Consider the following 110,857-nt stretch of genomic DNA (forward strand, 5'->3'; position numbering starts at 1 on the left):
AATACGGTCAGCCGAGAGATACCGTTCAACCAGCACCTCGTGGCAGCCATCCGACCCAGCAACCGCGCATGCGACAGATAACTAATACTGGGGCTACGCATTTCCAGATGACACCTAACGTCCCCTACCTGCTGAACCGGTGTTTGTCAGCGCCGCGAGCCGTAGACAAACCGTCTATCCGCAGACATCAGCGCTCATCCGCGCCCGTTGACAAAACAAATTTGTCTACAGAAGAAAAAAGTCGACTCGGTTTTCGGAGAGATATGTCATTGTAGAGAGTCATCCATCACAGCGATTGCCGTCGCTCCGGATGACTCTCTACGGGGACTTGATTAGTATGCGTCGATTGCACGCAAACGTCAATGAATCCGTCGGGAAAACGCATGTTTCTCGGGGACGACGACGATGCCATTCGACTCTCAAAACTACCTCCGCGGACTGCGGCATATCTCGCCGAACGTTGCGTCGTCGGCCGTCTCGGTTCTCCACACCATCGACCTCAATCAGAACATCGGCCGGCATCACCTGACTCTGGCCGGCGACATCTCACAGCCGCTGCAGAGAGCCATCGTCGTCGCGCAGGCCGCCGCACCGCATCTCGCACCACTCGCCGCCTATATGATTCCTCACCTGCCGGGCAGGCCGCGTGCCGGCGCTGAGATGTCGTCGGCGCAGCAGATGTACCTGGGCGACGCAATCCTGCAGCCGCTGTTCACGCCGAACTCGCCGGAATGGTGCAACGCCCTGGTCATCGATTGCGACGCCCAGGCGGCCGTGGAAGCCCTTCAGCAGCTTCCCCCGTACGTGAGACCGACCCTGGTCATCGACGCCGCCAGCGGCCGTTGCAGCGCGATTGTTCAGCTGGAGACACCGGTCCGCATGACCGAGAACAAACCCGGCGGACGGAAAGACCCGCGCGGCACGCTCTGGTATGCCGGCGCCCTGATGGCTGCCGCTCTAGATGGTGTCCTGCTGCCGCATGTGGCGCTGGTCCGCTCTCCATGGGCACTGTTGAAAAACCTGCCCGGGCACGAGACAGCGCAGGGATTCTCCGACCCGCAGACCGAGCCTGTGGCGCTGGCGTATCGGACCATCCCCGGCACACCTGACATGTTGTTGACTGAAATCGTCCACCAGTTACATCCGACCTACGGCCATCTCGTTCGCCGCTCACAGCAGCCCGGCAAACGCCGTCCCGGTCCCCAGGAGCCGGCTGCCGAGGGCACCAACCGCGGCCTGTTCGACCGCCTGCGGGCATGGGCATTCGAGCGGCACGAGACGGACGCGGACGCCATCGCGGCGCAGGCCGAGGCCATCAATGATGCGTTCGCCTGGCCGCTGAGCGATGATGAGGTCGCCTCGGTTTCGTCGAATGTCACGATTTTCATGCAAACCAAATTCGTCCCGGGCGAGACTGCACGCAATGTGAACCGTGGTGTGATGCAGCTCGCCGGCGACACGGAACACACGGTCAAAGAGAAACAGGCTGCCGGCGCTGACTATGCGGCGTACACCAAGCGCCTGAGAACGGAGCGGAAAATCGCCGACATCGTGTATGACTGGAATCCCGCCAACCGCATCACACAAACTGCGCTGGCGGAGGCGATGCAGATGTCGACGAAGACCATGAAGCGGGCATGGGGAGCGCCCCTGGAGACCCTGACGGACGAGGTTCCGGACGGCCGGCCGGACGAACCTCACTATTTCCGTGGCCGCCGGTGCTCTGCATGGTCTCGAATGGCCAGCACACCGCTGCGGAATGTCGTTGCGGCTCACAACGCCTGGGCTGACGAGATTGCCGCTTGCGATGCCATGGCTGCCCGGTGCCACCTGGTCGCCTCCCTGGCAGAGCTTAAGGCGATGAAAGCCAGTCTGCCGAAAGTCGAATACAAGGAAAAAGAGGTCCAAGAGGTTCTGCCGGACGCCGTACGAAAAGCCCGCATGGCTGTACACTCGGCATTCCTGAAGCGGCGCCGGGAGCTGGTGTCGGCCGACCCGGCGGCTCGCGAGCACGACCGCGCTGCGGATGCCGAGGTGGAGGATTGGGAACCTCCGAGCGCCGCACAGGATGACGAGGAGCGCCGACTGTTCAGCCACCGGAACTCTATTCGGATGTCGGCTATGCTCAGCTCCGGGCTCTAACCGTCAACAAATTGGTCACTGAATTGGAAGTTTGTAGACATATTACCGATTTGCATTTTCTGAATACCACATCGCGCCGGGATAACACACACATCGCACCGGCATCATCCCGCCAGCATCCGCCCTACTGGCTATCTCGTGCTCCACTCCAGTCGCCCCGCAAGTTCATGACTCCAAAGAAACACATCTGCGCGCGCCAGGAATCAGATTCCGTGATTCCGACAATCTGATTCCAAACTCCTGCAACCGTCGTACGAACGCACGAGGTAACGGGGTTAGCAAACCGGTTTACGATTCCCGCTACCGAGATTCACCTGCCGCCGCTGCACACATCACGCAAACAAACAGGGCCGAGGATTCCTCCCCGGCCCATCACGTCATCTTACCGATTTCCGCTATCAGTCTGCGTACTGCAGCTGCACAGCACCCTGGACCGGCGGCACATGGACCTCGCCGGCACGATATCTCCGCATCCACGTCTGGCACCGCTCGATATTTCGTATCGAAACCGCTCCGCGCTTCAGTCCCGCGAGCGAGGACTTATGCCCGAGAGCGGCTCTGGAAACCGTCGTGGGAGGGATGCCGGTGTCAGTGCGGAACCGATTCAGCTCGTTCCGGAATCGGGTGACCGGGTGGAGCGCAGCGCCGGCAGAATCACAGATGGCTTCGAACTCCAGCCAAGTCAGCTCGTGACCGGCCGCGCCGTACAGCTCGGCGGCAACATCTTCGATTACGTCGCCATTGTCCCTAAGAACCGACCAAGCCGACGCATACAGCTGCTCGTACAGCCCGAGAACGGTCGCACGCGGCACATGATGGCGCCCGTTCTCCAGAACCTCGTCCGCGAACCTGCGCGCCGCCGGCATCGAGACTCTGGCGATGTTGGAAATCAGATACGCTGCCGCAGCCACGTCATCGAGATTCCGCATCTCATCCAGCGCCGCTTCCACAGCATCCATGTCGTCGGCATCCTGGCGCCGTGCCATCAGTTCACCGATAACCCCGGCCAGTGCGACCTCGGTCAGCGGCAGCACGAGCTTCATGATTCGGGATGGCTGGCCGACAACCGGCATCTGCGAGCGGACGCTGGTGTCGGTTGACACGACAGGCACCGAAAAGCCGTGATGGCGGGCGACGAATGCCGCCGCGGCTGCACGGGCGCAGCGAGCCACAAGGTCGCGGTCGGGGGTTGGGAAGTCGAAATCGTGGTGTGTCATCGGCTTGCTCCTCGTTTCTGATGACGGGTTTCGTACGCATATTGTAGCAGAAAACGTGCAAACGACGCCGTAATAGTTGTCGATTGCGTGTTATTTTCTACAATGTTGGCTTTGTTGTCTGGGTCAGTATCCAACGGACCACAGGTCGTCCTCGTCTTCCTCGCGGCCGACGGACATCCAGTGCGCGACGACCTCGTCACCAGAGCCGACTATCATGTTTCCGAAATTCCCCGTGTAGACCATCTCGAAAGCGCCCTGAGGCGTGTGCTCGCGCAGAGGTTTCTCGTAGTACATGCCCATGTCGCGGGTGACGGCATATGCGGCATAAGCTCGCGCCCGACGCTCGATATCAGTGTCGTAGTAATCCTCATCGCCGATAGCGACGCCCTGGCGCAGTGCGGCATCGATATCGCGCACAATGCGGGGGTTCATGAGCCTCTCGGCGACATGCCAGATTTCGTGATGGCAAGTCTGCGAAACTGAGGAGACACCGCCGGCACATATTGCCATGGCGATGATTGGCGGATTTCCGGGTGATTGGCCGACTGCAAGTCCGCGCAAATCGAAGAATTTTGAGCCATGGAGATGAGGAACGGTCAGGCACCGAGACCATGGAACGCACCGTCGGACGGCATCATGGCACAGCTGTGTTTTGCGCTCGATATATGTACGATATCGGATTTTGTCGCTGTCCGCGCTTGCCCGGTAACCGGGTCCGCACCGCTTCTGCAGCAAATGGTCCGCATGCTTGATATCGAGATATCTCAGCCTGGAGCCGCCGGCGTGAGTGATGCGGCAGCAATCCTCCGGCTGCCAGTGCATCCAATCTGATTCCGGGCCATCGTCGCGCGGTGCATGCAGTGTCTGTGATTGATATGTCCGTGATGCGGCGCCAGGCGCTGTCCACGGAATCGGCTGTCGTCTGAACCAGTCTCTCATTATCATTTCCTCCTGTTGCCCCGGGTGGGGTGCTGATTGCTGTGTTCTCCGTTGATGCCGTGTGGCTCTACGCCGCCTGTGCGACCCGCATCGGCCTGAATCCAAAGCGATTCGCCGGACCATTCAGATTCGCCGGCGCGATGTCATGCACGCTGTACGAGTTCGGCGTGCTGCTCAGATGGTCGAGGCGCGCAATCTCATCGAACTGTGCACGTGCCTCGTCGATTCCAGCGCGTGCGGACCTGTCGTCGATGCGGCCTGCGTAGCGCTGTTCGACGAGGATTTCGAGCACTCGGCTGGAGTTTGATTTCGTGTAGCGCGGCTCGCTGGACCGCAGAACTCTCAGTGTGAACCCGGTCATCAGAGTGCGGCTATCGACGTCCTTGGTCGACACCAGCAGCAGCCAGTCGCCACCACACAGTCGGGTTTTCGAGATGATTTCGGGCATTTCCTGCCTCCTGTTTGATTGTTGGCCGGTCTTGCCGGCGTGGTGGTGATGCCGGCAGGATGTTCCCCGCCGGCATCGGGTTCAGTTCAGATGATGGGCGAGGCCGCCCTCGTCGGAATTTTCATTGTAAAAGACAACGTCGTTTCCGAAAATCCGCAGATACACAGAGCCATCTCCGGAATCGAGAATGGATGACAGCGCCATCCATTCCTGGCGGTCGAGGACGAGCTCTTGGCCGACCAGGCCGTGTCCGTCCGGCAGATTCTCCAGCTTCTTGGCGGCTGAGGACAGTGCATCGGAGATGTCGCGGTCGAAGAATCCGAGCAGCTGAAGGTCCAGCGGCGCCGGTCGAAAAGTGTTGTCCGTGGTGTTCATGGTCGTTCCCCTGTTAGCCGGTCCCGCCGGCGGTTGCGAAAGCATCGTGCCTTCTTGATTTCAATATACTCGATTTCAAGCAAAACAGTTCAAAGAAAGTACTACCTTTTGTCGATTGCATGAAATGTTGACGCTCACATGCATGTATCTGCTGGATTCCGGCTTTCATATTAACATCGATGTTAACATGACGACCTTTCGGTCGAGCGTTCGCATTGCAAATACCGGCACCTGCGGACTATGATGTGCCCACAGGACGCGCCACCATGATTGACAAAACCGCCATCAAAGCCATCCAGCATTACATCACCATCTCCGGCGACGCGGCCTACACACTACAAGAATTGCGCGATATCGCCGGCGCCGACGCCAAGCCGGCCATCGACACGCTGATTCGCCGCCAGGTCCTGGGTCGCCTCGGCCAGGGTCTCTATGTGCCGATGAAGGAGGGCGTGTTCCGACCCGGGCCCGTGCCGGCGTTTCCATTCGAGCAATCCTGCGCTTGCGTGCTGCAAAAACTCAGAATCGAGTTCCGCCCCGGCCGCGCAGTTCGCGATTACAATGCCGGCAGGACGACCCAGGTGCCGGCCCGGGTGATTTTCGAAGTCCGGGGCAACCGCATGCCGCAGATGGGATACGGCAAGCAGGTGCTGCTGTACGATAACAAGACCTACCCGAAATCTGAGTTGGCCCGTTTCGCTGCCATCGACCCGTGGCCGTGTGATGGCGAGCTGTCTGCCGACCAGGCCATCCAGCGGCTGCGCGACTACATGAGAGCGGTGCCCGACAGTATCTATCTGCGGCAGGATTTCGAGCACCTGGCCCTGCAGCAGACCGCCACAGCCATCAGGACCATCATCTCCAAGAACTTGGTCGCCGAGCTGGGCACAGGAATCTATGGCAGGCTGGAATCCTCTGGCGGCGGGTATCAGCTCGCTGCCGGCGGTCTGTATCGAGCTGTCTGTCGCGCACTGGACCGCATGGATATCGAGTGGCGGCCGAGGATGGCGTGGCGGCGATACCAGTCCGGCGCCGGTCCGAAGCCGTCGGTTCCCAGTTTCGAGGTCCGCGGTCGGCGGAGGCCTCGGCTGCAGTATGCCGGGGTGCCTGTGGCCTACGATAACGAGCAGATGTCGCCGGCGGAGCTACGGACGGTCGGACGGGATGACCCGTGGCCGGAAATGGGATGGCCGCCGAGATGAGGTGCCTCAGAAATCGATTCTGGATGGGGCTGGGTGGCTTTTAGGTCGTCTGGGACCTGTCGAGGATATCGGCGCTGTACGTGGCTGTATGGCGATTTGCTGGAACGTGGACGGAAACACGGTATCAGGACACCGCGCTCAGCATCGATTTCGGGCTCGGTAATGGCATCCTGAGGACCGACATGTCAGCTAATTCTTACATCACGCGCCTTCAGATACCGGAATTCGGCACCTGCGCACGCCATGAACCGGTGTCGGGGTCCAGGGTCAGCTCGACGGCGAGGTGCGGGTTGAAATCGGGGTTCTCCAGCGTTCTGCCACGCATCTCGTAGCCCGCCGGATTTCCCAGCAGCAGGCAGCCGCCGGGGTCCCGAACTTGGTGCGAGACATGGGTGTGTCCGGACACCCACATCGCCGGCTGCAGGGCGATGACGTCATCGAGATTCGACGCGAATCCAGCGGTAACGGGGTCTCGCAAATACTGGCGGGCGACGCAGCGGAGCGATGGCTGATGGTGTGTCAGCACCACGGTCGGGCCGGCGTGCGGTGTCCTCAGCTGTGATTCGATGAACTGCCGGCTGTGAGCGTGTCGACGTGCCGTTTCTCCGGGCGTCAACCGGTCGCGCCAATCAACTCGGTCGGCTCTCCTGATGAGTCGGAAATCGTTCAACGACCGCTCGACGATGCCGGCATCGACGCGTGGATTGCCGAAAATCGCAAAATCAGTCCACAGCGTCGCGCCGACGACGCGCACATCGGTGCCGCGGACGGGGACCACGATGGCCTCGTCCTCCAGCACATGAATCCGGGATTCCGGCGTCGACAGCTCGTCGGCCTGGCGCCGCATCTGCGCGATGCCATCGTCGATGGATTTCTTCGTCGAGTAATGCTCGTGATTGCCGCCGATGACCACGATGTCGGGGCTCGCGAACAGCCGGCGGGCCTGTGCGACGGCCATACCGGCTTTGTCCGTGTCGCCGGCGAGCAGCACGATGTCGGCCCATGATTGATTGTCCTCGAATCCGCGATGTGAGGGGCTGAATTCCAGGTGCAGGTCGCTGGTTACCTGGACGATGATGGGTTTCGGGAGCATGCCGACTCGATATCAATTTCGGGACTCGCCCGCTAGAGTCGACTGATTCAAAAAACTGGCAGCGCTATCAGGCTGGGGATTGACTGATGTCAGACGTCACAAGCTGGCTCGCACTGGCGATTAGCGGCACTGCGCTCGGCTTGGGAGAATGGCGGGCTAGGAACCAAAGAAAGTCTCAGGCAGAAAAAGATACAGCGAAGCTTAGTCTGACCATTCAAGAGAGACTATTGTACGATGCAATACCAGAAGTCGAAATGGTGATAGTAAATTCAGGCTGGAGTGAGATTACGCTCGACAGCATTGAATACGTGGTAAACGGTACATCGATACGAGACTCAAAAGACTCATATTCCATAACAGGGAAACGCCTGATTCGCGGACAGAAGTGCTCATTCAATATCGATTGGCAAGAAATATATCACAAGACAAAGCCGGAATCTGCCGAAATTGATATAACAGTACGTAGCACAATCGGTGACGTCTTCATATACAAAGGACTGAAGATAGATTTTCGCAGGGCAATTACTAAGATTCGTGAAATGCGGGCAGCCGATAAATCCGGATTGGTGTTCCTCGACCAATATGACTACTGAATCATAATTTCCGCCGCCAGATACGCCGCCACCCTCTCAAGTCCGCCCGGCTCGCACATCACATTCAGCGCCGACCGACCGGCGAACGCTTCATTCGGCTTGCGCACCCAAGCGTAGCCGCGCTCTGGGTCCGTGAATGCCATCCGCAGCGACCGGTGAATCGACAGCAGCAGCCCCAGGGACCTGGCATCGACAGGCCGCAGCTCGACCCGGCCAGCCCGCCATTCCGCCAGCTGTGCCGCATCGATGCCGAGCACCGCGCACTGCTGTGAATCCGACAGCTGCCAGCGCTCCATCAGCGCCAGCACGGCCTTCACCGCGGCCGCGGATTCGGCGTCGGTCGGCGTGTCGGAGCTGGCGGCGGGGGTGGACATGGCGGCATGGTAGCAGGCGCGGCCGTGAGAACAGAAGTGGAATCTATGACGGGCCGACGGTCGCTAGATGCTTGTGATTGCTGAGTTATACCAAAAATCGGCGATTTGGGTATAACTGTGAACGGGCGCTATCGTGTGTTATCAAACGGTCAGATTGGTACCATGTTCAGAGGTCGTGATGGCTGAGGATGAGAAGGGCGGCGAGGGTATCGTGCCGGCTGAGCCTCCGGTGGTGGCTGATGATGGGGCGGCGACTGATGAGTTGCTGAAAACTGAGGTGGAGCGGGTGTTGCTGGAGAATGAGGCGGCGTTTCGGGAGCTAGTGAACCGCTGACTAGCTCCAGGCCGAGAAAACTTATATCCGGACGGGATTGACACTCGCCTGCTCTGGCGGCGGCATCACGGAGCGCTGTGAACCACACTTTGCCGCCTGTGCCGCCGGTCGATGTCGGGGCGCTCTTGAAACGAGTGCGGGATGGAAAAGCGTGATGATGGCTGAGCGCGAACACTGCGACGGTCATCGAGCGCATGCGCTGCAAAGCTGCGGTCAACGAAGGGCGGCTGCATGAGGCACGGCGGCTGTAGGTAGGCGGCGATTGGTTGGACCTGGAGCCCCGGGACGAAGGCGAGTAGTCAAGGTGTGATGCTCGTAGGCAGGTTGCCATCACGCGCCCACATCCGCACTGCACGGCGGCCACACCGCTTCCATCCTATATTTTTATAAGGCACCTAGCGCCTCGACAAGGTTGTCGGCTCAGCTGCGGTCTCCGAAAGCCCGGCCACTCGCTCGGATGCGAGCGCCATTTCGGTCGTCGAAGGTAGGGCATAAATCCCATCGCAATGGTATCATTGCCAACCATCCCTTGCTTTCGGTTCCATTCTAGTGGTATCTGAATTAGGTTCACGACACGTTACGACCCATCAGGATGGAATAATGTCTGCTGAGCTCAATCTGCAGATTCACTTCGACGGCACATGGCATGATGCTGCAACGCTGCGGATTAACAACGCCAAGGCTGGCCATCGCAGCTCCGCCGACCTAGATTACAATATCGGATACTGGATGGCTCACGGAACCGTCTCAGGTGCCCCGCCCATTGATGACCGGGCTTTGTCCGTAGCATTCCCTATTACCATGGAGGCAAAGCAAGCGACCAATTGGCCGGCGTTCCTGCTTGACCTGCTTCCTCAGGGCGACGCGCGCACTCGAATCGCGACTCAGCTGAGAATCGATGAGAATTCGCCAGAAGTTGAATTGCCCTTGCTAAGGCTTGCTGGCGGCTCTCCCATCGGCAACATTCGGGTTCAGCAAGCTTGGGAAGACGCGCAAAAGCTACATAAAGGCGTGGAAATCGTCGGTCTGTCGATGGATGACATAGCTCGTCGCGAAGAGCCGTTTTACGACATTGCACGCCGCTACGCGCTGCTGGCTGCTGGTTCGAGCGGCGTTCAGGGCGTGTGGCCCAAGTTGCTGCTCACGACTCGCGCTGATGGCATGCTGGCACCAGATTCCGTGGTGCCAGACGCCGAGGCAGCTGCGCACTTCATCGTCAAGACAGTGGCGCGCAAGAGCGAGAGGCATGATGCCCTCATCTTGCGTAGCGAACCCGGTTACATCGAGACCGCGAGGGCGTTCGGTCTGCGCTGCGGGCAACCGCTGTTTTGCATAGGCGATTCACTGATGATTCCTCGCTTCGACCGCGAAATCATCAACGGCAGCGTTGTTCGTTATGGCCAGGAAAGTATCGTAGCGGCGGCTGGGATTGCTGAGTTCGCCTATTATACGAGCCATGAAGCTTATCTTGATGTCATAAAACGAGTAACGACCAAACCAGAGGTCGAGGTCATCGAATACCTGAAGCGCGACATCATAGCGACTGCCATGGGTGACCCCGATAATCACGGCCGCAACACTGCCCTGACCAAACGACGCGATTATGTCGGACTGACACCGTTATTCGATTTTGCACCCATGCGCCTTAAGTATGATGTCTATCGCTCCACTCGGTGGGCGTGCGACGAAAAGCCTGTGCCATCGCCGTCTGGCATCCGTGCCATCTGCGCGGCCGTTGCTCGGGATACGAAGCTATACCCCGAGCAGGTGCTGCTCGCCCTGCAGGAATTGCTGCCGAATTTGCGCCGCATCCGCGAGCTTGCACAAAGTTGCGGTGTCCCGACTGATGAGTTGTCAAGCGTCACTGCGCGTGACCCGTTTGTGAACGCCGAAGTGCTGGTCAAATCCATCGAGGAGACATGATATGGTTGCAAGAAAGCTTGATTCCGAAGCCAATACACTGCGCGATGAGTTTTTCAGCATGGCGAGGAACGGTGAGCTTGGCGTTGCCGATGGTGTTCGCCGGATGCGCGACATGCTGTCGATGACGCAACCCGAATTCGGCGAGCGGTTCGGGCTGACGAAGCGTCAGGTAAGCGAGCTGGAGAACGGACACGCTAACCCGAAAGCGGAAACCCTCGCGCGTCTCGGCAAGCCATTCGGTCTCAGTGTTGGATTCGTACGCGACGCCGGTCTTCAGGCGACGAAAGCTGTTCGCCGAAAAAAGGACGCGTAGCTTCAGTGCCTCCGTCCGCCGAGGGATTGTATCTATGCCGCAACGCCTGCTACAAAAGCCGGATACAAACCGCCTGTTAAGTCTCTGAAATCGTTGACCTGAGCTGGAAATTCTGCGCTTCCAGGTCCCCCAGCCAAAGCTCCGAGAGGGCTTTCAGCGTGCCCACCGCTTCGATGCGAGCCCGGCGGCGTCGCAGATCCTCGATGAAGTCGGCGTGACGATCGAGGCCCCAGTCGCCGAAGGTCGACAGTTTCAGGATGGACGCGGGGTCGGCATCCTGCGCCAGGGCGAGATCGGCCGGACCGAGATTGGGCTCGGCGATGCGCGGCAGACCGCCTTGATCGCCCAGGCCGGCCAGAGTGCGGCCGTAGACCGCGAGCAGGAAGGCCAGCCGGCGGTGGTCGCGGCCCCGGGCGAGAGTCTCGGCGATGGTATCGCCCAGAAAGACCGGAATCTTCGAGGCGGTGTCAAAGGCGATGCGGGCAAGCTGGTCGCCGATCACCGGATTGGAGAACCGCCGCAACACCGCGTCGCGATAGGCGACCAGCTCCATCCCCGGAGGCGCAGTGAGCAGCGGGATCACGTCGCGGTCGAGGAAATCCTCCAGCAGTCGGCGCAGCCTGGGCTCGCCCATCGCCTCGTCGACGGTGGCAAAACCGGCTCCCAGACCCGGCAGGGCGAGCATGGTGTGTGACGCGTTCAGCATCCGGAGCTTGACCGACTCATAGGCGCCGACATCGTCGGTGAAGGTGACGCCCACCTGTTCCAGCTTCGGCCGCCCGCCGCTGAAACGGTCCTCGATCACCCACTGGGCAAAGTCCTCCGCGAATACCGGCAGCTTGTCGTCGATGCCGCTGGCCGCGTTGAGCGCCTCCGCCTTCTCGGCCAGCACCGCAGGGGTGATGCGGTCGACCATGCAGCTCGGGAAGGCGACGTTCGCCTCGATCCAGTCGGCGAGCCCGGGATCACGCGCACGGGCGAACGCCGTGAAGGCGCGCTTCGCCACCGCGCCGTTATGGCGCAGATTGTCGCAGCTCAGCACAGTGAACGGCGCCGTCCCCGCCGCACGGCGTCGCGCGAGCGATTCGATCACGTAGCCGAACACCGTGTGCGGATGCCCCGGATGGGCGAGATCGCGCGCCACCGCCGGATGGTCGAGCCGGAAGGCGCCGGTCTGGGCGTCGATGTTGTAGCCGCCCTCGGTGATGGTCATGCTGACGATGCGGATCGCCGGGTCGTCCAGACGCTCCAACACGGCATCGTGGTCGCTTTCGTCACCGATGCCGGGGGCGAAGAAATACTCCACGATCGAGCCGATCACCTGCACCCGCGCCGGCGCATCCGCCGGGCACAGGGTGAGCGTGTAGAGATCGTCCTGGGCGGGAAAGGTCTCGGTCTTGAGGCGTTCGGTCGCGTCGTCGACGATGCCGATGCCACAGATGCCCCAGCCCTCGTTGCCCGGCAGCGACAGCAGCGCGTCGAGATACCAGGCCTGATGCGCGCGATGGAAATTGCCGACCGAGAAATGCGCGATCCCGGCCCGGACCGCGTCGCGGTCATAGCCGAAGCGGGCCACCGACCCGGGCAGTTCGGCCAGAGCCCCACGGTTGAGCGCGATCATGACAGGTTCGTTCCCTCTGTTCTCGTTGCACGCAGCATAACGCATCCAGGCGTGGGGGGATTGCGGGGCGCCGCCCCGCGAATGCGCTTACGCGCCCCAGACAGGATCCGTCAGCCGGGCGACGAAGGCGGCATGGCGGGCAAGATCATCGGCGGGAACGAGGATCGGGCGGGGGATTCGAGCAGCGAGGTCGTGCGTGTAGGTGGCGGTGATGCGGGTGACGGATTCCGCCAGCACCAGGCCGCGCTGGCGGCCGCCGGTCAGCTCGACATAGACCTCGGCGAGCAGCTTGCAGTCGAGCAGGGCGTTGTGGGTGGTGCGGGCCGAGAGGTCGATGTCGAAGCGGCGGCACAGCGCATCGAGCGAGTTGGGCAGGCCGGGGAAGCGGGCCTTGGCCATGGCGAGGGTGTCGATCATCCGGCCGGCGGCGAGCGAGGGCATCGACAGGCGGGCGAGTTCGGCGTTGATGAAGCCGAAATCGAACGGCGCGTTATGCGCAATGAGCGGATCGTCGCCGATGAACTCGAGGAAGTCGGCGATCACCGCGTCGAAGGTGGGCTTGCCGCGCAGGTCCTCGCGGGTGAAGCCGTGCACGCGCGAGGCTTCGGGGGGAATGTCGCGCTCGGGATCGATCAGCACGTGGTAGACGCGGCCGGTGGGCAGGTCGCGATGCAGTTCGAGGGCGGCGATCTCGATGACGCGGTCCCCGGTCAGCGGATCGAGACCGGTGGTCTCGGTGTCGAAGAGGACGGCGCGGCTCATCGGTGCTTCCTGTGCGCGAGCCAGCGTGCGAGCTGGCGGTAGGTCGACATCTTGCCGATGCCTGTCGAGAAGACGACATCGGCGCGCCGGCGGCGCTCGGCATCCGGCATCTGGCGGGCGATCAGGGCGTCGATCTCGGCCTCGCTCATGCGGCCACGGGCGCGCAGGCGGGCGCGCTGCACCGATCCCGGCGCGCTGACGACGATGATCTCGTCGCACAGGCGCCATGCGCCGCCTTCGAACAGCAGCGGGATGTCGAGCACCACCAGCGAGCGGCCGGCGCGGCGGGCGCGGGCGAGGAAGCGGGTCTGCGCGTGACGGACCAGCGGGTGGATGATGGCTTCGAGGCGTTTCAGCGAGGCGGGATCGTTGGTCACACGAGCACGCAGTGCCGCGCGGTCGAGGGTGCCGTCGTGGACGGTGCCCGGAAAGGCGGCGGCGATGGGCGCGATGGCGGCGCCACCCGGGGCCTGGAGCGCATGGACCGCACGGTCGGCGTCAAAGACCGGGATGTGGCGGCGGCGGAACGTCGCGGCGGTGGTGGACTTGCCCATGCCGATGCCGCCGGTCAGGCCGATGATGCGCATCAGCGTTCGGGGATGTCGGCGCCGACCAGGGCGGCCAGTGCGTCGTCGACCACCGGGTCGATGCCGAACCAGGCGGAAAACCCGCCGCGCGCCTGGTGCAGGAGCATGCCCAGGCCGCCGACGCAGCGCAGGCCACGCGCCTCGGCGGCGGCGAGAAAAGGGGTGAGTCGGGGGACATAGACGATGTCGGCGACAGTGAGGCTGTCGGCGGCGGCTGCGAGGTCGGGCGTGAGTGCGGGCGTGCCGCCCATGCCCGCGGAGGTGGTGTTGACCAGCAGGGCGAAGCGGCCGAGCGCGGCAGCCCAGTCGGCCCAGTCGAGGCGGGCGAGTCCGGGCAGCGCGGCGCAGAGGGCCTCGGCGCGTTCGGGAGTGCGGTTGGCGATGGTGACGGGCACGCCGAGCCCGAGCAGGCCTGCCGCGATGGCGCGGGCGGAGCCGCCGGCGCCGAGGATCAGCGCCGGACCGGCAAGCGGATCGACGCCATGGGCGCGGAGGTTGTCGAGGAAGCCGGTGCCGTCCGTGCACAGCCCGTGGATGCGGCCATCTTCGGTGAACACCAGCGTGTTGGCGGCCCCTGCCCCGCGCGCGCTGTCGTCGAGGCTGTCACACAGCGCGAAGGCGGCTTCCTTGTGCGGCAGTGTGATATTGACGCCGCGAAAGCCGCAGGCGCGCAGGCCGCTCAGCGCCTCGGCGAGACGTCCGGGGGCGACGGGCAGCGGCACATAGGCGCCGTCGAGGCCGTAGCGGGCGAGCCAGTGATTGTGCAGTGCGGGCGAGCGGGAATGCGTGACCGGCCAGCCGATCACGCCTGCGAGGCGGGCGGCGCCGGTGATGCGGGACTCGGACAAGGCGGGGTGCGGCAGGCTGGACACGATCCGATCATGCCCCTTCACCGCCCCGCCTCCAAGGCCGGCCGCCGAGCACGTCGCGGGCGCGGGTGAGGTCGATATCGTGTCCCCAGCTCGCGACGGCGATGGTAGCCACGCAGTTGCCCAAGGCATTGCCGAGCGCGCGGGCGATGCCGATGAACCAGTCGACCGACACCACCAGCACCAGCCCGATCGCGGGCACCGAGGGCACCGCGGCGAGGGTGGCGGCGAGGATGACGATGGCGACGCCGGGGATGCCGTGCGCGCCCTTCGAGGTCAGCAGCGCGGTGCCGAGCACCAGGGCGAGCTGGGACCAGTGCAGCGGCGTGCCGGTGGCCTGGGCGATGAACAGCACGGCGAGACCGAGATAGATCGACAGCGCATCGAGATTGAAGGAGTAGCCGGCCGGGATCACCAGCCCGACCACCTCGCGGCGGATGCCCAGCGCGGTGAGCTTGTCCATCAGTTGCGGCAGCACCGCGTCCGACGAGGTGGTGGCGAGCACCACCAGCAGCTCGGTGCGCAGATAGGCGATCAGACGCAGCAGGCTCAGACCGCACAGGCGCATCACCGCGCCCAGGGCGACCGCGACGAACAGCGCAACAGCGGCGAAATAGACGATTACCAGGGCGGCGAGCTGGTCGAGCGAGGCGAGGCCGTAACGGCCGACTGTATAGGCGATCGCGCCCAGCACGCCGAGCGGGGCAACGCGCACGATCAGGCCCATGATGCGGAACAACACCGACGCCAGCGCGTCGATCAGCCGCGCGACCGGGGCCGCGGGCGCGCCGGCCAGCGACAGTCCGGCGCCGAACAGCAGCGCGAAGACCAGCACCTGGAGCACGTCGTTGCCGGCAAGGGCCGCGACCGGGCTGGCGGGAATCAGACCGAGCAGGAAGGCGCCGATGCCGCCGCGCACGAGGCTGGCGGCGCGCTCGCCGTTACCGGCCAGGACGGAGGAGGACAGCGAGGCGGGATCGACATGCAGCCCCGCACCGGGATGGCAGAGGAGAGCAACCAGCACGCCGAAGATCAGCGCCAGCGTGGTCATCGCCTCGAAATAGACCAGTGCCGCGAGACCGACACGGCCGGCGGAGCGCAGATCGCCCGCGCCGGCGATGCCCTGCACGACGACACAGAACACCAGCGGCGAGACGATCATCGAGATCAGACGCAGGAACGCGTCGGAGAGGATCTTCAGTGACTGGGCGTGCTGCGGCGCGAACACGCCGATCACGGCGCCGAGCAGGCTGGCGGCGACGATCTGGACGAACAGCGAGCGATGCAACGCGATACGGCGGGCGCGGGATGGTCCCTCGCCCGCCGTCCGGTTCGGCTCGTGCTGTCGCGGAGCTTCGATCAGGGCAGGATTTCGGTCTCGGCGAAGAAGAAGGCGATCTCGGTCTTCGCGTTCTCCAGGCTGTCGGACCCATGCACCGAGTTGGCTTCGATGCTTTCGGCGTAGAGCGCGCGCACCGTGCCGGCATCGGCCTTCTTCGGATCGGTCGCGCCCATCACCTCACGGTGGCGCAGCACGGCGTTCTCGCCTTCGAGGACCTGCACCACCACCGGGGCGGCGGTCATCGAGCTGACCAGCGAGGCATAGAACGGACGCTCCTTGTGCACGGCGTAGAACGCGCCGGCCTGGGCGTCGGAGAGCTGGATGCGCTTCTGCGCCACGATGCGCAGGCCCGAATCCTCGAACACGGTGTTGATCTTGCCGGTCAGGTTGCGCCGGGTCGCGTCGGGCTTGATGATGGAGAGCGTGCGCTCGGTCGCCATGACGGGTCGGTCCTCGTTAATGTCTGCCAAAGGCATCAGTGCTTTCGGATCGCGCGCATCTAGACGAAGCGGCCGCGCTGCGGCAAGCCCGGCGCCGGATTGTCATCTTCCTGCATGGACTGGACACGGTTTGAGCCTGCTGACCCTGAGTGATCTGAGCCTGCGCGTCGGCACCCGCGCGCTGCTCGACGGCGCCTCGCTCTCGGTGGAGCCGGGGCGGCGCATCGGGCTGGTGGGGCGCAACGGGGCGGGCAAGTCCACCCTGCTGGCGGCGATCTGCGGCGAGCGGGCCGTCGATGGCGGCACCATCCGGCTGGCGAGCCGCGCGCGCATGGCCTGGGTGCGGCAGGAGGCGCCGGAGGGCGAGGCGTCACTGCTGGAGACGGTGCTGGCGGGCGATACCGAGCGCACCGCGTTGCTGGCGGCGAGCCAGGATCCCGAGCGCGCGCATGAGCTGGCCGAGATCCATGAGCGGCTGCGCACCATCGAGGCCGACAGTGCGCCGGCGCGGGCGGGGGCGATCCTGTCGGGCCTGGGCTTCGATGCGGCCGCACAGGCGCGCGCGGTGCGGGAGTTCTCGGGCGGCTGGCGGATGCGGGTGTCGCTGGCGACCGCGCTGTTCCTCAACCCCGACCTGCTGCTGCTCGACGAGCCGACCAACCATCTCGATCTCGAGGCGACGATGTGGCTCGAGGCGTGGCTGGCGAAATTCCCCGGTGCGGCCCTGGTCGTCAGCCACGATCGCGGCATGCTCGATCGGGCGGTGGAGGCGATCGCGCATCTCGACGGCGGCAAGCTGAGCCTCACCCCCGGCGGCTACAGCGAGTTCGTCCGCATCCGCACCGAGCAGGCCATGCAACAGGCGCGGATGGCCGAGAAGATCGCCACCCAGCGGGCGCACATGCAGTCCTTCGTCGACCGCTTCCGCGCCAAGGCCTCCAAGGCCCGGCAGGCGCAGGCCAGGATCAAGGCGCTGGAGAAGCTGCCGCAGATCGAGTCGGTGGTGGAGGCCGCGCCGACGCGGTTCAATTTTCCCGCCCCCGCCCAGCTCGCCCCGCCGGTGCTGAACTTCGACCGCGTGACGGTGGGATACGACACGACGCCGATCCTGCGCGGCATCAACTTGTCGATCGACATGGAGGACCGCATCGCCCTGCTGGGTGCCAACGGAAACGGCAAGTCGACCTTCGCCAAGCTGGTCGCAGGCCGGCTCGAACCGATGGCGGGGTCGATGTTCCGCAACCCGAAACTGCGTGTGGGGTATTTCGCCCAGCATCAGACCGACGAGCTGGTGCTGGGTGACAGCCCGATCGACCACATGGCGCGGGCGATGCCGAAGGCGATCCCCTCGGCGGTGCGTGCGCAGCTCGCCCGGTTCGGGCTCGATGCGGACCGCGCCGAGACCAGGGTGGGCGAGCTGTCGGGCGGCGAGAAGGCACGGCTGCTGCTCGCGCTCGCGACCCGGGATGCGCCGCAACTGCTGATCCTCGACGAGCCGACCAACCATCTCGACATCGATGCGCGCGATGCGCTGGTGCGCGCGCTGTCCGCGTTCGAGGGCGCGGTGCTGCTGATCAGCCACGACCCGGACCTGGTGGAGCTGGTCGCCGACCGGCTGTGGCTGGTGGCGGAGGGCGGCGTGAGCGCCTTCGACGGGGACATGGACGATTACCGGCGCTGGCTGTCGGAGCGGGCGCGCGAGGCGCGGGCGGCGAACAAGCCTGCGAACGTCTCGGCTCAGGCGGCGCGCGAGGACCGACGCGACCGCGCCGAGGCCCGCAAGCAGACCGCGCCGCTGCGCAAGGCCGCGAAGGACGCGGAGGCGCGACTGGCGCGGCTGACGGACGAACGCAAGAAGATCGAGGCGGAGCTTGCCAGCCCCGATCTCTACGCGGCCGGCAAGAGCGCCAAGGTGGCGGCGCTGAACGTGCGCCTCGCCCAGGTCGACAAGCTCACCCAGGCCGCCGAGGCCGACTGGCTGGCCGCGGAGGCGGCGCTGGAGGGGGCGGGCTGAGCCCCTCCCCCTGCACGCTCAGTGCCAGACCGGCAGTCCGGCGACGGCCCCGAGCTCGATGGAGGCCCGGAAGCCGAAGGCGAGGATGTTGTGCGAGGCGGAGCGCTGCGAGGGCTTGAGCACGTTGTCGGGCTGGAGCACGTACTGGATGTTGGGGCTGATGGTGACCCCGCGCATCACCTTCGCGCCGTAGTTGATCTCGAAGATGCCCTCGCCTTTGGTCACGCGCGATGTGCCCTGGGCGGCGCGGCGCATCGCTTGGAGATAGTCGCGCTCGTTGCGGCCGAGTTGAAGATAGGTGCCGACGATGCCGAACGTGTCGAGCGGGCGCGAGGCGAACGGGCCGGTAATGACCAGGCCGGCCAGAGCCTGGAGCTTGAAGAGGGTGTAGTCCGGCACCGCCTGGATGACGCCGCCGAAGACGGTGATGTTGCGGCGCCTGTCGGCTCCGAGACGGGTGAGCACGCCGTCGCCCATCGCATACCAGCCGTCCTGGCCCTCGGGGTGGATCAGCGCGGTGCCATTGTGGGTCGGTTTCGGCAGGCCACGGCTGTTGTAATAGGGGTCGTTGACCGGCGAACTGTTGCGATAGGCGCCGAAGCGCAGGTTGTAGGCGTGTGGGGCGAGCTGGCTCGGCGAGTGAATGCCGAGTTCCACGGCGGTCTGCACGCCGGTGCCGCCATGGGTATTCCAGTCGAAACCGTCGGTGGGGATCAGCGAGGTATTGGCCTCGAAGGCGCCGGCCTGGATGTAGACGCGCTTGCTCGGATTGACCTTCACCCGCCCGCCCCAGGTGCCATAGGGAAAGAAGGACAGCGAGCGGTTCTGGATCGGCAGCGCGGCGGGGTTGAAGCAGATCGCGTTGTTCTGGAACGTGCAGTAGAGCGTCGAGGCGTTGAAATACGTCAGCGCCGAGACGCGGCCGCCTGAGATCTCGACCGCCCCGTGCAGCAGGCTCTGGTCCCAGGCGAGGGCCGAGAGGCGGAGGTTCTGGTAGGTCTTGTAGCGCGTCTGGAAGCTGACGGTGTTGCCCGTGTACGCCTGCGCCAGCGAAGTGCCGCCGGATCGGTTGAACGAGATGTGCAGCACCGCGCCGGGAAGGCCGATCATGCGGTTGAAATCGAGATCGGCACCAAACGGGGTGGCGATCGAGTTGCCGGTGCCACGGCGAACGCCACCCGACACGTTGCCGGCAAATTCGTCCACGGCCAGGGCACGCAGATAGATGCCGTGATTCTGCAGCGCGATGCCGACCGGGGCGAGCGGGCCGGTAGGCGGGGCCGGGACGAAGCCGGTTTCGGGCGGGGGCAGCACATGGAGCTGCGCGATGGCGTGGCTCTCTCGCGGGTCGGGGGCGGACCTGGAGACCGTGGGGCGGGCGGCGGGCCAGGCATGGTTGGTGTCGATCGGGGGAACGGCAGGGGCGGTCGCGGCGGGGGAAGTCGGGCTGGGGGGTGGGCTGGCGCTCCGGGCGCTGGCCGCAGCCGTGCCGAAACCAGCCGACAGCAGGGCTGCGGCGGCAACGAGGCGCGTGGACATGGGTGTTTCCTGAAATCCTGCCCGTCTGTGGCGGGCTTGTTATGGGATCGGATCGTTTGCGAGTGAGAGAAAGTGGACGGGGCTGCCGTCCACTTTCATCGAGGTCAGGGCGAGAGCTGCTCGAGCGACTTGCCGGCGGTCTCGGGGGCGAAGCGCCAGCACATCAGCCCGGTCAGCAGGGCGATGCCGGCGAAGGCGAGGAACACCGGACCGATCGCGCCGCCGGCGACGATGGTGCCGATCAGCCAGGGGCCGGCCATCGAGCCGAGCCGCAGCCAGGCGCTGCCGAAACCGGCACCGGTCGAGCGCAGCCGGGTGGGGTAGAGCTCGCCGGAGTAGAGGTAGAGCGAGTAGGTCACCGTCTGCACCGCGGCATAGGCGAGGGTTGCGAGGCCGAACACGGCCCAGGCCGTGTGGGCACCGATCGCATAGAGCGTGACCAGCGGGATCACGGCGAACAGCAAAGCGCCGGCATACCAGCGGCGGCGACCGACACGGTCGATCAGCAGCGCGCAGATCAGCGAGGCGCAGGCGGCCACACCGGTCATCGCGAAACCGAGGCCGATGGCACGTCCGACCGGCACGTGGAACACGGTGCGATACAGCGTCGGCAGCCAGGTGGCGAGGCCGTTGTTGATCATGTAGGCGCCGAACCACAGCAACCAGAGCAGGGCGGTGCGCGGTCCGTAGAAGCGGCCGAACATCTCGCGCAGCGAGCCGACGGTGGCCGGCGTGACCGGCACCACGGTATCGACCTCGATCGGCGGGATCGGCTGGCCGTGCGTACGCGCCGAGGTCTCCATGCGGTCGATCTGGCGCTCGGCACGGTCGAGCCGTCCGGCGCCGATCAGCCAGCGTGGGCTTTCACCCAGGGTGAGCATCAGCGGGGCGACGACGGCGACCGGGATCACGCCGACGATGAACATCGCCTGCCAGCCGAAGCGGGGCACCAGCGCGTAGCCGACCATGCCGGAGAACACCAGGCCGACCAGGAACAGCAGTTCGTAGAGCAGGAAGAAGCGGCCGCGGTTGCGGCTGCCGGAGAGCTCGTTGACATAGGCGGAGGCCACCGGAACCTCGCCGCCGGTGCCGATCCCCTGCAGGAAGCGGAACAGCATCAGCGAGCTCGCATCCCACGAGAAGATGCAGGCGACGGACATGATGCCGAACAGCGCGATGGTCATGATCAGTACCGGCAGCCGGCCGATGCGCTCGGCGAGCCAGCCGAAGAACAGCGCGCCGAAAAGCTGGCCGAAATAGCCGGACGAGATGATCGCGGCCGTGGTGGCGGGCGTGAGGTGCCAGGTCTGCGCCAGGATCGGCATCGCATAGGCGATCGCCAGCGTCGAATACCCGTCGAAGAAGGTGGCCATGCCGACGACCGACCGCGCCCAGAGCACCGGGCGCGTCGCGGGCAGGCGTTCGAGCCTGGCAAGCAGGGTGACGCTGCGCTCGGCATCGAGGCTGCGTGACAGGGAAGCAGCGCGACCGAGCGCGCTGCCTGCGGCAAGTGTTGCCGTCATGGTCGTCTTGTCTCCCGCTCGCGCGCTTCTCTGCCGGACCCTGGGGCCCGCGGGCGCGTCTATGGACGTTTGTAGAGTGGGTGGTCCGCGACGGGTATCCCGCCGCGGACCGGACCGGCCTGCGATCAGACGATCTTCGCGGCCTTCATGGCAGCGAAGATCTCGGCCTCGGCCTCCTTGCTCAGATCCTTCAGAGGCGAGCGGATGGTGGCATGCTCCAGCACGCCGCGGGCGACCAGGGCCAGCTTGAGGGCAACGGTGCCTTCCATGTGCGAGCCACGATGATAGACCGCCTTGGTGACCGGCAGGAGCTGGTCGTGGATGGCGCGGGCCCTGGCGTAGTCCTTCGCCTTGCCGGCGTTGATCATCGCCATCAGCAGCTCGGGGGCGATGTTGCCGTAGCCGACCAGTGCGCCGTCGACGTCGAACATGGTGTGCAGCAGATACTCGTCATGGCAGGTGAGGATCTGGAGCTCAGGGAACTCACGGCGCAGCACCGGGATCTCGGTGTCCCAGCGACGCATGTTGCGCACGCCGTTCTTGGTCGCGACCACCCCCGGCTGGGCGGCGATCTCGAGCTGGGTCTTGAGGTTGTAGGTGGCCTTGGTGACGTCCGGATACTGGAACAGGATGCATTGCAGGCCGGACGCCTCGTGGATCGCCTTGTAGCGGTCCTGCGGCGCGCCATCCTGATAGCCGAAGCGCAGCCAGCCATGCGACGGGTAGACCAGCGCGCCGATCGCCCCGGCATCGGCGGCGCGGCGTGCCTCGAGGGAGGCGACCTCGGTGCCCTCGCCGGTGATGCCGGCGATCACCGGAACGCGGCCGTCGGCGGCCTCGACCAAGGTCTCGATGAGCTGCACCTGCTCGGCCTGGGTCAGGAAGGTGCCCTCGCCCGCATGGCCGAGACAGACGAGGCTTTTGACGCCCTCTTTCTCGATCAGCCACTTCGCCAGCCTGGCATTGGCGGCCCAGTCGACCTTTCCGTCGCGGGTGAAGGCGGTCACCGGGGCGGGGTTGAGGCCGCGCAGGTCCATGACGCGGTCACGCGAGACCGGTTCGATGGTGGATACGGGCATGTCCATGTGTGTGTTCTCCCAGGGTCTGGCAGTGCGCCGGGTGGGCGCAGGCCATCGTTGTCGATTCACCTTCCCGCGCTGATCCTCATGGACGGGATCGTTTGCGGGAACGTTCCCAGATGACACCCGGGGTCGTGCTTGTGTCAAGCGCGATGTTGCGGCACGCAGGGACGATGAGCGCGATCAGCCGGTCGAGGACACCCAGAGCCACCCTGCACAGCGTCGCCGCTGCAGCGGGGGTGTCGAAATCCACCGTGTCGCGGATCCTCGACGAGAGGCTGCCGCATTCCGACAACGAGACCGCGCAGCGCGTGCGCCGGGTCGCGGCCGAGCTCGGCTATGTGCGCGACGTCTCGGCGGCGGCCCTGCGGCGCGGGCAGACGATGACCGTGGGCGTGATCGTGCCACGGCTGACCGATACGGTGATGGCGGTGTTCTACGAGGCGATGGCCCGCGCCTGCGCGCGCAGCGGCCGTTTCGCGGTGGTCGCCACCACGGATGACGACCCGGGCGCGGAACGGCTGGCGGCCGAGTCGCTGCTGCGTCGGGGCGTCGACGGGCTGGTACTGGCGACGTTCCGGGAAGGCGATCCGCTGATCGACGACTTGCGCGCGCGCGGGGTGGCCTGCGTGCTCGCATTGCGCACCGACGGACATTCGCTGTCGTCGATCGGCGACGACCGCCTCGGCGGCTATCTCGCCACGCGGCATCTGATCGATTTGGGCCATCGCCGCATCGGGCTGATTGCCGGCCCCGGTTTCGCCTCGTCCGCGCGCGGCCGGGCCGAGGGCTACCGGCGGGCCCTGGAGGAAGCCGGCATCACGCCCGACCCCGCCCTGAGCGTGGAGTCGAGCTTCGGCATCGAATCGGGCGGTCAGGCGGCGCTGCGGCTGATGGACCTCCAGGAGCGCCCGACCGCGCTGTTCTCCGTCAACGACAACACCGCGATCGGGGCGATGTCCGCCCTCGCCCGGCTCGGGCTGTCGGTGCCGCACGATGTGTCGGTGGTGGGCTACAACGATATCCCGATCGTCGGATTGCTGCCGACGCCGCTGACCACGGTGCGGGTTCCGTTCGACACCATCGCGGCCTCGGCGCTGGAGCTGCTGGTCGATGGCCCGGAGGCCGGCGCAGGCCGGGTGCGCATCGCGACCCCCAGCCTCATCCCCCGCCGCTCGACGGCGCGACCCCGTTCCTCGCCTCCATAGGCCGCGGCTGCTTGCCTCGCTTCGGGTGGACGCTCCCGGACTTTGCCCCTATGCGTCTGATGCAGGCCTGAGCCAGAGCCTGCACATGACTTGTGGAGCGGCGGAGGAAATATGGACAGTCAGTCGACCGGCTCGGGCGTCGGAGGTGCGACGCATGTGCATCGCGTCGTCGGCCGCTGGGCGCTGCTGTTCACGGGGTTGAGCGCGATCATCGGTTCGGGCTGGCTGTTCGGGGCGATGCGGGCGGCGTCGATCGCCGGGCCGGGGGCGCTCATCGCCTGGGTGATCGGCGCGGTGGTGGTGATGCTGATCGCTCTGATCGGCTCCGAGCTCGGCACGATGATGCCAGAGACGGGCGGGATGGTGCGGTTCGCGCAATACACCCATGGCGGGCTGGTGGGCTTCATCGCCGGCTGGGCGAACTGGATCGCCATCGCCTCGGTGATCTCTGTCGAGGGCGAGGCCTCGATCCAGTACATGAGCTCGTGGCCGTTCGAATGGACGCACAATCTCTATGCCCATGGCGAACTCAGCACGCTTGGGCTGGTGCTGTCGGGGCTGCTGGTGATCGGCTATTTCCTGCTGAACTACTGGGGCGTGAAGCTGTTCGCGCACACCAACTCGGCGATCACGGTGATCAAGCTGATCATTCCGGCGCTGACCGCGATCGCGCTGATCGCGGCCGGGTTCCACGGCGGCAATGTCAGCGGAGCCACGCCGAGCGGCGGCGACGGCTCGGCCGGCGGCTTCCTGCCCTATGGCTGGGCCGGGGTGCTCACGGCGGTGTCGACCTCGGGGATCATGTTCTCGTTCAACGGTTTCCAGTCGCCGCTCAACCTCGCCGGCGAGGCGCGCAATCCCGACCGCTCGATCCCGTTCGCGGTGATCGGCTCGGTGGCGATCGCCACCGTGGTGTATCTGCTGCTGCAGGTCGCCTATCTGGGCGCGGTCGATCCGGCGCGCATCGCGCAGGGCTGGGCGCATGTGGATTTCTCCTCACCCTTCGCGCAGCTCGCGCTGGCCTTCAACCTCAACTGGCTCGCCCTGGCGCTGTATTTCGACGCCTTCCTCTCGCCCTCGGGCACCGGCACCACCTACATGGCCTCGGTCTCGCGAATGGTGGTCGGCATGGCGCGCAACGGCACCGCGCCGGAAGCCCTCGGCCGCATCGACCCGGTCTGGCACGCGCCGCGGGCGGCGCTGTGGTTCAATCTCGGCATTGCGTTCGTGTTCCTGTATTTCTTCCGCGGCTGGGGCACGCTGGCGGCGGCGATCTCGGTCGCGACCGTGTTCTCGTATCTGATGATCCCCGTCGCCGCGATGACGCTGCGCCGCGCAGCCCCCGAGCGACGACGCGCGGTGAGCGCGCCCGCCCTCGGCGTGATCGCGCCGATCGCCTTCATTGCCGCCTCCGAGCTGCTGTTCTGGGCGAAATGGCCGCTGACCGGCCGCATCATCCTGATCCTGGTCATCGGTCTGCCGATCTATGTGTTCTATCGCCGCGATGCGGGCCGCGACGTCTGGACGCGCGACCTGCGCGCCGCCTGGTGGCTGCTGGCCTACATCCCGTTCATCGCCCTGGTCTCGAAGATCGGCAGCCCGCAATTCGGCGGCATCGGCCTGATCCCCTATGGCTGGGACATGGCGCTGGTGGCGGTGGCCGCCCTGGGCTTCATCACCTGGGGCGCGCGCAGCGGCGGCGATCCGCGCCATCTGGCCGAGATGGACAAGCCGATCGACCCGGAAACCATCCCCGAGGAATTGTGAGGAACAGGATGATCATGCACAGGGTTCTGCTGCCGCTGCTGGCGATCGGACTGTCCGGCTGCGTCGGGACCGATCCCGGCCATCTGACGCAGACCGACTGGGTGCTGGTCGAGCTGAACGGACAGGCGGTGCCGAAACTCCCGCATCCGGCGACGCTGCATTTCGAAGACGGCCATGTCAGCGGCTCCAATGGCTGCAACCGGTACCACGGCACCTACGCTTTCGACCCCGCGGCGCGCAGCCTGCATTTCGGCCGCGTCGCGAGCACGATGATGGCCTGCGTGAACGGCATGCAGGTTGAGCGTGGCTTCATGGCCGCCCTGGCCACGACCGATGGCTACACCTTGCGCGCCGACGAGCTCACCCTCGACCGTGCGCAGGTGCCGATGGCCCGGTTCGAGGTCCTGTCCGCGCCCTGATCGGAGCGGAGCGGCCCTGGCGGCCGCGCGCACCGACGCGCAGGAAACGGGCCGAGGCGCCGACGAACACCCCGAACGCGTCGCCGGGCTGGAAAACCGGCAGCTGCCTGCCGGCCCAGACATTCCGGGTCAGAACTTGAACTCGAGCGTCTGCATGTAGAACACGCCGCCCTTCGCACCTGCGCGCTCCATCGCGTCGGAGGCGGCGAAACCGGCGATGTCGTGGGTCCAGGTCAGATGCGGGGCGAAGTTCCACGCCACCTGCGCCTGCGGGATGGTGCCGATGTAGCCGCCGGACAGGCCGTTGCGCCAGGTGTAGATCTTGGAGGTCGCGTAGACCGCATCGTTGGTGCTCTCGCGCCAGAAGAACGGCACGTGCAGGCGCAGCTTGAGGTTGGGCAGCGGCGTCGCCTCGACAAGGGGCCCCGCGCCGACGAGGTTCTGCGAGGTGAGCTGTAGGGTGACATCGTTGTAGTAGGGCAGCGGAAAATACGGCGTGGCGAAGGTGCCGACGGCGCCGTCGGTGCTCTTGTAGGAGCCGCCGGAGAACAGGTCTGCCTGCAGGCCGACCGAAAGCTTCGCCGGCGCGGTGGGCGGCGCCCAGGCCACGAAGCCGTTGATCGCATAGGCGCGTACGTCACGCACGGGGGTGAGGTTGCGCGCCGGACGGAACTCGCCGCCCTGAAAGATGCCGGTCAGGCTGAGGTTGATCGGGCCGGTATTGCCCCACAGGCGGGCGCCGACGGAGTCGCGACGCGTCGAGCCGGCCTGGGTGCCGCCGACGCGCGCGGTCGGGATCGCCGCCGGGGTGCCGTTGAGCAGGTAGCCGAGAAAGAACACGTCGGCGAACATGCGGCTTTTCACACCGAGAAACGAGAACGCCGGCAGCGCGGTGGAGCTGTAGGCGCCATACATGCGGGCGGCGAAATTGGTGCCGTCGGAGAAGATGCCGATCGGCTGCTTGTTGGTCTGCATGAAGTCGAACAGGTCGATGCGCGTGTCGTGCCACAGCGCATAGCCACGGAAGCCGTCCCAGGTCTGCTGCACGTTGGGCAGGTCGCGGGCGGACTGCATCGAGACCGGTGCGTCGAGGAACACCTGCCGGCCGCCGATCGCACCCATCCGCGCGCCGAGCAGATGGCCGCTCACTTCGAGAATGCCCTGCTGGAGGTCGAGCCGCTGGCGCTGGATGCCGGTATTGTAGCCGTAATAGTTCGACCCGCCGGCAACGCCGTTGAGCAGCTCGGCATAGGCGTGCACGTGCTGGCCGAGATGCAGGTCGGCGCCATACTGGCTGCGCAGCAGGACGCGCGAGGCGTCGGTCTTGCCGGCGACGGTGCCCATCAGCGGCTGGTTCTCGAAGATGTAGCGCAGCCGCTCCTCGCCGCTCAGCGTCAGCCACATCCAGCCGTCGCGGGTGAGCGGGATATGCTTGAGGCGGTTGAACCAGTCATTGCGCAGACGTTCGGGCGGGGTGTTGACGATGTCGCTCCAGTTCTCGACCCAGCGCGCCTGGCCGTAGGGGCCCACCATGCCGAAGCCGGAGGCAGCACCCTTGCCGGCGTTGAAGACGCCATAATCGGTGGTGTGTGGCGTGCGTGCCGGAGCGGGCGGCGTTTTCGGCAGCACGGCACGGGTGGCGGCGACCGGCTTCACGCCGAGTTGTTCGATCCCAGGCGCGGGGTCCGCATGAGCGGTCGCCGCACAAGCCGGGATCCACAGGGCGGCCAGCAGCCTCCGTGACGTGCGCAGCAGGTCGGATTTCGCAACATTGCTGTTGCAAGCGATGCTTTTCATCAGGTTACGGTCTTTCGAGGTGACGTGGATACATGTCACCGCCGCCCATGCGGCTGACGGATCGCCATTGATCCATCCGTGGTGGCTCAGCCCTTGCGGGCGACAGTCATCTGCACCGGCCTTGACGCAGATCGGTCATATGACGGTTCCGATACAGGTCTGCACGGTATGAAGTCAAAACGAAAATGCCATCTCGGGCTCAGAAAACTGCGCAACCCGCAGATCAGTTCTCGAAGGCCGTGAGGATCGGGCACGGTCCGGCGGCGCCGCGGTGACATTCGTCGGCCAGGCGCGACAGCGCGTCGCGCGCGGCGGTGAGGATCGCGATCTGCGCATCGAGAGCGGCGATCCGTTCACGGGCGATGGCATGGGCGCGCGCCCGGTCGTCCGTCGCATCGAGCGCAATCAGCCCGGCAATCTCGTCGAGGCTGAATCCGGCCCCCCGGGCACCGCGGATGAAGCGCAGGCGCGCGAGATCGGCCGCGCCATACCGGTGGATCCCCTCCCCGCGTGGACGCTCGAGCAGGGCGCGACGATGATAGTAGCGGACGGTCTCGACCCCGACGCCGCCGGCACGGGCGAGTTCGGAAATGGTCATGGCAGGGACTGTGCTCGACATCATTGACTCCGTACCGCGGTACGGATGCTAGATTGGTGCGTTGTGGCGCAACAGCAAGGAGGGCCGCATCATGGACAGTCTGCCTCTCGATCCGCCCGCGCCGATGGCTGCCGATGGCCGACCCCGTCGCGCGATCCTCTATCGCATGGCGCTGCCGGACCATCTGTGTCCGTCGGGGCAGAAGGCGCGGTTCCTGTTGCGCCGTCGCGGTTACGACATCGAGGACCATCTGCTGCGCACGCGCGAGGAGGTGGATGCGCTCAAGGCGCGCCTGGGCGTCTCGACCACGCCGCAGGTGTTCATCGGGGGAGAGCGCATCGGCGGGTATTCCGACATGCGCCAGCATTTCGGTATCGCGCGCGACCCGAAGGCTACCACCTACCGGCCGGTGATCGCGGTCTTCGTGGTCGCTGCGCTGATGGGGATGGCGACGAGCTGGCAGGCGTTCGGCACGCCGCTGACCGCGACGGCGCTGGCCTGGTTCATCTCGTTCTCGATGTGCATCCTGGCGATCCTGAAATTGCAGAATGTCGAGACATTCTCGACGATGTTCCTCAACTATGACCTGCTCGCCCGGGCCTGGGTGCCGTATGCCTATATCTACCCGTTCGCCGAAGCCGCGGCGGGCGTGCTGATGGCAGCCGGAATCCTGCCCATGGTGTCGATCCCGCTTGCGCTGCTGATCGGCGGCATCGGCGCGGTCTCGGTGTTCAAGGCGGTCTATATCGACCGGCGGCAGCTCAAATGCGCCTGCGTCGGCGGGGGTGCGAACGTGCCGCTCGGCTTCGTGTCGCTGACCGAGAACCTGTTCATGGTCGGCATGGCGCTGTGGATGGCGGCACGGCTGGTCTGGCCGGCGATCCCGGGCTGATGACGCCGGCTCGGCCCGGCGGGCTGATCGCCTTTCCGATCACGCCATCGCAGGACGGGATCGTCGACACCGATGCGCTCTCGCACCTGCTCGAACCGCTGGTCGCAGCCGGGGTGGACGCAGTCGGATTGCTCGGCAGCACCGGTTCGTACCCGTATTTCAGCCGCGCGCAGCGAAGGCGCGCGGTCGCGGCGGCGGCCGAATGTCTCGCCGGCCGGGTGAAGTTGATGGTCGGCGTCGGCGCGACGGCTACAACGGCGGCGGTCGGGATGACGCAGGATGCGCTGGCGGCGGGGGCGGCGTTCGGCCTGCTCGCACCGGTCTCCTATGCGCCGCTGACGGCGCGCGAGGTGGTCGGGCTGTTCGAGGATGTCGCCCGGGTCGGCCTGCCGCTCTGCGTGTATGACAATCCGCGCAACACGCAGTTCGCCGTGACACCGGAGGTGCTGTCGCATCTGGCGAGGATCGATGGCGTGGTGGCGGTCAAGAGCCCCGCGCCACCACAGGATCAGGCGGCGGGCGCGCTCGCGGCGCTGCGCGGCGTGGTGCCGGCGGGGTTCTCGGTCGGGTTCAGCGTCGACTGGCACGCCGCCGCAGCCCTGCGCGCCGGGGGCGATGCCTGGTACAGCGTACTCGCCGGGCTCTACCCGCGTCTCTGTCTCGAACTGACGACTGCGGCGTCTGCGGCCGACGAGACGGCGCTGTCTGCGCTGTCGAAGCGGCTGGAGCCGGTCTGGGCGCTGTTTCGTGCCCATGGCAGCTACCGGGTGATGCATACGCTGGCGGCGAGGCGCGGCATTCCCGGCGCCGCACCGCCGCGTCCGGTGCTGCCGCTGGCCGGCGAGGTGGCGCGGGAGGTGGCCCGCGTGGCCGAGACCCATCTGGAGGGTTGAGGCAGCCTCGCTCCGACGGGAATAGAACCATCCTCGCGACGATCATGAACCATGGCGGCCGCCCGTTTGGGTGGCGCGCGATGGGAGGATGATCGATGACGTACCCACTGCCCCTTGCCGCCCTGTTGATGACGGCGACACTGAGCGGGGCACCGCAGGCGTGGGCAAGCTGCCACAACCGCCCCGGCACGCCCGATCACCTGACCATCGACACGGTGAGTCCGAACGCCATCGGCTGGAGCTGGCGCAACGCCACCGGCAAGAAGATCGAGGAGCCGCTGATGTGGTTCGACATCTACATCCGCGATGGCAACAACCGCCCGATCGGCCGCGACATGACCGGCACCGGGCCGTTCCATGTCAGCTACAACCTGCGCACGAGCCTGAACGAACCCGGCTTCGCGCCGGCGACACGCTACTGCTTCTCGATGCGCGCCCGTACCCAGGGCGGCACGCAGGGCTGTGTGTCGGGCAATGTCTCCAACATCGCCTGCGCCACCACCCCGCCGGCCGGCGCCTCCACGATCCGTCTGACGCCGGCCGCGGCGAGCCCCTCGCCGATCACGATCAGTGCGGCGGGCCAGCCGGGCAATACGATCATCATTTCCGGGCATGGCTTCCTGCCCGGCGCGCCGGTCGGCGTGCGGGTGACCGACAACACGCTGCCGTTCGTGCTGATCACCACGATCGGCGGCCAGCCAATCCGCGCGGATGCGGGCGGCGGGCTGAACGTCACCTTCCACGGGCTGTGCAAGGCGCCCGGGACGCTGTTCTTTTCTGCCGAGGACGGGCGCCACGTGCCATCGAACGTCGATCACACCGGTACGCTGTGGAGCAACACGGTGACCATCACCTGCACCTGAGCCGGCGGCTCACGCCGTGCCGATCAGCCCCGACAGCTCCATCCGCCGGCGCGCGGCCTCGATCCCGTCGGTGACGGCCAGCGCCGCCTCAAGCGCACGGCGGCCGGCCAGCGCGTCGACCACCACCGGCGCGCCGTCGAGGCAGGCGGCGTAGAAAGCGTCGTGTTCGGCAGCGAGCGTGTCGTGGTCCTGCCAGCTCACCACCTCGCGGCGGAAGCCGCCCGTGCCGGGCAGCGGGATGCCGGCGTCGCGGCCGATCATGGTCAGTTCGCGGGCACCGAAATCGGCCGACAGATAGCCCTCTTCCGAGAACAGCCGCATGCGGCGCTCGGTCTTGAGCGAGATCCGGCTGGCGGTGATGGTGGCCACACAGCCATTGGCGAAGCGCACCCGGGCATTGGCGATGTCCTCGTGCGGCGAGGTGACGGCCGCGCCGATCGCATCGACCATCTCGATGGGGGAATCGACGATGGCCAGCACCAGATCGAGATCATGGATCATCAGGTCGAGGATCACCGACACATCGGTGCCGCGCGGCTTGAAGGGCGCGATCCGGGTGGCCTCGATATAGAGCGGCCGGCGCATGCGCGCGCTGATCGCGGCATGCTCGGCCGAATAGCGCAGCAGATGGCCCACCTGGAGCACGCATCCCGACCGCGAGGCGATGTCGGCGAGCGCGTCGGCCTCCTCCAGCGTGGCGGCGATCGGCTTTTCGACCAGCACATGCCGCCCGGCCGACAGGGCGCGGGCGGCAAGCTCGAAATGGGCGGCGGCGGGAGCGGCGACGATGACCGCCTCCGACGCGGCGATCAGCGCGTCGGCATCGAGCACCGGAACCGCACTGCTGCCCAGCCTCGCCGCCTCGGCGGCGACACCGGCCGCGCGGGTCGTGTCGGGGTCGGCGAGGCCGCACAGCGTCGCGCGCGGGCTCGCCGCCACCTTCAGCGTGTGGAAGCGACCGAAATGCCCCGCCCCGATCACGCCGACGCGCAGGGTCCGGCCATCCCCGGCAGGGGTATTGGAAGTGCTGGTCTTGCGGCCGATGCCGAGCATCAGGACGGTCCCCTTCGGGCGGTGAAGTGCGGCATAAACGCATAGGCTCCCGACCAAGTCGCGCCAAGAGCGCCCCCGCCGCCGGGCGGCCATTGCATCGGGCCGGGTTGGGCTGCATGTTCCCGCGCCAATTCGCTCCCCGGACCCATAGCGCACAGATGCCCCGCCGATGATGAGTTTCACGCCGCTGAAGAAGGCCCTGATCTGGGGGACCTGCCTGCTCGGCCTGCTGCTGTGCATTCCGAACTTCGTCCGCCAGCCGACCCCGTCGACGCCGTGGCGGCAGATCCATCTCGGCCTCGACCTGCGCGGCGGGTCGTATCTGCTGCTGCAGGTCGATCTCGCCGCCCTCGAACGCGACCGCCTGGCGACGCTGACCGACAATGTGCGCGCCAGCCTGCTCGCGGCCGGCCTGGGCTATCGCAATCTGACCGCCGATTCGGCGGCGCATGCGGTGACGTTCACGCCGCGCAGCCCGGAGGAAAGCACGCCCGATCTCGCCGCGATCGCAAAGATGCCGCGCGCGGTGCCGGGCGAGTTCGATGCCGCCGCGCGGCCCGACGGGTCGATCGCGGTGACGCTGTCGGGCGAGGCGATGAAGGCGCGCGCGCATGAGGCGCTGAGCCAGTCGGTGGAGATCGTGCGCCGGCGCATCGACGCCACCGGCGCGGTCGATCCGCAGATCAGCGTCTCGGGTCCGGACCGCATCGTCGTCAACCTGCCGGGGATTTCCGATCCGGAGCGGGTGAAGGCGCTGCTCGGCACCACGGCGAAGATGACGTTCAGGCTGCTCGACCCGAATGCAAGCCCCAACGCGCCGCCGCCGCCCGGCGTGACGCTGCTGCCGATGCAGGACAATCCGAACGAGAAGCTGCCGGTGCGCGACCATGTCGATGTCGATGGCGGCGATCTGACCAACGCCCAGGCCGGCCAGGACGGTCAGACCGGGCAATGGGCCGTCAACTTCACCTTCGACAATGCCGGGGCGCGTGAATTCGCCGATGTCACCCGGGCCAATCTGGGCAAGCGCTTCGCCATCGTGCTCGACAACAAGGTGATCTCGGCCCCGGTGATCCAGGGCGTGATCCCGTCCGGCTCGGGGCAGATCACCGGCAGTTTCACCGCGCAGTCGGCAACCGATCTCGCGCTGCTGCTGCGCGCCGGCGCCCTGCCCGCACCGCTGGCCGTGATCGAACAGCGCAGCATCGGCCCCGAGCTGGGGGCGGATTCCATCCGCGCCGGCGCGATCAGCCTGGGCGTCGGGCTGGTGCTGGTGATGGTGTTCATGGTGCTGTTCTACGGGCTGTTCGGCCTGTATGCAGATTTCGCCCTGGTGCTCAACCTGGTGCTGATGCTGGGCATCCTGTCGCTGTTCGAGGCGACGCTGACCCTGCCCGGCATGGCCGGCATGCTGCTGACGCTGGGGATGGCGGTGGATGCCAACATCCTCATCAACGAGCGCATCCGCGAGGAGGTGAAGCGCGGGCGCACCGCGCTGGCGGCGATGCAGGCCGGGTTCGAGCGCGCCACCGGCACGATCATCGACTCGAACGCCACCGCGCTGCTGGCGCATGTGATGCTGTTCGTGTTCGGCTCCGGGCCGGTGAAGGGCTTCGCGCTCACCATCACCATCGGCATCGTCACCACCCTGTTCACCACCCTGTTCGTCTCGAAGATGCTGATGGTCGGCTGGTATGCCGCGAAGCGTCCGAAGACGCTTCCGGTCTGAGGGGCATTTCATGGCCGTCATTCCCGCTTTCCGCCCCGTCCTGCGCTTCGTTCGCGACGACACGCGCATCGGCTTCATGAAGGGCCGCTTCGCCGGGCTCGCGACCTCGGCGGCGCTCTCGATCGCCTCGGTGGTGCTGTTCCTCCATCCCGGTCTGAAGCTGGGGCTGGATTTCTCGGGCGGTGTCACGGTCGAGGCCCGCACCGCCGGGCCGGCCGACACCGCGAAGCTGCGCACCGCACTTGCCGCGGCCGGCGTGCAGGCGGCAGGCATCCAGCGCTTCGGGGCAGCCGACGACGTGCTGATCCGGCTCGACCCGGCCGGCTCGGAAGCCGCCACCCAGGCGCAGCAGGCAAAGGTGAAGTCGGCCATCGAGACCGCCCAGCCCGGCTCGACGATCCTGCGCATCGATGCAGTGGGCCCGTCGGTGTCGGCGGAGCTGTTCCGCAACGGGCTGCTCGCACTGGGCATCAGCCTGCTGATGATCCTCGCCTATATCTGGTTCCGCTTCGAATGGGAGTTCGCGCTCTCGGCGGTGATCACGCTGGTGCTGGACCTGACCAAGACGGTCGGGTTCCTGGTGATCACGCGGTTCGAGTTCGACCTGGTGATGGTCGCCGCGATCCTGACCATCCTGGGCTATTCGACCAACGACAAGGTGGTGGTCTACGACCGGGTGCGCGAGAACCTGCGCAAATACCGCTCGATGCCGCTGCGCGAGCTGATCGACCTGTCGATCAACGAAACGCTGAACCGCACGCTCGGCACCTCCACCACGGTGTTCCTCGCCGCCCTGCCGCTGGCACTGTTCGGCGGCGAGAGCCTGTCGGGCTTTGCCTGGGTGATGCTGTTCGGCATCGTGGTCGGCACGTCGAGCTCGATCTTCATCGCCGCGCCGCTGCTGCTGCTGATGGGCGAAGGCCGGCTCAAGCGCGCCGCCCAGCCGCCGAAGGTGCGCTGAGACCGCGCCGCACCGTTCACGTGCGCGGTGCGGGGGCGGCAGGAAGCGGCGGGTGGCGCAGGAATTCCGGCGGCACGGTCGAGGGCGCCGGCTGGCCATCGATCTCGCGCCGGGTGACGTAATCGATCAAAGCCTCTGCGGGTGCGGGCGACGTGTTGCCCTGAGCCAGAGACAGCAGGGCCGCGCGATCGAGATGGATGACCTGGAGCAGGTCCATGCCGGTGGCCCGCCCGGAGGTCATGAAGGCGAGCGCCATGCCGTGCGCGATGGCGTAGCGGTCGCCCGCCACGGCCGCGGGCGGCGGCGGCGCGGACAGACGGCTGGTCGGCGCGCAGCCCGACAGGCACATCAGACCGCTTAGCAGGGCCAATACGCTGGCAGCTTGCCTGCGCCGGTGCGGGGAGAAGGCTTGGGCGGATCGGCGCATCGGGATGGAGGCTAACGCAAACACCGGGCGGGTGAAATCCCACCTTGCCGGATTGCGGGCCGGATGGCGCAGCCTTCGGCCATCATCCTTGATGCCGATGCGGTGGCGGCCCTCAAACGCGATCGGGCCGGATGGGGCTGCCCCCATCCGGCCCGGCCAATGGTCAGGAACGCCGGGCGCGCTTACGAGGCGCGGCCGGTTGCGAGCAGGTCGCGGATCTCGGTCAGCAGTACGTCGGTCGTGCTCGGCGCGGCGGGAGCGGCGTCCTGACGCACGCGCAGCTTGGTGAGGACGCGCACCAGCACGAAGATCACGAAGCTGACGATGAGGAACTGGATCACCGAGTTGAGGAAGCTGCCGTAGTTGAAGGTGACGGCCCCAGCCTTCTGCGCCTCGGCGAGGCTCGGCATCACCGGACCCTTGAGCGTGACGAACATGTTCGAGAAGTCGATGCCGCCGGTGGCAAGCCCGATGAACGGGCTGATCAGATCCTTCACCAGGCTGTTGACGATCGCGGTGAACGCAGCACCGATGATGATACCGACCGCCAGATCGACCACGTTGCCGCGGGTGATGAACGCCTTGAAGTCGCTGATGAAGCTCGACTTGGGGATTGCAACCATGAAGTCTCTCCGTTGATGGGTCGCGGGATGATGGTGAGTGTTTGTATTGCAGGCCGGCTGTTCTGAAACAGATGGCTCCAGCGAGCGGGTATTCCTGCCCCTGCAAAATCCCTTCTCACAGAAATAGAAAACTTGTCAAAGATGATACGCGGGCGAAGCCATCAGGCAATGGGGGGCGGACGTCGATCACACCTGCCAGGCGAGGATCTCCACCGTCGGGTTCGCGATCGCGTCGCGCGCGGCGATCAGCGCCAGCTCGCCCCGGTCGGTGACGGGGTCGGGACGGGTCGCCTCCAGCACCGACCAGACCGAAGAGGCAGCGCGGCGCAGGGCGGTGGCGGCATCGGCACCAGCGCAGACATGATGCAGGAACAGGGCGGCAATCAGGTCGCCCGCCCCGTTGACCTGTACGTCGAGCCGGCGGGTGCGGAGCCGGGTACGGTGGTCACCGTGCAGCACCAGCAGGTCGAGCGCATCGGCGGGCGTGTCGTCGAGATCGAGACTCGTGACCGCGACGATGCGCGGGCCGGCGGGGCGCATGCGCGCGGCGAGTGCTTCCGCCGCCGCCAGCGCCCGCACCTCGGTCGTGATGTCGGGGGCGCCGGTCAGCCTGCCGAGCTCGAAAAGGTTCGGGGTGAGGATGTCGGCCTGCTTTACCGCCTGATTGGCGAAGAATTCGGCCACGCCGGGACGCACGAAAACGCCGCGCCCGACATCGCCGATCACCGGATCGCAACACCACAGCGCATCCTGGCGCGCATCCCGCACCCGGCGCACCGCGCCCAGGATCGCGTCCCCCGTGGCCGGATCGCCGACATAGCCCGACAACACCGCCCCCACCCCGGCAAGCGCGCCGCGCGCCGCCATGCCGTCCACCAGACCGGCGATGGTGTCGGGCGGCGTGACCATACCGGTCCACGCGCCATAGCCGGTGTGGTTGGAGAACTGCACGGTATGGATGGCCCATACCTCGTGGCCGAGCGACTGCAGCGGAAAGACCGCCGCCGCGTTACCCACATGGCCATAGGCCACCCAGGACTGGATCGAGAGGATATTCATCCCCGACGCCTCGAAATCTGCCTCTGCCCGGCCCACATGGCTTGGCTCCCCCTCAGCAATAGAGAATTGATGGATGTCGAGCCTGTTCAGCCCGATCGTGTTGCGCTCGGTCACTGCGCGCAACCGTATCGCCGTCTCGCCGATGTGCCAGTACAGCGCCGTCGACGGGCTCGGCAATGACTGGCACATACAGAATCTCGGTGCGAAGGCGGCGGGTGGCGCCGGCATCGTCTGCGTCGAGGCCACGCATGTCTCGCCCGACGCGCGCATCACGCCGGGCTGCCTGGGGCTCTGGAACGATGCGCAGACGGCGTTTGCCGCCCGGCTGGCCGGGATCATCACTCAAAGCGGGGCGGTGCCGGCCATCCAGATCGCCCATGCCGGACGCAAGGCGAGCTGTGCGCGACCCTGGGAGGGCGGCGCGCAGCTCGGGCTCGCGGAGGGCGGTTGGCCGACGGTCGGGCCGACCGCGGTGCCGTTCCAGCCGGACGAGCGCGCGCCCGCGGCACTCGACGATGCGGCGATCGAGACCGTCATCGCGCGCTTCGGCGAAGCCGCGGCGCGGGCACGCCGGGCGGGGTTCCAGATCGTGGAGGTGCATGCGGCGCATGGCTATCTGCTGCACGAATTCCTCTCGCCGCTGACCAATACCCGTGACGATTCCTGGGGTGGCGATGCGGAACGACGGGGAACGCTGCTGATGAGGGTCATCGATGCGGTACGCGCCGAGTGGCCGGCCGAGCTTCCGCTGTTCGTACGCGTCTCCGCCTCGGACTGGGCGGAAGGCGGTCTCACGATCGACGACACGGTCGCACTCGCTCGGCGTCTGGCGGCGCGGGGAGATGTCGATCTGATCGACTGCTCGTCCGGCGGGCTGGTGCCGGATGCGAAGATCGCCACCGGGCCGGGCTATCAGGTGCCGTTCGCTGAAGCGGTGCGGCGCGGCAGCGGGCTTGCGACCGGTGCGGTCGGGATGATCGACGACCCGCAGCAGGCGCAGGCCATCATCGATTCGAGCCAGGCAGATCTGGTGCTGCTGGCCCGCGCGCTGCTGGCCGACCCGGCCTGGCCGCTGCGCGCGGCGAAGGCGCTCGGCGCGAAGGTGAACCTGCCGCCGCAATACCTCAGGGCCCACCTGTCGTAGGGATGATGTGAGCGCGGTTGCATTTTCCGGCCGGGCTGCGCTATAGGCCCGCGTCTTACTCAGCGTCCCGGTCGGCATCGGGGCCATGCAGCTCCGAGGATCACGCCATGAAGCCGGGCATCCACCCCGATTACCACGACATCAACATCGTCATGACCGACGGCACCACCTATGTGACGCGCTCCTGCTACGGCAAGGCAGGCGACACGCTGCGCCTCGACATCGACCCGAAATCGCACCCCGCCTGGACCGGCGTGCAGCGCATGCTCGATACGGGTGGCCAGGTGGCGAAGTTCAACAAGCGCTTCGCCGGCATCGGCACCCGCGCCAAGGGCTGAGTTCCAGCCCCTCGCGGCAGGACGAAAAAAGGGCGCCTCCCGGCCGGGAGGCGCCCTTTTTCTGTCTCTCTTGACAGCCCGGCTGCGCCTTCCAATCTTTGCTTCATCGAGGTGCCCGCACGGGGCTTCGAGATCACCACCGGTTCCGGCCGCTCGGCGGAACCACACGATGACCTTGCCTTCGAGGAGGTTTTCTTCATGACCTACGATTTCGCTCCCCTGTTCCGTACCGCGATCGGCTTCGACCGCCTCGCGCGTCTGGTCGACACCGCAGCACAGAATGCCGGCAGCACCGGCTATCCGCCCTACAATATCGAGAAGACCGCCGATGACAGCTATCGCATCTCGATGGCGGTGGCCGGCTTCGCGCCCGAGGATCTCGACATCACCGTGCGCGAGGGCACGCTGATCGTCACCGGCCGCGTGCAGGACGAGGATGGTCGTGGCGAGCTGCTGTATCGCGGCATCGCCGGTCGCGCCTTCGAGCGCCGCTTCGCGCTGGCCGACCATATCGTCGTCGACGGCGCCGATCTGGCCAACGGCCTGCTCAATATCGGCCTGAAGCGGATCGTGCCCGAGGCGCTGAAGCCGCGTCGCATCGAGATCGGCGCGCTTCAGGACAATGCCGCCCGGGCTCCGGTCGCGACCATCGAGGCCGGCAACGAGCGCAGCGCTGCCTGAACGGCGGATTGCCGAATGTAACTGGAGGGGACCGGCCACGGCCGGTCCCCTTTTTTCATGCCCGCTTCGCGCCCGGAGCGCTTGACCCCTGCCCCGCTGCCGCCCCATATGCCGGTCCTACTGGTATCCTTGCCGGATACCGCACGCGACACGGATCTGCCGGCGCGGCCCGGGCCCGGGGTTCGCCGCCCGGTCGTGTCGTGAGATCCCCCGATGAGGGATAAGAGACGATGACCCTGCCCCTGATGCCGAAGGCGACGGCCGTATGGCTGATCGAGAAGACGGCCCTCACCTTCACCCAGATCGCCGAATTCTGCGGCATGCACCCGCTCGAGGTGCAGGCCATCGCCGATGGCGAGGTCGCGCAGGGAATCGTCGGTTATGACCCGGTGGCCAATCACCAGGTGACGGCCGAGGAAATCACCCGCTGCGAGGCCGATCCGGCGGCGCGGCTGAAGATCCTGCCGCAGGCGCATCCGGCCCCCAAGAAGGGCCGCGGCGCGCGCTATACCCCGGTTGCGAAGCGCAACGACCGTCCGGACGCGATCGCCTATGTGTTGCGCAACTTCCCGCAGCTCGGCGAGGCACAGATCGTCAAGCTGCTCGGCACCACCAAGGACACCATCCAGAAGGTGCGCGACCGCCAGCACTGGAACAGTGCGAACATCAAGCCGCGCGACCCGGTGATCCTGGGCCTGTGCAGCCAGACCGACCTCAATGCGATGGTCAATGCCGCCAACGAGCGGCTGATCCGTGACGGCCAGCAGGTGCCGGTCGCCCCGGCCCCGGAAGAAACCGAGACCGTCTGACATGAGAAGGGCCGGGAGCGATGCCCCCGGCCCCCGCTTTGCAGAGCGGCGCCGTCAGTGGTGCTGGAGCCGCTCCATCTCCTCCTTGAGGCGCAGTTTCTGAAGCTTGAGGCTGGCGAGAACGCCGCTGTCGGGAAGCGGTCGGTGATCCTCGTCGCGGATGCGGTCGTCGAGGCTGGCGTGTCGGGATTTGAGCGTGTCGATCCTGGATTGCAGGCTCATGTTCAAGGCTCCTTCCGTCGTCCGGTTGGGCTTCTGACGCTAGACCCGGATCGCGCGCGCGCGCCACACAAATCCGTCACGCCAAAGACTTTGTAATGTCACACCGCGATCCGTCTGGGGCGGGAATGACGGCGGCGGCGGCGCATGCTATGGCGGATTCCATGCTCAACGATCGCGACACGATGCTGCGTCACCTGCACGAGCTGCGCAGCGAGCACCGGGACCTCGACACGGTGATCAGCCGGCTGGTCGATGCGACCGTCGACCAGCTCCAGCTCCAGCGGCTCAAGAAGCGCAAGCTGCTGCTCAAGGACGAGATCGCGCGCATCGAGAGCCGGCTGATCCCGGATTCCATCGCGTGACCGGGCGCGTGAGCGACCACCCCTCGCCGCTGGTCGGCATCATCATGGGCAGCCAGTCGGACTGGGCGACAATGCGCCATGCCGCCGAAACGTTGTCGGCCCTCGATGTCGCCCATGAGGCACGAATCGTGTCGGCGCATCGCACGCCTGATCGTCTCGCCGAATATGCGAAGACCGCCCGCGAGCGCGGATTGCAGGCGATCATCGCCGGAGCGGGAGGCGCGGCGCATCTGCCGGGCATGTGCGCGGCCTGGACGCCGCTGCCGGTGCTTGGCGTGCCGGTGGAGAGCCATGCGCTGCGCGGGCAGGACAGCCTGCTGTCGATCGTGCAGATGCCGGCCGGCATCCCCGTCGGCACGCTGGCGATCGGGCGCGCTGGCGCGGTGAATGCGGCACTGCTGGCGGCGGCGATCCTCGCCCTGCACGATGCAGGCCTCGCCTCACGTCTGGATGCCTGGCGGGCACGGCAGACCGAAGCGGTGGCCGTCGCACCCGTGGAGCCGGCAGAACCCGCATGAACGCCGCACTGCCGCCCGGCGCGGTGATCGGTATCGTCGGTGGTGGCCAGCTCGGGCGGATGTCGGCGATCGCAGCGGCACGGCTGGGCTATCGCGCGCATATCCTGACCCAGGAGCCCGACGGACCGGCCGCCCAGGTTGCCGCCGGCCTCACCATCGGCGGCTATGACGATCCGGCGGCCCTGCGCGCGTTCGCGTCCGAGGTCGACGTGGTGACTTTCGAATTCGAGAACGTCTCCGTCGCGGGGTTGGACCTGCTGGCCTCGCTGCGCCCGGTGCGGCCCTCGGGAGAGATCCTGCGACTCAGCCAGGACCGGCTGGCGGAGAAGGCGTTCCTGACCGGTGCCGGCGTGCCGGTGGCTCCCTATCGCGCGGTCACCAGCGCCGACGAGGCGGAGACGGCGCTGGCCGCGCTCGGCGGGGCGGCGATCCTCAAGACCACCCGGCTCGGCTATGACGGGCGCGGCCAGCGCCGGGTTGGCAGCCCCGACGAGGCGCGCGCCGCGTTCGCAGCCCTCGAACCGAAGCCGCTGGTCGCCGAGGCGGTGGTCGATTTCGCCTGCGAGCTCAGCGTGATGGTGGCGCGCGGAGTCGATGGCAGCCTCGCCGTGTTCGACACGGTGCAGAACATCCATACGCACCATATCCTCGATCTCACCCTCGCCCCCGCCCCGGTCGCGCCCGCCATCGCCGCGTCGGCACAGGCGCTGGCCTGCCGGATCGCCGGGGCGCTGGAGTTGGTCGGTCTGCTGGGGGTGGAGATGTTCCTCGCCGCCGACGGCACGCTGCTGGTCAACGAGATCGCGCCGCGACCGCACAATTCCGGGCATTGGACGATGGATGCATGTCCGGCAAGCCAGTTCGAGATGCATGTCCGAGCAGTGGCCGGCCTGCCCCTGCCGGCGGCGCGGCGACATTCGGATGCGGTGATGAAGAACCTCGTCGGGCCGGAGGCGATGGCGGGCTGGCCCGAGATCATCGCCACCGACGGGCTGATCGCGCATCACTATGGCAAGGCGGAGGCGCGGCCGGGGCGCAAGCTCGGCCATGTCAACGTGCTGTTTCCGCGCGGCGCCCTGCCCGGCCCGGCTGGCATCGCGCACGCGCTCGGGCCATTGGGAGGGTCGACATGAAGGGCTGGGCACGCGCCCTGGCGCTGACCGCACTCACGCTCACCGCGGCCGCGCACGCCGCGACCGTGACGACCACCGCCGGTCCCGTCAGCGGCGGTTCCGAGACCACGGGCAGCACCACGGTCTCTGTCTATCGCGGCATTCCGTATGCGGCGGCGCCGGTGGGAGCGCTGCGCTGGGCGCCGCCAAAGCCGCCCACACCCTGGCAACGACCGCGCGATGCGACGCAGTTCGGCGCGATCTGCCCGCAGGTGCCGTTCGGCGACGCACCGCTCACGCAGCCGCAATCCGAAGACTGCCTGTTCCTCAATGTCTGGACCCCGCCGCATGCACCGGGCGTGACGCTGCCGGTGATGGTGTTCATCCATGGCGGCGCCTTCGTAGGCGGCTTCAGCTCCGACCCGCTCTATGACGGCGCCGCCCTTGCCGCGAAGGGGGTGGTGCTGGTGTCGTTCAACTACCGGCTCGGCGTCCTCGGCTTCCTCGCCCATCCGGAGCTGTCGGCCACGTCGCCCGACCATGTCTCGGGCAATTACGGCATCCTCGACCAGATCGCCGCCCTCGCCTGGGTGCGCGACAATATCGCCGCCTTCGGCGGCGACCCTGCGCGAGTGACGATCTTCGGCGAGTCCGCCGGCGGCAGCGCCGTGGTCGCCCTGCTGGCGAGCCCGATGGCCCGAGGGCTGTTCGCGCGCGCCATCGCGGAGAGCCCGGCGGCGGGCTTCCCGCTGCCGACGCTGAAGGCGGCCGAAGCCACCGGCGCGCGGCTCGGCACGCTGACGGAACTGCGCGCCCTGCCGGCCGACAAGCTGCTGGCGCTGAACCTCAAGGTGCTGCCGCCCGCCCCGCCGATGGCCCCCGCCCCCTATCCCGGTCCGGTGGTCGACGGGTGGATGCTGCCCGTCCAGCCACGCAAGGCGCTCGCCAACCCGGTCCCGGCGATCATCGGCGGCAATCTCGACGAAGGCTCGATGTTCGCAGCCGACTGGAAGTCGCTCGATCGCGCAGCCTATGTCGCACGGCTGCGCACGGTCTTCGGGTCGCTCACGCCGCGCGCACTGCGGATCTACCCGCCGGCCGATCCGGCCACCTCCGGTCGCGATCTGGTCGCCGACGGACTGTTCGGCGACGGCATCCGGAGCACCGCACGCACGCTGGCCGCAGACCGCCAGCCGGTCTGGCGGTATCTGTTCGCGCTGCCCCAGGGCGGGCGCGCACCGATGCATTCCGACGAGCTGCGCTATGTGTTCGGCACGCTCGACCTGCCCGGCTATACCGGCGAGCCGCCACCCGGGCCCGTGGATCGCCGGGTCTCGGCACAGATGATGTCCGCCTGGGTGCGCTTCGCGGCCACCGGCGATCCGAACCGGCGCGGCCTCGGCACCTGGGCGCGCACCGGGCACGGTGCGACGGCGCTGCTGCGCATCGCCGATCACGCGAAGATGCAACAGGACGATCACGGCCGGGCGCTCGACCTGATCGACGCGCTCTACGCGACCCCCTGACACAAGGCACGTCGCAGCCGGCCAGGTGATTCGCCATATTCGCGGCGCACCGCATCGATGAACCCGGCATAGGTGTCGAATCCGGCCGTCTGCGCAATGCTGGCGAGCCCTTGCGCCGGGTCGCGCATCAGGAACACGGCCAGCCGCGCCCGCTCGCGCAGCACGTATTGCCAGATCGAGCAGCCGAGCGCGGCGCGAAACAGCCTCGCGAGATGAAACGGGCTGGTGGCCGACGCATCGGCGATGGCGGCAAGATCGAGCACGTCCGTCAGATGGGCGTGGATGAACTGCAGCGCCCGCGCGACGCGCCCGGCCTCGCCGCGGACCCGCATGCCTGCACGCCGGATCTCAGGGGCAAGCCGGCCAGCCAGTGCGACGAACACCGAATCGCCCACCAGCCGGCCATGCGGCTGCCCGGCCGCTGCATCGGCATGCAGCGCGTGCAGCAGGACGGTGAGTTCGGGCGCATGCAGCTCGGCGCGGGTGCGCAGCAGCCTGGCACCGTCGATGTCGTCGCGGCCGAGAGCAGCGCCGAGCGAGGCGTCGGAGAAATAGAAACAGGCGGATTCGTAAGCACCGTCCCAGCTGGTCAGGCCGCCGGTGCCGGCGGTGATCGCGGTCAGCATGAACGGGGCGTTGCGGCCGAACTCCTGCCTGCCGTCCACCCTCAGCCCGAAGCGCAGTCGCACCGGCTCGAGCGGCAGGGCGAGGTGGTGAAACGGTGCCGCGGGTGCATCGAAGGCGATCGCCCCGATCCGGGAATGCTCCATCGCGCAGAGAGACCACTCGGCCCGTTGCCGGATGCAGTGCGCCAGGACGGCCGGCACCTTGCGGAACAGGGCGGGCGCGGGCGTTTCGATGGTGCGGCTCCAGCAAAAAAGGCAGGAATCCGAAATACACGGGTCGAGTGGTCGGCTTAAAGCAGCACGACGCAACGCCGGAGAAAATGGCCCCATGCGACCCGCCCGCCGCCGACTGTCCGCACGGTATTGCTGTGTGCTGCTCGTCGCCTGTCTGAGCGGCGGCTGTGGGGTGCAGGCAATGGCCGAGCCTTCGCTGGTGCTGTTCGACGGCCGGGTTTTCACCGCCGATCCGGCACGGCCCGAGGCGCAGGCGATCGCGATCGAGGGCGAACGGATCGTGGCGGTGGGCGACGATGCGACGATCCTCGCCCTGGCCGGCAGCACCACCCGGCGCATCGATCTCGGCGGCCGCAGGGTGATCCCTGGGCTCAATGACGCGCATGCGCATCTGTCGATCGAGCCGGCGGACGAGGTCGTCGCCGATCCCGGCAGCCCTGATCCGGACTGGACCGGGCTGTCGGCGGCGCTGCGTCGCGCGGAGGCAGGTGCCGCGAGAGGGGCCTGGCTGATGGCAACGTTCGGCACCACGCTGTTCGCCGACCGTGCGGTGGACCGCACCGCACTCGACCGGCTGTGGCCAGACCATCCGGTGCTGCTGGGCAGCTTCGACGGGCATGCGGCGATCCTCAATTCCGCCGCCCTGCGCCGGCTCGGCATCGGCGAGGACATCGCCGACCCGGCCGGCGGCCGGTTCGAGCGCGATGCGGGCGGGCGGCTGAACGGGGTGGTTCGCGAATATGCGCTTGGTCAGGTCGCCGGGCGCCTCGCCGACCTCACCTCGGACGCGGACGCGCTGGCCGGGCTGCGCCACCAGATCGAGGCTGGCGCCCGCTGGGGACTGACGACCATCCAGGACATGCCGGCCTGCGGTTCGGTCGCGCGCCAAGCGCGGCTGCTGGCGCAGATGCCGAGCCCGATCCGCATCCGGCTGACGCGGATGAACTGCACCACGCCCACGGGGCCGGATTTCGACCAGAACCGCGATGTGGGTCCGCATCCATCGAGGCTGGTGTCGGTCAATGGCACCAAATGGCTGCTCGACGGGGTGACGTTCGAAGGCACGCTGACGCCGCGCGGGACGGGCCTGGCGCAGACGGCGGCCGCCAGGGGCCCGGGCAGCCCGCATGATCTGGCCGCGTTGCCGGCGCTGTTTCCGCCGGCGGTCGTCGAGGCGATGCTGCGCGACGGGCTGCGACGGGACGAGCAGCTGCAGTTCCATGTCTATGGTACGCCGGCCGCCGCCGAACTGCTCGACGCGATGGCACGCACTGGCGGGGCGGCGGTCTGGCGCGGGCGGCGGCTGCGCATGGAGCATGGCGACGGTCTGACCCCTGCCCTGCTTCGGCGCGCCCGCGCCATGGGCGTTGTGCTGTCGCAGCAGGGCACGCATCTCGATATCGGCGCGATCGATCGCGGTCTGCTGCCGGGGCTGCTGGTACGGATGCGCGCCGCGCGGGCGGAGCCGCTGCGCTCGGCGCTGACCGCGGGCATGCCTCTGGCGCTGGGATCGGACGGGCCGCTCAACCCGTGGCTGAGCATCGCCGGCGCGGTCAGCGATGCCAACCGGCCCGACGAGGCGATCAGCCGCACGCAGGCGCTGCTCGCCTACACCGCCGGCTCGGCCTTCGCGGAGTTCACCGAGGGTGACAGGGGCCGCCTCATCGCCGGACGGCTGGCCGACCTCACGGTGCTGGACCGCGACGTCCTCGTGGTGCCGGTCTCCGCATTACCGGACACGCATGCGCTGCTGACCGTGGTCGGCGGAGCCATTGTCTGGGATGCGCATGCGTTGCCGACGTCCGGGCGGTGACGAAGATTCTGGACACTCGTCCAGAAACGGCCCTTACTCGCGGTCAAGCGGCGAAACAGCCGCAGCCATGGGAAGGAAACCTCAGTCATGTCCTCTCAGGACGTGTTCGACTACGTCATCGTCGGCGGCGGCTCGGCGGGAGCGACCCTCGCCGCGCGTCTGAGCGAGGATCCGACGACCAGCGTCTGCCTGCTGGAGGCCGGCGGGAACGGCGACCATCTGCTGATCCGCGCCCCGGCCGGCGTGGTCGGGATCCTGCCGGGCTATGGCCATATCTCGAACTGGGCGTATCGCACCACGCCGCAACCCGGGCTCAATGGCCGGCGCGGCTACCAGCCGCGCGGCCGCTGTCTGGGTGGGTCGAGTGCGATCAACGCGATGCTCTACATCCGCGGTCACCGCGCCGATTACGACGGGTGGGCGGAGCTAGGCTGCGAGGGCTGGTCGTGGGAGGAGTGCCTGCCGTATTTCCGCCGCTCGGAGAACAACCAGCACGGCGCGGATGAGGTCCACGGTGGCGATGGCCCGCTCCAGGTCTCGGACCAGGCCTCGCCGAGACCCATCTCGCGCGCCTTCGTCGCCGCGGCGCGCGAGTGCCAGCACCGCGAGGTCGCCGATTTCAATGCCGGCGATAACGAGGGGGTGGGGCTGTATCAGGTTACCCAGTTCCATGACCGCGCGCATCGCGGCGAACGCTGCTCGGCGGCAGCCGCCTATCTCGAACCGATCCGGGCCGGCCGACCGAATCTGACGGTGTTGACCCGGGCACATGCGACGCGCATCGAGATCGAAGACGGCCGCGCGACTGGCGTGGCGTTGCGCCACGCACGACGCGACCGGCGGGTGCGGGCGCGTCGTGAGGTGATCGTCTCGGGCGGTGCGTTCAATTCACCGCAGTTGCTGATGCTGTCGGGAATCGGGCCGGCCGACGAACTGCGCCGCCATGGGATTCGCCCGGTGGTCGACCTGCCAGGCGTGGGACGCAATCTCCAGGACCATCTCGATTTCATCCAGGCCTGGACAACGAAGGATCACGACAATTTCGGCATCGGCGCCGCCGCCGGGTTGAAGCTGCTGGCTGAAGTGCTGAAATGGCGCCGTGACGGAACAGGGATGATCGCCACCCCCTTTGCGGAAGGGGCAGCATTCCTCAAGACCCTGCCGGAACTCGCCCTGCCGGACGTTCAGCTTCATTTCGTGATCTCGATCGTCGATGACCATGCCCGCAAGCTGCATATGGGGCACGGGTATTCGTGCCATGTCTGCACGCTGCGCCCACATGGGCGGGGAGAGGTCTTTCTCGAAAGTGCGAATCCATTTGCCGCCCCTGGCATCGACCCGGCCTATCTGTCGGACCCGCGCGATCTCGCGACCCTGATCCGCGGCGCGAAGCTGGTGCGGCGCATCATGCAGGCACCGGCGATGCGTCCCTATGTCGGGCGCGAGCTGTTCGGCGTTCATGACGACATGACCGATGCCGAGTGGGAACATCACATCCGCGCCCGCGCTGACACCATCTATCACCCTGTCGGCACCTGCCGGATGGGGCATGATCCGCTCGCGGTGGTCGATCCGCAGCTCCGCGTGCATGGCATCGATGGGCTACGGGTGATCGATGCGTCGGTGATGCCGACGCTGATCGGCGGCAACACCAACGCTCCCACCATCATGATTGCCGAACGCGGCGCGGATTTCATCCGGGCGGGTGCGATGCGGCACGCGATGGCGGCAGAGTGAGGAGCACGCAGCCATGACGATGATGACCAGCGCGCTAACGATCACCTCGCTGATCGAACATGCCGGACGATATCATGCCGGAACCTCGATCGTCTCGGTGGAGAGCGACGGCTCCGTCTCGCGCAGCACCTGGGGCAAGGTGGCGGCCGATGCGCGCCGGCTGTCGGGCGCGCTCGACCGGCTCGGCATCGCTCGCGGCGCACGCTGCGCGACGATTGCCTGGAACAATCGTCGCCATCTGGAACTGTATTTCGCCTGTCCGGGCGGCGGGCGGGTGATCCATACGATCAACCCGCGGCTGACGCCGGAGCATCTGTGCTTCATCCTCGGCCAGGCGCGCGATGAGGTACTGTTCTTCGACCGCACCTTCCTGCCGCTGATCGGCGCAATCCGGGCACGCGACAATCCGGTGCGGCATTTCGTGCTGATGGGGCCACGCGACGATGAGGCCGCCCTCGCCGTCGACGGCCTGCTGTTCTACGACGAACTGCTCGCCATGGGCGATCCGGACAGGCCCTGGCCGGAGGTGGACGAGACCGACGAGGCATCGCTGTGCTATACGTCCGGCACCACCGGGCGGCCGAAGGGCGTCGGCTACACGCATCGCTCCACCGTCCTGCATGCTCTGGGCGGCAACCAGCCCGACGGAATCGGCATCGCCGCGCGCGATACGGTGCTGCCGGTGGTGCCGATGTTCCACGTCAATGCCTGGGGCGCACCATACATCGCCGCCCTTGCCGGGGCGAAGCTGGTGCTGCCCGGCCCGAAGCTCGACGGGGCAAGCCTGGTGCGGCTGATCGATGACGAGCAGGTCACGGTCTCGCTCGGCGTGCCGACCATCTGGCTCGGTCTGCTCGGCGCGCTGGAAGCGACGGGCTCGAAGGCTGCGTCGATGCGGCGCACCATCGTCGGCGGTTCCGCCCTGCCACCCTCGATGGCGCGGCTGTTTCGCGAGCGCTACGGGATCGAACTGATCCATGCCTGGGGCATGACCGAGACCTCGCCGCTCGGCACGGTCAACCGGCCGTTGCAGAAGCATCTGACCCTGTCTGTCGACGAACGAGATGCGCTGCGCGAGGGACAGGGGCGCCCGCCCTGGGGCGTCGAGCTTCGCATCGTCGACGAGACGGGCCGCACATTGCCCGCCGACGGCGCAACGCAGGGCGAGTTGCAGGTCCGTGGCCACTGGATCGTCGCACGGTATGATGGCGCGCAGGAGAGCGCGCTGACGCCGGACGGGTGGTTCGCGACCGGCGACATCGCCACCCTCGATGCCGATGGATACATGGTGATCCGCGACCGCGCCAAGGACATCATCAAGTCGGGTGGCGAATGGATCTCCACCGTCGAGCTCGAGAACATCGCCGTCGCGCACCCTTCCATCCACCATGCCGCCGCGATCGGCGTGCGGCATCCGAAATGGGACGAGCGCCCGGTGCTCATCGCGGTCGCATCCCCCGGCAGTACGCCGGACGAGAGCGAGATCCGCGATCACTACCGCGACAAGGTCGCCAACTGGCAGATCCCCGACCGGGTGGTCTTTGTCGACAGCCTGCCGCTGGGCGCCACCGGCAAGGTCATGAAGAACGTCCTGCGCGAACGCTACGGCGACGTGCTGATGGAAAAGGTCTGAGACGATGAACCAGATCAACCGGATCGACTGTTTCGACGCCGACGCCCTCGATGCGGATGTGGCGGTGGTGTCCGCCGCCGCCACATCCTGGGCGCACACCACGACCGCCGAACGCATCGCGATTCTCGACGAGATCCGCGATCGCACTGCGGCCGTCGCCGATGGCTGGGTCGGGATCGCCGCGCGACGAAAGCTGCTGCCGGCCGGATCGCCGCTGGCCGGCGAGGAATGGCTGTCGGGGCCGTACGCGCTGATCTCCGCCTGCAACGGGCTGATCGAGACTCTGTCCAATCTGGACGGCAAGCGCTTTCTGCGGCGCCTGCGCAAGCGTCGCACCGCGACCGGACAGCTCGCTGTAAGGGTGCTGCCCCACACGCTGTGGGATCGGCTGCTGCTGTCGGGCGTGTCGGCGGAAATCTGGATGCAGCCCGGCGTGACCAGCGACAATCTCGCCAGCCATACCGCCTCCGCCTATGACGCACCCGCCGCCGGAAGGACCGGGCGCGTCGGGCTGGTGCTGGGCGCGGGCAACATCGCCGCGATCGCTCCGCTCGACGTGCTGCACATGATGTTCGTCGAGCACCGTGCGGTGATCCTCAAGATGAACCCGGTCAACGACTACCTGACCGAGTATCTGTCGAACGCCCTGCGGCCGCTGATCGTGCGCGATGCGCTGCGCATCGTGCGCGGCGGGGCGGATGTGGGTGCGTATCTGTGCGCGCATCCGTCGATCTCGGCGATCCACATCACAGGTGCTGCCGCCTCGCACGATGCGATCGTGTGGGGCGCGGGCGCGGAGGGTGTGGCCAACAGGGCCGCCGGAACACCGAAACTCGACAAGACCATCACCTCGGAACTCGGCGCGGTCTGCCCGACCATTGTCGTGCCGGGGTCATGGAGCCGCGCCGATCTCGCCTTCCAGGCCGAGCATATCGCCACCCAGAAGCTGCACAATTCCGGCTTCAACTGCGTCGCCTGCCAGATGCTGGTGATCTCTGCTCCGTGGACGCAGAAGGAGGCGCTGCTCGACCGGCTGCGCCGCGTGATGGCCTCCCTGCAGGGCAGGCCGGCCTATTATCCTGGTGCGGCGGCACGCCTGTCAGCATTCAGCGACGAGGCGGAGCGCATCGAGCGTGTCGATTTCGGCACCGACGGCGTGTGTCTCCTGGCACCCGCCCAGGCGACGACGCACGGGCGGATGACACAGACGGAAGTGTTCGGCCCCGCACTTTCGGTCCATGAGATCGGCGAGGACGATCCCGCTGCCTTCCTCGCGGCGGCGATCGACTATGCCAACACCCGGCTCCACGGCACGCTGGGGGCCAACATCCTGATCCATCCGGCGACGTTGCGGCAGATCGGGCAGCGCCGCTTCGAGGAGCTGCTGGGCGGGCTGCGCTATGGCGCGATCGCGATCAATGCCTGGTCGGGCCTCGCCTTTCTCAACACCGCCTGCAGCTGGGGCGCGTTTCCGGGCCATACGTTGCACGATGTCGGCAGCGGCATCGGCGTCGTTCACAATACCTGGCTGTTCGACAGGCCGGAGCGCAGCGTGGTGCGCGCACCCTGGCGGCCATTCCCGCGCAACCTGCTCTCCGGCGAGCTGAGCCTGCTGCCGAAGCCGCCCTGGTTCGTCAGCCACCGCACCCAGCACCACATGGGACGGTTGCTGACACGCTTCCAGCACCGCCCGAGCCTGCTGAAGCTGCCGCGCATCTTCCTGCACGCCCTGCGCGGCTGACGCGGATGATCGCATCGGCGCGCGAGCGGCGGCATGCGGCGCGGCGGGACGCGCTGGCCGATGCCGCCATCGAGACCTTGCAGAGCCTCGGCTATGCCCACACCTCGCTGCGCGACATCGCGCGGCGCACCGGGCTGTCGCTAGGCCGGCTGCATTACTATTTCGCCGATCGCAATGCGCTGATCGGCTATTGCGTGCGTCGCTACAAGGCGCGCTTCATCGCGGCGATCGAACAGGCGATCGGGGGTGCGACGCAGCCACGGGTGGTGGCCGCACGGGTGGTGGCGGCCCTCGCCGCCTCCATCCGCGACAATGCCGAAACCCACCGGCTCTGGTACGACATCCGCGGCCAGGCGATGTTCGACCCCGCACTCGTCGAGGTCGTCGACGAGGTGGAAACCGCACTGATCGCGATCACCACGCTGGTGACCGGACGCCTCGGCCTCGATCGCGCGCTGGCGCTGTCGATCTATCTCGCGATGGACGGACATTATCGCTACGCGATGCAGCGCCATCTCGACGGCGACGCGCAGATCGTGCTGGCATTCGAGCGGCTGGCGACGGAAGCTCTGGCGAGATTCCTGCCCGATGAGGTCCGGATGGATCACGACGCTCATGTCTGACGCGCTGAGGGCCGGGCTGCGCGCCAACTGGACGCAGGGCGATTTCGGCGAGGTCGCGCGGTTTGCGCAGCCGGCCGCGGACGCGTTCGTCGAGCGTCTCGCGCTGCGCCCGGGCGAGCGCGTGGCCGACATCGCCTGCGGCACCGGCAATCTCGCCGTGCCGGCGGCACGTGCCGGCGCCCGGGTCAGCGGCATCGACATCGCGCCGAACCTGATCGAGGCGGCCGCGGCACGGGCCGCGGCCGAAGGGCTGACGATCCGCTTCGACGAGGGCGATGCCGAGCGCCTCCCCTATGACGACGCCTCGTTCGACACGGTGCTGAGCATGTTCGGGGTGATGTTCGCGCCCGATCAGCATCGCGCTGCCGCCGAGCTGTTCCGTGTGTGTCGTCCCGGCGGGCGGATCGCGCTGGCGAGCTGGACGCCGGACGGCTTCGTCGGACGGATGTTCGCACTCGGCGCCCGGTTCGTGCCGCCACCTGCGGGGGTGGCCTCACCGCTGCGGTGGGGTCGCGCGGAAGATGTCGCCGCGCTGTTGCACGATGCGGCGGAGCTGCGGTTCGCCGAGGGCCGCGCCCGTTTCGACCTGCCGTTCGGGCCGGCGCAGACGGTAGCGTTCTACCGGCGCTGCTTCGGGCCGACGCTGCGCGCCTTCGCCGCCCTCGATGCGGCCGGGCAGGCGCGTTACGCGGACGCGCTGGAGGAGCTGTGGCGCGAGGCGAACATCGCTCCCGACGGACGCACCTGTGTCGAGGCGGCATATCTTGAGGTGATCGCGATCCGCTGACGTGCTTGAGTGACGACGCAAGGATGCAGCAGCGGGGACCCAGGCGGATGCGGTTCGAAGGCACGCAGGATTATGTCGCCACCGACGATCTCAAGGTGGCAGTCAATGCGGCGGTGACGCTGCGGCGGCCGCTGCTGGTCAAGGGCGAGCCCGGTACCGGCAAGACGGTGCTGGCCCAGCAGATCGCACGCGCCGCGGGCGCGCCGCTGATCGAGTGGCATGTCAAGTCGACGACCAAGGCGCATCAGGGCCTGTATGAATACGATGCCGTCGCCCGGCTGCGCGACGGGCAGCTCGGCGATCCGCGCGTGCACGACATTGCCAACTACATTCGGCGCGGCAAGCTGTGGAAGGCGTTCACCTCCCCTGCCCTTCCGGTGCTGCTGATCGACGAGATCGACAAGGCCGATATCGAGTTTCCCAACGATTTGCTGCAGGAACTCGACCGGATGAGTTTCGATGTCTACGAGACCGGCGAGACGGTGGCAGCCCGCGAGCGGCCGATCGTGGTCATCACCTCGAACAACGAGAAGGAGCTGCCGGACGCGTTCCTGCGGCGCTGTTTCTTCCACTACATCAGCTTTCCCGATCGCGAGACCATGCAGGCGATCGTGGACGTGCATTTCCCTGGGATCGACAAGCGCCTCGTTGCCCGCGCGCTGGAGATGTTCTTCCAGGTCCGCGAGACGCCGGGGCTGAAGAAGAAGCCGTCGACCTCCGAGCTGATCGACTGGCTCAAGCTGCTGATGCACGAGGAGATGCCGCTGTCGGTGCTGGCGGAAAAGGACGTCCGCAAGTCCATCCCGCCCCTGCATGGGGCGCTTCTGAAGAACGAGGCCGACGTGCAGCTCTTCGAGCGGCTGGCATTCCTGTCGCGGCGCGGCTGATGTTCCTCTCCTTCATCGAGGAACTGCGGGGCGCGGGGCTGAAGGTCGGGCCGAAGGAACACCTCGCCCTGCTGGAGGCGCTCGATGCGGGCGTGATCGAGCCGCGGGTCGAGGAATTCTATTATCTCGCGCGCGCGACCTTCGTGAAGGATGAAGGACAGATCGACAGGTTCGACCGCGTGTTCGGCCGGGTGTTCAAGGGCGTGGTCGAGGCGCAGGAGGAGGCTGCCGACATTCCCGAGGACTGGCTGCGTGCGGTGATGGAACGCATGCTCAACGAGGAGGAACGTGCGGCGATCAAGTCGCTCGGCTCGTGGGACGAGATCATGGAAACGCTCAGGAAACGTCTCGAGGAACAGAAGGAGCGTCACCAGGGCGGCAACAAGTGGATCGGCACCGGTGGCACCTCGCCGTTCGGCCATGGTGGCTACAATCCCGAGGGCGTGCGCATCGGCGGCCCGGGACGGCACAACCGGGCGATCAAGGTCTGGGAGAAGCGGGAATTCCGCAATCTCGACAATTCCGTCGAGCTCGGCACGCGCAACATCAAACTTGCCCTGCGCCGGCTGCGTCGCTTCGCGCGCGAGGGGGCAGCAGACGAGCTCGATCTCGACGCGACCATCGCCGGCACCGCGCGACGCGGCTTTCTCGATGTGGCGATGCGCCCCGAGCGGCGCAATGCGATCAAGCTGCTGCTGTTTCTCGACATCGGCGGCTCGATGGACCCGCATATCCATCTGTGCGAGGAGCTCTTCTCGGCGTTGACCGCGGAGTTCAAGCACCTCGAATTCTTCTATTTCCACAACTGCGTCTATGAAGGGCTGTGGAAGGACAACCTGCGCCGGCATGGCGAGCGCATCCCGACACGCGACGTGCTGCATCGCTTCGGCTCCGACTACAAGGCGCTGTTCGTCGGCGACGCGCGGATGAGCCCCTACGAGATCACCATTCCCGGCGGTTCGGTCGAGCACGACAATCCCGAGCCGGGAGCGGCCTGGATGCAGAGGCTGACCGCGACCTACCCTTGCGCCGCGTGGCTCAACCCGGTGCCGCCGATGGAGTGGGAATATTCGATGTCGACGACGCTGATCGGGGAACTGATGGGCGGGCGGATGTATCCGCTGACACTGGACGGAATCGATGCCGCCGCCCGTGCGCTGCTGCGGCCGAACGCACGCTGAAAGGAGCACAATACCTTCGGCGTGCTCCGTTCAGAAGCTCTCCCAGCCCAGCACATGCGCCGGATGGTCGGTATCGGACGGATCGATCAGCACCGTGATCCGCCGCCCGAACCGTGCGGGGCCGTCGGTTGCGAGGGCCTCGATTTCGTAAGCCTGGGCGCGCAGGGCGCGATCGGCGGCGGCAGCGCCGCCGGCGGAGAGGTTCGAGTTGCCGGCCAGCGACAATGCGCGCAGCACCACCGGATCGGCGAGTACGGGGTCGGGCTCCAGAGTGGTGGCCAGCGACAGATGCGGCCGCAGCAGCGCTAGCAGCTCAGGTGTCGTCCCGTAGACCAGCCCCAGCTCGCCAAGCGATTCGAACTGCGTCCCGGGCGGTCCCCAGTCGCGGTTGGTCTGGGTGTATTTCGCCGCCGACGGATCGCCCATGCCCGGGGTGCGCCAGGCAATCAGCGCGCCGGTGAGCGGTGCTGCGACCTCCCTGGGCACGCCGAGGGCCGTAAACAGACCCATCCATTCCTCCGGCGGGGCAAGGTTGGGATTGATGCGTCCGCCGAGCGCGATGATGCGCAAGGCCACCCGCGCCGCGCCGCCGGCCTGCGGGTCCGAACGCCACTGCCCGTCAGCGGGCCAGGGCGGCGCTCCCGGCAGGCGATGGAACAGCGCTGTGCGCGCCGCACCATCGGCCAGCGCCTCGAGGCGTGCGGAGCGCTCGAGATTGCCGGCGAGGGTCATCTCCGTGCGCCCGGCGCCGACGACGCGCGTGCCCAGCAGAGCCAGCAGACCCAGCGTCCACAGCACCACCAGCAGCGCGAAGCCGCTCTCGCGATGCCGCGGGCGCATCGTCTCAGGGGCCCAGGCCCACCGAGCGCCGCAGCCGCGCGTTCGGATCGGCGAAGCCGCCGGCGGGCAGGTTCTGCAGCATGTCCGGCACGCGCGCCGCGTGCTGGAGCTGCTCGCGGAGATCCTCGGTGAGGGCATAGGCGTCGCGCTGGTCGTGCACCACATGCGGGGTGATCAGCACCAGCAGTTCCGTACGCTGGCGCTTGTTGTTCTGGCTGCCGGCCAGCGCGCCGAGCAGCGGGATGTCCTTGAACCACGGGATGCCGGCATTGTCGCGCGAGACATTGTCACGGATCAGGCCCGCCAGCCCGACCGTGTCACCATCCTGCACGGCGACACGGGAGGTCACGTTGCGCTCGTTGAACGTCGGCGAGTTGATCGCCTGCCCGCCCGAGGTGGTCGGCGTGGTCGAAGACCCCACATCGCTGACCGTCTGCGACACATCGAGCGTGACCAGGCCGCCATTGTTGACGTGCGGGGTGACCTGCAGGATCACGCCGGTCTGCTGATAGCTGACGGAGTTGGTGATCGGCGCGTTGGCGGTGATCGTCGACTGCGTGGAGGCGGTCAGATACGGCACCAGATCGCCGACCATCAGCGAGGCGGGGTGGTTGTCGACCACCATCAGCTCCGGCGAGCTCAATACATGCACGGTGGTGACGTCCTGAAGCGCGTTGATGACGAACGGCGCCCCACCACCGCTATGGCCGCCGATGACGAAGCCGGGAAAGCCGGTCGACAGCATCGCCGCGGTGATCGCCGAGCTGCCGAGCGACTGCGAGGCGTTCGACAGCACGCCGTTGACGCCGCCCGACTTGAAGAAGAACTGCGTGCCGTATTGCAGGTTGTCGTTGAGCGTCACCTCGGCGACGGTGGCGTCGATGCGCACCTGAAGCGGGGTGATGTCGATCTTGCGCAGCATCGCCTCGATCTGGTCGTTCTCGTCCGGGGTCGCATAGACCAGCACCGCGTTGTTCTGCGGATTGGGGATGATGCGCAGCGCATTGGTGTCGGACTGGCCGTTCCGGCCACCGCTTCCGCTGCCGCCGAGCCCTGAGCCGCTGCCGCCACCCAGGCCGCCCAGCAACGGATTGCCGTCCGGAGAGCTGGTGGTGTTGCCGGTCTGGCCGCCCAGTCCGCCGGCGTTGCCCAGCCCGCCCATCAGGCCGCCGGACGAGCCCCCCATGCCGCCGCCGAGCCCGGAGCCGCCGCCGAACTGGCCACCCGACTGACCGTTCTGGCCCATCGCATTGCCCATCAGCGCATTGCCCTGCGACGCCTGGGTCACGGTGGGCGTCGGCTGTGCGGTGACATTGTCGGGGGTGAAGGCCTGCTGCAGCACGTAGGCGATGTCGTTGCTGCGGCTGTTCTGCAGGTAATAGACGTGCCAGGCGCGCACGGTGCGGCTGCGCTGCCGGGCGACGAGCCGGAACACGCGCTGCGCGTCCTCGATGAGCTGCGGGCTGCCGGCGGTGATCAACACCGAATCGATGCGCTCCATCGGCACCACGCGCACGCGCCCATAGAGCGGCTCGCCCTTCTGCGCGCCGAACGCGGTCTGGAGCGCGGTCGCGAAATCCTTCGCGGTGCCGGACTCGACCGGCAACAGCGCATAGGACTGCCCGGCCAGCGCGTCGACATCGAACGCGCGCACCAGTGCGAGCAGCGCCTCGCGCGTCGCCGGATCGCCGGCCACCACCACCGCGTTGGTGCCCGCATCGGCGACGATACGCGCGCCGTTCTGCGCGAACGGTTGCAGCACGCGCGCCAGGTTCTCGGCCGAGGTGTAGCGCAATGCGACCGCACTCTCGCCCACCGTATTGCCGCCGATCCCGGTCACCGCAGCGGCCGGCACGACGCGATACAGTCCATCCTGCTCGGCGAGCGCCGCGCCGTTCTGCGTCAGCAGCGCGCGCAGGGCGGGCAGGAGCTGGTCACGCCGAAGCGGCGTCGTGGTGTGCAGTGTCGCGGTGCCGTGCACGTTGGGGTCAATCGTGTAGTTCACATGCAGCTGGTTGCCGAGGATCTCGGCGCAGACGGCACGGATGTCGGAATCGGCGAAATCGAGGTTCACCGTGCCAGCGCCACCCGCATCGTCATCGCCGCCGCCGGCCATCGCCCGTGCGCCACCCGCGCGGCCGCCGCGGCCGACGCTGAGCAGTGCACCGTCCTCGTGTGGGGTGAGGTCGATCGCGCCGCTGACCCGGGGCGTCGCGACCGTGTTGCCTCCCGACGGCGCCGGCAGTGGCCGCAGCGGCGGCTCGAGCTGCCGGGACGGGCCGCACCCGTCGAGACCGCCGATCATCGGCGCCAGGACCAGCATGATGGCGGCCCGCCGCGTCCGAAGACGCGCACGGCGCGACCGGGCATAACTCGTATCGGCGACGATCGGTTCCATCAAAAAGCTCTGTCGCAGGCGGCGGTCGGCCTGACAAGCGACCCGCGGGACATACCGGTGCGGCACGCGCGCCGGTGTGGCGCGGACGACATCATCGCCGCGCGCCTCAGGGCGTACCGGCGCGCAGGCCGAAGATCGTCAGCGCTGCGTCGATCGTGGTGTGCCCCGGTGGCCCGGGACCGGCGGGGCCAAGTCCGGGTGCAGCCTGGATCTGCATGTCGTCGACCAGCAGGCGCGGCGTGGCGGTCTCGATCGCCGCCAGCAGCCCGACCATCGAGGCCCAGTCCCCGGTCACCGTCAGCCGCACCGCGATGCGCCGGTAGGCACCCTCGGCCGCCGGCGGGATGGTATCGGCGCTGGCGATGGTGACCCCCGCGGCGGTGGCCATGGCCTGCAACCGCTCCTGCAACGCGGCTGCGGCGACCGCATCGCTGTCGCCCTCCACAAGCAGCTTCGGCGCATCGGTCGAATTCGCCGCGCGCCTGGCCGCGGCATGCAGATGCGGAAGCGCCTGCACCGCGGCCTCCATGCGCGAAAGCCGGGCCTGGTTCTCGGCCAGCCGTGCGGCGCGCTCGTCGTAACAGCCGCGCAGCGGCGCGATCACCGCCAGCCAGATCAGCAGCACGGGCAACAGCGTCACCGCCAGTGCCAGCGCCTGGCCCGCCCGACCGCCCGGCAACCGTTCCGCGCCGGGCCGCAGGCGGCTCGAGCCCCCGCCCGAGCCCCCACCCGAACCCTGTCCCGATCCCTGGATGGTCTCGCTCACGGTGCGGGCCCCGCGCCCGGTGTCTCGACCGAGGGTGCTGCGAGGGTGGCATGGATCGAGAACAGGTCGCGCGTACCGGTGGAGGTCACCGGAGCGGCGAAGCTCGGCTCGCGCAGTGCCGGGTCGCCGGCGATGCGGCCGATCAGCTTCGCCGCCGCCGCCGACTGCCCGTCGAACGACAGGCGCATCTGATGCAGGCCGAGGCTGGTGAGATAGGTGTCGTCCGGCAGCGCGCGGGTGAGAGCGGCGATCGCGCCCAGCGCATCGCCGGTAGACTGCCGCGCATGGGCGAAGGCTGCGGCGGCGGTGCTGCGCCGGGCGAGCTGGCTGCGCAGGCGCTGGGCGATGTCGGCCTGCGCCTGGAGGGTGGCGATGCGCGCCTCCGTGACCGAATTCTGCCGGGCGACGCGCAGGAACGGCACCCAGGCCGCCAGCCCCGCAAGCACCAGGCAGGCCGCTGCCAGCCAGGCGATGCGCCGCCGCTCGCGCCGTCGCCAGGCCAGCCCGGCCGGCAGCGTGATCTCGTCGACCCCGTCCGACAGCGCGTGCGGCGCCAGATCCGCGGCCGCGAGTTCGGCCAGCGCCGCATCGACGCGCGCGCGCGGCACCAGCGCCAGCCGGGCGACCAGCACGCCGCGCCCGGCATCGCGACGCAGCGGCCGCACCCCCCAGTGCAGTTCGTCGGCGGTGAACGGGGTCAGCCGGTCCATCTCGAAGCCCGCAGCGGCGGCGAGGTCGCGTCCCACCGCCAGCGGCAGGGTGATGTCGCGCGCCAGCAGCATCCCCGACGGCAGCGACAGCACCAAGGGCGTCTCCGCCACACCCCCCGCCGCATCCGCGAGGCGTCCCTCGCGGTCCAGCCTGATCGAGCGCACCGGCCGCGGCGCCGGGCGCCAGCGTGCGGGCAGCAGGTCGCGCAGCAGCTCGCCGATCCGCTCGCGCCACCAGACGGCATAGTCGCCGAGGGTCGTCTCCGCGCTCATTCTCCCCTCTCGCGCATCGGCGCCCAGACCATGTCCGGCCAGTCCATCGAACCGTTCTCCCCCGACCCGCCGGCGCGGATAACGTGCAGCCGGATCAGGGCGGGAAGCATGTTGGCAGTCCACTCGTCATGCCACCGGTGATCGTTGCGGTCGAGATAGGAGAAGGTGATCGAGCGGACACCGTCGAGCAGGACGGTGGACTGCGTCCCCGGCGCCGGGGCACCGGGCGGCAGCGGGTGGAGGGGCCGGGCATGGAAATGAGGCGCGCTGCGCAGCACCAGCCGGCCCGGACCGTGCCGGTCCTGTCCGCGCTCGAGACCGATCGCGATATCGAGCCGGTCGATCACCTCGGTCTGCCGGCCGAGCAGTGCCGCCGGCGCGATGAAGGCAAGTCGGCCAGCCTCGCCGGTGAGGAAGCCGCGCCCGTCCGGCGACCCCGCCTCCGCCGCCTCGATCAGCCGGCCCAGCGCGCGATCGACCGGCTCGAGCCCGTCGGCCGCGGCGAGCTGTCGGTCCTGCGCGTGCCACCCGGCCAGACCCAGCCGCGTACCGCCGGCCAGACCCGCCATCAGCAGCCCGAGCACCACCAGGGCGACGAGGATTTCCAGCAGGGTGAAACCGGCCTCGTCCAGGCTGGTTCGGGGGGCGGTTCGGGGACGGCTCACGGCGTCGAATCCGCCGGTGCCGGGGCGATGAGACGGGTGTCGAGCGTCACCGGACCGGCGCCGTCGTCGCCCGGCGGCGAGATTCGTACCTGTACGTCATACAACGCGAGCGGCCGCGAGACCCGCGCCGCCGGCCCGGCCGACACCGCAGCGGCGGTCTCCGCCGGCCGCACCACGGTGCTCCAGCGCCAGCCGCCGCCATCGTCGCCCTCGCTGCGTCCGGGCACCAGCGCGGTGGCGTTCAGCGCGGCGAGATGCGAGCGCGCCCGCACCAGCGCCTCCTCGCGTCGCAGCGCGGCATGGGTGGCGCGCAGACCCGAGCCGATACCGCCGAACAGCACCGCCAGCGCGATCGCCGCGATCACCGTCGCAACCAGCACTTCCAGCAGCGTGAAGCCGCCCTCGCGACGGGCCCGGGCCGCCCTCATGTCGCGTGGACCCGGCCCGTGAACCAGTCGATGGCGATCCGGGTGCGCAGGCCCGACGCGCCCAGACAGATCTCTCCGTCGCGCGCCGCCCCATCGATCCGCGCGCTGCCATCGGCGAGGAAGGCGACCGACAGCATCCGCGGCGCCACGCCGCGCTCGTCGCAGCCGACCGGCACCGAGTCCCCGAGCGTGACCGGCGGTCCGTTGCCGCTGAGCCGGCCCTCGGCGGACAACCGCATCTCCACCGTGCGGTCCTGCCCGATCGCCGCGCCGCGCGCCGCGCGCAGGGCGCCGATCACCTCCGTCCGCGCCGCCGAGAGCGACAGCCGCGGCGAATACTGCCGCCCATGCCCGAGCACGATCGTCATCGCCAGCCCCAGCACCACGATCACGACAATCATCTCGATCAGCGTGAAGCCCGTCCGGGGCCCGCCGCGGAACGCGCCCGGAACGGCCATCGGACACCGTCCGCTGCGGGTTCTACTGGGCAAGATTGTTCAGGCTCAGCATCGCCACCAGCAGCGAGGAGACGATGCCGGCGATGGCCGCCCCCATCACGATGGTGATCGCCGGCACCAGCAGTGCGACCAGCCGCTGCACGCGCAGGCGCACCGCCTCCTCGTGAATGTCGGCCGCGCGCAGCGCCATCGCGCCAAGCTGGGCGGTCTCCTCGCCGAGGGCCAGCAGATGGATGGTGCGCTCGGGGAACAGCCCCGAGGCGGCCAGCGGGCGGGCCAGCCCCGAACCGGCGCGCGCCGAGGTGGTGGCGGCATCGATCGCCGCGGTGCCTGCGGCATTGCCGAGCGCGTCGCGCACGATGCCGAGGGCTGCGACCAGCGGCACGCCGTTGAGCAACATGGTGCCCAGCGTGCGGGCCAGCCGCGCAGCCATCGTCTCGCGCCATAGCGGGCCCAGCAGCGGCAGGCCGAGCCGCCAGCGATCGACGGCCAGGCGCGGTCCGGGACGGGCAAGCAGCGCGCGGCCGGCGAAGAACGCCGCCACCGCCACCACAAGTGCCGGCAGCCAGCTCGCACCGACAATGGCGCCGAGCGCGATCACGAAGCGCGTCGAGGCGGGCAGCTCGGCGCCGCTCTCGGCGAACAGCGGCACGAATTGCGGCAGCACCTGGGTGAGCAGCAGGCCGATCGAGCCGATCGCGGCGACGATCAGCAGGGTCGGGTAGATCATCGCCGACTGCACAGAGGCCGAGAGCGCGCGTTCGCGCTCCAGCACCGAGGCGAGGCGGTCGAGCGTCGGGCCGAGCGTACCGCCCGCCTCGCCGGCGCGCACCATGCCGACATACAGGCGCGAAAAGCTGCCCGGCTCGCGGGCAAGGGCGCCCGAGAGCGGACCGCCGTCGCGCAGATGCGCGCGGACCCGGCCCAGCACCTCGCGCGGGCGCCGCGCTTTCGTGGTTTCGATCAGAAAGCGCAGCGCGCGGTCGAGATCCTGCCCCGCGCCGAGCATGATCGACAGCTCGCGGGTCAGATGCGCAAGCTCGCTGCGCGACAGGCCGCCACTCCCGAGGCTGAGCCCAGGGAGGGTGAGACTGACGCCGCCGCGATCGGCGGTGATCGACAGCGGCATGCGTCCCTGCGCCTGCAGCCGGCGCGCCAGCTCCTCGGCGCTGGGGGCGGAGGCCCTGCCGCGCTCGGTGCGCCCGTCCGCGGTCAGCGCGCGGTAGTGGAAACTCGCCTCCACCAGGCCCGCCGGCACCGCCTCGCGCATCGGCGGCTCAGGCGTCCATGTCGAGCGGCAGCACCGGGGCGGGGTCCGGCGCGGCAAGGGAGTCCGCCTCGCCGGCGGCGCCGATGGCGCGGATCACCTCCTCGATGGTGGTCTCGCCGGCCAGTGCCGCGTTGAGCCCGGCACGCAGCATCGGCACCATGCCGGAGGCGATGGCGGCGCGCTCGATCTCGCCATGGTCGGCGCGGGCCAGCACCAGCCGCTCGATCGCCGCGTCGGGCTCGAGGAACTCGGCGATGGCCAGGCGGCCGCGATAGCCGGTGCCGCGACATTGCGCGCAGCCGGCGGCGTGCCAGATGGTGGCATCGCGCGGGAGCGCGAAGCGCTCGGCGACGGCCGCGCTGACGGTCTCCGGCCGGCGGCAGGCGGCGCAGAGCCGGCGCACCAGGCGCTGGGCCAGCACGCCGCGCAGCACGGCGGTGACGAGATAGTCCTCCAGCCCCATGTCGCGCAGCCGGGTGATGGTGGCGGCGGCCGAGTTGGTGTGCACCGTCGACAGCACCAGATGGCCGGTGAGTGCGGCCTGCACGGCGATCTGCGCTGTCTCGAGATCGCGGATCTCGCCCACCATGATCACGTCGGGGTCCTGGCGCAGGATCGAGCGCAGCAGGGAAGCGAAATCCAGCCCGATCTGCGGCTTGACCTGGATCTGGTTGATGCCGTGCAGCTGGTATTCGATCGGGTCTTCGACGGTGACGATCTTGCGCGTCGTCGCGTTCAGCGCCGACAGACCGGTATACAGCGTGGTGGTCTTGCCGCTGCCGGTCGGCCCGGTGACCAGCACGATGCCGTTGGGCAGGTCGAACGCCGCATGCAGACGCGCCACCAGCCGGGAATCCAGGCCCAGAGTAGCGTAGTCGAAGCGCACAGAGGAGCGGTCGAGGATGCGCAGCACCACCGTCTCGCCGTGCAGCGACGGGATGGTGGAGACGCGGAAATCGACCTCCTGGCCGCGCACCGCCATGCGGATGCGGCCATCCTGCGGCAGGCGGCGCTCGGCGATGTCGAGCCGGGCCATGATCTTGATGCGCGAGATCACCGCCGCGATCAGCCCGGCCGGCGGGCTGTCGGCCTCGTGCAGCACGCCGTCATGACGGTAGCGGATGCGCAGTCGGTCCTCGAACGGCTCGATATGGATGTCGGAGGCCTGGGTCTCGACGGCGCGGGCGATGATCTGGTTCACCAGCCGGATCACGGGCGCTTCGGAGGCGAGGTCCTTGAGCCGGTCGGTGTCCTCGGCATGGGCGTCGTCGTCGGCGGCCTCGCCTGCGTCCGTGCCGGCCGCCTCGCCGGTCGGGTAGAGACGGTTGAGTGCGGCGTCGAGATCGATCGGCAGGGCGATCTCGACGACGACCGCCAGTCCGGTGGCGGCAGCGACGGCATCGCGGGTGAAGGCGTCGAGCGGATCGCTCATCGCGAGGGTCAGCACATCGCCCTCGACCGCCACCGGCAGCGCGCGGGCCTGGCGCAGGAAACGCGCGCCGAGCCGCTCCTCGAGCAGCGGCGCGTCGAGCGCGAAACGCGCCGGTGCGGCGAGCGGTGCGCCGAGCAGGTCACCATAGGCCTCGGCCAGCATGCGCTCGCTGACCATGCCGAGCTGCAGCAGCACCGATTCGATGCGCTGCCCGGTGGCCTCGGCGACGCCGCGGGCACGCTCGATGGTGCGCGGCTCGGCGGTGCCGCGGGCGATCAGCACATCGGTCAGTGACGGCGCGGGCCCGCCTTCAGGCTCTGGACGCGCGGCGGACGGGGCGGGAAGCTCTTGCAGCATCGCCGGTCAGTATAGCGTCGATGTTCCGCCACGGGAGAGCGCATCGATGGGCGAAGGGGGATTTGCGGGCTTCGGCCGGGGCGATGCGGCGGGGTGCGTGCTCGCGCTGCTGGCGGCGCCCGCGATCGGCTCGTTTCTCGGCGTGCTGGTCGAGCGCCTGCCGCAGGGGCGGGACGTGCTGTGGAGCCGCTCGTGCTGCGACGATTGCCACACGGTCCTCGGGCCGCGCGATCTGGTGCCGCTGGCGAGTGCGGCGCTGTCGCGCGGGCGCTGCCGGCATTGCGGTGCGGGGCTGGACCCGTTCGTCTGGCGCATCGAGCTGGCCGCGATCGTGGTGATGGCGGCGGCCCTGCTGGCGGGGCCCGACTGGCCGACGCGGATCGCCAACGCGGTGCTGTTCGAACTGCTGCTCGCGCTGGCCTGGTGCGACCTGCGCTGGTGGCGCCTGCCCGACGGGCTGACACTGCCGCTGCTGCTCGCCGGCCTCGCGGAAGCGCTGTGGCAGTCAGGGGGCGCGGTGGCCGACCCGGTTGTGACCGACCGGGCGATCGGCGCGGTAGCCGGCTGGGGGCTGCTGGCGGCGATCGGCTGGATCTATCGCCGGCTGCGGGGGCGCGACGGCCTCGGCGGCGGCGATGCGAAGCTGCTGGCGGCCGGCGGCGCCTGGCTCGGCTGGGCGGCACTCGGGCCGGTGCTGCTGGTCGCCTCGGTCGCGACGCTTGGGGCGGCGGCCGGCGCGTGGGCGGCGACGCGTCGCGGGGCGGTGTGGCGGGCATCGACCGCACTGCCGTTCGGTCCCGGCCTGGCGGCCGGCATCGCGCTGCTGCGGGTCTGGCTGTCGGCGGCATCGTAGGCGGCGCGCGCCGTCTCGATGCGCGACCAGTGCGTGCCGATCCAGCCGAGCAGCACCTCGAGAGCCGGCAGCAGGCTCGCACCCATCTCGGTCAGCTCGTATTCCACCCGTGGCGGCACCTCGGGGAAATAGTGACGGGTCAGCAGTCCGTCGCGTTCGAGATGGCGCAGTGTGAAGGTGAGCATGCGCTGGCTGATGCCCTCGATCCCCTGCCGGAGTGCGGAGAACCGCATGCGGCGGTCCGGTGCGAGTGCGAGCAGCGACAGGGTCAGGATCGCCCATTTGTCCGCAACCCGCGGCAGCACCCCGTTCGGCGCGCAGGGCCGCAGGCGCGGCCCGCGCTCGGTCATCTCGTAGGGCCGGCCGTGGATCAGCTCCGTCAACGGTATCACTCCTGTGCCTCAGGGAGGCGAATGTGCCGTCTTCCGACGGTCAGCAGGCCGTCTATATGGGAAGCCCTCACCAGCAGGAGGGCCCGACGATGGCCGGCAGCGACAGATCTATCCTCGTCTTCGGGGCGACAGGGCAACAGGGAGGATCGGTGGCGCGTGCGCTGCTGGCCTCGGGCTGGACGGTGCGGGCCTTCGTGCGCGATGCGGCGGGGGAGAAGGCCGGGGCACTGCGCCGAGCCGGTGCCGTGACCGTCGAGGGCCGTTTCGGCGATCGCGAGGCCATCATGGCCGCGATGCAGGGGGCCTATGGCGTCTTCAGCGTCCAGCCGAGCTCCGGCCAGGGCGAGATATATGGGGTCAGCGACGCTCAGGAGGTCGCCTGGGGGATACAGATCGCCGATCTGGCTGTCGCCTGCGGCCTGCATCACCTCGTCTACAGCTCGGCGAACGCCGTAGGCGACAAACCCACGGGCCTCGGTCATTTCGACAGCAAGGCCCGCATCGAGGCCCATATCCGCACGCTGCCGATTGCGGCGACGATCCTGCGTCCGGCGGCGTTCATGGAAATGCTGACCATGCCGGGCTTCGGGCTCCCGGAAGGCCAGTTCAACTTCTTCGCCCGGCCCGACCAGGCCATGCAGCTTCTGGCGGTGCCGGATATCGGCAAAATCGTCGCGGCCGTACTTGCCGATCCCGAGCGGTTCGCGGGCCGAACGATGGAGGTTGCCAGCGACACCGTGACGGGACAGGAGCTGGCTCAGGCTTTCACCCAAGCCGCCGGGCGACCGATCGCCTATCGGCGCTTCCCTGACACGGTACTCGACGCCAACCCGTTTCTCGCAGCACTTGCCGGTCTGTTCGACGACGGACGGCTGACCGGTTCCGCCGACCTGACCGAGCTGCGGGCAATGGTGCCGAGCCTGCAGGATTTCGGCACATGGATCCGGGATGACGGACGCGAGGCATTCGAGCAGGCGAGCCGAGCCAAGGGAAGTTGGGCCTACGGTCCGGCTTCCTGACAAAAAAAGGCCCGCGCCTGACGGCGCGGGCCCCTGGCATATCGCCTGGAAACGTTCTCAGAGCTTGTCGCCGAGCGCGCCCTTGACGCTGCCCTTGACGTCCTGGCCCGTGCCCTTGAGCTTCTGGGCTGCGCCCTCGGCTTCCAGCTGCGGATCGTTGGTCGCACGACCCACACCTTCCTTGGCCGAGCCTGCGATCTTGTTGCCCGCGGCTTTCAGCTTGTCGGTGACTTCACCCATCGTGACCTCCTGTTCTGGTCTGCCGGCATAACCCGGCAGACCGACGCAGGTTGCCCGATGCACGCGGGCGTGATCGGCTCAGTGCGGCTTGAGCATCACCGCGCGGACGCTGTCATCGACGCCATCGGCGTAGAGAGCGAAGTTGACCGCGAAACGGCTGACCAGATCCTGCGCCGCCACGTCATAGGCCGCCTTTTCCGGCCAGGCCTTCGACGGGTCGAGGATCTCGGCCGGCAGGCCCGGCACATCCTGCGGGATGGCGAGGCCGAAATGCGGGTCCGTCACCGTCTCGTAGGTGGCGAGCGAGCCGTCCAGCGCCATGCGCAGCATCGCGCGGGTGTAGGACAGCTTCATCCGCGACCCGACGCCGTAAGGGCCGCCGGTCCAGCCGGTGTTGAGCAGCCAGCAGGTCACGCCATGCGTCTCGATCAGCTCCTCGAGCATCTTGCCGTAGACCTGTGGTGCGCGCGGCAGGAACGGGGCGCCGAAGCAGGCCGAGAATGCCGCCTGCGGACCCGCACCGAGGCCCTTCTCGGTGCCGGCGAGCTTGGCGGTGTAGCCGGACAGGAAGTGATACATGGCCTGCGCGGGGGTCAGCTTGCTGATCGGCGGCAGAACGCCGAACGCGTCCGCGGTCAGCATTACCAGGTTCTTCGGCAGGCCGCCGCGACCGGCCGGCACGATGTTGTCGATCGCCTCGATCGGATAGCACGAGCGCGTGTTCTCGGTCAGGCTGCGGTCGGCGAAGTCCGGCTGGCGAGCGGCGTCGAGCACGACGTTCTCCAGCACGGTGCCGAAGCGCATCGTCGCGTTCCAGATCGCCGGCTCGGCCTCGGCCTTGAGGTCGATGGTCTTGGCGTAGCAGCCGCCCTCGATGTTGAACACGCCGGTCGCGTCCCAGCCGTGCTCGTCATCGCCGATCAGCGCACGCTCGGGGTCCGACGACAGCGTGGTCTTGCCGGTGCCCGACAGGCCGAAGAACAGCGCGGTGTCGCCATCGCGCCCGACATTGGCCGAGCAGTGCATCGGCAGCACACCGCGCGCCGGCAGCGCCCAGTTCATCACCGTGAACACCGATTTCTTGATCTCGCCGGCATATTCGGTGCCGGCGATGACCACCAGCTTCTGCGCGAACGACAGCGCGATCGCGGTGGAGCTCTTCACCCCGTCGATCGCCGGGTCGGCCTGAAAATCCGGCGCATGCAGGATGACGTAATCCGGCTCGAACGAGGCCAGATCCTCGACCGGCGGGCGGATGAACATGTTGCGCGCGAACGCCGCATGCCAGGCATGGGTGGTAACCAGACGCACCCGCAGCCGGTGCGCCGGATCGGCACTGGCATACAGATCCTGCACGAACAGGTCGCGGCCCTGCAGATAGGCGCGCACCCGCGCGGCGAGGGTGGCGAATTTCTCGGGGGCGAGCTTCTGGTTGATCTTGCCCCACCAGACCTCGGCGGTGGTGTCGGGCTCGTCGACGATGAACTTGTCGGCAACCGAGCGGCCCGTATGGATGCCGGTGCGGGTGGTGAACGCGCCCTGTGCACTCAGCACGCCCTCGCCGCGCGAGATCGCCTGCTCGATCAGCACCGGGGCGATGTCGTTGGCGCGGACGGTGGTGGCACTGTGGCCCACGCCAGGGATCACGCCCGTCCCGGACAGGGCGCGGGCAGGATCGGCTTTCAGCAGCAGCCCGGCATCAGGCGGCGGGATCGGCGAGATATGGGTCATCATTTCCTCGTTGTCTCGTCTGTCTCGGCTGTGTGGCGCATCTGTAGGACGCATCGTCCGGCGTCGTTCTCGCCGTGATGGCGCCGACACTAGTGAGCCGGACCGGGCCGCGTCAAATAATTAAGAAGCCTACCTTACTTTTTGTGCGACGCAGCAAAATTCATGTCGAAATTGTGGTAACACAGCGTGTTAGGGAGTGTTGAACCTGTCACAGCCGATCGGGCGCGGGCGCGGAAAACTTTCGCGGGCTGTCCACGTTACAAAAACGATCGACAATCAGTCGGTACGAACCCTGACGTTAATACATCATCACGAAGGAAACAGGTCGATGCAGACCCGTCGCGTTCTCTCCACCGCCGCCTGTGCCGCCCTGATCGGCTCGGCGCTGGCCCTCTCGGCCTGCAATACCGTGCATGGCATGGGCCAGGATGCCAGCGCCGTGGGTCATGACGTCTCAGCCGGCGCCAAGGCGACGCAGAGCGCCGTCGTCAACAACACGGGTGCCGCCCGCAACTGACGCCCCGCGGGCCCGGGCAATGCTCCGGGCCCGTTCGCCTCGGCTGTCGCGAGCGGCCGAGTTCGCCGCCCTGTTCATCGGCGGCCCGTTGCTGATCCTCTGGCTGCATCGGCCTGGCGTGCTGTTTGCCGCACTCTGGCTCGGAGCCCTGCTCGCCTGGGTGCTCACCTGCCATGTCCAGCCTCGCCCGCACCGGCCTCGACGAGAACTGTCGTTCGTGCTGCTGCGCTTCGTGGTTCTTTCCGTACCGCTTGCCGTCCTCACGGCCCGGTGGCTGCCGGAAGGGTTTCTCGATCTCCCCCGTCAGCGTCCGCTGCTGTGGGCGGCGATCATGTTGCTCTATCCGCTGTTGTCCGTCTGGCCCCAGGAAATGCTGTATCGGGCCTTCCTGTTCGCCCGCTATGACGCCCTGTTCGGCGGCGAGCGTGGCTGCATCGTCGCCAGCGCCGCGGCGTTCGGTTTTGCGCACATCATCTTCGTCAACTGGGTCGCGGTCGCGATGACCGTCATCGGCGGCGCCCTGTTTGCCCGCGACTATGCGCGCCACCGGTCCCTGCGGCTGGTGTGTGTCGAGCACGCCCTGTTCGGCTGCCTGATCTTCACCATCGGTCTCGGGCGTTTCTTCTATACCGGCAGCGCCTGGCGCCATTAGCAGGCTATTGAAGACCGGGGGGGGTCGGCTGAGCGGCGACATTGAGCGCAGGAAGCGTTCGGCCTTTCCTGCACATAATCACACAAATTCTGCGGGCCGGCTTGCCCCGCTCAGGCGCCGTCAGGATGGTCGTGGCGACGGAACGCGTCCGACACGGCGACACGCTCGGCGGCGCATTCGCGGCCGAGATGGTCGAGCAGCACGCGCACCGCCGGCAGCAGGCCGCGTCGCGCGGCGAACACCGCATGCACGATGCCGTCGTGCGGGCGCCAGTCCGGCAGCACATGGAGCAGGCGCCCGGCCTCGATATCCTTCCAGATCGCCAGCGTCGGCAGTTGCACGATCCCGATCCCGGCCAGGGCGGCCTCGCGCAGCACGCCCATGTCGTCGGTCACCAGCCTCGGACGGTGCGGCACGGTGGCGGTTTCGCCCGCGCGCTCACCCAGCACACGCAGGGTCCAATGATGATCGCGACGCGGCGGGCCGAGGTCGAGGCTGGACAGCCCCGCGAGGTCCGCCGGCGAATGCAGCCGCCGCGGCACCAGGGCCGGGCTGGCAACCAGACACTGGCTCGATGTGTCGAGTTGACGCATCACCAGTTCGGAGGGCTCCAGCGGCGGGAAACGCACGCGAATGGCGAGGTCGAAATTCTCGGCGATCACGTCGACCCGGCGATTGGTCGCCTCGAGCTGGAGATCAATCTGCGGATAGCTGGCCATGAAGGCCGCGAACAGACGGCCGAACTGGAAATCCAGCAGAGCGATCGGACAGCTCAGCCGAACCACCCCGCGCGGCGCGGCCGTCAGCCTGAGCGCGACCTGCTCGGCTGCCTCCGCCTCGACCAGCATCGCGACACAATGGTCGTGGAACTCGCGGCCGACCTCGGTGACGGAAAAGCTGCGTGACGACCGGTTCAGCAGCCGCACGCCGAGGCTCTCCTCGAGGGCGGCGACGCGACGGCTGAGCTTGGATTTCTGCAGGCCGAGCGCGCGCGCCGCAGCGGCGAAACCACGATGCTCGACGACACTGGCGAAATAGAACAGGTCGTTAAGATCCCGCATCGTTGCACCAACAGGACGCTGCGTTGAAAATCAGAGACTACGCGCCGCAGCGTTGCGACACTAGTTTCAACTCCGACGGCGACCTCAATCAGGCTCGCCGAGGAGATGACAGCCATGAGCAGACCGATTCTCGGCCGCTACGGCAATGATCGCGGCCATTGGGTGGGCGACGGTTTTCCCGTTCGCTCGCTGTTTTCCTACAACACGCTGGGCGCCCATATCAGCCCGTTCCTGCTGCTCGACTATGCCGGGCCGCACAATTTCGCCCCGACCAGCCAGCGGCGTGGTGTGGGCCAGCACCCGCATCGCGGCTTCGAGACGATCACCATCGTCTATGACGGTGAGGTCGAGCATCGCGATTCCGCCGGCCACGGTGGCGTGATCGGGCCCGGGGACGTGCAGTGGATGACCGCAGGTGGCGGCATCCTGCACGAGGAATATCATTCCCCCGCCTTCGCCAGGACCGGCGGGCCGTTCCGCATGGTACAGCTCTGGGTCAACCTGCCGGCGAAGGACAAGAACGCGCCCGGCGGCTACCAGGGGATCGAGGCAGCCGACATCCCGGCTGTGCAGCTGCCCGGCGACGCCGGCATCGGGCGGGTGATCGCGGGCGACCTGCTCGGCGCGCACGGCCCGGCCCGCACCTTCACGCCGATCAACGTGTGGGACCTGCGGCTCAACCGCGATGCCACGCTCGAGCTGGCGCTGCCGGAGGGACACACCGCAATGATCGTGGTGCTGGGCGGTCATCTGACCGTCGAGGGTAGCCATGCGGTGGGCGAGGCGGAAATGCTGCTGCTGGGCCGCGAGGGCGGCCCGGTGACGATCTCGGCCGATGGCGACACCACCGCGCTGGTGCTGACCGGCGAGCCGATCGACGAGCCGATCGTCGGCTACGGCCCGTTCGTGATGAACAGCGAGGCGGAGATCCACCAGGCGATCGAGGATTTCAACCGTGGCCGCTTCTCGGCCGCCGCCTGACACCGACGCGCAGGACCACCTGCGCGTCATTCACGCCCCAGCGAAAGGACACGTCATATATGGCCAGCGAACAACCGATCCGCGATCCGAAGACCGATCGCCTGCTGACGCCGCAGAACGCCGCGTTCATCGCGATCGACTACCAGCCCGTACAGGTGAACTCGATCGCCTCGATGGACCGCCAGCTGCTGGTCAATCATATCGTCGGCTGTGCGAAGGCGGCGATCGTTTACGGTCTGCCGATCGTGCATTCCACGGTCAACGTCAGGACCGGGCTCAACAAGCCGCCGGTTCCGCAGCTCCGTGCGGCCCTGAAGGACTACCCGACCTACGACCGCACTTCGATCAATTCGTGGGAGGACGTGGAATTCCGCCGCGCGGTCGAAGCGACCGGCCGCAAGAAGCTGATCATGACCGCATTGTGGACGGAGGCCTGCCTGACCTTCCCAGCGATCGACGCGCTGGCCGAAGGCTATGAGGTGTATGTGCCGGTCGATGCGGTTGGCGGCACCTCGGTCGCGGCGCACGAGGCCGCGCTGCGCCGCATCGAGCAGGCGGGTGCGAAGCTGATCTCGGTCGCGCAGATGTTCTGCGAATTGCAGCGTGACTGGGCGCGCAAGGACACGGTGCCGCAGTTCATGAACCTGTTCATTGAAACCGGCGGCACCGCAGCGCTCCAGTTCGCCGCCGATCGCGCCGAATAGGACACCCCGCGGCCTCGGCGGAGCGCCTCGTGCCTGCAGCACACGGCACGCGCGCAGATCGAGATTGGGTGCTTCTCGAAACCCGGAGCCCGGATTTACGCTCTGAAGGTCCAGACCGACCGATCGCCCGGGCCTGCCGGGCGGTCGGTCGAACCGATGGGAGCACCCTTTCATGACGCAGAGTTCCGGCGGCATTCTCACTGACGAATCCGGCATTCCAGCTGCCAGCGACGAATTCTCGCTGACCGTCGGCGCCGACGGGCCAGTGCTGCTCCAGGATCACTACCTGATCGAGCAGATGGCGACGTTCAATCGCGAGATGATCCCCGACCGCCAGCCCCACGCCAAGGGCGGCGGCGCGTTCGGTGTCTTCGAGGTCACCCACGACGTCAGCGCCTACACCTGCGCGCACTTCCTGCAGCCCGGCCGCAAGACCGAGATGGTGGCGCGCTTCTCGACGGTGGCCGGCGAATCCGGCAGCCCCGACACCTGGCGCGATCCGCGCGGCTTCGCGCTGAAGTTCTATACGGAGGAAGGCAATTTCGACATGGTCGGCAACAACACGCCGATCTTCTTCGTCCGCGATCCGCTCAAGTTCCAGCACTTCATCCATTCGCAGAAGCGCCGTGCCGATAACGGCCTGCGCGACAACGACATGCAGTGGGATTTCTGGACACTGAGCCCCGAGACCGCACATCAGGTCACCTGGCTGATGGGCGATCGCGGCATCCCGTCGAGCTGGCGCCATATGGACGGGTTCTCGAGCCACACCTACATGTGGGTGAACGCCAAGGGTGAGCGGTTCTGGGTGAAGTATCACTTCAAGACCGACCAGGGCATCGGCTTCCTCACCCAGGAGGAATCGGGCAAGATCGCCGGCCAGGACGCGGATTATCATCGCCGCGACCTGTTCGAGGCGATCAAGCGGGGCGAGTTCCCGAGCTGGACGCTCAAGATGCAGATCATGCCCTACGAGCAGGCGAAGACCTATCACATCAACCCGTTCGACCTGACCAAGGTGTGGCCACAGGGCGAGTTCCCGCTGCACGAGGTCGGCAAGATGACGCTGAACCGCAACCCGACCGATTTCTTCGCCCAGATCGAGCAGGTCGCGTTCGAGCCCAACAACATGGTGCCGGGTACCGGTCTGTCGCCGGACAAGATGCTGCTCGGCCGTTCGTTCGCCTACGCCGATGCACATCGGGCCCGTCTGGGCGTCAACTACAAGCAGCTCCCGGTCAACGCGCCGAAAACTCCGGTGCGCGGCTACGTCAAGGGCGGCACGATGCGCTACAGGCTCGCCTCCGACCCGGTCTATGCACCCAACTCGAAGGGCGGCCCGGTGCCCGATGCACAGAGCTTCCCCGAAAACGCCGTCTGGGCGGCCGATGGCGAGTTCGTCCGCTCCGCCTATACGCCGCGCGCGGATGACGACGATTTCAGTCAGGCGAACGACCTCATCAACAAGGTGATGGACGATGCGGCGCGCGAACGGCTGGTCGCCAACATCAGCGGCCACCTGCTGACCGGCGTCGAGGAGCCGGTGCTCAGCCGCGCCTTCGAATACTGGACGAAGATCGATGCCACGATCGGCGCGAAAGTGAAGGAAAAGGTGCTCGCCGCAAAAAGCTGACCAAGCCCGCGTCACGCAGGTGAACGAGCCGTTCCCGGAGAGGTCCGGGAACGGCCGTCAGTGCAGGTAGAAGAACGACACCACCATTGGCGGCAGGAACAGCAGGGTCGCCACCGCCGCCCCGGCCGGGATCCAGGCCAGCAGGGCCGAGGCGAGCGTGGTGGCGCGGATCTGGCGGTCACGGTCGGCGAGCGGCAGCAGCAGGGCCGCCATCGGCAGCAGCGGCTCGAAATAGCGCCCCTGCACGCCGCGCACGCCGTCCTCGCCGACCCGCGTCCAGACCAGATATTGCGACAGCTCGATCGCTTCCACCGCCACGGCGAACAGCACCAGCACGAATCCGGCCTGGAGCAGCCCCTCGCGGAGCCGGCTGCGCGCCTGGGCGATGCCGGCCAGCAGCCCGGCCGGGACAGAGGCGATCGCCGCCCATTGCCACCACGTCAGCAGCCAGCCCGGTAGGCGCAGGTTCAGCCAGCCGAGGATGCCGATCGTCTCCTCGACATACCACTCATGGTCGACCAGCGCCCGCCACGGCAGCGACAGCATCAGCGACGGCGCATGCAGCAGCACCCCGAGCTGGGCATGCGGATCGGTGCTGGCGAAACTGTCGGCCGGGCCGTGATAGAGCGGGCCCGGGACGTAAGGATTGCGCGCCAGCGGCGCCGAGGCGACGAGCTGGCCCGCCAGCGTCCAGACCAGCACCGGTGCGGCGCAGGCGACGATCAGCCCGGCGCGGCGCAGCAGGGCGACCCGCCCTGCCCGGCTGCGCCAGCCGGCCGGCAGCGGCAGCAGCAGCACGCCGAGCACCGGCAGGTAGGGCGGCTTGGCCAGGCAGACCAGGGTCAGGCAGGCCGCCCCGCCGAGCAGCCGGCGCCCCTGCCCACGCTCCGGTGCGATGCCCGACAGCAGCGCGAAGCCCAGCACGGCGGTGGCGATCAGCAGCCCGTCCTGGTTGAGCGAGGCGCCGAGCGAGAGGCTCATCGGAAACGCCAGCACGCAGAACAACAGCGCTCGACCGCGCCGGGCCAGCAGCAGGGCCGTGGCACCGATCAGCGCGTAGAGCAGCGAATTGACTGCCCGGGCGACCAGGAACGCCCGCAGCGGCCCCGCCCCCGCCGCGCGGGAGATGCCGATCGCCGCCGCGGCCGGGGCGTAGAAGACCGGGCAATAGGCCGCGACCGGGCCGATCTCGAAGAACTGGTCCGCGGCACCCGACCAGTCACGGCTGGCGATGCCGCCATGATAGACCCAGGTCATCATGTGGTACCAGTAATTCGGGTTGGTGACGTCGAAGATCGCCGCATCGGCATTGATCCCGGCCGCCACCGGACGACCCGGATCGCCGCCGGCATGGGCGCGGTGGCCGATGATCTGTCCTCGGCTGAGCGCATCGGCCCGCAGCGCATGCACGGTCTCGTCGGCGACCTGCCCCGGCGGGGTGATCTGACCCAGCATCACGCCGAGCGGGGCGACAAGGCAGAGGAACACCGCCGCCAGCACCCAGGCGATCGACAGGCGGGCCTCGATCGCGGCACGCAGCCGCTCGAGAAAGGTCAGGACAGGCTGCATCGCGCAGGGTTCAGACGATCTCGCTGGCCACGATCGCCGCCTTGCAGCCGACCCGGATCACCTGACTGAGCAGGCGATAGGCCGGGGCGAGCTCGGCCTCGTTGGCAAGACCGATATCGCGATGCTCGAGCTCCTCGGCGCGGAAGATCTCGATCGTCTCGCGCAGCGGCGCCTCGTCCTCGCCGAGACTCTCGGCCTGCCGGGCATAATGCTCGTCGATGGTCTCCTCGACCGCCACCGTGCAGGCCATCGCCGCGCGTTCGCCGATCAGCGCGGTCACCGCGCCAAGCGCGAAGCCGGCGACATGCCACAGCGGCAGCAGCGCGGTGGGCCGTACCCGGCGCTCGGCGATGAGCTGGGCGAAGCGCTCGCGGTGCACGACCTCCTGGTCGCGCATGTGGCGCAGCAGGTCGCCTTTCGCGCCACGGCCGAGCACGGCGAGCTGCCCGGAATAGATGCGCTCGGCGCCGTATTCGCCGGCGTGATCGACGCGGATCATGCGTGCGAGACGCTGTTCGGCGCTGCCGTCGCCCGGCAGCGGGGCCGAGGATTGGGAATGATTCATCAGGACCGTCCGAAGAAGATCAGTTGCGCACGCCGCAGCCGCGACAGCGAAAATCCCGTCACCACGACCAGCAGCAAGGTACAGATCAGGTCGAACGTGGCGAACGAGACCGGCACCGCGGGGATCGGATAGCTCGGCTCGTCGCACGGCACCGCCGGATGCGCGGGCATCTGCGACAGCATGTCGCTGGCCGAGCCGTGCAACGAGGCCGCGTGGCATGACGGCAGCGGCGAGGCCCACCATTTCTGCTCGACGCCGATATGGACCGCCGCCAGGCCCGCGCCGCACAGCATCACGACGATGAACGCCACCATCACCCACCGCGCCAGCGCGCGTGGACTGACCACCAGGATCAGTCCGAGCAGCAGCCCGATCCGGTAAGGCCAGCGCTCCCACAGGCAGAGCGGGCACGGCGCCATGCCGGCGATATGCTGCGCCCACCACGCGGTACCCAGCGCGAGCAGGCAGATCGCCGACAGCCCGATGCCATACAGGCGCCAGCCGTCACGGCTCCGCATGATCGGCCTCCGCATTCTCCTGCGGATCAAGACGCTCGAGATCGGCAAGGAAGGAGGTGCCCCATTGCGCGGCGGTGGCGGTGTGGATCGCCGCATCCATCGCCTGCCAGCGGCGGCGGCGTTCGCCACGCGGCATGCGCAGGGCCTGGTCGAGGGCTTCGGCGATGGCGTCGGGGTCGTGCGGGTTGACCATCAGCGCGCCCTCGGCCAGCTCATCGGCGGCCCCCGCGAAGCGCGACAGCACGAGCACGCCGGGATCCTCTCCGTTCTGCGCTGCAACGTATTCCTTGGCGACCAGGTTCATTCCGTCGCGCAGCGGGGTGACCAGCGCCACGCGCGCGAGGCGGCAGAATCCGGCCAGCGTGCCGCGCGGCACCGACCGCGTGATGGTTCGCAGCGGCGACCAGTCGAACTCGGCGTAGCTGCCATTGATGTGTCCGGCGAGCTCGTCGAGCTGACGGCGGAGGGCCTTGTACTGCGCCACCTCGCCGCGCGAGACGGGTGCGACCTGGAGCATCATCACCTTGTTGCGGTGCTGCTCGAAGCGCTGCAGCAGGCGCTCGTAGCCGCGCAGCCGTTCGGGGATGCCCTTGGAATAGTCGAGCCGGTCGATGCCGAGGATCAGGGCGCGATCGCCCAGGCTGTCGACCATCCGCCGCACGTCGCGTCCGGCCTCCGCCCGGCGGGCCTGGGCGGCGAATCCGTCCGGGTCGATGCCGATCGGAAAGGCCTGCACCCGCAGCCTGGCCCCGCGCGCCCGGCCGGCGGCGTCGAGATGGTCGGCATCCTGACGGGTCTGTACGCCGACGAGATCGTAGGCGGCGAAATCATGCAGCAGCGAATCGCAGTCCGGCAGCGCCTCGAACAGGGCGAGCGGCGGGAACGGGATGTGCAGGAAGAACCCGATGCGTGCCCGCACGCCACGCGCGCGCAGCGCCGCGCCCAGCGGGATCAGGTGGTAGTCGTGCACCCAGATCAGGTCGTCGGGCCGCAGCAGCGGCAGCAGCGCATCGGCGAAGCGCTCGTTGGCCTCCTCGTAGCTTTCGCGATCGGCGCGACGATACTCCATCAGCCCGACGCGATAATGCATCAGCGGCCACAGCAGCCCGTTTGAGTAGCCCTCGTAGAACCCCTTCACCTGCGAGCGGGTCAGGTCGACGCGGGCGAAGGTCAGGTTCTCGATCGTGGTGATCTGGGGCGCGGCGACATTGTCCGACGCGTCGCCCGACCAGCCGAACCAAAGCGTCTCGCGACCGGCGATCGCCTCGGCGAGTCCGACCGCCAGCCCGCCGGCCAGTTGCTGGCGCTCCTTCGGCGCCGGCACCCGGTTCGACACGATGACCAGCCGCGGTGCCGCCGGCATCACACGCGACGACCCGCCGGGGGGCTTCGCCGGGCTGCGCCTGGGAGCCCTGGTCAACGCGCGCCGCCCTGGCGCGCAGCCAGCTCGCCCAGCCAGGCGCGGACATCGGCGGGCTCGCCGAAACGCTCGGGCACCATCAGCCCGATGCCGCCAGCGCGCTCCGCGGCCTCGATCGCATCGCGGTCGGTGACATCGTCGCCGATGAACAGCGGCACCCGTCCGGCAAATGGCGGCCTTGCCATCACCGCCTCGAGCGCGCTGCCCTTGTCGGAACCCACGGGGCGCAGTTCCCAGGCCATTTTCGATGACAGGATGTGGAAATCCGCCGCGCGCGGCGCGATCATGTCCTCCAATGCAGCACGCAACGGCTCGCCAGCTTCGGGCACGGCCCGAAAATGCAGCACGAAACCGCTCTGCTTGCGCTCGACATGGGCGCCGGACCACCCCGCGACCATCGCCTCGGCGCGATCGAGCCATTCCTCGGGCAGTTCCGGCAGCACGACATGATCGACCGCCTCGCCCGGCGCATGTCGGATCGCCGAACCGTGTTCGCCGGCGACCGCGTAGGGCAGGTCGGGCAGGAAATGATCGATCTGCGCGATCGGCCGGCCGGTGATGACGGCCAGCGCATCGCCACAGGCGACGCGAAGCACCGACAGCGCGTCGCGCAGCCCATCGGGCACCACGACCTTGTCCGGCGCGGGAGCGATATCGACCAGCGTGCCGTCGAAATCGAGCAGGATCGCCAGTCGGTCGGGAGGCGGCAGATCGGGAAGCTGATGGCTCGGCATGCGCGGGGCGCCCTGGTCAGTTCTGCGGAGACGGCGGTGGTGACAATGGAGCGGGCGCGTTCGGATCGGGAATACCGGGCACGGCGTCGTCGCTGGCCGGCGGCCCCGACCCTCCCGGCGACTGCGGCAGCGCAGACCCGTCGGGCGTGGCCGGCGGCAGCGCGGGCTGAGCATCGTGGCCTGCATAGGTCGCGGTCTGGGCGCCGGAACAGCCGATCAGCGTCACCCCGTAGACGGGATTCTGGAACATCACCAGCGACGGTTCGGCGACGAACAGCCAGTTTGTGAAGGCAGGTGTATCGGGACGCTGATCGTCGATCTCGAGCCAGGCGGCGGCGTCCTGCGGCAGGCCGTCCGGCCGCGACAGGCAGCGGCCGAGCTTGATCGACAGCGACTTGACGTGCGCCACCTCGCCCGGGGTGAGCGTCACGATCGCGGTACTGGCATCAAGCTTGTCGAGCACCCGCACCTGCGCCTGCGCGCGCCCCACCCACGCATCGGCGGCGGGCATCGACGGCGGCGGCACCACGGTCGCGGCCTGTGTCACCGGCGCCTGTGCGAGACAGCTCACGGCCAGGGCGGCCATGCCCGCCGGCCGGACGAGGTGGGCGACGATCACCTCAGCCCCGCAGCGGACTGCGCAGGGCGGCGATCCGCAGGGCGGCGAAGGCGGCGAGGCGCGAGCGCACGCGCTCCGCATCCAGCCCCATCAGCACCGCGTCCTCGAACGCGTCGAGCAGTCGCTCGCCGATCTCGGCCTCCGCCTCGGCCAGCAGGCGCAGCTTCTCGGCACAGCCGACCGCGCTGCCATCGGCGAGACGCCATTCGGGCAGCGTCTCGGTCAAGGTGTGGCGTCCTTGCCGGAGGCGGCCGGTGTGGCTTTCGGCGCATCCTTGCCGTTGGCGACGCTGAACACGAACTTGCTGAGCAGCTGCTCAAGGCTGATCGAGCCCTGGGTGAGCATGACCTGCGCACCGGGGGCGAGTTCCTCGCTCGCGCCGCCGGGGGCGATGGCGATATACTTGCCGCCCATCAGCCCGTCGGAGGTGATCACCGCGCTGCTGTCGGTCGGCAGCCTGACCTGATCGCCGACGGTGAAGCTGACATCGGCGCGGAAGCTGTGCGGATCGACATGTTCGGCCGTCACCTGCCCGACCGTCACCCCGGCCACACGCACGTCACTGCCGATGTCGAGCCCGTCGACATGATCGAAGCTGGCGTGCAGCGTGTAGCCCTCCGCCGTGCGCCGCCCGGAGCCCAGCATCGCCAGCACCAGGGCCAGCACGACGCCGCACAGCACCAGCACGCCCACCGCGATCTCGACGCGCGCCCGGCCCATCACGGCTTGCGCACTCAATGACCCGCGCCCGCGTCATCGGGCACCCAGGCGTCATAATCGCCGCTGGCGCGTGGCCGCACGCCGCCGCGATAGGCGCTCCCCGGCGGGCGGTAGCCGGCCGGCGTGCCGGTCATGTTCGGCTCGTAGGGAAGCTGCCACGGCCGCCGCGCCTCCACCGGCAGTGGTGCGGCGGCGGCATAGTGCAGCCAGGCCCACCATTCCGGCGGCACCGCCGAGGGATCCTCGGCGCCACGGTACAGCACCCAGCGCCTGACATGCAGGTGGGGTGCGACGCCCTTCGCGCGGGCGCGGCGGTCTTCGAAATAGCGCCGTCCGTCCGCGTCGCGGCCGACCTCGCGGCCGCGCAGGAAGGTGGCGATGCGGGTGCCGAGGATGCTCATGGGCGGCAATCTGCCACGCTGCCCCCTCACGGTCTATGGGCCAGGGCCGGAGCCGGGGCGGTCCCCGTTATCCCCGTTTTCCGCAGGCAACGAATCGGGCCGCGGCCGGGGTGGTGGCCTGTCTTGCGGCGCCACCGCCGCCTATGATCGGAACATGGCCCCCAAACCGCGCAAGCCGAGCTCCGCCTCTCCCACCGACCCGATCTGGCGGGGCGTGCGGCTGCGCCGGCTGCGCATCGGCGCCGACCCGGACGCACCACGCCGCGACGTCCGGATTCCTGCCCTGTGGGACGACGATGCCGGCGCGGCACTCGCAGCACTCGCGCCCGGCGAGGGAGCGGCCGACCTGCCGGAGGTGGTCGATGGCTGGGCGCTGGCTCTGGCCGAGCGCACCGAGCCGCACGACCCGGGCCCGATCGCGTGCGCGCTGGCCGATGCCATCCTGTGTCGCCGCTTCGCGCCCGATGCCGCCTGCTGGCGGGGTGCGGCCCCACGCGGGTTCAGCCTGCGCCTGTCGGCCTTCACCGGTGGCGAGACCGCCGGCGCGGGCGGGACGTTCGATCTCGCCGGCTACGAGGCGGCGCTGGCGCTGATCGCGCGGCTGCTGCCGGGCGGCACCGAGGGCGGCGGGCAGCTCAGGCTGACCGATCTCGATGCAGCCCTCGCCGGCCTTGGTCTGGCCTATGACAGCGCTGCCGCCCGGGCGAGCGCTGCCGCGCTGGCCGCGATCGCCACCGCGCGGCTGGCCGGCGCCGAGGCGGCCGACGCACCGGTGCCGCGCGATTCGAGCCCGTTCGCGGAAGTGTTCCACGACGCGCCCGCCCCGCTCGCCGACGCGGCCGCGCGCGCCTGGCGGTCGGCGTCCGCGGCACCCGCCCGCAGGACGGGACGCTCCGCCCGTCACACCACCGTCGCCCGGCCCGACGCCGTCGATCCGGCCGAGACGGCGATCGAGGCACTGCTCGGGGTGGAGGCGCGCGGCATCGCGCCGGTCTTCGCGCCCGTCGCGCCGGATGGCAGCCTGCGCCGCTCCACCCTGGCCCGCCTCGCCGCGGCATCGATGACGCCCGAACAGGCGCTGGCGCGGATGCTGAGCGGCGATCCCGCGCCTCTGGTCGGCGAGCCACGCCGTCGCGCACCGGCGCATCTGGCGATGCATGCCGCGATCGCGCCGTTTCTCGACCTCGCGCCGCCGAAACCGCTGCAGCAGTTCGAGCTCGACCTCCCGCCTGGCGAGGCCGCGGCGCCCGCCGGGCGGCCACGCCGGCGGGAACTGTCCGCGCGGCACAAGGGCTTCACGCAGAAGGTGACGATCGGCGGCCACCGGCTGTTCCTGCGCACCGGCGAGTATGACGATGGCAGCCTCGGCGAGATCGAGGTGCTGCCCGCCCGCGAGGGCGCCGCGCTGCGCGGTGCGATCGAGGCCTTCGCGCAGGCGGTGACGATCGCCCTGCAATATGGCGTGCCGCTCGATGCGTTCGTCGACGGATTCGCCCATGCCCGGTTCGGCGGCTCGGCGGGCCCGGTCGAGGGCGATCCGCAGATCGCCCAGGCCTCCTCGGTGCCCGATTACGTGTTCCGCACGCTGGCGGCGCATTATCTCGGGCGCACCATCGCCGATCCGTCGGCAGAGGCGACCGAGGGCGAAACTCCGCTGCTGCCGATGGCGTTGCCGATCGAGCCGCCGGTGCCTCCGCCCCCCGGCCGCCGACGTGGCCGTCCTTCCCTGCGACTGGTGAGCTGAATGCCTGAAATCGAAACGCCGGATTCACGTCTCGCCGCGCTCGGCATCGCTCTGCCGGTGCCCGCCGCGCCCGTCGCCAACTATGTCGCGGCCGTGAGCGAGGGCAGTGTGCTCGTCATCTCCGGGCAGTTGCCGCTGGTCGAGGGCAAGCTGCTCTGCACCGGGCTGCTGGGCGGAACGGTCGAGATCGATCAGGCGGTGATCGCGGCGCGGGCCTGCATGATCAACGTCATCGCGCAGGCGAAGGCCGCACTCGGCGATCTCGGCCGGGTGCGTCGCGTACTGCGTCTGGGCGGGTTCATCGCCGCGACGGCGGAATTCACCCAGCACGCGACGGTGATGAACGGCGCCTCCGACCTCGCAGTGGCCGTGTTCGGCGAGGCCGGACGGCATGCGCGCAGCACGATCGGCGTGGCCTCGCTGCCGCTCGGCGCCCCGGTGGAAGTCGAAGCGCTGTTCGCGATCGACTGAGCCACGCGGTTGGCGGAATTCACGCTCGAACTGCACGAGGCGATCGCCGGGATCGACGCCGCGGACTGGGATCTGTGCGCCGGTACCGATAATCCGTTCGTCAGCCACGGTTTTCTCAGCGCCATCGAGGAGAGCGGCTCGACCGGACGGCGGACCGGCTGGCTGCCGCGTCATGCGACCCTGCGCGATGCGTCAGGCGTGCTGGTCGCCGCCGCACCGCTCTACGCCAAGCTGCATTCCTACGGCGAATACGTGTTCGACCACGGCTGGGCACGGGCCTACGAGCAGGCGGGAGGACGATATTATCCCAAGCTGCAGGCGGCGGTGCCGTTCAGCCCGGTACCGGGCCCCCGCCTGCTGGTACGCCCCGGTGAGGACGCCGGGCGGGTGCGTCGCCATCTGGCAGCCGGCATCGCCCAGGTGACGGGAGAACTCGGCCTGTCATCGGCACATGTCACTTTCTGCACCGACACGGAACAACAGGACCTCACGGGCGACGGCTGGCTGCCGCGACTCGGGCTGCAATATCACTGGCACAATCAGGGCTACGGAAGTTTCGACGATTTTCTCGGCGCGCTCGCGTCACGCAAGCGCAAGTCGCTGCGCCGCGAGCGACGCGAGGCACAGGGCGCGGGGCTGACGTTCCGCACGCTGCGCGGCAGCGCGATCAGCCCCGCCGACTGGGCGGCGTTCTACGAATTCTATACGTCGACCGTCGATCGCAAATGGGGCAGCGCCTACCTCACCGAGGCATTCTTCCCGCTGTTGGGCGAGCGCCTCGGTGAGCGGGTGGTGCTGATGATGGCCGACGATCGCGGCACGCCGGTCGCGGGCGCGCTCAACCTGCTCGGCGGTGACACGCTGTATGGCCGCAACTGGGGCTGCCGGGGCGAATGGCCGTTCCTGCATTTCGAGCTGTGCTATTATCGGGCGATCGATTTCGCCATCTCGCAGGGGCTGTCGCGCGTCGAGGCCGGCGCGCAGGGCGAGCACAAGATCCAGCGCGGCTATCTTCCGGTGCCGACCCATTCGGCGCATTTCATCGCCGATCCGGCCCTGCGCCGGGCGGTAGCGGGATTTCTCGACGTCGAACGCCCCGCGATCCTGGCCGAGATCGCGGAGCTGGAGACGTTGTCGCCCTATCGCAGCGAGGCGGAGGGTTAACCCGCGATGATCGCGGCGCGGAGATTCTCGTCGATCTTGGCGAGGAAATCCTCTGTGGTCAGCCATTTCTGCTCGGGGCCGATCAGGATGGCGAGATCCTTGGTCATGAAACCGCTCTCGACGGTCTCCACGCACACGCGCTCGAGCGTCTCGGCAAACTTCGTCACCTCGGGGGTCCCGTCGAACTGGCCGCGATAGATCAGGCCGCGGGTCCAGGCGAAGATCGAGGCGATCGGGTTGGTCGAGGTCGCACGGCCCTTCTGATGCTCGCGATAGTGGCGCGTCACCGTGCCGTGGGCGGCCTCGGCCTCCACGGTCTTGCCGTCGGGCGCGAGCAGAACCGAGGTCATCAGCCCGAGGCTGCCAAAGCCCTGGGCCACGATGTCGCTCTCGACGTCGCCGTCATAGTTCTTGCAGGCCCAGACATAGCCGCCGCTCCACTTGAGCGCGGCAGCGACCATGTCGTCGATCAGCCGGTGCTCGTAGGTCAGCCCGAGCGCGTCATACTGCGCCTTGTATTCGGCGTCGAAGATGGCCTGGAACGTGTCCTTGAACATGCCGTCATAGGCTTTGAGGATGGTGTTCTTGGTGGACAGGTACACCGGCAGCTTGCGTGACAGGCCATAGTTGAAAGTCGCGCGCGCAAAACCCTCGATGGAGGCGAGGGTGTTGTGGATGCCGAGTGCGACGCCCGTGCCCTTGAAATCATGCACCTCGAGTTCGACCGGGGCGGAGCCGTCGGCGGGCTTGTAGACCAGCGACACGGTGCCGGGAGCCGCGATCTTGGTCTCGGTGGCACGGTAGATGTCGCCATAGGCATGGCGGCCGATGACGATCGGCTTGTCCCAGTGCGGCACCAGACGCGGCACGTTGCGACAGACGATCGGCTCGCGGAAAATGGTGCCGTCGAGGATGTTGCGGATGGTGCCGTTGGGGCTGCGCCACATCTTCTTCAGCCCGAATTCGGCCACGCGGGCCTCGTCGGGGGTGATGGTGGCGCATTTGACGCCGACGCCATACTGCTTGATCGCGTTGGCGGCGTCGACCGTCACTTGGTCGTCGGTCTGGTCGCGATATTCGATGCCGAGATCATAGTATTTCAGGTCGATATCGAGATAGGGCAGGATCAACCGGTCCTTGATGAAGGCCCAGATGATGCGGGTCATCTCGTCGCCGTCGAGCTCGACGACCGGGTTCTTCACCTTGATTTTCGCGAAATCCGCCATGTACCCCCCCTTCTTCGGCACGCTGACTGCGCACCGGCCGGACCCTGTGTCCGTCGCTTGGTTAACCAACAGGCGCGAAAAATAAGGACCGCCGGCCGGATGTGTCCAGCCATGCGGCCCTGATTTTCGGCGGCCCGTATGGGCGCGTGGGTGCGGATCAGTCGGCGGCTTCGTTCTCGTCGGGCGACACCAGCATGGCGTTGGCAACCACGCCGGCCTGCTCGCGCACACGCTTTTCAATCGACGACGCGATATCGGGATGATCGCGCAGGAACTGCTTTGCGTTCTCGCGCCCCTGGCCGATCCGCTGGCTGTCGCAACTGAACCACGCGCCCGATTTCTCGACGATTCCGGCCTTCACGCCGAGATCGATCAACTCGCCCATCTTGCTGACGCCCTCGCCGTACATGATGTCGAACTCGACCTGCCGGAACGGCGGCGCCATCTTGTTCTTGACGACCTTTACACGGGTCTGGTTGCCCACCACCTCGTCTCGTTCCTTGATCGCGCCGATGCGGCGGATGTCGAGCCGGACCGAGGCATAAAATTTCAGCGCGTTGCCACCGGTGGTGGTCTCGGGGTTGCCGAACATCACGCCGATCTTCAGACGAATCTGGTTGAGAAAGATCATCATCGTGTTCGAGCGTGAGACCGTGCCGGTCAGCTTGCGCAGTGCCTGGCTCATCAGGCGCGCATGCAAGCCGACATGGCTGTCGCCCATGTCGCCCTCGAGCTCGGCACGCGGCACCAGGGCGGCGACCGAATCGATCACGAGCACATCGATCGCCTCCGAGCGGACCAGCGTGTCGGCGATCTCGAGCGCCTGCTCGCCGGCGTCTGGCTGGCTGATGAGCAGATTGTCGACATCCACGCCGAGCTTGCGGGCATAGCCGGGATCGAGCGCATGCTCGGCGTCGATGAAGGCGCAGGTGCCGCCAAGCTTCTGCGCTTCGGCGATCGCATGCAGCGCCAGCGTGGTCTTGCCCGAGCTTTCCGGCCCGTAGATTTCGATGATGCGGCCGCGCGGCAGGCCACCGATCCCGAGCGCGATGTCGAGCCCGAGCGATCCGGTCGACACCACCTCGACCTGCTCGTTGGAGCGCTGCCCCATCCTCATCACCGAGCCCTTGCCGAATGCCCGCTCGATCTGCGTCAGCGCGCCCTCGAGAGCCTTGACCTTGTCCATACCAAACTCCCGATTTCGCCCGAGGCGTCTGAAAGCGACGTCACGGCATCGACCCTCTCATGCCACGAGGACCAACGCCACACCCGATTCGCGGCGTCATCCTAGCGCCTCGACGAGGCCCCGACCAGCGCCGTGTTCACTCATTGTTCCGGCAAGCCTAGGAATGGTGTCACCCGGCCGTGCCGGAGCGTCTCTGTCGCCAGACGAAGGCGATGATCGCGGCGACGGCCTGAAAATGCTCGTGCGGGATCTCGGTATCGAGTTCGAGCCGATGCAGTGCGCGCGCCAGCGGCGGATTGGGCACCAGCGGCACATTCGCCTTGCGCGCCGCCTCGCGGATTCGCGCAGCGACCTCGTCGACGCCCTTGGCGACGATCTTCGGCGCGCCCTGCCCGCCTTTGTCATAAGCTAGCGCCACCGCGTAATGGGTCGGATTGGTGATCACCACCGCGGCCTTCGGGACCTCGTCGAGCATCCGCCTGCGCGCACGACGCTGGCGCAGGGCGCGGATGCGGCCCTTGATATGCGGATCACCTTCGGTCTCCTTGAACTCGTCGCGCTGTTCCTGACGCGTCATCTTCAGCTTTGACAGCCGCCGCCAGCGCACCCATCCAAGATCGAGCACCGCGATCAGCGCCTGCAGTCCGACGATCTCGACCAGCGCGCGGAACAGCAGGCGGCCGAACAGGCCCAGCATCGACGCGGGATCGAGGCTGACAAGCCGGCCGACCTCCGGCACCGCCGCTGCCGCGCAGGACCAGATCACCACGGCGAACGCGCCGAGCTTGAGCAGCGCCTTGAACGCCTCGACCAGCGTTTCGCCACCAAAAATGCGTCCGATGCCCGACAGCGGGCTGATGCGGGAGAATTGCGGCATCAGCGCCTGCGGCCGCAGCGACAGACCGCTCTGCAACAACCCGATCGCGAGGGTGCCGAGCGCGGAGGCGAGCAGCAGCGGCAGGAACGGCATCATGTCGTGGGTCAGAAGCGACCGCATGAGCGGGCGCAGGCCACCTCGCGCCACATCGACCTGGCCTAGATTTCCCAGCAGACCGGCCATCGACCGGGCCAGTGCCGCAACCGCGGACGGCAGGCTCGCCAAGGCCGCCGCCCCCGCCGCCGCCAGCATGGCGAGCATGCCGAGTTCGCGCGAGATCGCCAGATTGCCGTCCCTGCGCGCCTGTTCGAGGCGCCTGGCGGATGGGGCCTCCGTACGGTCCTCGCCCTCGGCCATCAGCCCGCCCCCGATCCGGGCAGGAGCCCCCAGCCGGACTGTACGGCCCCGGTCCAGACACCGACGAGCGACGAGATCAGCATCGCCGACAGGAGCAGGCCACCGAGGAGCTGCAGGGGCGCGGTGAAGTTGCCAACCTGCATCGACGGCACCAGCCGGCCGAGAACGCCGATCACGGTCTGCAACAGGGCGGCCGCAATCACGAACGGAGCAGCGAGTTGCAGCGCGAGCGCGAATGCCCGGGCAGTCGCCTCGGTGACCTCCGCGGCCATGTCGCCCATCCGCGGCGGACCCGACAGCAGGAAACCGGGTGCGAGCAGGTGATAGCTGCCGGCGAGCGCCGAGATCGGCAGGGTATAAAGACCGGAAACCAGCACCAGTACCGGCACGGCCAGCGACATCATCCGGCTCAGCCCGGTCGTCTGCGCGCCGAGCGCCGGGTCGGGGTTGAGCACGCTGGCCAGGCCAATCATGGTCGACATCAACTGCCCGGCGATCGGCAACGCCATCCCGATCAGCCGCGCCAGCCAGCCCAGCACACCGCCGGCAAGCAATTCACCGGCCACCAACGCCAGCAGTGCCGCCGGCGCGCCTGGCGGATCGGGCAGCAGCGGCAGGACCGCCGGCATCAGCACCAGGCTCATGGCGAGGGCCAGCCCGGCACGCACCGTTATCGGCGCCTCGCTCTCGCCCAGACCAGGCAGCAGCATCACCGCTGCGCTCACCCGGCACACGGTGAGCATGAAGCCGAAGGCGAGCGGGGTGAGCGCGCCAAGCACCGGCAAGTCAGCTCCCACCGGTGGTCACCAGATGCTCGAAGATGCGGTGGCTGTAGTCGTCGAGTGTGGTGAACATGAACGGACCGACCAGCAGCAGCACGCCACCCACCGCCAGCACCTTGGGCACGAAGGCGAGCGTCGCCTCGTTGATCTGGGTGACGGCCTGGATGAACGACACCACCAGCCCCACCACGAGTGCCGCGATCAGCGGCGGCCCGACCAGCTTGACCACGACGATGAAGAGATCGCGCATCATCAGCGCGACATCGGCTTCCTGCATCAGGCCCTCCTGGCCTCGTCCCGCCGGCCCGGATCGGGCCGGACCGGGTCAGATCGACATGCGCATGATGTCCTGATAGGCCTGCACCACGCGATCGCGGATCACGGTGGTGGTCTGCAGCGCGAGCTGTGCGCGCGACACAGCGGTCACGACATCGGTAAGGCTGGCTTCCCCGTTCAAGGCTGCGACCGTCTGCTGATCGGCCTGGTGGCCGGTATCGACGGCGCCCTGCAACGCCCCCTGGAGGGTCGCGCCGAAGCTCGACAGCCCGGATGAGGCATCGGTGCCGCTGGCAGTGGAGCGTTCGATGCGGCCATAGGCGGCAGATGCGAACTGCGAGAGCGAGGATGCGGCGCGGTCAATCATTTCAGCAGGTCGATCGTGCGGTTGAGCATGGTTCGGGTCATCTGCATGACGTTGAGATTGGCGCTGTAGGACCGTTCGGCTTCGCGCATGTCCATCATCTCGACGAAGCTGTTGACGTTCGGCGTCTTGACGTAACCATCAGCGTTCGCCGCCGGGTGCGATGGATCGTAACGGGTGCCGAAATCGGAATTGTCGCGACCGACGGTGGAGACCTCGACGAGCGGTGTTCCCGCCTGATCGACAACGTCGCGGAATGTCACCGTCTTGCGTCGGTATGGGTCCGCCCCCGGCGCCGAGCCGGTCGTGTCCTGATTGGCGAGATTCTCGGCGATCACGCGCAGGCGCGTCGTCTGAGCATCCATTGCGGAAGCGGAGATATCGAACAGGGAGCCGATGTCCATCTAGGCGTTTCCTCTGCCGTGTCGGGCGCCGAGGCCGATCATCGGCCCAGAACCGTCGAATACATCTGCATGACCTTCGAATAGAGCGAGGTGGTCATGCGCTGGTCGCTGTCATTGCCGGCGATTTCGGTGAGCTGCTGCTGGAGCGAGATGGCGTTGCCGTCCGGCGCGCGCTCATGCGCGACGGTCTGCACACCGGCGATCCCGGAACCGGAATCGATCGAAAAATGCGCCGGATCGGTACGCGCGGCCTGCATCGTGATCTGCGAAAGCTGGTCGGCAAAAGGGCTGACGTCGCGGGAGACGTAGCCGGGCGTATCGGAATTGGCGACGTTGGCGGCCAGCACCTGCTGGCGCGCGTCGAGCCATTGCAGGCGACGCGCCGCGAGATCCAGCACGCCGCCGGCGCCTGATGACCCGACCGCCACATCCGATCGCGGATTTGAACCGACTTCCAGCATCTCGAGCCTCCGTGCCGCCAATCTGGCCGCAAAAGACTGCGAAAACGTTAACGCTGCCGAACAATGCCGAAAGGGCGCGACCGGCGCGGGTGTTCACCTTCCCTTAACCGGTCCAAGGCAATGCTGGTGCCTCCGCAACGCCCGGCAAAAGGCCGCGCCCGATGACGACATCGACGCTCTGTTCCGCCACCGCCTTCCTCCTGCTGCTGATCGCCGCCGCCATCGTGCTGCGGCGGCGCGGCACATCGTGGCGGGGGATGCTGCGCCCGCCTGCCGCCAGGCCACGGCGACTGCGGGTGGTGGAAACCCTGGCCCTGGACCCGAAACGGCGGGTGCTGCTCATCGACTGCGCGGGGCGCGAGATCGCCGTACTCGTCGGCGGCGGTACCGACCTGCTGCTGGGCGACTGCGCGCCTGCATTCGCGGCCCTGGTCGCCGAGGGTCTGTCGTGATGCGGCGGCTCATGCTGCCGGTCCTGCTGGCCGGGCTGCTGCTGTTGCTGCCCGAGGCGGCTCGGGCGCAGGCCTTCTCGATCGATCTCGGGCACAATGACGCCGGCACCACCAGCCGGCTGGTGCAGCTCACCGCGCTGATCACGCTGCTGTCGCTGGCGCCGAGCCTGCTGGTGATGGTCACCGCCTTCACCCGCATCATCATCGTGCTGTCGCTGCTGCGCAGCGCGCTGAGCGCGCAGGGCACGCCGCCGAACACGGTGCTGATCGGGCTGGCGCTGTTCCTGACCTTCTTCGTGATGGAACCCGCCCTGTCGCAGGCCTGGGCGAACGGGATCGTGCCGATGATGCAGGGCCAGATCGCCGAACTCGACGGGCTGCGTGCGGCGGCCTCACCGTTTCACCACTTCATGATCGCCAATATCAGGCCCGACGATCTCGCCCTGTTCCAGCACATCGCGAAACTGCCGGATGCGCCGCCCTCGGCCGACACCTCGTGGCGCGCGCTGGTGCCGGCCTTCATGATCGGAGAGCTGCGGCGCGGGTTCGAGATGGGGTTCCTGCTCTATCTGCCTTTTCTGGCCATCGACATCGTCGTCTCGTCGATCCTGATGAGCCTCGGCATGATGATGCTGCCACCGAGCGCGGTGTCGCTGCCGTTCAAGCTGATCTTCTTTGTCCTGATCGATGGCTGGCATCTGGTCGCCGGCAGCCTGGTCCAGAGCTTCGCACCGGGCTGAAGGCGAGCCAGGCGGGAATGCCCTACTTCGGCAGCTCGCGAGCGATGTAGGGGGGGAGGGCGAAGGAGGCGACGTGAACCTCCGGAGACCAGTAGCGGGTGGTGCCGAGGATGCCATCACGCTCGGCGCGCTCGGCGATGGTAGCGGCATCCTGGGTGCCGATCGCGTCACCCTTGGAGGCGTAGCCAAGCGTCATGAACCCACCGACATAGGTGGGCACGGCAGCGACATAGGCCGAGACATGCGGGAAGAACTGACGACGGCGCAGCGAGGTCTCGCGCAGCTCGTCGGCCTGCATGAACGGCACGCCGCACTGGTTGACGATCAGCCCCTCGGCGCTGAGCACACGCGCGCAGTTGGCATAGAACTCGTCGGTGAACAGCACTTCGCCGACGCCGATCGGATCGGTGCTGTCGACGATGATGACGTCGAACGCCCCGTCGGGCGCGCGACGGACATAGTCGATGCCGTCGCCGACGATGACTTCGGCGCGCGGATCATTCCAGGCATCGCCGGCGATGCCGGGGAGAAACTCCTTCGACAGGCGGATCACCTCGCCGTCGATCTCGACCATCACCGCGCGCGTCACACCACGATGGGCGAGCACGCGGCGCAGCACGCCGCCATCGCCGGCACCGATGATGAGCACGTTCTTCGCCGAGCCATGAGCGAGGATCGGCACATGGGTCAGCATTTCCTGATAGACGAACTCGTCGCGCTCCGTGATCTGGATGACGCCATCGAGTACCAGGACATTGCCGTGCGAACTGCTCTCGAAGACCACGATGTCCTGGAAATCGGAGGTCACCCGGGCGAGTTCGCGCCTGACCGCGAAGCGCTGGCCCCAGTCGGGATACAGGGTCTCGTTGATCCAGGAGTCGGCCATCGTCATCCTCTTGATGTGGTCGATAAACGAACACGCCGCCCGGTGATGCCGGGCGGCGTGTTGTGTGTCTTAGGCGAAGGTCGCTTGTCGCGGCCAGCGACAATTCAGCGACAGGCGTGCGCGATCAGAACACGCGGCCGCGACGCTGCTCGTCGAGATCGACGCGGCCGGCACGGAAGGTCTTCTGCATCACCGGGATGGCGATGTGCGGATCGCACGCGCCACACATGAAGATGTCGACGGCCGCGAAATTGCGCTCCGGCCAGGTGTGGATCGAGATGTGGCTTTCGGCCAGCACGACCACGCCCGACACGCCGCCATTGGGCGTGAAGTGATGGAAGTGGCTGTGCAGGATCGTCGCCCCCGCCGCCACCGCCGCCTCGCACAGGGTGCGGTCGATCAGCGCCGGATCGTCGAGGTTGGTGGCCTCCCACAGATCCACGAGGAGGTGAGTCCCCGCGAACTTCATCCCATCTTTTTCGACGAAATAATCCTTGCTTTCCTCGCCGGTCATCACCGGAAAGGACGCGGTCGAAATCTGGTTCTCGCTCGGGATATCCGAGACCATCCCCAGTTGAGCAAGTGCGTTCATCACGTACCCCCAAACCAGTAGATAGCCTGTTGGGCGGGATCGCCCCCTTGGGCCAAGGGGGCCGGAAATAGGACCCCCTGCCCCCCGATGCAAGAACTTTTCGTGTCAGCGGGCGGAATTTCACATTTCTCCGCGCAGTCTTGTCACGAGGGCCAGCAATCTCAGGCACTTGCCTCGCGCAGCACACGCAGGCCACCCTCGAGATCGGCAATCAGGTCGGCAGGATTCTCGAGACCGACATGGAAGCGGCACAGCGGCCCGACATGGCCGGTCGGATGGGTGCGGGTGGCCGGGCTGCGCGACGGCAGGGCGAGGCTCTCATAGCCGCCCCAGGATTCGCCCAGGCTGAACACGCCGAACGAGCCGACCATCGCATCCACCCCGGCATCGGTGAACGAGGGCGCGAACTCCACCCCAAACAGGCTGCTCGCGCCGGTGAAGTCGCGCCGCCAGAATTCATGCCCCGGACAATCCGGCAGCGCGGGATGCAGCACACGGGCCACCTCGGGCCGGCCAGCCAGCCAGCACGCGATCTCGAACGCGCTGCGCGACTGCTGGGCGAGGCGCACGCCCATGCTGCGCAGGCCGCGCAGGGTGAGCCAGCAATCATCGGCACTCGCGCACTGGCCGAGCTGGATCGCGCAGTCGCGCAGCGTGTGCCAGTCGTCGTCATCGGCCACCGTGATCGCGCCGAGGATCAGGTCAGCATGGCCGGAGGGGTATTTGGTCAGCGCCTGGATGGAGACGTCGACGCCGTGGCGGAAGGGCTGGAAAACGTGGATGCCCCAGGTATTGTCCATCAGCACCTTGACGCCATGCGCGTGCGCCGCTTCGGCAAGGGCGGGGATGTCCTGCACCTCGAACGTGTGCGAGCCGGGGCTTTCGGTGAACAGCACCTGCGTGCTGGGCCGGATCAGCGCGGTGATCCCGGCCGCGTCGGTCATCGGCGGATAGTAGGTCGTCTCCACCCCCATGCGGCGCAACAGCGTGTCGCAGAAGCGTCGTGTCGGGCCATAGACGCTGTCGGGCATGAGACAGTGGCCGCCGGCGCCGAGGAAGGCGAGCAGCGGCGTGGTGACGGCGGCGAGGCCGGAGACCACCGCCTGACAGTGCGTGCCGCCTTCGATCTCGGCGATCGCCTCCTCCAGCAGATGCTGGGTCGGATTGCCGGTCGCACCATAGCTGAGCTGGCCGCGGTAGCGCCCGCCCCAGGCCTCGCGCAGCGCGTCCATCGACGGGTAGAGCACCGTCGAGCCGCGCTCGACCGGCGCGTTGACGAAGCCGGTGCCGTCATGCGGGCGGCCGACCCGGGTGAGCCTGGTGTTGAGGTCCGCCCAGCCGGATCGGGACGCGGACGGATCGGTCATGCCGCGGCTCCTGTCTCGACCGGAGTGTCGCCACGCGCGCCCCATTCCGCCCAGGAGCCGTCATAGAGCGCGCCTTGCGGGAGTCCGGCCGAGACCAGCGCGAGGGTGAGCACCGAGGCGGTCATGCCCGAGCCGCAGGAGGTCACCACCGGGCGCGAGAGGGAAGTGCCTATACCGTGGGCGGCGAAGATCTCGCGCAGGCGCTCCGCCGGCAACAGGCGGGCCGGCCCGTCCAGCACTTCGGTGAAGGGCAGGCTGATGGCGCCGGGAATATGGCCCGAGCGCAGGCCGGGCCGCGGCTCGGGCGCGGTGCCGGTGAACCGCCCGGCGCTGCGGGCATCCAGTACGAGCGCGGGTGTGCCGTGCGCGATCGCGTCGCGCAGGTCGCCCAGCGCTGCGACGCGCGAGCCGCGCCAGGCGGGCGCAAGCCGGGCGGCGGCGGGTGTGGGCCCCTCGCCCTGCTCGACCGGCAGGCCGGCCGCGCGCCAGGCGGGCAGGCCGCCATCGAGTACCTGCACCCGGTCGAGGCCGAGCACGCCCAGCATCCACCAGCAGCGCGCCGCCCCGGCAATGCCGCGCTGGTCGTAGGCCACAACCCGCGAGGCGGGGCCGATGCCGAGACGTCCGACCGAGGCGGCGAACTGTGCCGGCGAGGCCAGCATATGGGGCAGGTCCGCGGCCGGATCGGAGAGGGCGTCGATGTCGAAGCGCAACGCGCCCGGCAGATGGGCTGCCACGAACTCCCCCTGCGGGTCGAAATTCTGGCCGGGCAGCACGGCGGTCGCATCGAGCAGCACCAGATCGGGCGCGTGCAGCAGATGCGCCAGCGCATCGGGTGCGATCAGCGGCGGGAGAGCGGGGTCGGGGATCGACACGAGAAGCACCTGGGGCGACGGGCGGAAGAGGCTGCCATCATCGCCGCTTGGTCAGTTCATCGCCAGCCCCTGCTGCGCGATGATCTCGCGCACCCGGCGCGCGGCGTTCGGGCCCTTGGCGGAGGCGCGCCACATCTGCTCGGCAACGCGCTGGTGGGAGCTGACCGCCTCGGGCGCGGAGGTGACCATGGCCACGCCGGTGGCCGACGCATAGCTCGAATCGGCCCGGAACGGGTTGATGGCGAGGGTGGCGCGATCGCGGTCGCGCATGATCGCGCAGTGCGACGAGGGCTCGATCGCGCCCAGGACGCTGAATTGCAACCCCATCGGCTCGGAGTCGAGCAGGTCGGCGATGCGGCCCATCTCTTCGGACGCGACCCGCCGCGCCGAGCGGCGCAGCTCGTCGGAGAGCGGCATGCCCTCGCCGACTCCGACCTTGAGCACGCGCTCGATCTGGGCCTCGGAGACCATCGCGATGATGCCGGGGCGCCGGTGCTGGTAGGTGCGCTTGCGCGACAGCATGATCTCCAGCACCTGCTCGCCGAGCGAGCGCTGCGTCGCGCGTTCCGGCCCGGCGAGCTCGGCGAGCTCGGTATAGGCGCGGGCGACGAGTTCGTCATAGGCATCGGAGGTGACGAGATAACAGAACGGATCGGATATCTGGAGGATCTGGTCAGCACTTTCCTCAAGCTGACGGAGACGTTCGAAGAAGCCGATGGTCCGGTTGTAATACTCGACGCCGATGCCCAGCAACGAGAGAGGCGAGATCTTGAGCAGCTCGGCAAGGCGCTGGACGGTGTCCAGCTTGATGACCTCGCCCTTCTCATATCGATAGAGTGCGGCACGAGAGACACCGAGACGCGCGGCGATCTCCTCGGCCCGCAAACCGGACTCCAGTCGAAAGGCCCGCAACTGCTGGCCGATCTCGTTAAGGCGCATCATCAATCCTCAAAGCGAACGCTCCCTCCCGCCCCCGGCCCGGGCGCCGGGGCCCCGATTCGCCCAGGGCCGCGGAGAGATCCGTTTCTCGGGCAATCGTGCGTGACACATTATCGGTTGTCCACCGCGAGAAGAGATTTCTCACAAAAACATTGCCCCTGGGTTGTTTCATTATCTGTTTTTGTCTCGTTCCGTGGGACGATGTTCTTGGAATTATTTCGGTCTTGAAAATACACCGTCGCAGGCACCCTGCTCGTGGAGCGGTCGCGGCGGGACGGAACGCAACCGCCCGGGACTTGCTTTTGAGCGCCAGGGGCGGATCATCCCGCCAACGGAGAGACCCGGCCGCATGATCGTCGAACGCATCCTGATGGCCATCCTGCTCGGCGCCATCGCTACCGGCTGCGTGGTGGTGCTCTATCCGTTCGCCTCAGCGCTGCTGTGGGCGGCGATCCTCGCCTTCACCACCTGGCCGCTCTATCGGCTGTTCCGGGCGCGGATCGGGCGCATCCCGGCGGCGTTGCTGATGAGCGTTCTGAGTACGCTGCTGGTGGTGCTGCCGATCGCCGTGGTGGCGTCTGCCGGCGCCGAGGACGTCTCGCAGATCACCGTGGCGGCGCGCGACCTTGTGGCAGGCGGCCTGCCGCCCCCGCCCGCCTGGATCGGGCACTTGCCTGGGGTAGGCGCACGGATCGACACCGCCTGGCGGCGGTCAGCGGCCGACATCTCGGCGGCCGTGGCCAGCGTCGAGCCCTGGTTCGGGACCATCGCCAGTTCGCTGCTGAGCCTGCTGCTGCGTATCGCGGGCGGGATCTTGCAATTCGCGCTGGCGGTGTTCATCGCGTTCTTCTTCTGGATCAGCGGCGATGCGCTCGGGCTGACGGTGCGCCGGTTGCTGCATCGCATCGCCGGCGGCCAGGCCGAGCGCCTGCTCAACGTCACCGGCAGCACGGTCCGCGGGACGGTCTATGGCGTGCTCGGCACCGCGCTGCTGCAGGGCATCCTGACCGGCGCCGGTCTCAGCCTCGCCCACGTCCCGAGCCCGGTGCTGTTCGGCGCCATCGCCGCCTTCGTAGCCGTACTGCCGATCGGCGCGCCGCTGGTGTGGATCCCGGCAGCACTCTGGCTGCTGTGGAGCCACCATGTCGGCTGGGGGATCTTCCTTCTCGGCTATGGCGTGCTGGTGATCTCCGGGGTCGATCACGTTGTGCGGCCGGCCTTCATCGCGCGCGGCGCGCAGCTTCCGTATCTGATCACCGTGCTCGGGGTACTGGGCGGGGTGGTGGCGTTCGGCGCACTCGGCATTTTCCTTGGCCCGGTGCTGCTGGGGGTCGGGTTCAGCCTGGTGGCCGAATTCGCCCGCACGGCACCGATGCTGGGCACCGCGCCACCGCCCGGACCGTCGCCCGCCCATCCCATTGCCAGCCCGGCGCCATCGGCGCACAAGACCGCCTCTCCCTCCGCCCCGCCCGCCGAACGTCCCACCGAACCCGCACTCGACCCGCCCGCTTGACCCCCGCCCTTCCTCCCATATCCGCTGACACGCCTGCTTCGCTGAAGGTGGTGAGCTGGAACCTGCTCCGTCGCACCGGCGCGAGCGTGCAGGAGGTCGCACGTCTGGTCGCCGAGGAGCGGCCCGACCTGCTGCTGATGCAGGAGGCGACGCGCGAGATCGACCAGTTGCCGGGCCTGATCGGCGGGTATTACGCGCGTCATCCGCTGCCCGACCGCATCCACGGTCTCGCCTGCTGGAGCCCCCGCCCCTTCAGCACCGAGCCACGCTCGGTGCATCTGCCGCCGGGCACGCTGATCCGGCGGCTGAGCCAGCTCGTCGATATCGGAGCGTTCACCGTCGCCAACGTGCACCTGTCGCACGGGCAGGTGCTCAACCGGCGTCAGCTCCGCCATATCGCCACCTACCTGCCGCGGCGTGCGGCGGTGCTGGGCGACTACAATCTGGTCGGGCCGGTACTGCTGCCCGGGTTCCGCGATGTCGGGCCGCGCCAGCCGACCCACCGCATGGCCGACATGGTGCCGCTGCGCATCGATCGCTGTCTCGTGCGCGGCCTCGCCTGTGCGTCGGCCCGCGTGCTGCCGAACCGCTCGTCGGACCACCATCCGATCGCGGTGTGGCTGACCCCGGCACAGGGTGGCGCCGAGAGCGCGAGGTCATGACGTTCGGCCACGCCCTCGATCCCGCCGCCGTCGGCAACGCGTTCCTGCTCGCCTTTCCGGCACTGTTCTCGATCGTCAACCCGATCGGCGCGTCGCTGGTGTTCGCAGACGTCACCGCCGGGCGGTTGCCGGCGGAACGACGGCTGCTGTCGCGCCGGGTCGCGCTCTACAGCGCCATCCTGCTGCTGGTTTCGCTGTGGGCCGGCAGCGAGGTGCTGCGCTTTTTCGGCATCTCGCTCTCCGCGCTGCGCATCGCCGGCGGGCTGGTGGTGGCGGTGCGGGCCTGGGACATGCTGCAGACACCCGAGCGGCAGGAAGCCAACAAGGAGCGCCAGGCGCATCAGGACGGGCGCACGGCGGCGGCCGGCGATGTGGCGGCCACCGCGTTCTTTCCGCTGACGATGCCATTCACGGTCGGACCGGGCAGCATTTCGGTGGCTGTGGCTCTGGGCGCCGAGCGGCCGGTCGGCGACACCGTCGCGGCGATCGATTTCGGGCTCGGCACCTCGCTCGCCGCGATCGCGATGAGCCTGGTGGTGTGGGCACTGTACTCGTCCTCGCCGCGGCTGGTGAGCATGCTCGGCCGCTCCGGCTCGCGCATCGTGACACGGCTGGTCGCCCTGATCCTGCTGGCGATCGGGGTGCAGATCGTGATGACCGGCGTGCAGCAGGAGGTGCTCGATCTCGCCGCCCATATCCGCATGGCGGACTGATCAGAGGTAGGGCAGCCCGAGCCGGAGCGCGGCGTCGCGCAGCTTGACCCAGCGCGGGCGGAGGGCGAGATCGCGTTCGGCAAGCCACCCGCCGCACAGCGCCTCGATCCTGGCCGCAAGATTCGATGCCAGATCGACGTCGTAGACCTCCATGTCGATCTCGAAATTCAGCCGCAGGCTGCGCATGTCCCAGTTCGCACTGCCGACCAGGCTCCAATCGTCATCGACCACCATCAGCTTGCTGTGGTCGAAGGCGCCCTCGTTGAAGCGGATCGACACGCCGGCCTTGAGCAGCGGCCAGACGTGACCCCACATCGCCCAGTCGATCAGCCGGTGGTTGCTGCGTCTCGGCAGCAGGATGCTCACCTTCACCCCGCGCATCGCGGCCAGCGAGAGCGCCGTGACGAGGCGCTCCTCGGGCAGGAAATAGGGCGTCATCACCAGCACCCGCGCGCGTGCCACGCTGATCGCCTGGAGCAGTGCGAACTCGATCTTCTCGATGTCGGAATCGGGCCCCGAGGTGATGACCCGCGCGGCGGCGTGTCCGGTTTCGGCAATGTCGGGGCACCAGATCTCGTCGTCGAGGGTTTCGCCGCACGCAAGCGACCAGTCGCGCGCGAACGTCTCCACGAGCTGTGTCACCACCGGCCCGCTGAAGCGGAAATGCGTGTCGCGCACGGGATGCGGCGGCGCGGCGGCCAGCACGTTCTCCGCGCCGATATTGATGCCACCCATGAAACCGATGTGGCCGTCGATCACGAGGATCTTCTTGTGGGTGCGCAGATTGAGAAACGGCATCCGCCAGGGCAGCGGCGAGTGCATGAACTGCTGCACCGCCACCCCGCCGAGGCGGAGCCGGTTCGCGGCGGCGGAATGGAAATAGCCAGCCCCGATCCCGTCGAGCAGGACGCGGACGCTCACTCCACGCTCATGCGCGGCAATCAGCGCGTCGATCACCGGGCCGCCGGCGGCATCGTCGCGGAAGATGTAGCTGCACAGTCCGATGGTGCTGCGTGCAGCACCGATCGCCTCGATCATCGCAGGATAGGTCTCGTCACCATCGGACAGCACCGCGACCGTGTTGCCGCCAAGCAGCGGGCGTGCGGTCAGTTTCGTCAGTGCTGTGACGAGCTGCGCGTGGCCCGCCTCGCTTTCGCGCCGCGCTGCACGGGTGATGAACGCACCACGACGGTCGCGACGACGCTGGATGCGCTGGGCAAGACGGCGGACGCGGTTGATGCCGAGCAGCGCGTAGAGCACGCTGCCGATCAGCGGCGACAGCCACACCAGCCCGATCCAGCCGATCGAGGCGGCGACATCGCGCTTGGTGCGCAGCACGTGCAGCGTGACGGTGATCGCCAGCACCACGCCGAGCAGGCTGAGCGCGGTATGCAGCCACGGCCAGTGCAGCGTATCGGAGGCGAGATCCGTCGCAGTGCCTTCGGGAGTGGAGTTCATCCGCGTCTGGCCCGGCGCACGCGGGCGTCAGTGCGCGTCGATGATGTCGCCGCGGGTGAAGCCGCCATGGCCAGCCAGGATGTCGGCGAGCGGCACCGCCGGGTAGCCGACCTTCGCATGGTCGGTCGCCGCCCAGGCCGCGACGATCAGATCGCGCATCTCGCCCACGCCGGCGGCGAGCGAGGTCACTTCCAGCCCGATCGCCTGCGGGTTACCGTCGACGAACGCGCCCGCCTTGTACAACCTGTAGACGTCATCGACGCGGCCATGGGTGGCAAGCAGGTAGCGCGAGGTCTCGGCGGAGATGTCGTGCGTCGCCGCCATCGGCGCCGGGAGCGCCGCGCGCACCGCGGACGCGGTGACGTTGTGCTTGAGATATTCGGTCTCGAAGAAGGCGTGGATGTGGTCGGTGGTGTAGCCGTTCGGGTTCGGGCCATCGCCCCAGCCGTTGAAATGCACCGTCACATGCAGCGGCTGGCTGCCGTCGCCGACGAAATGGCTCCAGATTCCGATGTCGTGGATCGCCATCGCCGCCCACAGGTCGCGCTCGCGGGCGAAGAAGCGACGATCGGAATCGGTCTCGCCCTCGCTGCGCGTCGCCTGCGCGTCGGCCGCGCGCCACTGGGCGAGATCGCGCACGATCTGCTGCCAGCCGTCGATGATCTCGTAGGGCAGGAAGCCCATCCTGTACTGATCGGAGCCGGCGGCGCGCAGCGCGGTGTCGTAGGCCTCGCGATCGGGCGGCAGGCTGGCGAGCGGCACCACGCCGGCGACGCGGCCGTCATCGCCGAGATCGAGGAAATGGCCCGGATCGCGGTCATGGTCCCAGGAGCGCCCCGCCCCCTTGAGCCTGTCCGGCATCACCGACAGCGCCTCGACGGTATCGACCGCGGTGTCGTCGCGCAGGAAGGCCGGCAGCGTGGCGGGCAGGGACTGGATCGCCAGTCTGGCGATCAGCCGGTGGCCCTGCGCGCCCCAGGCGAGGGCGTGTGGCGCGGCCGCCAGGCCGAGTGCAAGGCCGATCGCCGCTCCGGCATGCGTCAGATGACGTGAGGCCGACTGACGGTGTGCCGAGCGCATGATAGGATCCTGCTGATGGAAGGCCCGCCACTCAAGCCGCAAGCGCGCCCGCCCGCAACCCCCGCCCCGGCGCGACGCCTGCGTGGACGCCGGGCGGAGGCAGGGGGACGCGCAGCGGAGACCATGGCCGAACGCGCACTGCTCGACGACGGCTGGACGATCCTCGCCCGCCGCCTGCGCAACGCGGGGGGCGAGCTCGATCTGGTGGTCCGGCGCGACGGGCTGCTGTGCTTCGTGGAGGTGAAGGCACGGCCCTCGCTGGCCGAGGCCGCATTCGCGCTCACGCCGCGTCAGCAGGCGCGGCTGCGTCTGGCCGCCGAGATCGCGCTGGCCGAGCACCCGGACTGGGCCGTGGAGGGTTGTCGCTTCGACGTGATCGTGGTGGATCCCGCCGGCCAGCTCCGCCGGATCACCGACGCCATCAGGGATTGAGAGCGCCTTTCAGAACCCTGTCGGTTGCGGGCCGCCGACAAGATCGACTAGAGCCGGGCTTGCCACCGACGCAAACGGGCTTTTTCCGGCGTTCGTTCTGACCGGCGTCAACACTCACGACACCTCGCATCGCACGGCGCGGCTCGGAAACCGTCCAGAAACTCGGCCGCCACAAGTGTGGTGATCGAACGCAGCTTCGCCTGGAGCAACGGCTGCCGGAGGCTCGTCACATGCTACGAGCGCAGGAGCGACATCCATCACGCATCCTCGCTCGTCTGCCTCAGAAAACTGGCTGGAGGGTTTTCAAAGGCGCTCCTAACCCCGGGGTTCAGCCTGATTGAAGGAATCGGGCTTCACCGCCCGGCACGCGCCGCGCAGACTGCGCCGAAATCCCAATCGAGCGAAATGATGCCTGTCAGACCGACCCGCCCCATGCCGATCACTGGCCTGCCCCGCCGGCAATGGCTGGGCAGCAGCGTAGCCCTGGGCGCGCTGGGCCTGCTCGGCGCCTGCGCAGGTCCGGCACGCCGTACGGGCCTCGCGACGGACGTGCCCCCACTGATCGCGGCGCGTGCGGACCGGATCTCGCGCATCACCGTCTGCCTGCGGCCGTTCCGTGCGGCCGGCCCGCGGATCGAGACCGAGACGCTCGCTTCCAAGACTGTGGTGCATCATTACGGCCATGGCGGCAGCGGGTGGTCACTGTCATGGGGCAGCGCTGCCGCCGCGCTGGACCGCGCCCCGCCGGTGCAAGGCATCCGGGTCGGCGTCATCGGCTGTGGCGCGATCGGGCTGACCACCGCGCTGGTCGCGCAGGAGCGCGGTGCGATCGTGACCATCCACGCCGCCGCCCCCGTCTCGCAGGCGCGTTCGGCGCGCGCCTCAGGAAGCTGGACGCCGTCATCGCGGATCGCCAAAGCCAGCGACGTCACCCCGGCCTTCGCCGCGCAATGGGAGACGATGGCGCGGACCTCGTTCGCCCGCTACCAGGGCATGCTTGGCCTGCCCGGCATGCCGATCGAATGGGACCGCTTCTACGGCCTGACCGCCCGCGACGCGCCGCCGCCGGCACCGGACCCGATCGGCTTCGCCGAACTCGACAACCGCATCGCCGACATGGAGCCGCAGGGCGACCGCTTCGAGACCGGCGACACCGCCCTGCCCTACACGAGGGTTCACACCAAGCCGAACCTGATCTTCAACGTCGCCTCCTATGGCGACTATCTGCTGCGACTGTTCCTCGAGCGGGGCGGGCGCCTGGAGATCCGGTCGTTCAGCCATCCCTCGCAGCTTGCCGGGCTGCCGGACCCCATCCTGTTCAACTGCACCGGCTATGGCGCGCGTGCGCTCTGGGGCGATACCAGCATCGTACCGATCCGTGGCCAGATCGCCTGGCTGATCCCGCAGCCCGATGCGCTATGCAGCCTCTATTACCGCGACATCTACGTCGTCTCCCGACGCGACGGCATCGTGGTGCAGTGGCTGGGGCATGACATGGCCCAGGGCTACGGCCGGACCGACGAGACAGCCGATCCCGCCGAAGCCCGTCACGCGGTCGAGGTGCTGCAATCCCTCTATCGCGGCATGGGTTACGCCGCCCGAGACGCGTGAGGCCGGCTGGCGCTCAGCAGGTCCCGCACGAAAGGCGCTCCAAGACGTCTGTCTGAAAAATCGCCGGAAGTTCTTTGATCCTTTCTTTCAGAAAGGAACGCCCGTTGATCTTTCGTCACGCTTGGTGACACCCGCGAGGGACTTTCCCGCGCTACTCTGCCTGCATCATGACGACACCGATCGACCCTTTCCGCGCCCTCCAGCGCTTCGGGCTCGGGCGCCGCGGTGACGAGCCGCTGCCGTCTGATCCGCACGCCTGGCTGATCGCCCAGACCACCGGCCCCGATCCGGCCGCGACCGCGCTTGGTGGATTGCCGAGTGCAGCCGAAGGTCTTGATCTGCTCTACGAACAGCGCAAGCTGCGCCAGACCGGCGTGAAGCTGGTCGAGCCGGTGTTCGCCGCCGATGCCGACACGCAGATGGATGCGCTGCTCGACAGCACCTCGCCGTTCCGCGAGCGGCTGGTGGCGTTCTGGGCCAATCACTTCACCGTCAGCACGCGTCAGGGCGAGACACGCGCGCTGGTCGGGCCGTATGTGCGCGAGGCCATTCGTCCTTACGTGACTGCACGCTTTGCCGACATGCTGTTCGCGGTGATGCGTCATCCGGCGATGGTGAAGTATCTCGACAACGAAAGCTCGATCGGTCCGCAGAGCCGTGCGGGACTGCGCAGCGGGCGCGGGTTGAACGAGAACCTGGCCCGCGAATGTCTCGAGCTGCACACGCTCGGCAGCGATGGCGGCTACAGCCAGGCGGATGTGACCAGCTTCGCCGCCATCCTGACCGGCTGGAGCGTGGCACGGCCCGGCGAGATCGAAAACTCGCGCAACGGCTTCGTCTTCCGGCCGAACGCGCATCAGCCGGGCGACAAGACGCTGCTCGGACGGGTGTTCGGCGAGGGCGAGGATGGCGGCGTCGAGGCGCTGTCTATGCTGTCGACGCATCCGGCGACCTATCGGCATCTGGCGCGGCAGATGGCGGCGCATTTCATCGCCGACACCCCGCCCCCGCAGGCGGTGGCGAAGCTGCAATCGGTGCTGGCCGACACCCAGGGCGATCTGGGCGCGGCGGCGCGGGTGCTGGTCGGCCTGCCCGATCCCGGGGCCACCGAGCAGCGCAAGCTGCGCACGCCGATCGTCTATGCCGCGGCGGCGATGCGCACGCTCGACCTACCGCAGGGGCACCGGCCGAAACTGCGCGGCGCGCTCTATGAACTCGGCGAGCCGTTGTGGGAGGCCCGCCTGCCGAACGGCTGGTCGGACCGCTCGGTGGACTGGGCCGCACCCGATGCGCTGCTGCGCCGGGTGGACTGGGCCTACGGGCTGGCCGGACAGGGTGCCAAGGCCGACCCGATGGCCGTCGCGCAGGCTGCACTGGGCCCGAACCTGCATCCTGCGACGATGGAGGCGATCCGCCATGCCGGCGATCGTCGCGACGGGCTGACATTGCTTTATGCATCTCCGGAGTTCCTCAGATGCTGAATCTGCGCAAATCCCATGCGCCGCTGATCGGCCGTCGCGCCGCGCTGCTCGGGCTGTCCGCCGCATGGAGCTTCGGCGGTGCGTCGCTGGCGTTCGGCGATGCGCCGATGCTGGTCGGTCCGCGCGACCCGCGTCTGGTCATCGTGCTGCTGCGCGGCGCGCTCGACGGCATGTCGGCGGTGGTGCCGTATGGCGATCCCGCGCTGGCCTCGCTGCGCGGCCCGCTGGTCGGCGCGCCGCCCGGACAACCGGGCGGGCTGCTCGATCTCGGCGGGTTCTACGGGCTGCATCCGGCACTGGCCGGGATGTACGGGATGTATCGCGCCAACGAACTGCTCGCCGTGCATGCGGTGGCCGGCGCGACGCGCAGCCGCAGCCATTTCGACGCGCAGGACAGTCTCGAGAGCGGCGCCGAGCACCGGCTCAACAGCGGCTGGCTGAACCGTGCGGCGCTGGCGTTCGCACAGTCCAATGCCGGTGGCCGCGGCCTGCACGATGCGGCCGCTTCGCGCGATCCGATGGCGCTGGGGGTGACGGTGCCGCTGCTGTTGCAGGGCCCGGCCAAGGTCGGCAGCTACGCGCCGGACCACACCGGACGCCCCTCGCCCGACCTGTATGCGCGGATCGCCGCACTGAGCGGCAGCGACCGGCTGCTGGGCGGGACGGTTGCGGAGGGGTTGCGCCTGCGCACCCTCGCCGAGACCGGCATGCAGGATCCAATGGCGATGGGAGCCGGCGGACGTCCCGGTGCGCCCGATCCGTATGCGCGCAATCCGTTCGCCCAACTTGCCGCCGCCGGAGGGCGCCTGCTGGGCCGGCCGGACGGACCTCGGCTGGCGGCGATGGAGATCGGCGGCTGGGATACCCATGCCGGCCAGGCGAGCCGTCTCAGCGCACCGCTCGCCCAGCTCGACCAGGGGCTGGTGGTGCTGCGCGACAGTCTCGGGCCCGAGGCCTGGGGGCGCACGGTGGTGGTGGCGATGACCGAGTTCGGCCGCACCGCGCGCATCAACGGCACCCAGGGCACCGATCACGGCACCGGCGGCGTGGCGTTCCTCGCCGGAGGTGCGATACAGGGCGGCAGGGTCGGTGGCGACTGGCCGGGCCTGGGTGCGGGGAAGCTGTATCAGGACCGCGACCTTGCGCCGACCACCGACCTGCGCGCGCTGCTCAAGGGCGTGCTGGCCGGCCATCTGGGCATCACCGATCGGGGGGCGCTGAACCGCATCTTCCCCGGCAGCGACGGCATCGGCCCGACAACGGGCCTGCTGCGGGCCTGAGCCCGCTCAGGCGGTGACGTTGGCGCTGTCGCCGCCGGTGACCGCCAGCGAGGTGCCGGAGACCATCGCGGCGGCGTCGGAGGCGAGAAAGACCACCGCCGGCGCGACGCTGTCCGGCGCCAGCCAGGGCAGGCCCAGAGGCAGCTTGGCGGCAAGCGTCTGGGCCGCGGCGTTCTCGTCCTTCGCCTCGTCACCACTGGGCTGCTTGCCGCCGGTCTCGATCGCCTGTGCATAGCGGTCCTCGTGACGGGTGAGCGCGGTGTCGATCAGCCCGGGGACCAGCGCATTGACGGTGATGCGATGCGGGCCGAGCTCGAGGGCGGCGGATTTCATCAGCCCGAGGATGCCCCATTTCGAGGCCGAGTAGCTGGCGCCGTTGAGCGTGCCATGCTGCCCCTGCGTCGACGAGGTGACGATGATCCGGCCGCCGCCGCGTTCGACCAGCACCGGAGCGACCGCGCGGATCGTATTAGCGGTGCCGTTGAGATTGACCTCGATCTGATCGTGCCAGTCGGCATCGTCCATCTCCAGCAGCGGCCGGAAGGCCTGGATACCGGCATTGGCCAGCACGATGTCGAGACCGCCGAAACGGGCCGTCACCTGCGCCACCGCGTCGCGCAGGGCGGCGATGTCGCGTGTGTCGGCGACGATGCCCAGCCAGCGCCGGCCGAGCCGTTCCACCGCCTCACCGGTCGCGTCGAGATCGGCGCGGCTGGCGGGAGCGAAGGTATCGATCGTGCTGGCGACGGCACAGAGATCGAGCCCGGCGACGTCCGCGCCAGCCTCGGCAAGGGCGAGGGCCGCGGCACGGCCGATGCCGCGCGCGGCGCCGGTGACCAGTGCGATCCGGCCGGCGAGCGCTGAAGGGGAAAAGGTCGTCATCGGGAACTCCTTGCACGCAGGCCAGTGCGATGGCCTCGGCCTGGCCGGTGACATCAACGCTGCCGATGCTGATTGGGTGCGCGAGCCGCAGGCAGGGCGCGTTCGCGGTGCCCGGGCAATCGCTGCGCTCTCGCCAGCACGGAGCTCGGCGGATCAGGCGGCCGGAAATGCATCGCAGCCGGCGTTCAGCCGATCGCGCGATCGATCAGCGCCTCGTCGTGCGGCAGCCGGCCGTCGAGCATCAGCATCGCCAGGCCGTGCACCAGCGCCCAGGCGCGCACGGCGCGGATATCGCCATCGCCGCCGACACGCGCGGCCTCGGCGAGGGCGTTGTCGCGCAGCATCGCACCGGCTTCGGTGTCGGCGCAGTCCGCCGCCGCGCCGCCCCCGAGCGCATCGGAAGCAAAGATCAGCCGGAACAGTGCCGGATTGGCCAGAGCGAAGCGCACATAGGCACGCCCGGTGGCGGCGAACCCCGCCTCGCCGCCACCGGCGGCCTCCGATGCCGCGCGCTGGGCGAGAGCGAGCCGTGCCAGCCCCTCGCGGGCGAGAGCCGCCATCAGTGCCCCCTTGTCGGGAAAATGCCGATAGATCGACGTCGCACTCACGCCGGCGGCACGCGCCACCTCGCGAAGAGACAGCGATTCGGCGTCCCGTTCGGCGAGCAGCCGCATTCCCTCCGCCATCAGCACACGTCGCAGATCGCCATGGTGATAGGCCGGCTTCTTTATGTTGACAGTGTTATCATTGGCGCACATGGTAACGGTGTAAACATTGGAGCCCGAGATGGGAAGCCCGATCGAGACGCTGATGCGCCGCACGGTGACGAAGGGGGTCGAGGCGCTTGCCGCGCACAACCGGCGCCGGCTCGAACCACCGCCGGACGGCAACCCGTTCCTGACCGGGCTGCACGCGCCGATGGATACGGAACTCACCCTCACCGAGCTCGACGTCATCGGCCGCATTCCCGCCGGGCTGGACGGCCGCTATCTGCGCATCGGCCCCAACCCGGTCGAGGCCGACCCGGCCAGCTATCACTGGTTCTCCGGCGACGGCATGGTGCACGGGCTGGCGATCTCCGAGGGCCGGGCGCTGTGGTATCGCAACCGCTGGATCCGCTCGAACGCGGTGGCGGCGAAGCTCGGCACGTCCCCCGCCCCGGGCCCGCGGCACATCTTCGATACCGTCAACACCAATGTGGTCGCGATCGGCGGCCGCAGCTTTGCCCTGGTCGAGGCGGGCGCTTATCCGGTGCGTCTGAGCGACACGCTCGACGAGCAGTGCTACGATCCGTTCTCCGGCACGCTGAAGGGTGGCTTCACCGCGCATCCGCACCGCGATCCGCTCACCGGCGAGCATCACGCGATCTGCTACGAGGGACCCAATCCGGGCGAGATCCGCCATGTGGTGGTCGATCCAGACGGGCGGGTGGTGCGCGAGATGCCGATCCCGGTGCGGCATGGCCCGATGATCCATGATTGCGCCATCACCGCGCGTTTCGCGATCATCCTCGATCTGCCTGTGACGTTCTCGATGAAGGCACTGATCGGCGGCCACACGCTGCCCTATCGCTGGAACCCCGATCACCGCGCGCGGGTTGGATTGCTGCCCAGACGGGGCACTGCGCAGGACATCGTCTGGTGCGATGCGCCGATGGCGTACGCGTTCCACGTCGCCAATGCGCATGACGACGCCGATGGGCGCGTCGTTCTCGATCTGTGCGTATATGACACGATGTTCGTCGAGGATGCCCCGGGGCCGGATGCGCACTCGCGCGGACTCGAACGCTGGATCATCGACCCCGTGACGCGCTCGATCGACATCCGCAGCCTCGATGCGGCTCCTCAGGAATTTCCCCGCATCGACGAACGCTTCTTCGCGCAGGAGCATCGCTTCGTGTGGACGATGGCGACCCCGACGGAACGCGACGAGCGCTTCATCGGCGCGACGCGGCTCTATGCGCACGATCTGGCGATCGGCACGCGCGCGGTGCACGAGTTCGGCCCCGCACGCATCCCGGGCGAGTTCGTCTTCGTCCCCGACGCACCCGACAGCCCCGAGGGCCACGGCCATCTGATCGGCTTCGTCGTCGATCTGGCCGCACAGACCACCGATCTTGCCATCATCGACGCAAGGCACTTCGAGGACGCACCCGTGGCCAGCATCCGGCTGCCACACCGCATCCCGCCGGGCTTCCACGGCAACTGGTTCGCGCGCGAGCAGGTCGGATGAGCGACACATCGGGACACACCGACAGAACCCGCGCCGCGCTCATCGACTGGTTCCGCCGCCGGGGGCCGCATCTGGCGGCCGAAACCATCGTCAACGTCGCGCTGCCGACGCTGATCTACGGTCAGCTGCACCAGCGCTTCGGCGATGTGGATGCGCTGCTCGCCTCGTTCGCGCCCTCGCTGGCATGGACGGCGGTGGTGTTCCTGCGGGAACGTCGCGTCGACGCCTACGGGGTGCTGGCGATGGCGGCGCTCGCCCTGTCCACGCTGAGCCTGATCGGCAGCGGTTCGCCACGCCTGCTGCTGCTGCGCGAACACATGGTGACGCTGCTGATCGCGCTGGCATTCCTGTTTTCCGCGGCGATCGGGCGGCCGCTGATCGGGCCGCTGGCCCGCGCCAGCTTCGCCAGACGCTCCGCCGCCGACGCGGCCGCCTTCGATGCCAGGCGCGGCCGCGCGGCAGTGCGCCACACGGTGATGGTGATGACTCTGGTCTGGGGGTTCGGGCTGCTGGCCGGATTCGCGCTGTCCGCCGTGATGGCGTTCACCCTCTCGATCGGCCGGAACCTGGCCCTCGGTCCGTTCGTGCTCTACGGAATGATGGGTGGGCTGGGACTCTGGACGGTGTTGTACCGCCGCCACCGGGAGCGTCTGGTGCGGGTCGCGTGCGGTGCGGCGAACCGGTCGATCTGACCCCTCAGCCGGCGCTTCGGCCGCCAAGCCCGCCACGAAGATCGACCACGTTGGAGCCCGGCGCATCGCAGACCACGCGATCGCGGCCGGCCTGCTTGGCACGGTAGGCGGCCTGGTCGGCACGACGCAGCAATTCGCCGAGGGCCTCGTCGGGCCAACGCTGGGCGACACCCAGGCTCACGGTGACGCGCGGCAGTGCGCAGGGCTGGCTGCGGAGCTGATGGCGGACGGTCTCGGCGATCAACTGGCCGCCGGCGAGGGTGGTGTCGTCGAGCAGGACGGCGAACTCCTCGCCGCCCATGCGGGCGACGAGTGCGCAGCGCGGCAGGACATGGTTGAGCACGGCGGCGAAATGCCGGATCACGCCATCGCCGACATCGTGACCATACGTATCGTTAATGCGCTTGAAGTGGTCGAAGTCGATCATCACCGCGGTGATGTCGCGGCCGTTGCGGGCGGCGGCAGCGAGGATCTGCTGCGCCTGGCGCTCGAAGCCGCGCCGGTTGAGCAGGCCGGACAGCGGATCGGTCTCGGTGGTCAGCGTGAAATCCTGCACCAGGGCCTGCACCACCACCACCAGCACCACAAGCCCGGCCGCGATCAGCAGGATGCCGGTGCTGGCCTGGGAGAACAGCGCGTAGGCGCTTGCGACATAGCCGCGCGGGCTCGCACCGGATCCGACGCTCACGGCGACGAACGGCTTGAGCAGGAAATCCATCGCGATCACGGCGAACAGGGTG

General features: G+C 68.1%; 114 protein-coding genes and 1 pseudogene (1 of these 115 cut by a window edge). 52 read left to right on the forward strand and 63 right to left on the reverse strand.

Going from position 1 to position 110,857, the window contains the following annotated elements:
* The first annotated feature begins 405 nt into the window (after positions 1–405).
* Positions 406–2,142 (forward strand): hypothetical protein, encoded by a 1,737-nt coding sequence (locus FHR90_RS02035; protein WP_176622096.1) that lies wholly within the window; start codon positions 406–408, stop codon positions 2,140–2,142.
* A gap of 398 nt (positions 2,143–2,540) precedes the next feature.
* On the opposite strand, the gene FHR90_RS02040 is transcribed toward FHR90_RS02035, so the two are convergent.
* The 4 genes from FHR90_RS02040 to FHR90_RS02055 all read right to left on the reverse strand — a co-directional run bounded on the left by FHR90_RS02040 (position 2,541) and on the right by FHR90_RS02055 (position 5,121).
* Positions 2,541–3,359, reverse strand: coding sequence for a hypothetical protein (locus FHR90_RS02040; protein ID WP_176622097.1), 819 nt, complete (start codon positions 3,357–3,359; stop codon positions 2,541–2,543).
* Positions 3,360–3,482: 123 nt separating this feature from the next.
* Positions 3,483–3,791, reverse strand: coding sequence for a hypothetical protein (locus tag FHR90_RS02045; RefSeq protein WP_176622098.1), 309 nt, complete (start codon positions 3,789–3,791; stop codon positions 3,483–3,485).
* 574 nt (positions 3,792–4,365) lie between these two features.
* Complete coding sequence (locus tag FHR90_RS02050; RefSeq protein WP_176622099.1) at positions 4,366–4,746, reverse strand: hypothetical protein; 381 nt, start codon at positions 4,744–4,746, stop codon at positions 4,366–4,368.
* A gap of 81 nt (positions 4,747–4,827) precedes the next feature.
* Positions 4,828–5,121 carry a hypothetical protein gene (locus FHR90_RS02055; protein WP_176622100.1) on the reverse strand — a complete coding sequence of 98 codons (294 nt, stop codon included), beginning with the start codon at positions 5,119–5,121 and terminating at the stop codon, positions 4,828–4,830.
* A gap of 266 nt (positions 5,122–5,387) precedes the next feature.
* On the opposite strand from FHR90_RS02055, the gene FHR90_RS02060 reads away from it, so the two are divergent.
* Positions 5,388–6,323, forward strand: coding sequence for a hypothetical protein (locus tag FHR90_RS02060; protein WP_183274679.1), 936 nt, complete (start codon positions 5,388–5,390; stop codon positions 6,321–6,323).
* A 211-nt stretch (positions 6,324–6,534) separates the two neighbouring features.
* Here the strand turns inward: FHR90_RS02060 and FHR90_RS02065 are convergent, their stop codons facing one another.
* Positions 6,535–7,416, reverse strand: a complete 882-nt coding sequence (locus tag FHR90_RS02065; RefSeq protein ID WP_176622102.1) for a metallophosphoesterase — start codon at positions 7,414–7,416, stop codon at positions 6,535–6,537.
* An 86-nt stretch (positions 7,417–7,502) separates the two neighbouring features.
* Between FHR90_RS02065 and FHR90_RS02070 the strand changes: the two genes are divergently transcribed.
* On the forward strand, positions 7,503–8,009 hold the full coding sequence (locus FHR90_RS02070; protein WP_176622103.1) for a hypothetical protein: 507 nt from the start codon (positions 7,503–7,505) through the stop codon (positions 8,007–8,009).
* Here FHR90_RS02070 and FHR90_RS02075 read toward each other — a convergent pair.
* Entirely contained in the window at positions 8,003–8,383 is a 381-nt protein-coding gene (locus tag FHR90_RS02075; protein ID WP_176622104.1) for an MbcA/ParS/Xre antitoxin family protein, read from the reverse strand. The genes FHR90_RS02070 and FHR90_RS02075 overlap by 7 nt on opposite strands.
* A gap of 178 nt (positions 8,384–8,561) precedes the next feature.
* On the opposite strand from FHR90_RS02075, the gene FHR90_RS02080 reads away from it, so the two are divergent.
* From FHR90_RS02080 to FHR90_RS02090, 3 genes are all read left to right on the forward strand, one after another.
* Positions 8,562–8,717: a hypothetical protein gene (locus FHR90_RS02080; protein ID WP_176622105.1), complete on the forward strand. Its 156-nt coding sequence runs from the start codon at positions 8,562–8,564 to the stop codon at positions 8,715–8,717.
* Between the two features lie 600 nt (positions 8,718–9,317).
* A complete protein-coding gene (locus tag FHR90_RS02085) occupies positions 9,318–10,640 on the forward strand; it encodes a type II toxin-antitoxin system HipA family toxin (RefSeq protein ID WP_176622106.1) in 1,323 nt (440 codons plus the stop codon).
* Between the two features lies 1 nt (position 10,641).
* A complete protein-coding gene (locus tag FHR90_RS02090; RefSeq protein ID WP_176622107.1) occupies positions 10,642–10,953 on the forward strand; it encodes a helix-turn-helix domain-containing protein in 312 nt (103 codons plus the stop codon).
* A 76-nt stretch (positions 10,954–11,029) separates the two neighbouring features.
* Here FHR90_RS02090 and FHR90_RS02095 read toward each other — a convergent pair whose 3' ends face one another.
* The 6 genes from FHR90_RS02095 to ndk all read right to left on the reverse strand — a co-directional run bounded on the left by FHR90_RS02095 (position 11,030) and on the right by ndk (position 16,574).
* Positions 11,030–12,574: a mannitol dehydrogenase family protein gene (locus FHR90_RS02095; protein WP_176622108.1), complete on the reverse strand. Its 1,545-nt coding sequence runs from the start codon at positions 12,572–12,574 to the stop codon at positions 11,030–11,032.
* Between the two features lie 87 nt (positions 12,575–12,661).
* Entirely contained in the window at positions 12,662–13,336 is a 675-nt protein-coding gene (dnaQ, locus tag FHR90_RS02100) for a DNA polymerase III subunit epsilon (RefSeq protein WP_176622109.1), read from the reverse strand.
* Positions 13,333–13,923, reverse strand: a complete 591-nt coding sequence (gene coaE / locus FHR90_RS02105; protein ID WP_176622110.1) for a dephospho-CoA kinase — start codon at positions 13,921–13,923, stop codon at positions 13,333–13,335. Before coaE ends, dnaQ begins: the two co-directional genes overlap by 4 nt.
* Positions 13,923–14,786: a shikimate dehydrogenase gene (locus FHR90_RS02110; protein WP_246330006.1), complete on the reverse strand. Its 864-nt coding sequence runs from the start codon at positions 14,784–14,786 to the stop codon at positions 13,923–13,925. The genes coaE and FHR90_RS02110 overlap by 1 nt, the downstream gene beginning before the upstream one ends.
* Positions 14,787–14,802: 16 nt before the next feature.
* Entirely contained in the window at positions 14,803–16,080 is a 1,278-nt protein-coding gene (dctA, locus tag FHR90_RS02115) for a C4-dicarboxylate transporter DctA (RefSeq protein ID WP_176625832.1), read from the reverse strand.
* A gap of 71 nt (positions 16,081–16,151) precedes the next feature.
* Entirely contained in the window at positions 16,152–16,574 is a 423-nt protein-coding gene (gene ndk, locus FHR90_RS02120; RefSeq protein ID WP_176625834.1) for a nucleoside-diphosphate kinase, read from the reverse strand.
* Between the two features lie 154 nt (positions 16,575–16,728).
* On the opposite strand from ndk, the gene FHR90_RS02125 reads away from it, so the two are divergent.
* Positions 16,729–18,588, forward strand: a complete 1,860-nt coding sequence (locus FHR90_RS02125; protein ID WP_408871423.1) for an ABC-F family ATP-binding cassette domain-containing protein — start codon at positions 16,729–16,731, stop codon at positions 18,586–18,588.
* Between the two features lie 18 nt (positions 18,589–18,606).
* On the opposite strand, the gene FHR90_RS02130 is transcribed toward FHR90_RS02125, so the two are convergent.
* From FHR90_RS02130 to FHR90_RS02140, 3 genes are all read right to left on the reverse strand, one after another.
* Positions 18,607–20,127, reverse strand: coding sequence for a carbohydrate porin (locus FHR90_RS02130; protein WP_183274681.1), 1,521 nt, complete (start codon positions 20,125–20,127; stop codon positions 18,607–18,609).
* 104 nt (positions 20,128–20,231) lie between these two features.
* On the reverse strand, positions 20,232–21,650 hold the full coding sequence (locus FHR90_RS02135) for an MFS transporter (protein ID WP_176622261.1): 1,419 nt from the start codon (positions 21,648–21,650) through the stop codon (positions 20,232–20,234).
* Between the two features lie 125 nt (positions 21,651–21,775).
* The gene (locus tag FHR90_RS02140) at positions 21,776–22,735 is read right to left on the reverse strand and encodes a dihydrodipicolinate synthase family protein (RefSeq protein ID WP_218061939.1); all 960 of its coding nucleotides are present in this window, start codon (positions 22,733–22,735) and stop codon (positions 21,776–21,778) included.
* Between the two features lie 167 nt (positions 22,736–22,902).
* Between FHR90_RS02140 and FHR90_RS02145 the strand changes: the two genes are divergently transcribed.
* The 3 genes from FHR90_RS02145 to FHR90_RS02155 all read left to right on the forward strand — a co-directional run bounded on the left by FHR90_RS02145 (position 22,903) and on the right by FHR90_RS02155 (position 26,123).
* The gene (locus FHR90_RS02145) at positions 22,903–23,937 is read left to right on the forward strand and encodes a LacI family DNA-binding transcriptional regulator (RefSeq protein WP_176622263.1); all 1,035 of its coding nucleotides are present in this window, start codon (positions 22,903–22,905) and stop codon (positions 23,935–23,937) included.
* A gap of 111 nt (positions 23,938–24,048) precedes the next feature.
* Positions 24,049–25,704 carry an APC family permease gene (locus FHR90_RS02150; RefSeq protein ID WP_176622265.1) on the forward strand — a complete coding sequence of 552 codons (1,656 nt, stop codon included), beginning with the start codon at positions 24,049–24,051 and terminating at the stop codon, positions 25,702–25,704.
* A 14-nt stretch (positions 25,705–25,718) separates the two neighbouring features.
* Entirely contained in the window at positions 25,719–26,123 is a 405-nt protein-coding gene (locus FHR90_RS02155; protein ID WP_176622266.1) for an META domain-containing protein, read from the forward strand.
* 129 nt (positions 26,124–26,252) lie between these two features.
* Here the strand turns inward: FHR90_RS02155 and FHR90_RS02160 are convergent, their stop codons facing one another.
* Together FHR90_RS02160 and FHR90_RS02165 are read right to left on the reverse strand one after the other, a co-directional pair.
* The gene (locus tag FHR90_RS02160; protein WP_176622267.1) at positions 26,253–27,920 is read right to left on the reverse strand and encodes an alginate export family protein; all 1,668 of its coding nucleotides are present in this window, start codon (positions 27,918–27,920) and stop codon (positions 26,253–26,255) included.
* 223 nt (positions 27,921–28,143) lie between these two features.
* Positions 28,144–28,539, reverse strand: coding sequence for a MerR family transcriptional regulator (locus FHR90_RS02165; protein WP_246329985.1), 396 nt, complete (start codon positions 28,537–28,539; stop codon positions 28,144–28,146).
* Positions 28,540–28,609: 70 nt separating this feature from the next.
* Between FHR90_RS02165 and FHR90_RS02170 the strand changes: the two genes are divergently transcribed.
* From FHR90_RS02170 to FHR90_RS02180, 3 genes are all read left to right on the forward strand, one after another.
* Positions 28,610–29,410 (forward strand): MauE/DoxX family redox-associated membrane protein, encoded by an 801-nt coding sequence (locus FHR90_RS02170; protein ID WP_246329986.1) that lies wholly within the window; start codon positions 28,610–28,612, stop codon positions 29,408–29,410.
* Positions 29,368–30,303: a dihydrodipicolinate synthase family protein gene (locus FHR90_RS02175; protein WP_266152989.1), complete on the forward strand. Its 936-nt coding sequence runs from the start codon at positions 29,368–29,370 to the stop codon at positions 30,301–30,303. Before FHR90_RS02170 ends, FHR90_RS02175 begins: the two co-directional genes overlap by 43 nt.
* A gap of 95 nt (positions 30,304–30,398) precedes the next feature.
* Positions 30,399–31,166, forward strand: a complete 768-nt coding sequence (locus tag FHR90_RS02180; RefSeq protein ID WP_176622271.1) for a hypothetical protein — start codon at positions 30,399–30,401, stop codon at positions 31,164–31,166.
* Between the two features lie 9 nt (positions 31,167–31,175).
* Here FHR90_RS02180 and FHR90_RS02185 read toward each other — a convergent pair whose 3' ends face one another.
* On the reverse strand, positions 31,176–32,219 hold the full coding sequence (locus FHR90_RS02185) for a Gfo/Idh/MocA family protein (RefSeq protein WP_183274682.1): 1,044 nt from the start codon (positions 32,217–32,219) through the stop codon (positions 31,176–31,178).
* A 169-nt stretch (positions 32,220–32,388) separates the two neighbouring features.
* On the opposite strand from FHR90_RS02185, the gene secD reads away from it, so the two are divergent.
* Together secD and secF are read left to right on the forward strand one after the other, a co-directional pair.
* Positions 32,389–33,948 (forward strand): protein translocase subunit SecD, encoded by a 1,560-nt coding sequence (gene secD / locus FHR90_RS02190; protein ID WP_183274683.1) that lies wholly within the window; start codon positions 32,389–32,391, stop codon positions 33,946–33,948.
* Positions 33,949–33,958: 10 nt separating this feature from the next.
* A complete protein-coding gene (gene secF / locus FHR90_RS02195) occupies positions 33,959–34,909 on the forward strand; it encodes a protein translocase subunit SecF (RefSeq protein WP_246329987.1) in 951 nt (316 codons plus the stop codon).
* A 16-nt stretch (positions 34,910–34,925) separates the two neighbouring features.
* Here secF and FHR90_RS02200 read toward each other — a convergent pair whose 3' ends face one another.
* The 3 genes from FHR90_RS02200 to pdxY all read right to left on the reverse strand — a co-directional run bounded on the left by FHR90_RS02200 (position 34,926) and on the right by pdxY (position 37,018).
* On the reverse strand, positions 34,926–35,483 hold the full coding sequence (locus FHR90_RS02200; protein ID WP_183274684.1) for a hypothetical protein: 558 nt from the start codon (positions 35,481–35,483) through the stop codon (positions 34,926–34,928).
* 35 nt (positions 35,484–35,518) lie between these two features.
* Positions 35,519–35,959 carry a large conductance mechanosensitive channel protein MscL gene (mscL, locus tag FHR90_RS02205; RefSeq protein WP_176624611.1) on the reverse strand — a complete coding sequence of 147 codons (441 nt, stop codon included), beginning with the start codon at positions 35,957–35,959 and terminating at the stop codon, positions 35,519–35,521.
* Between the two features lie 186 nt (positions 35,960–36,145).
* Positions 36,146–37,018 carry a pyridoxal kinase PdxY gene (gene pdxY / locus FHR90_RS02210; RefSeq protein WP_176624613.1) on the reverse strand — a complete coding sequence of 291 codons (873 nt, stop codon included), beginning with the start codon at positions 37,016–37,018 and terminating at the stop codon, positions 36,146–36,148.
* A 73-nt stretch (positions 37,019–37,091) separates the two neighbouring features.
* Here pdxY and FHR90_RS02215 point away from each other — a divergent pair, with 73 nt between their 5' ends.
* The 4 genes from FHR90_RS02215 (at position 37,092) to FHR90_RS02230 (ending at position 39,990) form a co-directional block, all read left to right on the forward strand.
* Positions 37,092–38,162, forward strand: a complete 1,071-nt coding sequence (locus FHR90_RS02215) for an NADH:flavin oxidoreductase/NADH oxidase (protein WP_183274685.1) — start codon at positions 37,092–37,094, stop codon at positions 38,160–38,162.
* A gap of 107 nt (positions 38,163–38,269) precedes the next feature.
* A complete protein-coding gene (gene rpmE, locus FHR90_RS02220; RefSeq protein WP_176624985.1) occupies positions 38,270–38,500 on the forward strand; it encodes a 50S ribosomal protein L31 in 231 nt (76 codons plus the stop codon).
* A gap of 198 nt (positions 38,501–38,698) precedes the next feature.
* Complete coding sequence (locus tag FHR90_RS02225; protein ID WP_176624991.1) at positions 38,699–39,181, forward strand: Hsp20 family protein; 483 nt, start codon at positions 38,699–38,701, stop codon at positions 39,179–39,181.
* 230 nt (positions 39,182–39,411) lie between these two features.
* Complete coding sequence (locus FHR90_RS02230) at positions 39,412–39,990, forward strand: DUF1013 domain-containing protein (RefSeq protein ID WP_176624983.1); 579 nt, start codon at positions 39,412–39,414, stop codon at positions 39,988–39,990.
* 54 nt (positions 39,991–40,044) lie between these two features.
* Here the strand turns inward: FHR90_RS02230 and FHR90_RS02235 are convergent, their stop codons facing one another.
* Positions 40,045–40,212, reverse strand: coding sequence for a YdcH family protein (locus FHR90_RS02235; protein ID WP_176624981.1), 168 nt, complete (start codon positions 40,210–40,212; stop codon positions 40,045–40,047).
* Between the two features lie 161 nt (positions 40,213–40,373).
* Here FHR90_RS02235 and FHR90_RS02240 point away from each other — a divergent pair, with 161 nt between their 5' ends.
* Genes FHR90_RS02240 through FHR90_RS02255 form a run of 4 tightly spaced genes read left to right on the forward strand, consistent with a single transcriptional unit; the run spans position 40,374 to position 43,730 of the window.
* Positions 40,374–40,574: a DUF465 domain-containing protein gene (locus FHR90_RS02240; protein ID WP_176624989.1), complete on the forward strand. Its 201-nt coding sequence runs from the start codon at positions 40,374–40,376 to the stop codon at positions 40,572–40,574.
* A gap of 44 nt (positions 40,575–40,618) precedes the next feature.
* Positions 40,619–41,092, forward strand: coding sequence for a 5-(carboxyamino)imidazole ribonucleotide mutase (gene purE / locus FHR90_RS02245; RefSeq protein ID WP_176624987.1), 474 nt, complete (start codon positions 40,619–40,621; stop codon positions 41,090–41,092).
* Positions 41,089–42,225, forward strand: a complete 1,137-nt coding sequence (locus FHR90_RS02250; protein ID WP_183274686.1) for a 5-(carboxyamino)imidazole ribonucleotide synthase — start codon at positions 41,089–41,091, stop codon at positions 42,223–42,225. The genes purE and FHR90_RS02250 overlap by 4 nt, the downstream gene beginning before the upstream one ends.
* Complete coding sequence (locus tag FHR90_RS02255; protein WP_183274687.1) at positions 42,222–43,730, forward strand: carboxylesterase/lipase family protein; 1,509 nt, start codon at positions 42,222–42,224, stop codon at positions 43,728–43,730. Before FHR90_RS02250 ends, FHR90_RS02255 begins: the two co-directional genes overlap by 4 nt.
* On the opposite strand, the gene FHR90_RS02260 is transcribed toward FHR90_RS02255, so the two are convergent.
* Entirely contained in the window at positions 43,715–44,500 is a 786-nt protein-coding gene (locus FHR90_RS02260; protein ID WP_176625963.1) for a helix-turn-helix transcriptional regulator, read from the reverse strand. The two genes, FHR90_RS02255 and FHR90_RS02260, sit on opposite strands and share 16 nt — an antisense overlap.
* A gap of 184 nt (positions 44,501–44,684) precedes the next feature.
* Between FHR90_RS02260 and FHR90_RS02265 the strand changes: the two genes are divergently transcribed.
* The 8 genes from FHR90_RS02265 (at position 44,685) to FHR90_RS02300 (ending at position 54,992) form a co-directional block, all read left to right on the forward strand.
* Positions 44,685–46,403, forward strand: a complete 1,719-nt coding sequence (locus FHR90_RS02265; protein ID WP_183274688.1) for an amidohydrolase — start codon at positions 44,685–44,687, stop codon at positions 46,401–46,403.
* 87 nt (positions 46,404–46,490) lie between these two features.
* Positions 46,491–48,140 carry a GMC family oxidoreductase gene (locus FHR90_RS02270; protein WP_176623709.1) on the forward strand — a complete coding sequence of 550 codons (1,650 nt, stop codon included), beginning with the start codon at positions 46,491–46,493 and terminating at the stop codon, positions 48,138–48,140.
* Positions 48,141–48,153: 13 nt separating this feature from the next.
* Positions 48,154–49,773, forward strand: a complete 1,620-nt coding sequence (locus FHR90_RS02275) for a long-chain fatty acid--CoA ligase (protein WP_218062020.1) — start codon at positions 48,154–48,156, stop codon at positions 49,771–49,773.
* 4 nt (positions 49,774–49,777) lie between these two features.
* Entirely contained in the window at positions 49,778–51,514 is a 1,737-nt protein-coding gene (locus FHR90_RS02280) for an aldehyde dehydrogenase family protein (RefSeq protein WP_176623707.1), read from the forward strand.
* A gap of 5 nt (positions 51,515–51,519) precedes the next feature.
* Positions 51,520–52,137 carry a TetR/AcrR family transcriptional regulator gene (locus FHR90_RS02285; RefSeq protein ID WP_176623705.1) on the forward strand — a complete coding sequence of 206 codons (618 nt, stop codon included), beginning with the start codon at positions 51,520–51,522 and terminating at the stop codon, positions 52,135–52,137.
* Positions 52,130–52,924 carry a class I SAM-dependent methyltransferase gene (locus FHR90_RS02290; protein WP_183274689.1) on the forward strand — a complete coding sequence of 265 codons (795 nt, stop codon included), beginning with the start codon at positions 52,130–52,132 and terminating at the stop codon, positions 52,922–52,924. Before FHR90_RS02285 ends, FHR90_RS02290 begins: the two co-directional genes overlap by 8 nt.
* 47 nt (positions 52,925–52,971) lie before the next feature.
* Positions 52,972–53,811, forward strand: a complete 840-nt coding sequence (locus FHR90_RS02295; RefSeq protein ID WP_176625401.1) for an AAA family ATPase — start codon at positions 52,972–52,974, stop codon at positions 53,809–53,811.
* Complete coding sequence (locus FHR90_RS02300) at positions 53,811–54,992, forward strand: vWA domain-containing protein (RefSeq protein ID WP_176625399.1); 1,182 nt, start codon at positions 53,811–53,813, stop codon at positions 54,990–54,992. Before FHR90_RS02295 ends, FHR90_RS02300 begins: the two co-directional genes overlap by 1 nt.
* A 30-nt stretch (positions 54,993–55,022) precedes the next feature.
* Here the strand turns inward: FHR90_RS02300 and FHR90_RS02305 are convergent, their stop codons facing one another.
* The 9 genes from FHR90_RS02305 to FHR90_RS02345 all read right to left on the reverse strand — a co-directional run bounded on the left by FHR90_RS02305 (position 55,023) and on the right by FHR90_RS02345 (position 64,589).
* Complete coding sequence (locus FHR90_RS02305) at positions 55,023–55,832, reverse strand: type II secretion system protein GspK (protein ID WP_183274690.1); 810 nt, start codon at positions 55,830–55,832, stop codon at positions 55,023–55,025.
* Positions 55,833–55,836: 4 nt separating this feature from the next.
* Positions 55,837–58,230 carry a type II secretion system secretin GspD gene (gene gspD / locus FHR90_RS02310; RefSeq protein WP_221188193.1) on the reverse strand — a complete coding sequence of 798 codons (2,394 nt, stop codon included), beginning with the start codon at positions 58,228–58,230 and terminating at the stop codon, positions 55,837–55,839.
* 106 nt (positions 58,231–58,336) lie between these two features.
* Complete coding sequence (gene gspM, locus FHR90_RS02315) at positions 58,337–58,996, reverse strand: type II secretion system protein GspM (RefSeq protein ID WP_183274691.1); 660 nt, start codon at positions 58,994–58,996, stop codon at positions 58,337–58,339.
* Complete coding sequence (locus FHR90_RS02320; RefSeq protein WP_183274692.1) at positions 58,993–59,979, reverse strand: PilN domain-containing protein; 987 nt, start codon at positions 59,977–59,979, stop codon at positions 58,993–58,995. The genes gspM and FHR90_RS02320 overlap by 4 nt, the downstream gene beginning before the upstream one ends.
* Positions 59,976–60,644, reverse strand: coding sequence for a prepilin-type N-terminal cleavage/methylation domain-containing protein (locus FHR90_RS02325; RefSeq protein ID WP_183274693.1), 669 nt, complete (start codon positions 60,642–60,644; stop codon positions 59,976–59,978). Before FHR90_RS02325 ends, FHR90_RS02320 begins: the two co-directional genes overlap by 4 nt.
* Positions 60,641–61,072: a type IV pilus modification PilV family protein gene (locus FHR90_RS02330; protein WP_183274694.1), complete on the reverse strand. Its 432-nt coding sequence runs from the start codon at positions 61,070–61,072 to the stop codon at positions 60,641–60,643. The genes FHR90_RS02325 and FHR90_RS02330 overlap by 4 nt, the downstream gene beginning before the upstream one ends.
* Positions 61,069–61,530: a prepilin-type N-terminal cleavage/methylation domain-containing protein gene (locus FHR90_RS02335; RefSeq protein WP_183274695.1), complete on the reverse strand. Its 462-nt coding sequence runs from the start codon at positions 61,528–61,530 to the stop codon at positions 61,069–61,071. The genes FHR90_RS02330 and FHR90_RS02335 overlap by 4 nt, the downstream gene beginning before the upstream one ends.
* A 22-nt stretch (positions 61,531–61,552) precedes the next feature.
* Positions 61,553–62,800, reverse strand: coding sequence for a type II secretion system F family protein (locus FHR90_RS02340; protein ID WP_246329988.1), 1,248 nt, complete (start codon positions 62,798–62,800; stop codon positions 61,553–61,555).
* Positions 62,801–62,807: 7 nt separating this feature from the next.
* Positions 62,808–64,589, reverse strand: a complete 1,782-nt coding sequence (locus FHR90_RS02345; protein WP_183274696.1) for a GspE/PulE family protein — start codon at positions 64,587–64,589, stop codon at positions 62,808–62,810.
* 46 nt (positions 64,590–64,635) lie between these two features.
* On the opposite strand from FHR90_RS02345, the gene FHR90_RS02350 reads away from it, so the two are divergent.
* Complete coding sequence (locus FHR90_RS02350) at positions 64,636–65,442, forward strand: prepilin peptidase (protein ID WP_183274697.1); 807 nt, start codon at positions 64,636–64,638, stop codon at positions 65,440–65,442.
* A gap of 35 nt (positions 65,443–65,477) precedes the next feature.
* Here FHR90_RS02350 and FHR90_RS17585 read toward each other — a convergent pair.
* Positions 65,478–65,792, reverse strand: a pseudogene (locus FHR90_RS17585) (winged helix-turn-helix transcriptional regulator); the annotation flags it as partial.
* Between the two features lie 131 nt (positions 65,793–65,923).
* On the opposite strand from FHR90_RS17585, the gene FHR90_RS02355 reads away from it, so the two are divergent.
* Positions 65,924–66,853: an NmrA/HSCARG family protein gene (locus FHR90_RS02355; protein ID WP_176622814.1), complete on the forward strand. Its 930-nt coding sequence runs from the start codon at positions 65,924–65,926 to the stop codon at positions 66,851–66,853.
* Positions 66,854–66,910: 57 nt separating this feature from the next.
* On the opposite strand, the gene FHR90_RS02360 is transcribed toward FHR90_RS02355, so the two are convergent.
* Together FHR90_RS02360 and pckA are read right to left on the reverse strand one after the other, a co-directional pair.
* Positions 66,911–67,093: a CsbD family protein gene (locus FHR90_RS02360; protein WP_176622812.1), complete on the reverse strand. Its 183-nt coding sequence runs from the start codon at positions 67,091–67,093 to the stop codon at positions 66,911–66,913.
* Positions 67,094–67,171: 78 nt separating this feature from the next.
* Positions 67,172–68,824, reverse strand: coding sequence for a phosphoenolpyruvate carboxykinase (ATP) (gene pckA, locus FHR90_RS02365; RefSeq protein ID WP_176622810.1), 1,653 nt, complete (start codon positions 68,822–68,824; stop codon positions 67,172–67,174).
* 328 nt (positions 68,825–69,152) lie between these two features.
* Between pckA and FHR90_RS02370 the strand changes: the two genes are divergently transcribed.
* Both FHR90_RS02370 and FHR90_RS02375 read left to right on the forward strand, forming a co-directional pair.
* Positions 69,153–69,341: an entericidin gene (locus tag FHR90_RS02370; RefSeq protein ID WP_176622808.1), complete on the forward strand. Its 189-nt coding sequence runs from the start codon at positions 69,153–69,155 to the stop codon at positions 69,339–69,341.
* Between the two features lie 19 nt (positions 69,342–69,360).
* Entirely contained in the window at positions 69,361–69,993 is a 633-nt protein-coding gene (locus FHR90_RS02375) for a CPBP family intramembrane glutamic endopeptidase (RefSeq protein ID WP_176622806.1), read from the forward strand.
* A 110-nt stretch (positions 69,994–70,103) separates the two neighbouring features.
* On the opposite strand, the gene FHR90_RS02380 is transcribed toward FHR90_RS02375, so the two are convergent.
* A complete protein-coding gene (locus FHR90_RS02380; RefSeq protein WP_176622804.1) occupies positions 70,104–71,054 on the reverse strand; it encodes a LysR substrate-binding domain-containing protein in 951 nt (316 codons plus the stop codon).
* 114 nt (positions 71,055–71,168) lie between these two features.
* Between FHR90_RS02380 and FHR90_RS02385 the strand changes: the two genes are divergently transcribed.
* The 3 genes from FHR90_RS02385 (at position 71,169) to FHR90_RS02395 (ending at position 74,372) form a co-directional block, all read left to right on the forward strand.
* A complete protein-coding gene (locus FHR90_RS02385; protein ID WP_176622802.1) occupies positions 71,169–72,035 on the forward strand; it encodes a pirin family protein in 867 nt (288 codons plus the stop codon).
* Positions 72,036–72,094: 59 nt separating this feature from the next.
* Positions 72,095–72,739 carry a hydrolase gene (locus tag FHR90_RS02390; protein ID WP_176622800.1) on the forward strand — a complete coding sequence of 215 codons (645 nt, stop codon included), beginning with the start codon at positions 72,095–72,097 and terminating at the stop codon, positions 72,737–72,739.
* A 172-nt stretch (positions 72,740–72,911) separates the two neighbouring features.
* Entirely contained in the window at positions 72,912–74,372 is a 1,461-nt protein-coding gene (locus FHR90_RS02395) for a catalase (protein ID WP_176622799.1), read from the forward strand.
* Between the two features lie 57 nt (positions 74,373–74,429).
* On the opposite strand, the gene FHR90_RS02400 is transcribed toward FHR90_RS02395, so the two are convergent.
* The 9 genes from FHR90_RS02400 to FHR90_RS02440 are packed head-to-tail and all read right to left on the reverse strand — an operon-like array spanning position 74,430 to position 80,918.
* Positions 74,430–75,941, reverse strand: a complete 1,512-nt coding sequence (locus FHR90_RS02400) for a DUF2142 domain-containing protein (RefSeq protein WP_183274698.1) — start codon at positions 75,939–75,941, stop codon at positions 74,430–74,432.
* A 10-nt stretch (positions 75,942–75,951) separates the two neighbouring features.
* Positions 75,952–76,506 (reverse strand): demethoxyubiquinone hydroxylase family protein, encoded by a 555-nt coding sequence (locus FHR90_RS02405; protein WP_176625456.1) that lies wholly within the window; start codon positions 76,504–76,506, stop codon positions 75,952–75,954.
* Positions 76,506–77,024, reverse strand: coding sequence for a disulfide bond formation protein B (locus FHR90_RS02410; protein WP_176625458.1), 519 nt, complete (start codon positions 77,022–77,024; stop codon positions 76,506–76,508). The genes FHR90_RS02405 and FHR90_RS02410 overlap by 1 nt, the downstream gene beginning before the upstream one ends.
* Positions 77,011–78,387 carry an alpha,alpha-trehalose-phosphate synthase (UDP-forming) gene (locus tag FHR90_RS02415; RefSeq protein ID WP_183274782.1) on the reverse strand — a complete coding sequence of 459 codons (1,377 nt, stop codon included), beginning with the start codon at positions 78,385–78,387 and terminating at the stop codon, positions 77,011–77,013. The genes FHR90_RS02410 and FHR90_RS02415 overlap by 14 nt, the downstream gene beginning before the upstream one ends.
* 53 nt (positions 78,388–78,440) lie before the next feature.
* Positions 78,441–79,178, reverse strand: a complete 738-nt coding sequence (otsB, locus tag FHR90_RS02420) for a trehalose-phosphatase (RefSeq protein ID WP_183274699.1) — start codon at positions 79,176–79,178, stop codon at positions 78,441–78,443.
* A 16-nt stretch (positions 79,179–79,194) separates the two neighbouring features.
* Positions 79,195–79,764 (reverse strand): DUF2155 domain-containing protein, encoded by a 570-nt coding sequence (locus FHR90_RS02425; protein ID WP_183274700.1) that lies wholly within the window; start codon positions 79,762–79,764, stop codon positions 79,195–79,197.
* Positions 79,765–79,798: 34 nt separating this feature from the next.
* Positions 79,799–80,023: a hypothetical protein gene (locus FHR90_RS02430; RefSeq protein ID WP_183274701.1), complete on the reverse strand. Its 225-nt coding sequence runs from the start codon at positions 80,021–80,023 to the stop codon at positions 79,799–79,801.
* A complete protein-coding gene (mlaD, locus tag FHR90_RS02435) occupies positions 80,020–80,535 on the reverse strand; it encodes an outer membrane lipid asymmetry maintenance protein MlaD (RefSeq protein ID WP_246329989.1) in 516 nt (171 codons plus the stop codon). The genes FHR90_RS02430 and mlaD overlap by 4 nt, the downstream gene beginning before the upstream one ends.
* Positions 80,532–80,918 carry an NADH-ubiquinone oxidoreductase subunit NDUFA12 family protein gene (locus FHR90_RS02440; RefSeq protein WP_183274702.1) on the reverse strand — a complete coding sequence of 129 codons (387 nt, stop codon included), beginning with the start codon at positions 80,916–80,918 and terminating at the stop codon, positions 80,532–80,534. The genes mlaD and FHR90_RS02440 overlap by 4 nt, the downstream gene beginning before the upstream one ends.
* Before the next feature lie 154 nt (positions 80,919–81,072).
* Here FHR90_RS02440 and FHR90_RS02445 point away from each other — a divergent pair, with 154 nt between their 5' ends.
* From FHR90_RS02445 to FHR90_RS02455, 3 genes are read left to right on the forward strand one after another with little or no spacing between them, the layout of a single operon-like run.
* Entirely contained in the window at positions 81,073–82,662 is a 1,590-nt protein-coding gene (locus FHR90_RS02445; protein WP_183274703.1) for a TSCPD domain-containing protein, read from the forward strand.
* Positions 82,663–83,133, forward strand: coding sequence for a RidA family protein (locus tag FHR90_RS02450; RefSeq protein ID WP_176622349.1), 471 nt, complete (start codon positions 82,663–82,665; stop codon positions 83,131–83,133).
* A gap of 9 nt (positions 83,134–83,142) precedes the next feature.
* Positions 83,143–84,297 (forward strand): GNAT family N-acetyltransferase, encoded by a 1,155-nt coding sequence (locus FHR90_RS02455; protein WP_176622347.1) that lies wholly within the window; start codon positions 83,143–83,145, stop codon positions 84,295–84,297.
* Here the strand turns inward: FHR90_RS02455 and FHR90_RS02460 are convergent.
* The 8 genes from FHR90_RS02460 to FHR90_RS02495 form a co-directional block, all read right to left on the reverse strand.
* On the reverse strand, positions 84,294–85,523 hold the full coding sequence (locus FHR90_RS02460; protein WP_176622345.1) for an NADP-dependent isocitrate dehydrogenase: 1,230 nt from the start codon (positions 85,521–85,523) through the stop codon (positions 84,294–84,296). The two genes, FHR90_RS02455 and FHR90_RS02460, sit on opposite strands and share 4 nt — an antisense overlap.
* Before the next feature lie 157 nt (positions 85,524–85,680).
* On the reverse strand, positions 85,681–86,709 hold the full coding sequence (gene recA, locus FHR90_RS02465) for a recombinase RecA (RefSeq protein ID WP_176622343.1): 1,029 nt from the start codon (positions 86,707–86,709) through the stop codon (positions 85,681–85,683).
* A gap of 169 nt (positions 86,710–86,878) precedes the next feature.
* A complete protein-coding gene (locus FHR90_RS02470) occupies positions 86,879–87,943 on the reverse strand; it encodes an EscU/YscU/HrcU family type III secretion system export apparatus switch protein (RefSeq protein WP_176622341.1) in 1,065 nt (354 codons plus the stop codon).
* The gene (locus FHR90_RS02475) at positions 87,943–88,722 is read right to left on the reverse strand and encodes a flagellar biosynthetic protein FliR (protein ID WP_266152819.1); all 780 of its coding nucleotides are present in this window, start codon (positions 88,720–88,722) and stop codon (positions 87,943–87,945) included. Before FHR90_RS02475 ends, FHR90_RS02470 begins: the two co-directional genes overlap by 1 nt.
* 7 nt (positions 88,723–88,729) lie before the next feature.
* A complete protein-coding gene (gene fliQ, locus FHR90_RS02480) occupies positions 88,730–89,002 on the reverse strand; it encodes a flagellar biosynthesis protein FliQ (RefSeq protein ID WP_176622337.1) in 273 nt (90 codons plus the stop codon).
* Between the two features lie 48 nt (positions 89,003–89,050).
* Positions 89,051–89,368 carry a flagellar hook-basal body complex protein FliE gene (gene fliE, locus FHR90_RS02485; protein ID WP_176622335.1) on the reverse strand — a complete coding sequence of 106 codons (318 nt, stop codon included), beginning with the start codon at positions 89,366–89,368 and terminating at the stop codon, positions 89,051–89,053.
* Positions 89,365–89,769: a flagellar basal body rod protein FlgC gene (gene flgC, locus FHR90_RS02490; RefSeq protein WP_176622333.1), complete on the reverse strand. Its 405-nt coding sequence runs from the start codon at positions 89,767–89,769 to the stop codon at positions 89,365–89,367. Before flgC ends, fliE begins: the two co-directional genes overlap by 4 nt.
* A 38-nt stretch (positions 89,770–89,807) precedes the next feature.
* Positions 89,808–90,230 (reverse strand): flagellar basal body rod protein FlgB, encoded by a 423-nt coding sequence (locus FHR90_RS02495; protein WP_176622331.1) that lies wholly within the window; start codon positions 90,228–90,230, stop codon positions 89,808–89,810.
* Between the two features lie 161 nt (positions 90,231–90,391).
* Here FHR90_RS02495 and FHR90_RS02500 point away from each other — a divergent pair, with 161 nt between their 5' ends.
* Together FHR90_RS02500 and fliP are read left to right on the forward strand one after the other, a co-directional pair.
* Positions 90,392–90,682: a flagellar biosynthetic protein FliO gene (locus tag FHR90_RS02500; RefSeq protein WP_176622329.1), complete on the forward strand. Its 291-nt coding sequence runs from the start codon at positions 90,392–90,394 to the stop codon at positions 90,680–90,682.
* On the forward strand, positions 90,682–91,422 hold the full coding sequence (gene fliP, locus FHR90_RS02505) for a flagellar type III secretion system pore protein FliP (RefSeq protein ID WP_176622327.1): 741 nt from the start codon (positions 90,682–90,684) through the stop codon (positions 91,420–91,422). Before FHR90_RS02500 ends, fliP begins: the two co-directional genes overlap by 1 nt.
* Positions 91,423–91,444: 22 nt before the next feature.
* Here fliP and speE read toward each other — a convergent pair whose 3' ends face one another.
* The 5 genes from speE to FHR90_RS02530 form a co-directional block, all read right to left on the reverse strand.
* On the reverse strand, positions 91,445–92,308 hold the full coding sequence (speE, locus tag FHR90_RS02510) for a polyamine aminopropyltransferase (protein ID WP_176622325.1): 864 nt from the start codon (positions 92,306–92,308) through the stop codon (positions 91,445–91,447).
* 124 nt (positions 92,309–92,432) lie between these two features.
* Positions 92,433–92,900 carry an adenosylmethionine decarboxylase gene (speD, locus tag FHR90_RS02515; protein WP_176622323.1) on the reverse strand — a complete coding sequence of 156 codons (468 nt, stop codon included), beginning with the start codon at positions 92,898–92,900 and terminating at the stop codon, positions 92,433–92,435.
* 161 nt (positions 92,901–93,061) lie between these two features.
* The gene (metC, locus tag FHR90_RS02520) at positions 93,062–94,267 is read right to left on the reverse strand and encodes a cystathionine beta-lyase (RefSeq protein WP_176622321.1); all 1,206 of its coding nucleotides are present in this window, start codon (positions 94,265–94,267) and stop codon (positions 93,062–93,064) included.
* Complete coding sequence (locus FHR90_RS02525; RefSeq protein ID WP_266152817.1) at positions 94,264–95,142, reverse strand: rhodanese-like domain-containing protein; 879 nt, start codon at positions 95,140–95,142, stop codon at positions 94,264–94,266. Before FHR90_RS02525 ends, metC begins: the two co-directional genes overlap by 4 nt.
* Positions 95,143–95,193: 51 nt before the next feature.
* A complete protein-coding gene (locus FHR90_RS02530) occupies positions 95,194–96,081 on the reverse strand; it encodes a helix-turn-helix domain-containing protein (RefSeq protein WP_176623717.1) in 888 nt (295 codons plus the stop codon).
* A gap of 349 nt (positions 96,082–96,430) precedes the next feature.
* Here FHR90_RS02530 and FHR90_RS02535 point away from each other — a divergent pair, with 349 nt between their 5' ends.
* The 3 genes from FHR90_RS02535 to FHR90_RS02545 are packed head-to-tail and all read left to right on the forward strand — an operon-like array spanning position 96,431 to position 98,969.
* The gene (locus FHR90_RS02535) at positions 96,431–97,594 is read left to right on the forward strand and encodes an AI-2E family transporter (protein ID WP_176623719.1); all 1,164 of its coding nucleotides are present in this window, start codon (positions 96,431–96,433) and stop codon (positions 97,592–97,594) included.
* Between the two features lie 41 nt (positions 97,595–97,635).
* The gene (locus FHR90_RS02540; RefSeq protein WP_394367837.1) at positions 97,636–98,256 is read left to right on the forward strand and encodes an endonuclease/exonuclease/phosphatase family protein; all 621 of its coding nucleotides are present in this window, start codon (positions 97,636–97,638) and stop codon (positions 98,254–98,256) included.
* On the forward strand, positions 98,253–98,969 hold the full coding sequence (locus FHR90_RS02545; RefSeq protein WP_176623721.1) for a MarC family protein: 717 nt from the start codon (positions 98,253–98,255) through the stop codon (positions 98,967–98,969). The genes FHR90_RS02540 and FHR90_RS02545 overlap by 4 nt, the downstream gene beginning before the upstream one ends.
* Here the strand turns inward: FHR90_RS02545 and cls are convergent, their stop codons facing one another.
* Both cls and FHR90_RS02555 read right to left on the reverse strand, forming a co-directional pair.
* The gene (gene cls, locus FHR90_RS02550) at positions 98,970–100,427 is read right to left on the reverse strand and encodes a cardiolipin synthase (protein WP_176623723.1); all 1,458 of its coding nucleotides are present in this window, start codon (positions 100,425–100,427) and stop codon (positions 98,970–98,972) included.
* Positions 100,428–100,454: 27 nt separating this feature from the next.
* Positions 100,455–101,507 (reverse strand): phospholipase C/P1 nuclease family protein, encoded by a 1,053-nt coding sequence (locus FHR90_RS02555; protein WP_176623725.1) that lies wholly within the window; start codon positions 101,505–101,507, stop codon positions 100,455–100,457.
* A 15-nt stretch (positions 101,508–101,522) separates the two neighbouring features.
* On the opposite strand from FHR90_RS02555, the gene FHR90_RS02560 reads away from it, so the two are divergent.
* The 4 genes from FHR90_RS02560 to FHR90_RS02575 all read left to right on the forward strand — a co-directional run bounded on the left by FHR90_RS02560 (position 101,523) and on the right by FHR90_RS02575 (position 106,311).
* Positions 101,523–101,939, forward strand: a complete 417-nt coding sequence (locus FHR90_RS02560) for a YraN family protein (RefSeq protein WP_183274704.1) — start codon at positions 101,523–101,525, stop codon at positions 101,937–101,939.
* Positions 101,940–102,371: 432 nt separating this feature from the next.
* Complete coding sequence (locus FHR90_RS02565; protein WP_218062106.1) at positions 102,372–103,550, forward strand: FAD-dependent oxidoreductase; 1,179 nt, start codon at positions 102,372–102,374, stop codon at positions 103,548–103,550.
* A 167-nt stretch (positions 103,551–103,717) separates the two neighbouring features.
* Entirely contained in the window at positions 103,718–105,031 is a 1,314-nt protein-coding gene (locus FHR90_RS02570) for a DUF1800 domain-containing protein (protein WP_176625222.1), read from the forward strand.
* Positions 105,025–106,311 carry a DUF1501 domain-containing protein gene (locus tag FHR90_RS02575; RefSeq protein WP_183274705.1) on the forward strand — a complete coding sequence of 429 codons (1,287 nt, stop codon included), beginning with the start codon at positions 105,025–105,027 and terminating at the stop codon, positions 106,309–106,311. The genes FHR90_RS02570 and FHR90_RS02575 overlap by 7 nt, the downstream gene beginning before the upstream one ends.
* A gap of 6 nt (positions 106,312–106,317) precedes the next feature.
* Here the strand turns inward: FHR90_RS02575 and FHR90_RS02580 are convergent, their stop codons facing one another.
* Positions 106,318–107,193, reverse strand: coding sequence for an SDR family NAD(P)-dependent oxidoreductase (locus tag FHR90_RS02580; protein ID WP_183274706.1), 876 nt, complete (start codon positions 107,191–107,193; stop codon positions 106,318–106,320).
* Positions 107,194–107,378: 185 nt separating this feature from the next.
* Positions 107,379–107,951: a TetR/AcrR family transcriptional regulator gene (locus tag FHR90_RS02585; RefSeq protein WP_183274707.1), complete on the reverse strand. Its 573-nt coding sequence runs from the start codon at positions 107,949–107,951 to the stop codon at positions 107,379–107,381.
* Positions 107,952–107,979: 28 nt separating this feature from the next.
* Between FHR90_RS02585 and FHR90_RS02590 the strand changes: the two genes are divergently transcribed.
* Positions 107,980–109,425, forward strand: coding sequence for an 8'-apo-carotenoid 13,14-cleaving dioxygenase (locus FHR90_RS02590; protein WP_176626042.1), 1,446 nt, complete (start codon positions 107,980–107,982; stop codon positions 109,423–109,425).
* On the forward strand, positions 109,422–110,117 hold the full coding sequence (locus FHR90_RS02595; RefSeq protein WP_183274708.1) for a VC0807 family protein: 696 nt from the start codon (positions 109,422–109,424) through the stop codon (positions 110,115–110,117). Before FHR90_RS02590 ends, FHR90_RS02595 begins: the two co-directional genes overlap by 4 nt.
* Before the next feature lie 4 nt (positions 110,118–110,121).
* On the opposite strand, the gene FHR90_RS02600 is transcribed toward FHR90_RS02595, so the two are convergent.
* Positions 110,122–110,857 carry the 3' portion of a GGDEF domain-containing protein gene (locus tag FHR90_RS02600; protein WP_176626057.1) on the reverse strand. The gene runs 458 nt beyond the window's last position, so 736 of the gene's 1,194 nt are visible here — the last part of the coding sequence; its start codon lies beyond the right edge, outside the window; the stop codon is at positions 110,122–110,124.

This window comes from Endobacter medicaginis, from assembly GCF_014192375.1.
In the GTDB taxonomy this organism is placed as follows: Bacteria; Pseudomonadota; Alphaproteobacteria; order Acetobacterales; family Acetobacteraceae; genus Endobacter; species Endobacter medicaginis.

Coding starts and splice junctions, on each gene's coding strand:
- speD (WP_176622323.1), bottom strand. CDS start 92,900: ATGAACGCACTTGCTCAACTGGGGATGGTCTCGGATATCCCGAGCGAG.
- FHR90_RS02095 (WP_176622108.1), bottom strand. CDS start 12,574: ATGATCGCGCTCAACCGTGGGGCTCTGGCCGAACTGCCCGGGTCGGTG.
- FHR90_RS02565 (WP_218062106.1), top strand. CDS start 102,372: ATGCCGATCACTGGCCTGCCCCGCCGGCAATGGCTGGGCAGCAGCGTA.
- FHR90_RS02170 (WP_246329986.1), top strand. CDS start 28,610: ATGGACAGTCTGCCTCTCGATCCGCCCGCGCCGATGGCTGCCGATGGC.
- coaE (WP_176622110.1), bottom strand. CDS start 13,923: ATGCGCATCATCGGCCTGACCGGCGGCATCGGCATGGGCAAGTCCACC.
- speE (WP_176622325.1), bottom strand. CDS start 92,308: ATGGCCGACTCCTGGATCAACGAGACCCTGTATCCCGACTGGGGCCAG.
- FHR90_RS02340 (WP_246329988.1), bottom strand. CDS start 62,800: ATGCGCGAGGCGGTGCCGGCGGGCCTGGTGGAGGCGAGTTTCCACTAC.
- FHR90_RS02370 (WP_176622808.1), top strand. CDS start 69,153: ATGCAGACCCGTCGCGTTCTCTCCACCGCCGCCTGTGCCGCCCTGATC.
- FHR90_RS02445 (WP_183274703.1), top strand. CDS start 81,073: ATGGCCCCCAAACCGCGCAAGCCGAGCTCCGCCTCTCCCACCGACCCG.
- FHR90_RS02535 (WP_176623719.1), top strand. CDS start 96,431: ATGATCGTCGAACGCATCCTGATGGCCATCCTGCTCGGCGCCATCGCT.
- FHR90_RS02240 (WP_176624989.1), top strand. CDS start 40,374: ATGCTCAACGATCGCGACACGATGCTGCGTCACCTGCACGAGCTGCGC.
- purE (WP_176624987.1), top strand. CDS start 40,619: ATGGGCAGCCAGTCGGACTGGGCGACAATGCGCCATGCCGCCGAAACG.
- FHR90_RS02390 (WP_176622800.1), top strand. CDS start 72,095: ATGGCCAGCGAACAACCGATCCGCGATCCGAAGACCGATCGCCTGCTG.
- dnaQ (WP_176622109.1), bottom strand. CDS start 13,336: ATGAGCCGCGCCGTCCTCTTCGACACCGAGACCACCGGTCTCGATCCG.
- secD (WP_183274683.1), top strand. CDS start 32,389: ATGATGAGTTTCACGCCGCTGAAGAAGGCCCTGATCTGGGGGACCTGC.
- FHR90_RS02090 (WP_176622107.1), top strand. CDS start 10,642: ATGGTTGCAAGAAAGCTTGATTCCGAAGCCAATACACTGCGCGATGAG.
- fliQ (WP_176622337.1), bottom strand. CDS start 89,002: ATGCAGGAAGCCGATGTCGCGCTGATGATGCGCGATCTCTTCATCGTC.
- FHR90_RS02075 (WP_176622104.1), bottom strand. CDS start 8,383: ATGTCCACCCCCGCCGCCAGCTCCGACACGCCGACCGACGCCGAATCC.
- ndk (WP_176625834.1), bottom strand. CDS start 16,574: ATGGCGACCGAGCGCACGCTCTCCATCATCAAGCCCGACGCGACCCGG.
- FHR90_RS02285 (WP_176623705.1), top strand. CDS start 51,520: ATGATCGCATCGGCGCGCGAGCGGCGGCATGCGGCGCGGCGGGACGCG.
- FHR90_RS02150 (WP_176622265.1), top strand. CDS start 24,049: ATGGACAGTCAGTCGACCGGCTCGGGCGTCGGAGGTGCGACGCATGTG.
- FHR90_RS02250 (WP_183274686.1), top strand. CDS start 41,089: ATGAACGCCGCACTGCCGCCCGGCGCGGTGATCGGTATCGTCGGTGGT.
- FHR90_RS02405 (WP_176625456.1), bottom strand. CDS start 76,506: ATGAATCATTCCCAATCCTCGGCCCCGCTGCCGGGCGACGGCAGCGCC.
- FHR90_RS02580 (WP_183274706.1), bottom strand. CDS start 107,193: ATGACGACCTTTTCCCCTTCAGCGCTCGCCGGCCGGATCGCACTGGTC.
- FHR90_RS02460 (WP_176622345.1), bottom strand. CDS start 85,523: ATGGCGGATTTCGCGAAAATCAAGGTGAAGAACCCGGTCGTCGAGCTC.
- FHR90_RS02470 (WP_176622341.1), bottom strand. CDS start 87,943: ATGGCCGAGGGCGAGGACCGTACGGAGGCCCCATCCGCCAGGCGCCTC.
- FHR90_RS02350 (WP_183274697.1), top strand. CDS start 64,636: ATGGGCGAAGGGGGATTTGCGGGCTTCGGCCGGGGCGATGCGGCGGGG.
- FHR90_RS02530 (WP_176623717.1), bottom strand. CDS start 96,081: ATGCGCCTTAACGAGATCGGCCAGCAGTTGCGGGCCTTTCGACTGGAG.
- FHR90_RS02180 (WP_176622271.1), top strand. CDS start 30,399: ATGACGTACCCACTGCCCCTTGCCGCCCTGTTGATGACGGCGACACTG.
- flgC (WP_176622333.1), bottom strand. CDS start 89,769: ATGGACATCGGCTCCCTGTTCGATATCTCCGCTTCCGCAATGGATGCT.
- FHR90_RS02085 (WP_176622106.1), top strand. CDS start 9,318: ATGTCTGCTGAGCTCAATCTGCAGATTCACTTCGACGGCACATGGCAT.
- FHR90_RS02295 (WP_176625401.1), top strand. CDS start 52,972: ATGCGGTTCGAAGGCACGCAGGATTATGTCGCCACCGACGATCTCAAG.
- FHR90_RS02585 (WP_183274707.1), bottom strand. CDS start 107,951: ATGTGCGCCAATGATAACACTGTCAACATAAAGAAGCCGGCCTATCAC.
- otsB (WP_183274699.1), bottom strand. CDS start 79,178: ATGCCGAGCCATCAGCTTCCCGATCTGCCGCCTCCCGACCGACTGGCG.
- FHR90_RS02050 (WP_176622099.1), bottom strand. CDS start 4,746: ATGCCCGAAATCATCTCGAAAACCCGACTGTGTGGTGGCGACTGGCTG.
- FHR90_RS02225 (WP_176624991.1), top strand. CDS start 38,699: ATGACCTACGATTTCGCTCCCCTGTTCCGTACCGCGATCGGCTTCGAC.
- FHR90_RS02320 (WP_183274692.1), bottom strand. CDS start 59,979: ATGAGCGCGGAGACGACCCTCGGCGACTATGCCGTCTGGTGGCGCGAG.
- FHR90_RS02345 (WP_183274696.1), bottom strand. CDS start 64,589: ATGCTGCAAGAGCTTCCCGCCCCGTCCGCCGCGCGTCCAGAGCCTGAA.
- gspD (WP_221188193.1), bottom strand. CDS start 58,230: ATGGAACCGATCGTCGCCGATACGAGTTATGCCCGGTCGCGCCGTGCG.
- rpmE (WP_176624985.1), top strand. CDS start 38,270: ATGAAGCCGGGCATCCACCCCGATTACCACGACATCAACATCGTCATG.
- FHR90_RS02145 (WP_176622263.1), top strand. CDS start 22,903: ATGAGCGCGATCAGCCGGTCGAGGACACCCAGAGCCACCCTGCACAGC.
- FHR90_RS02495 (WP_176622331.1), bottom strand. CDS start 90,230: ATGCTGGAAGTCGGTTCAAATCCGCGATCGGATGTGGCGGTCGGGTCA.
- FHR90_RS02330 (WP_183274694.1), bottom strand. CDS start 61,072: ATGAGGGCGGCCCGGGCCCGTCGCGAGGGCGGCTTCACGCTGCTGGAA.
- metC (WP_176622321.1), bottom strand. CDS start 94,267: ATGACCGATCCGTCCGCGTCCCGATCCGGCTGGGCGGACCTCAACACC.
- mscL (WP_176624611.1), bottom strand. CDS start 35,959: ATGGTTGCAATCCCCAAGTCGAGCTTCATCAGCGACTTCAAGGCGTTC.
- recA (WP_176622343.1), bottom strand. CDS start 86,709: ATGGACAAGGTCAAGGCTCTCGAGGGCGCGCTGACGCAGATCGAGCGG.
- FHR90_RS02595 (WP_183274708.1), top strand. CDS start 109,422: ATGAGCGACACATCGGGACACACCGACAGAACCCGCGCCGCGCTCATC.
- FHR90_RS02035 (WP_176622096.1), top strand. CDS start 406: ATGCCATTCGACTCTCAAAACTACCTCCGCGGACTGCGGCATATCTCG.
- FHR90_RS02040 (WP_176622097.1), bottom strand. CDS start 3,359: ATGACACACCACGATTTCGACTTCCCAACCCCCGACCGCGACCTTGTG.
- FHR90_RS02575 (WP_183274705.1), top strand. CDS start 105,025: ATGCTGAATCTGCGCAAATCCCATGCGCCGCTGATCGGCCGTCGCGCC.
- FHR90_RS02300 (WP_176625399.1), top strand. CDS start 53,811: ATGTTCCTCTCCTTCATCGAGGAACTGCGGGGCGCGGGGCTGAAGGTC.
- FHR90_RS02255 (WP_183274687.1), top strand. CDS start 42,222: ATGAAGGGCTGGGCACGCGCCCTGGCGCTGACCGCACTCACGCTCACC.
- FHR90_RS02260 (WP_176625963.1), bottom strand. CDS start 44,500: ATGGAGCATTCCCGGATCGGGGCGATCGCCTTCGATGCACCCGCGGCA.
- cls (WP_176623723.1), bottom strand. CDS start 100,427: ATGAACTCCACTCCCGAAGGCACTGCGACGGATCTCGCCTCCGATACG.
- FHR90_RS02590 (WP_176626042.1), top strand. CDS start 107,980: ATGGGAAGCCCGATCGAGACGCTGATGCGCCGCACGGTGACGAAGGGG.
- FHR90_RS02560 (WP_183274704.1), top strand. CDS start 101,523: ATGGAAGGCCCGCCACTCAAGCCGCAAGCGCGCCCGCCCGCAACCCCC.
- FHR90_RS02335 (WP_183274695.1), bottom strand. CDS start 61,530: ATGGCCGTTCCGGGCGCGTTCCGCGGCGGGCCCCGGACGGGCTTCACG.
- FHR90_RS02130 (WP_183274681.1), bottom strand. CDS start 20,127: ATGTCCACGCGCCTCGTTGCCGCCGCAGCCCTGCTGTCGGCTGGTTTC.
- fliE (WP_176622335.1), bottom strand. CDS start 89,368: ATGATTGACCGCGCCGCATCCTCGCTCTCGCAGTTCGCATCTGCCGCC.
- FHR90_RS02500 (WP_176622329.1), top strand. CDS start 90,392: ATGACGACATCGACGCTCTGTTCCGCCACCGCCTTCCTCCTGCTGCTG.
- FHR90_RS02140 (WP_218061939.1), bottom strand. CDS start 22,735: ATGGACATGCCCGTATCCACCATCGAACCGGTCTCGCGTGACCGCGTC.
- FHR90_RS02230 (WP_176624983.1), top strand. CDS start 39,412: ATGACCCTGCCCCTGATGCCGAAGGCGACGGCCGTATGGCTGATCGAG.
- pdxY (WP_176624613.1), bottom strand. CDS start 37,018: ATGAATATCCTCTCGATCCAGTCCTGGGTGGCCTATGGCCATGTGGGT.
- FHR90_RS02045 (WP_176622098.1), bottom strand. CDS start 3,791: ATGAACCCCCGCATTGTGCGCGATATCGATGCCGCACTGCGCCAGGGC.
- FHR90_RS02270 (WP_176623709.1), top strand. CDS start 46,491: ATGTCCTCTCAGGACGTGTTCGACTACGTCATCGTCGGCGGCGGCTCG.
- FHR90_RS02395 (WP_176622799.1), top strand. CDS start 72,912: ATGACGCAGAGTTCCGGCGGCATTCTCACTGACGAATCCGGCATTCCA.
- FHR90_RS02425 (WP_183274700.1), bottom strand. CDS start 79,764: ATGGCCGCCCTGGCCGTGAGCTGTCTCGCACAGGCGCCGGTGACACAG.
- FHR90_RS02410 (WP_176625458.1), bottom strand. CDS start 77,024: ATGCGGAGCCGTGACGGCTGGCGCCTGTATGGCATCGGGCTGTCGGCG.
- FHR90_RS02360 (WP_176622812.1), bottom strand. CDS start 67,093: ATGGGTGAAGTCACCGACAAGCTGAAAGCCGCGGGCAACAAGATCGCA.
- FHR90_RS02165 (WP_246329985.1), bottom strand. CDS start 28,539: ATGTCGAGCACAGTCCCTGCCATGACCATTTCCGAACTCGCCCGTGCC.
- FHR90_RS02070 (WP_176622103.1), top strand. CDS start 7,503: ATGTCAGACGTCACAAGCTGGCTCGCACTGGCGATTAGCGGCACTGCG.
- fliP (WP_176622327.1), top strand. CDS start 90,682: ATGCGGCGGCTCATGCTGCCGGTCCTGCTGGCCGGGCTGCTGCTGTTG.
- FHR90_RS02080 (WP_176622105.1), top strand. CDS start 8,562: ATGGCTGAGGATGAGAAGGGCGGCGAGGGTATCGTGCCGGCTGAGCCT.
- FHR90_RS02060 (WP_183274679.1), top strand. CDS start 5,388: ATGATTGACAAAACCGCCATCAAAGCCATCCAGCATTACATCACCATC.
- FHR90_RS02385 (WP_176622802.1), top strand. CDS start 71,169: ATGAGCAGACCGATTCTCGGCCGCTACGGCAATGATCGCGGCCATTGG.
- FHR90_RS02450 (WP_176622349.1), top strand. CDS start 82,663: ATGCCTGAAATCGAAACGCCGGATTCACGTCTCGCCGCGCTCGGCATC.
- FHR90_RS02235 (WP_176624981.1), bottom strand. CDS start 40,212: ATGAGCCTGCAATCCAGGATCGACACGCTCAAATCCCGACACGCCAGC.
- FHR90_RS02355 (WP_176622814.1), top strand. CDS start 65,924: ATGGCCGGCAGCGACAGATCTATCCTCGTCTTCGGGGCGACAGGGCAA.
- FHR90_RS02160 (WP_176622267.1), bottom strand. CDS start 27,920: ATGAAAAGCATCGCTTGCAACAGCAATGTTGCGAAATCCGACCTGCTG.
- FHR90_RS02415 (WP_183274782.1), bottom strand. CDS start 78,387: ATGCCGGCGGCACCGCGGCTGGTCATCGTGTCGAACCGGGTGCCGGCG.
- FHR90_RS02280 (WP_176623707.1), top strand. CDS start 49,778: ATGAACCAGATCAACCGGATCGACTGTTTCGACGCCGACGCCCTCGAT.
- FHR90_RS02570 (WP_176625222.1), top strand. CDS start 103,718: ATGACGACACCGATCGACCCTTTCCGCGCCCTCCAGCGCTTCGGGCTC.
- FHR90_RS02215 (WP_183274685.1), top strand. CDS start 37,092: ATGTCGAGCCTGTTCAGCCCGATCGTGTTGCGCTCGGTCACTGCGCGC.
- FHR90_RS02545 (WP_176623721.1), top strand. CDS start 98,253: ATGACGTTCGGCCACGCCCTCGATCCCGCCGCCGTCGGCAACGCGTTC.
- FHR90_RS02065 (WP_176622102.1), bottom strand. CDS start 7,416: ATGCTCCCGAAACCCATCATCGTCCAGGTAACCAGCGACCTGCACCTG.
- FHR90_RS02200 (WP_183274684.1), bottom strand. CDS start 35,483: ATGGGGGCAGCCCCATCCGGCCCGATCGCGTTTGAGGGCCGCCACCGC.
- pckA (WP_176622810.1), bottom strand. CDS start 68,824: ATGACCCATATCTCGCCGATCCCGCCGCCTGATGCCGGGCTGCTGCTG.
- FHR90_RS02185 (WP_183274682.1), bottom strand. CDS start 32,219: ATGCTCGGCATCGGCCGCAAGACCAGCACTTCCAATACCCCTGCCGGG.
- FHR90_RS02275 (WP_218062020.1), top strand. CDS start 48,154: ATGACGATGATGACCAGCGCGCTAACGATCACCTCGCTGATCGAACAT.
- FHR90_RS02440 (WP_183274702.1), bottom strand. CDS start 80,918: ATGAGCATCCTCGGCACCCGCATCGCCACCTTCCTGCGCGGCCGCGAG.
- FHR90_RS02265 (WP_183274688.1), top strand. CDS start 44,685: ATGCGACCCGCCCGCCGCCGACTGTCCGCACGGTATTGCTGTGTGCTG.
- FHR90_RS02305 (WP_183274690.1), bottom strand. CDS start 55,832: ATGCGCCCGCGGCATCGCGAGAGCGGCTTCGCGCTGCTGGTGGTGCTG.
- FHR90_RS02155 (WP_176622266.1), top strand. CDS start 25,719: ATGCACAGGGTTCTGCTGCCGCTGCTGGCGATCGGACTGTCCGGCTGC.
- secF (WP_246329987.1), top strand. CDS start 33,959: ATGGCCGTCATTCCCGCTTTCCGCCCCGTCCTGCGCTTCGTTCGCGAC.
- FHR90_RS02380 (WP_176622804.1), bottom strand. CDS start 71,054: ATGCGGGATCTTAACGACCTGTTCTATTTCGCCAGTGTCGTCGAGCAT.
- FHR90_RS02555 (WP_176623725.1), bottom strand. CDS start 101,507: ATGCGCTCGGCACACCGTCAGTCGGCCTCACGTCATCTGACGCATGCC.
- FHR90_RS02375 (WP_176622806.1), top strand. CDS start 69,361: ATGCTCCGGGCCCGTTCGCCTCGGCTGTCGCGAGCGGCCGAGTTCGCC.
- FHR90_RS02290 (WP_183274689.1), top strand. CDS start 52,130: ATGTCTGACGCGCTGAGGGCCGGGCTGCGCGCCAACTGGACGCAGGGC.
- FHR90_RS02400 (WP_183274698.1), bottom strand. CDS start 75,941: ATGCAGCCTGTCCTGACCTTTCTCGAGCGGCTGCGTGCCGCGATCGAG.
- FHR90_RS02055 (WP_176622100.1), bottom strand. CDS start 5,121: ATGAACACCACGGACAACACTTTTCGACCGGCGCCGCTGGACCTTCAG.
- FHR90_RS02135 (WP_176622261.1), bottom strand. CDS start 21,650: ATGACGGCAACACTTGCCGCAGGCAGCGCGCTCGGTCGCGCTGCTTCC.